The organism is Nocardia sp. NPDC057663 (assembly GCF_042799895.1).
In the GTDB taxonomy this organism is placed as follows: Bacteria; Actinomycetota; Actinomycetes; order Mycobacteriales; family Mycobacteriaceae; genus Nocardia.
In genome coordinates, this window is the sequence record NZ_JBHVHX010000010.1 from 36,618 (window position 1) to 151,960 (window position 115,343).

At 67.2% G+C, this 115,343-nt stretch carries 100 protein-coding genes, 1 tRNA gene and 1 pseudogene (1 of these 102 only partly in view); 29 read left to right on the forward strand and 73 right to left on the reverse strand.

Annotated features, from left to right (window positions below; genetic code table 11):
• Positions 1–143: 143 nt before the first annotated feature.
• Positions 144–668 carry a YdcF family protein gene (locus ACFVAV_RS21365; protein ID WP_379036772.1) on the reverse strand — a complete coding sequence of 175 codons (525 nt, stop codon included), beginning with the start codon at positions 666–668 and terminating at the stop codon, positions 144–146.
• Positions 669–898: 230 nt separating this feature from the next.
• Here ACFVAV_RS21365 and ACFVAV_RS21370 point away from each other — a divergent pair, with 230 nt between their 5' ends.
• The gene (locus ACFVAV_RS21370; RefSeq protein ID WP_379036774.1) at positions 899–2,221 is read left to right on the forward strand and encodes a UDP-glucose dehydrogenase family protein; all 1,323 of its coding nucleotides are present in this window, start codon (positions 899–901) and stop codon (positions 2,219–2,221) included.
• Between the two features lie 87 nt (positions 2,222–2,308).
• On the forward strand, positions 2,309–3,664 hold the full coding sequence (locus ACFVAV_RS21375) for an Hsp70 family protein (protein WP_379036775.1): 1,356 nt from the start codon (positions 2,309–2,311) through the stop codon (positions 3,662–3,664).
• Between the two features lies 1 nt (position 3,665).
• Here the strand turns inward: ACFVAV_RS21375 and ACFVAV_RS21380 are convergent, their stop codons facing one another.
• From ACFVAV_RS21380 to ACFVAV_RS21390, 3 genes are all read right to left on the reverse strand, one after another.
• Positions 3,666–4,943 carry a YibE/F family protein gene (locus ACFVAV_RS21380; protein WP_379036776.1) on the reverse strand — a complete coding sequence of 426 codons (1,278 nt, stop codon included), beginning with the start codon at positions 4,941–4,943 and terminating at the stop codon, positions 3,666–3,668.
• Between the two features lie 385 nt (positions 4,944–5,328).
• Positions 5,329–6,582 (reverse strand): pyridoxal phosphate-dependent aminotransferase, encoded by a 1,254-nt coding sequence (locus tag ACFVAV_RS21385; protein ID WP_379036777.1) that lies wholly within the window; start codon positions 6,580–6,582, stop codon positions 5,329–5,331.
• A gap of 194 nt (positions 6,583–6,776) precedes the next feature.
• Positions 6,777–8,039: a helix-turn-helix domain-containing protein gene (locus tag ACFVAV_RS21390; protein WP_379036779.1), complete on the reverse strand. Its 1,263-nt coding sequence runs from the start codon at positions 8,037–8,039 to the stop codon at positions 6,777–6,779.
• Between the two features lie 202 nt (positions 8,040–8,241).
• Between ACFVAV_RS21390 and ACFVAV_RS21395 the strand changes: the two genes are divergently transcribed.
• Positions 8,242–8,754, forward strand: coding sequence for a hypothetical protein (locus ACFVAV_RS21395; RefSeq protein WP_379036780.1), 513 nt, complete (start codon positions 8,242–8,244; stop codon positions 8,752–8,754).
• Here ACFVAV_RS21395 and dcd read toward each other — a convergent pair.
• Complete coding sequence (gene dcd / locus ACFVAV_RS21400) at positions 8,667–9,266, reverse strand: dCTP deaminase (protein ID WP_379036782.1); 600 nt, start codon at positions 9,264–9,266, stop codon at positions 8,667–8,669. The genes ACFVAV_RS21395 and dcd overlap by 88 nt on opposite strands.
• A gap of 157 nt (positions 9,267–9,423) precedes the next feature.
• Entirely contained in the window at positions 9,424–9,798 is a 375-nt protein-coding gene (locus ACFVAV_RS21405) for a hypothetical protein (protein ID WP_379036783.1), read from the reverse strand.
• A gap of 408 nt (positions 9,799–10,206) precedes the next feature.
• Here ACFVAV_RS21405 and ACFVAV_RS21410 point away from each other — a divergent pair.
• Positions 10,207–10,277, forward strand: a tRNA-Gly gene (locus ACFVAV_RS21410).
• A 56-nt stretch (positions 10,278–10,333) separates the two neighbouring features.
• On the opposite strand, the gene ACFVAV_RS21415 is transcribed toward ACFVAV_RS21410, so the two are convergent.
• The 5 genes from ACFVAV_RS21415 to ACFVAV_RS21435 form a co-directional block, all read right to left on the reverse strand.
• The gene (locus ACFVAV_RS21415) at positions 10,334–10,831 is read right to left on the reverse strand and encodes a flavin reductase family protein (RefSeq protein WP_379036784.1); all 498 of its coding nucleotides are present in this window, start codon (positions 10,829–10,831) and stop codon (positions 10,334–10,336) included.
• Positions 10,824–11,342 carry an NADPH-dependent FMN reductase gene (locus ACFVAV_RS21420; protein ID WP_379036785.1) on the reverse strand — a complete coding sequence of 173 codons (519 nt, stop codon included), beginning with the start codon at positions 11,340–11,342 and terminating at the stop codon, positions 10,824–10,826. Before ACFVAV_RS21420 ends, ACFVAV_RS21415 begins: the two co-directional genes overlap by 8 nt.
• Positions 11,343–11,374: 32 nt before the next feature.
• A complete protein-coding gene (locus ACFVAV_RS21425) occupies positions 11,375–12,856 on the reverse strand; it encodes an acyl-CoA dehydrogenase family protein (RefSeq protein WP_379036786.1) in 1,482 nt (493 codons plus the stop codon).
• The gene (sfnG, locus tag ACFVAV_RS21430; protein ID WP_379036787.1) at positions 12,856–13,971 is read right to left on the reverse strand and encodes a dimethylsulfone monooxygenase SfnG; all 1,116 of its coding nucleotides are present in this window, start codon (positions 13,969–13,971) and stop codon (positions 12,856–12,858) included. Before sfnG ends, ACFVAV_RS21425 begins: the two co-directional genes overlap by 1 nt.
• A 91-nt stretch (positions 13,972–14,062) precedes the next feature.
• The gene (locus tag ACFVAV_RS21435; protein WP_379036789.1) at positions 14,063–14,380 is read right to left on the reverse strand and encodes a hypothetical protein; all 318 of its coding nucleotides are present in this window, start codon (positions 14,378–14,380) and stop codon (positions 14,063–14,065) included.
• 124 nt (positions 14,381–14,504) lie between these two features.
• Here ACFVAV_RS21435 and ACFVAV_RS21440 point away from each other — a divergent pair, with 124 nt between their 5' ends.
• From ACFVAV_RS21440 to ACFVAV_RS21450, 3 genes are all read left to right on the forward strand, one after another.
• Positions 14,505–15,251 carry a crotonase/enoyl-CoA hydratase family protein gene (locus ACFVAV_RS21440; RefSeq protein WP_379036791.1) on the forward strand — a complete coding sequence of 249 codons (747 nt, stop codon included), beginning with the start codon at positions 14,505–14,507 and terminating at the stop codon, positions 15,249–15,251.
• Positions 15,252–15,422: 171 nt separating this feature from the next.
• Entirely contained in the window at positions 15,423–16,529 is a 1,107-nt protein-coding gene (locus tag ACFVAV_RS21445) for a DUF4185 domain-containing protein (protein ID WP_379036793.1), read from the forward strand.
• Between the two features lie 181 nt (positions 16,530–16,710).
• A complete protein-coding gene (locus ACFVAV_RS21450) occupies positions 16,711–17,358 on the forward strand; it encodes a class I SAM-dependent methyltransferase (protein WP_379036795.1) in 648 nt (215 codons plus the stop codon).
• On the opposite strand, the gene ACFVAV_RS21455 is transcribed toward ACFVAV_RS21450, so the two are convergent.
• Positions 17,338–17,802, reverse strand: a complete 465-nt coding sequence (locus tag ACFVAV_RS21455) for a flavodoxin family protein (protein ID WP_379036796.1) — start codon at positions 17,800–17,802, stop codon at positions 17,338–17,340. The genes ACFVAV_RS21450 and ACFVAV_RS21455 overlap by 21 nt on opposite strands.
• Before the next feature lie 47 nt (positions 17,803–17,849).
• Positions 17,850–18,443 (reverse strand): alpha/beta family hydrolase, encoded by a 594-nt coding sequence (locus tag ACFVAV_RS21460; RefSeq protein ID WP_379036797.1) that lies wholly within the window; start codon positions 18,441–18,443, stop codon positions 17,850–17,852.
• A gap of 232 nt (positions 18,444–18,675) precedes the next feature.
• Between ACFVAV_RS21460 and ACFVAV_RS21465 the strand changes: the two genes are divergently transcribed.
• The gene (locus ACFVAV_RS21465) at positions 18,676–20,511 is read left to right on the forward strand and encodes an acyl-CoA dehydrogenase (protein WP_379036980.1); all 1,836 of its coding nucleotides are present in this window, start codon (positions 18,676–18,678) and stop codon (positions 20,509–20,511) included.
• 176 nt (positions 20,512–20,687) lie between these two features.
• On the opposite strand, the gene ACFVAV_RS21470 is transcribed toward ACFVAV_RS21465, so the two are convergent.
• Positions 20,688–21,821 carry a LuxR C-terminal-related transcriptional regulator gene (locus tag ACFVAV_RS21470; RefSeq protein WP_379036799.1) on the reverse strand — a complete coding sequence of 378 codons (1,134 nt, stop codon included), beginning with the start codon at positions 21,819–21,821 and terminating at the stop codon, positions 20,688–20,690.
• A 113-nt stretch (positions 21,822–21,934) separates the two neighbouring features.
• Between ACFVAV_RS21470 and ACFVAV_RS21475 the strand changes: the two genes are divergently transcribed.
• Both ACFVAV_RS21475 and ACFVAV_RS21480 read left to right on the forward strand, forming a co-directional pair.
• Positions 21,935–23,638 carry an FAD-binding protein gene (locus tag ACFVAV_RS21475; RefSeq protein WP_379036800.1) on the forward strand — a complete coding sequence of 568 codons (1,704 nt, stop codon included), beginning with the start codon at positions 21,935–21,937 and terminating at the stop codon, positions 23,636–23,638.
• A 95-nt stretch (positions 23,639–23,733) separates the two neighbouring features.
• Positions 23,734–24,447, forward strand: coding sequence for a helix-turn-helix domain-containing protein (locus ACFVAV_RS21480; protein WP_379036801.1), 714 nt, complete (start codon positions 23,734–23,736; stop codon positions 24,445–24,447).
• A 79-nt stretch (positions 24,448–24,526) separates the two neighbouring features.
• Here ACFVAV_RS21480 and ACFVAV_RS21485 read toward each other — a convergent pair whose 3' ends face one another.
• The 3 genes from ACFVAV_RS21485 to ACFVAV_RS21495 all read right to left on the reverse strand — a co-directional run bounded on the left by ACFVAV_RS21485 (position 24,527) and on the right by ACFVAV_RS21495 (position 26,899).
• Positions 24,527–24,796, reverse strand: coding sequence for a hypothetical protein (locus ACFVAV_RS21485; protein ID WP_379036802.1), 270 nt, complete (start codon positions 24,794–24,796; stop codon positions 24,527–24,529).
• A 564-nt stretch (positions 24,797–25,360) separates the two neighbouring features.
• Positions 25,361–25,612 carry a hypothetical protein gene (locus ACFVAV_RS21490; protein ID WP_379036804.1) on the reverse strand — a complete coding sequence of 84 codons (252 nt, stop codon included), beginning with the start codon at positions 25,610–25,612 and terminating at the stop codon, positions 25,361–25,363.
• A gap of 297 nt (positions 25,613–25,909) precedes the next feature.
• Positions 25,910–26,899: a GlxA family transcriptional regulator gene (locus ACFVAV_RS21495; RefSeq protein ID WP_379036805.1), complete on the reverse strand. Its 990-nt coding sequence runs from the start codon at positions 26,897–26,899 to the stop codon at positions 25,910–25,912.
• 78 nt (positions 26,900–26,977) lie between these two features.
• On the opposite strand from ACFVAV_RS21495, the gene ACFVAV_RS21500 reads away from it, so the two are divergent.
• The gene (locus tag ACFVAV_RS21500; RefSeq protein ID WP_379036807.1) at positions 26,978–27,556 is read left to right on the forward strand and encodes a cysteine hydrolase family protein; all 579 of its coding nucleotides are present in this window, start codon (positions 26,978–26,980) and stop codon (positions 27,554–27,556) included.
• A gap of 15 nt (positions 27,557–27,571) precedes the next feature.
• Here the strand turns inward: ACFVAV_RS21500 and ACFVAV_RS21505 are convergent, their stop codons facing one another.
• The 28 genes and pseudogenes from ACFVAV_RS21505 to ACFVAV_RS21640 all read right to left on the reverse strand — a co-directional run bounded on the left by ACFVAV_RS21505 (position 27,572) and on the right by ACFVAV_RS21640 (position 58,054).
• On the reverse strand, positions 27,572–28,870 hold the full coding sequence (locus ACFVAV_RS21505) for an acyltransferase family protein (RefSeq protein WP_379036808.1): 1,299 nt from the start codon (positions 28,868–28,870) through the stop codon (positions 27,572–27,574).
• Positions 28,871–28,949: 79 nt separating this feature from the next.
• On the reverse strand, positions 28,950–30,488 hold the full coding sequence (locus ACFVAV_RS21510) for a hypothetical protein (RefSeq protein WP_379036809.1): 1,539 nt from the start codon (positions 30,486–30,488) through the stop codon (positions 28,950–28,952).
• 566 nt (positions 30,489–31,054) lie between these two features.
• Positions 31,055–31,492, reverse strand: a complete 438-nt coding sequence (locus ACFVAV_RS21515; protein ID WP_379036810.1) for a hypothetical protein — start codon at positions 31,490–31,492, stop codon at positions 31,055–31,057.
• A 289-nt stretch (positions 31,493–31,781) separates the two neighbouring features.
• Entirely contained in the window at positions 31,782–33,065 is a 1,284-nt protein-coding gene (locus ACFVAV_RS21520; protein WP_379036811.1) for a hypothetical protein, read from the reverse strand.
• 38 nt (positions 33,066–33,103) lie between these two features.
• Positions 33,104–34,105 carry a hypothetical protein gene (locus tag ACFVAV_RS21525; RefSeq protein WP_379036813.1) on the reverse strand — a complete coding sequence of 334 codons (1,002 nt, stop codon included), beginning with the start codon at positions 34,103–34,105 and terminating at the stop codon, positions 33,104–33,106.
• Positions 34,106–34,152: 47 nt separating this feature from the next.
• Positions 34,153–35,334, reverse strand: a complete 1,182-nt coding sequence (locus ACFVAV_RS21530) for a hypothetical protein (protein WP_379036814.1) — start codon at positions 35,332–35,334, stop codon at positions 34,153–34,155.
• The gene (locus ACFVAV_RS21535) at positions 35,237–36,277 is read right to left on the reverse strand and encodes a hypothetical protein (protein WP_379036815.1); all 1,041 of its coding nucleotides are present in this window, start codon (positions 36,275–36,277) and stop codon (positions 35,237–35,239) included. The genes ACFVAV_RS21530 and ACFVAV_RS21535 overlap by 98 nt, the downstream gene beginning before the upstream one ends.
• 26 nt (positions 36,278–36,303) lie before the next feature.
• Complete coding sequence (locus ACFVAV_RS21540; RefSeq protein ID WP_379036816.1) at positions 36,304–37,857, reverse strand: phage tail protein; 1,554 nt, start codon at positions 37,855–37,857, stop codon at positions 36,304–36,306.
• 155 nt (positions 37,858–38,012) lie between these two features.
• Entirely contained in the window at positions 38,013–38,576 is a 564-nt protein-coding gene (locus ACFVAV_RS21545; protein WP_379036817.1) for an Imm1 family immunity protein, read from the reverse strand.
• Positions 38,577–38,624: 48 nt separating this feature from the next.
• Entirely contained in the window at positions 38,625–38,894 is a 270-nt protein-coding gene (locus tag ACFVAV_RS21550; RefSeq protein ID WP_379036818.1) for a hypothetical protein, read from the reverse strand.
• 810 nt (positions 38,895–39,704) lie between these two features.
• Positions 39,705–40,238, reverse strand: a complete 534-nt coding sequence (locus tag ACFVAV_RS21555) for an SUKH-4 family immunity protein (RefSeq protein ID WP_379036819.1) — start codon at positions 40,236–40,238, stop codon at positions 39,705–39,707.
• Positions 40,239–40,277: 39 nt separating this feature from the next.
• On the reverse strand, positions 40,278–40,868 hold the full coding sequence (locus ACFVAV_RS21560; RefSeq protein ID WP_379036821.1) for a hypothetical protein: 591 nt from the start codon (positions 40,866–40,868) through the stop codon (positions 40,278–40,280).
• Positions 40,862–43,225, reverse strand: a complete 2,364-nt coding sequence (locus tag ACFVAV_RS21565) for a hypothetical protein (protein WP_379036822.1) — start codon at positions 43,223–43,225, stop codon at positions 40,862–40,864. The genes ACFVAV_RS21560 and ACFVAV_RS21565 overlap by 7 nt, the downstream gene beginning before the upstream one ends.
• Before the next feature lie 627 nt (positions 43,226–43,852).
• Entirely contained in the window at positions 43,853–44,752 is a 900-nt protein-coding gene (locus tag ACFVAV_RS21570; RefSeq protein WP_379036824.1) for a phage tail protein, read from the reverse strand.
• Positions 44,749–47,148, reverse strand: a complete 2,400-nt coding sequence (locus ACFVAV_RS21575; protein ID WP_379036825.1) for a hypothetical protein — start codon at positions 47,146–47,148, stop codon at positions 44,749–44,751. The genes ACFVAV_RS21570 and ACFVAV_RS21575 overlap by 4 nt, the downstream gene beginning before the upstream one ends.
• A pseudogene (locus ACFVAV_RS21580) lies at positions 47,139–47,300 on the reverse strand (hypothetical protein); the annotation flags it as partial. The pseudogene ACFVAV_RS21580 and the gene ACFVAV_RS21575, both read right to left, overlap by 10 nt.
• 74 nt (positions 47,301–47,374) lie before the next feature.
• On the reverse strand, positions 47,375–47,665 hold the full coding sequence (locus ACFVAV_RS21585; protein WP_379036826.1) for a hypothetical protein: 291 nt from the start codon (positions 47,663–47,665) through the stop codon (positions 47,375–47,377).
• 113 nt (positions 47,666–47,778) lie between these two features.
• A complete protein-coding gene (locus tag ACFVAV_RS21590) occupies positions 47,779–48,366 on the reverse strand; it encodes a hypothetical protein (RefSeq protein ID WP_379036828.1) in 588 nt (195 codons plus the stop codon).
• 70 nt (positions 48,367–48,436) lie between these two features.
• Positions 48,437–48,919, reverse strand: coding sequence for a hypothetical protein (locus tag ACFVAV_RS21595; RefSeq protein ID WP_379036830.1), 483 nt, complete (start codon positions 48,917–48,919; stop codon positions 48,437–48,439).
• Positions 48,920–49,094: 175 nt separating this feature from the next.
• Complete coding sequence (locus ACFVAV_RS21600; protein ID WP_379036831.1) at positions 49,095–49,394, reverse strand: hypothetical protein; 300 nt, start codon at positions 49,392–49,394, stop codon at positions 49,095–49,097.
• Positions 49,395–49,543: 149 nt separating this feature from the next.
• Positions 49,544–52,531, reverse strand: a complete 2,988-nt coding sequence (locus ACFVAV_RS21605) for a hypothetical protein (RefSeq protein WP_379036832.1) — start codon at positions 52,529–52,531, stop codon at positions 49,544–49,546.
• Positions 52,528–53,142, reverse strand: a complete 615-nt coding sequence (locus tag ACFVAV_RS21610) for a hypothetical protein (protein WP_379036833.1) — start codon at positions 53,140–53,142, stop codon at positions 52,528–52,530. Before ACFVAV_RS21610 ends, ACFVAV_RS21605 begins: the two co-directional genes overlap by 4 nt.
• A gap of 202 nt (positions 53,143–53,344) precedes the next feature.
• Positions 53,345–54,112: an N-acetylmuramoyl-L-alanine amidase gene (locus ACFVAV_RS21615; protein ID WP_379036834.1), complete on the reverse strand. Its 768-nt coding sequence runs from the start codon at positions 54,110–54,112 to the stop codon at positions 53,345–53,347.
• Between the two features lie 233 nt (positions 54,113–54,345).
• Positions 54,346–54,642 carry a hypothetical protein gene (locus ACFVAV_RS21620; protein WP_379036836.1) on the reverse strand — a complete coding sequence of 99 codons (297 nt, stop codon included), beginning with the start codon at positions 54,640–54,642 and terminating at the stop codon, positions 54,346–54,348.
• On the reverse strand, positions 54,620–54,850 hold the full coding sequence (locus ACFVAV_RS21625) for a hypothetical protein (protein ID WP_379036839.1): 231 nt from the start codon (positions 54,848–54,850) through the stop codon (positions 54,620–54,622). The genes ACFVAV_RS21620 and ACFVAV_RS21625 overlap by 23 nt, the downstream gene beginning before the upstream one ends.
• Positions 54,851–54,880: 30 nt before the next feature.
• Positions 54,881–55,606 carry an alpha/beta fold hydrolase gene (locus ACFVAV_RS21630; RefSeq protein ID WP_379036840.1) on the reverse strand — a complete coding sequence of 242 codons (726 nt, stop codon included), beginning with the start codon at positions 55,604–55,606 and terminating at the stop codon, positions 54,881–54,883.
• Between the two features lie 306 nt (positions 55,607–55,912).
• Positions 55,913–56,512: a hypothetical protein gene (locus ACFVAV_RS21635; protein WP_379036842.1), complete on the reverse strand. Its 600-nt coding sequence runs from the start codon at positions 56,510–56,512 to the stop codon at positions 55,913–55,915.
• Positions 56,513–57,247: 735 nt separating this feature from the next.
• The gene (locus ACFVAV_RS21640; protein WP_379036843.1) at positions 57,248–58,054 is read right to left on the reverse strand and encodes a hypothetical protein; all 807 of its coding nucleotides are present in this window, start codon (positions 58,052–58,054) and stop codon (positions 57,248–57,250) included.
• Between the two features lie 268 nt (positions 58,055–58,322).
• Between ACFVAV_RS21640 and ACFVAV_RS21645 the strand changes: the two genes are divergently transcribed.
• A complete protein-coding gene (locus ACFVAV_RS21645; protein ID WP_379036844.1) occupies positions 58,323–58,712 on the forward strand; it encodes a helix-turn-helix domain-containing protein in 390 nt (129 codons plus the stop codon).
• 76 nt (positions 58,713–58,788) lie between these two features.
• Here the strand turns inward: ACFVAV_RS21645 and ACFVAV_RS21650 are convergent, their stop codons facing one another.
• The 5 genes from ACFVAV_RS21650 to ACFVAV_RS21670 all read right to left on the reverse strand — a co-directional run bounded on the left by ACFVAV_RS21650 (position 58,789) and on the right by ACFVAV_RS21670 (position 62,874).
• Complete coding sequence (locus tag ACFVAV_RS21650) at positions 58,789–59,286, reverse strand: hypothetical protein (RefSeq protein WP_379036845.1); 498 nt, start codon at positions 59,284–59,286, stop codon at positions 58,789–58,791.
• Positions 59,287–59,938: 652 nt separating this feature from the next.
• Positions 59,939–60,310 carry a hypothetical protein gene (locus ACFVAV_RS21655; RefSeq protein ID WP_379036847.1) on the reverse strand — a complete coding sequence of 124 codons (372 nt, stop codon included), beginning with the start codon at positions 60,308–60,310 and terminating at the stop codon, positions 59,939–59,941.
• The gene (locus tag ACFVAV_RS21660; protein ID WP_379036848.1) at positions 60,307–60,525 is read right to left on the reverse strand and encodes a hypothetical protein; all 219 of its coding nucleotides are present in this window, start codon (positions 60,523–60,525) and stop codon (positions 60,307–60,309) included. The genes ACFVAV_RS21655 and ACFVAV_RS21660 overlap by 4 nt, the downstream gene beginning before the upstream one ends.
• Before the next feature lie 124 nt (positions 60,526–60,649).
• On the reverse strand, positions 60,650–61,519 hold the full coding sequence (locus ACFVAV_RS21665) for a MaoC/PaaZ C-terminal domain-containing protein (protein ID WP_379036849.1): 870 nt from the start codon (positions 61,517–61,519) through the stop codon (positions 60,650–60,652).
• Positions 61,519–62,874 (reverse strand): 3-oxoacyl-ACP reductase, encoded by a 1,356-nt coding sequence (locus ACFVAV_RS21670; protein WP_379036851.1) that lies wholly within the window; start codon positions 62,872–62,874, stop codon positions 61,519–61,521. The genes ACFVAV_RS21665 and ACFVAV_RS21670 overlap by 1 nt, the downstream gene beginning before the upstream one ends.
• A 155-nt stretch (positions 62,875–63,029) precedes the next feature.
• Here ACFVAV_RS21670 and ACFVAV_RS21675 point away from each other — a divergent pair, with 155 nt between their 5' ends.
• Entirely contained in the window at positions 63,030–64,352 is a 1,323-nt protein-coding gene (locus ACFVAV_RS21675) for an acetyl-CoA C-acetyltransferase (protein ID WP_379036852.1), read from the forward strand.
• A 65-nt stretch (positions 64,353–64,417) separates the two neighbouring features.
• Here ACFVAV_RS21675 and ACFVAV_RS21680 read toward each other — a convergent pair whose 3' ends face one another.
• From ACFVAV_RS21680 to gnd, 4 genes are all read right to left on the reverse strand, one after another.
• Entirely contained in the window at positions 64,418–64,645 is a 228-nt protein-coding gene (locus tag ACFVAV_RS21680) for a hypothetical protein (protein ID WP_379036853.1), read from the reverse strand.
• Positions 64,646–64,759: 114 nt separating this feature from the next.
• A complete protein-coding gene (locus ACFVAV_RS21685) occupies positions 64,760–65,758 on the reverse strand; it encodes an alpha/beta hydrolase (protein WP_379036854.1) in 999 nt (332 codons plus the stop codon).
• 108 nt (positions 65,759–65,866) lie between these two features.
• A complete protein-coding gene (locus ACFVAV_RS21690) occupies positions 65,867–66,568 on the reverse strand; it encodes a hypothetical protein (protein ID WP_379036855.1) in 702 nt (233 codons plus the stop codon).
• Positions 66,569–66,849: 281 nt separating this feature from the next.
• The gene (gnd, locus tag ACFVAV_RS21695) at positions 66,850–67,881 is read right to left on the reverse strand and encodes a phosphogluconate dehydrogenase (NAD(+)-dependent, decarboxylating) (RefSeq protein ID WP_379036857.1); all 1,032 of its coding nucleotides are present in this window, start codon (positions 67,879–67,881) and stop codon (positions 66,850–66,852) included.
• A 337-nt stretch (positions 67,882–68,218) separates the two neighbouring features.
• Here gnd and ACFVAV_RS21700 point away from each other — a divergent pair, with 337 nt between their 5' ends.
• Complete coding sequence (locus tag ACFVAV_RS21700) at positions 68,219–70,081, forward strand: VanW family protein (protein ID WP_379036859.1); 1,863 nt, start codon at positions 68,219–68,221, stop codon at positions 70,079–70,081.
• Between the two features lie 7 nt (positions 70,082–70,088).
• Here ACFVAV_RS21700 and ACFVAV_RS21705 read toward each other — a convergent pair whose 3' ends face one another.
• Positions 70,089–71,369, reverse strand: a complete 1,281-nt coding sequence (locus ACFVAV_RS21705) for a DUF5685 family protein (RefSeq protein WP_379036860.1) — start codon at positions 71,367–71,369, stop codon at positions 70,089–70,091.
• A 123-nt stretch (positions 71,370–71,492) separates the two neighbouring features.
• On the opposite strand from ACFVAV_RS21705, the gene ACFVAV_RS21710 reads away from it, so the two are divergent.
• Entirely contained in the window at positions 71,493–72,686 is a 1,194-nt protein-coding gene (locus ACFVAV_RS21710; protein ID WP_379036861.1) for an RNA-guided endonuclease InsQ/TnpB family protein, read from the forward strand.
• A 40-nt stretch (positions 72,687–72,726) separates the two neighbouring features.
• Here the strand turns inward: ACFVAV_RS21710 and ACFVAV_RS21715 are convergent, their stop codons facing one another.
• Together ACFVAV_RS21715 and ACFVAV_RS21720 are read right to left on the reverse strand one after the other, a co-directional pair.
• On the reverse strand, positions 72,727–73,326 hold the full coding sequence (locus tag ACFVAV_RS21715) for a TetR/AcrR family transcriptional regulator (RefSeq protein ID WP_379036862.1): 600 nt from the start codon (positions 73,324–73,326) through the stop codon (positions 72,727–72,729).
• A gap of 84 nt (positions 73,327–73,410) precedes the next feature.
• Complete coding sequence (locus ACFVAV_RS21720) at positions 73,411–74,580, reverse strand: glycoside hydrolase family 3 N-terminal domain-containing protein (RefSeq protein WP_379036863.1); 1,170 nt, start codon at positions 74,578–74,580, stop codon at positions 73,411–73,413.
• A gap of 113 nt (positions 74,581–74,693) precedes the next feature.
• On the opposite strand from ACFVAV_RS21720, the gene ACFVAV_RS21725 reads away from it, so the two are divergent.
• The 4 genes from ACFVAV_RS21725 to ACFVAV_RS21740 all read left to right on the forward strand — a co-directional run bounded on the left by ACFVAV_RS21725 (position 74,694) and on the right by ACFVAV_RS21740 (position 80,908).
• Positions 74,694–75,161: a universal stress protein gene (locus tag ACFVAV_RS21725; protein ID WP_379036864.1), complete on the forward strand. Its 468-nt coding sequence runs from the start codon at positions 74,694–74,696 to the stop codon at positions 75,159–75,161.
• A 57-nt stretch (positions 75,162–75,218) separates the two neighbouring features.
• Positions 75,219–76,361 (forward strand): isochorismate synthase MenF, encoded by a 1,143-nt coding sequence (locus ACFVAV_RS21730; RefSeq protein WP_379036865.1) that lies wholly within the window; start codon positions 75,219–75,221, stop codon positions 76,359–76,361.
• A 67-nt stretch (positions 76,362–76,428) separates the two neighbouring features.
• Complete coding sequence (locus ACFVAV_RS21735) at positions 76,429–76,599, forward strand: DUF2613 domain-containing protein (protein ID WP_022566695.1); 171 nt, start codon at positions 76,429–76,431, stop codon at positions 76,597–76,599.
• Complete coding sequence (locus ACFVAV_RS21740) at positions 76,580–80,908, forward strand: alpha-(1->3)-arabinofuranosyltransferase (RefSeq protein WP_379036981.1); 4,329 nt, start codon at positions 76,580–76,582, stop codon at positions 80,906–80,908. The genes ACFVAV_RS21735 and ACFVAV_RS21740 overlap by 20 nt, the downstream gene beginning before the upstream one ends.
• Here ACFVAV_RS21740 and ACFVAV_RS21745 read toward each other — a convergent pair.
• Entirely contained in the window at positions 80,888–82,078 is a 1,191-nt protein-coding gene (locus ACFVAV_RS21745) for an acyltransferase family protein (protein ID WP_379036866.1), read from the reverse strand. The genes ACFVAV_RS21740 and ACFVAV_RS21745 overlap by 21 nt on opposite strands.
• 143 nt (positions 82,079–82,221) lie before the next feature.
• On the opposite strand from ACFVAV_RS21745, the gene ACFVAV_RS21750 reads away from it, so the two are divergent.
• On the forward strand, positions 82,222–83,418 hold the full coding sequence (locus tag ACFVAV_RS21750; protein WP_379036868.1) for a DUF3068 domain-containing protein: 1,197 nt from the start codon (positions 82,222–82,224) through the stop codon (positions 83,416–83,418).
• A gap of 63 nt (positions 83,419–83,481) precedes the next feature.
• Here ACFVAV_RS21750 and ACFVAV_RS21755 read toward each other — a convergent pair whose 3' ends face one another.
• Positions 83,482–84,792, reverse strand: a complete 1,311-nt coding sequence (locus ACFVAV_RS21755) for a polysaccharide biosynthesis protein (protein WP_379036869.1) — start codon at positions 84,790–84,792, stop codon at positions 83,482–83,484.
• A gap of 290 nt (positions 84,793–85,082) precedes the next feature.
• Between ACFVAV_RS21755 and ACFVAV_RS21760 the strand changes: the two genes are divergently transcribed.
• Entirely contained in the window at positions 85,083–87,029 is a 1,947-nt protein-coding gene (locus tag ACFVAV_RS21760; RefSeq protein WP_379036870.1) for a hypothetical protein, read from the forward strand.
• Here ACFVAV_RS21760 and ACFVAV_RS21765 read toward each other — a convergent pair.
• Complete coding sequence (locus ACFVAV_RS21765) at positions 86,995–88,164, reverse strand: glycosyltransferase family 4 protein (RefSeq protein WP_379036871.1); 1,170 nt, start codon at positions 88,162–88,164, stop codon at positions 86,995–86,997. The two genes, ACFVAV_RS21760 and ACFVAV_RS21765, sit on opposite strands and share 35 nt — an antisense overlap.
• Before the next feature lie 155 nt (positions 88,165–88,319).
• Here ACFVAV_RS21765 and ACFVAV_RS21770 point away from each other — a divergent pair, with 155 nt between their 5' ends.
• Together ACFVAV_RS21770 and ACFVAV_RS21775 are read left to right on the forward strand one after the other, a co-directional pair.
• Positions 88,320–89,192: a class I SAM-dependent methyltransferase gene (locus ACFVAV_RS21770; protein ID WP_379036873.1), complete on the forward strand. Its 873-nt coding sequence runs from the start codon at positions 88,320–88,322 to the stop codon at positions 89,190–89,192.
• Between the two features lie 435 nt (positions 89,193–89,627).
• Positions 89,628–91,076 carry an aldehyde dehydrogenase gene (locus tag ACFVAV_RS21775; protein WP_379036875.1) on the forward strand — a complete coding sequence of 483 codons (1,449 nt, stop codon included), beginning with the start codon at positions 89,628–89,630 and terminating at the stop codon, positions 91,074–91,076.
• Here the strand turns inward: ACFVAV_RS21775 and ACFVAV_RS21780 are convergent.
• Entirely contained in the window at positions 91,073–91,252 is a 180-nt protein-coding gene (locus ACFVAV_RS21780) for a hypothetical protein (RefSeq protein WP_189034394.1), read from the reverse strand. The two genes, ACFVAV_RS21775 and ACFVAV_RS21780, sit on opposite strands and share 4 nt — an antisense overlap.
• A 286-nt stretch (positions 91,253–91,538) precedes the next feature.
• Entirely contained in the window at positions 91,539–92,489 is a 951-nt protein-coding gene (locus ACFVAV_RS21785) for a GlxA family transcriptional regulator (RefSeq protein ID WP_379036876.1), read from the reverse strand.
• Between the two features lie 114 nt (positions 92,490–92,603).
• On the opposite strand from ACFVAV_RS21785, the gene ACFVAV_RS21790 reads away from it, so the two are divergent.
• A complete protein-coding gene (locus ACFVAV_RS21790) occupies positions 92,604–93,359 on the forward strand; it encodes a phosphohydrolase (protein WP_379036877.1) in 756 nt (251 codons plus the stop codon).
• A gap of 54 nt (positions 93,360–93,413) precedes the next feature.
• Here ACFVAV_RS21790 and ACFVAV_RS21795 read toward each other — a convergent pair whose 3' ends face one another.
• The 3 genes from ACFVAV_RS21795 to ACFVAV_RS21805 all read right to left on the reverse strand — a co-directional run bounded on the left by ACFVAV_RS21795 (position 93,414) and on the right by ACFVAV_RS21805 (position 98,223).
• Positions 93,414–95,243 (reverse strand): phosphoenolpyruvate carboxykinase (GTP), encoded by a 1,830-nt coding sequence (locus ACFVAV_RS21795; RefSeq protein WP_379036878.1) that lies wholly within the window; start codon positions 95,241–95,243, stop codon positions 93,414–93,416.
• Between the two features lie 252 nt (positions 95,244–95,495).
• On the reverse strand, positions 95,496–97,127 hold the full coding sequence (locus tag ACFVAV_RS21800) for a hypothetical protein (protein WP_379036879.1): 1,632 nt from the start codon (positions 97,125–97,127) through the stop codon (positions 95,496–95,498).
• Entirely contained in the window at positions 97,114–98,223 is a 1,110-nt protein-coding gene (locus tag ACFVAV_RS21805) for a hypothetical protein (RefSeq protein ID WP_379036881.1), read from the reverse strand. The genes ACFVAV_RS21800 and ACFVAV_RS21805 overlap by 14 nt, the downstream gene beginning before the upstream one ends.
• Before the next feature lie 166 nt (positions 98,224–98,389).
• Between ACFVAV_RS21805 and trmB the strand changes: the two genes are divergently transcribed.
• Genes trmB through ACFVAV_RS21820 form a run of 3 tightly spaced genes read left to right on the forward strand, consistent with a single transcriptional unit; the run spans position 98,390 to position 104,367 of the window.
• Positions 98,390–99,223 carry a tRNA (guanosine(46)-N7)-methyltransferase TrmB gene (trmB, locus tag ACFVAV_RS21810; protein ID WP_379036882.1) on the forward strand — a complete coding sequence of 278 codons (834 nt, stop codon included), beginning with the start codon at positions 98,390–98,392 and terminating at the stop codon, positions 99,221–99,223.
• Between the two features lie 23 nt (positions 99,224–99,246).
• A complete protein-coding gene (locus tag ACFVAV_RS21815; RefSeq protein WP_379036983.1) occupies positions 99,247–99,942 on the forward strand; it encodes an NYN domain-containing protein in 696 nt (231 codons plus the stop codon).
• Positions 99,943–104,367, forward strand: a complete 4,425-nt coding sequence (locus tag ACFVAV_RS21820) for an MMPL family transporter (protein ID WP_379036883.1) — start codon at positions 99,943–99,945, stop codon at positions 104,365–104,367. It begins immediately after the preceding gene.
• Between the two features lie 66 nt (positions 104,368–104,433).
• Here the strand turns inward: ACFVAV_RS21820 and ACFVAV_RS21825 are convergent, their stop codons facing one another.
• The 6 genes from ACFVAV_RS21825 to ACFVAV_RS21850 all read right to left on the reverse strand — a co-directional run bounded on the left by ACFVAV_RS21825 (position 104,434) and on the right by ACFVAV_RS21850 (position 111,399).
• Entirely contained in the window at positions 104,434–105,282 is an 849-nt protein-coding gene (locus ACFVAV_RS21825; protein ID WP_379036885.1) for an LLM class flavin-dependent oxidoreductase, read from the reverse strand.
• A gap of 159 nt (positions 105,283–105,441) precedes the next feature.
• On the reverse strand, positions 105,442–107,025 hold the full coding sequence (locus ACFVAV_RS21830) for a DUF2339 domain-containing protein (RefSeq protein ID WP_379036886.1): 1,584 nt from the start codon (positions 107,023–107,025) through the stop codon (positions 105,442–105,444).
• A gap of 587 nt (positions 107,026–107,612) precedes the next feature.
• A complete protein-coding gene (locus ACFVAV_RS21835; RefSeq protein ID WP_379036887.1) occupies positions 107,613–108,278 on the reverse strand; it encodes a DUF1707 domain-containing protein in 666 nt (221 codons plus the stop codon).
• Between the two features lie 52 nt (positions 108,279–108,330).
• On the reverse strand, positions 108,331–108,987 hold the full coding sequence (locus tag ACFVAV_RS21840) for a response regulator (RefSeq protein WP_379036889.1): 657 nt from the start codon (positions 108,985–108,987) through the stop codon (positions 108,331–108,333).
• 14 nt (positions 108,988–109,001) lie between these two features.
• Positions 109,002–110,180, reverse strand: a complete 1,179-nt coding sequence (gene macS, locus ACFVAV_RS21845; protein ID WP_379036890.1) for a MacS family sensor histidine kinase — start codon at positions 110,178–110,180, stop codon at positions 109,002–109,004.
• Complete coding sequence (locus ACFVAV_RS21850; protein WP_379036891.1) at positions 110,161–111,399, reverse strand: AI-2E family transporter; 1,239 nt, start codon at positions 111,397–111,399, stop codon at positions 110,161–110,163. Before ACFVAV_RS21850 ends, macS begins: the two co-directional genes overlap by 20 nt.
• A 72-nt stretch (positions 111,400–111,471) precedes the next feature.
• On the opposite strand from ACFVAV_RS21850, the gene ACFVAV_RS21855 reads away from it, so the two are divergent.
• On the forward strand, positions 111,472–113,055 hold the full coding sequence (locus tag ACFVAV_RS21855) for an adenylate/guanylate cyclase domain-containing protein (RefSeq protein WP_379036984.1): 1,584 nt from the start codon (positions 111,472–111,474) through the stop codon (positions 113,053–113,055).
• 9 nt (positions 113,056–113,064) lie between these two features.
• Positions 113,065–114,210, forward strand: coding sequence for a YbhN family protein (locus tag ACFVAV_RS21860; RefSeq protein WP_379036892.1), 1,146 nt, complete (start codon positions 113,065–113,067; stop codon positions 114,208–114,210).
• A 43-nt stretch (positions 114,211–114,253) separates the two neighbouring features.
• On the opposite strand, the gene ACFVAV_RS21865 is transcribed toward ACFVAV_RS21860, so the two are convergent.
• Positions 114,254–114,610 (reverse strand): DUF3054 domain-containing protein, encoded by a 357-nt coding sequence (locus tag ACFVAV_RS21865; protein ID WP_379036893.1) that lies wholly within the window; start codon positions 114,608–114,610, stop codon positions 114,254–114,256.
• An 84-nt stretch (positions 114,611–114,694) separates the two neighbouring features.
• Positions 114,695–115,343 carry the final stretch of an NTF2-like N-terminal transpeptidase domain-containing protein gene (locus ACFVAV_RS21870; RefSeq protein ID WP_379036894.1) on the reverse strand. It continues 1,031 nt past the right edge of the window, so 649 of the gene's 1,680 nt are visible here — the last part of the coding sequence; the start codon falls outside the window, past its right edge; it ends in the stop codon at positions 114,695–114,697.

The window sequence follows — 115,343 nt, forward strand, 5'->3', positions numbered from 1 at the left end:
GCCACCCCCGGCGGCCTCGCCTTCACCCCCGCCGCTAAGCCCCCCGGCCTTAAGAACTCCCGGCCCAAACCCCTAAAAACCGGTTCGTCGCGTTTACCCCCGGCACCCCGCGCCTCACTGCTGTCTACCGACCAGGTCTCGCCTCAGCAGTCCGCGAACCAGGCCTTGGCGTAGCCGGCGGATTGATACGCGTAGTCCCAGGCCCAGCGGGCGGGTGAGAGATCGGGTTTCGGGTCGGCGAAGAGGAGTTCGCCCGACCAGCATTTGCCGAGGATGTAGCGGGCGCGGGAGATGTGTGGGGTGAAGGTGACGACGATGACGCGGGTCCAGTCGGTGCCGAGGCGGGCCAGTTCGCGGCCTTCGCCGAGGGTGGTCCGGGGGCTGGGGTCGAAGCAGACGACGTCGAAGCTGTAGCCGCCGTGGCAGATCCGGTTGACCATCGGACTGCGCTCGTAGGGGTTGGAGATGAGGACGCGGGGTGCGTATCCCTCGGCCGCCAGACGCAACCCGAGCTGTTCACGGCCGTCATGGGCACCGCCGAGGACCAGGATCGCGTCGGCGCGAACCGGTGAGTCGGTGCGCGGCCGCACATACACCGGCCACAGCGCGACCGCCGCGACGATCATCGCGAGCAGCAGCGCACCAGGGACGACGAGCAACCGGCGCATCGGCCGATGCTAGCCACGCGCCACCCGCCCGACCCGCTGACACGTCCGCACCCGCGAACACGCTGCATACCCACGATCCGAACCTTGCACCCCACCACACCCCATCACCGCAGGTAGCAGCCCCGAACCACCGGCAGACCAGTCGATGTCGCCCCCTGTACACCAGATGTTGCGCCCGCTCTTGCCTCACTGACGCGGCGTAGCCACGCGCGCGGCTTACCAACAGGAGTATGCGATGCACAGTCTTCGGAACGGGGTACCTGGGGGCCACGCATGCCGCGTGTATGGCCGAGCTGGGGCACGATGTGGTCGGGGTGGATGTGGATCCCGGCAAGGTGGCCAAACTGGCCGACGGTGTGGTGCCGTTCTACGAACCGGGCCTGGACGAGGTGCTGCAACGCAACCTCGCCGCGGGCAGGCTGCGGTTCACCACCGACTACGAGGACGCGGCGGCCCACGCCGACGTGCACTTCCTCGGGGTAGGCACACCGCAGAAGAAGGGTGAGTACGGCGCCGACCTGAAATACGTGCACGCCGTGGTCGATACCCTCGCGCCGATGCTGGAGCGTCCGGCGATGATCGTCGGCAAGTCGACGGTCCCGGTGGGAACGGCTGCGGCGCTGGGTGATCGGGCCCGCGCGGCCGCGAACGTCGACGTCGAGGTGGCCTGGAACCCGGAGTTCCTGCGTGAGGGTTTCGCCGTGCAGGACACCCTGCGCCCCGACCGCCTGGTCCTCGGCCTCGACCACAGCCGCGAGCGTTCGGGCTGGGTCGAGCAGCAGATCCGCGAGATCTACGCCGACCTGATCGCCGCCGAGATCCCCTTCCTGCTGACCGACCTGGCCACCGCCGAATTGGTGAAGGTCTCGGCGAATGCCTTTCTGGCGACCAAGATCTCGTTCATCAACGCGGTGTCGGAAGTCTGTGAGGCGACCGGCGCCGACGTGACGATGCTGGCCGACGCCCTCGGCTACGACGCCCGCATCGGCCGCCGATTCCTCAATGCCGGGCTGGGTTTCGGCGGCGGCTGCCTGCCCAAGGACATCCGCGCGTTCATGGCCCGCTCCGGCGAGCTCGGCGCCGACCACGCGGTGGCGTTCCTGCGCGAGGTAGACAACATCAACATGCGCCGCCGCACCAAGGTGGTCGACATGGCCGCCCGCGCCTGCGGCGGCTCGCTGCTCGGTGCCAACGTGGCGGTCCTCGGCGCGGCGTTCAAGCCGGAATCCGACGACGTGCGTGATTCGCCCGCGCTGAACGTGGCCGGGATGATCCAGCTGCACGGCGCGGTCGTCACCGTGTACGACCCGAAGGCGGTGGAGAATTCGCGCCGGGTGTTCCCGACCTTGAACTACGCCACCTCGGTGTCGGAGGCGTGCGATCGCGCCGATGTCGTCCTGGTCCTGACCGAATGGAACGAATTCACGGCATTGACTCCGGCGGACCTGGATCCGGTGGTCCGTTCCCGTTCGATCATCGACGGTCGCAATTGCCTGGACCGCGCTACCTGGCGGGAAGCCGGGTGGGTGTACGCCGGACTCGGTACCCCGTAGAGTGGCGATCCAAGCGGGGGCTGCCGGGCCATAGATCCGAGTATGCAGGCTCCGCGTGTCGTGCAGTAGGAACGAGATGGACAACTGATGAGTGCGGTATTGGGAGTATCGGTGGGGGCCGGCACAGTGCGCCTCGCGCGCCCGCAGCACGGTGGCCCCCACGGGTTCGTCCCGCCGTATTCGTTCGAGCTGCACACCATTTCGATGCCGGAGCACCAGGCCGAGGAGTCCGCGGCCGACGCGATCGCCCAGGCGCTGGCCGCTTCGCCCGAGGTCACGGCCACCACGGTCACCTTCCGCAGCGATCAGCAGGCCAGGGCGATCAGGGCCGCGATGGCGCGCCGCCAGCTCACCAACTATCAACTGGTCCCCGAAGCCGTTGCCGCCGTGCACTTCGCGCACGCGACCAGCGATATGCGCGAGGTGTCCAGCCTGGCGGTCTACGACCTGGGCAGTTCGGGTCTCACCGTGAGCGTGATCAACGCGCGCACCAGCGACGTCTACCAGTGCGAGCGGATCAGCGACATCAGCGGCGACTACCTGGATTCGCTGATCAGGGAACAGCAGATCGCCTCGGGCCGGATCGCGCATCCGGCCGATCCGGTGGGGCTGGCCGAGCTGGACGCGCTGTGCCGGGCCGCCAAGGAACAGCTGTCGAGCAACAACGCGGTGGCGCTGCCCAGCGAGCAGGGCCTGGTGCTGCTCACCCAGGAGAACTTCGAAGCGCTGATGATGCTGGCGATCGAGTCGTCGGCGCGGATGACCCGCGATGTCATCATCCGCGCGCAGCAGCCGGTGCAGGCGATCATGGTGATCGGCGGCGGCGCCCGGATTCCGCTGATCGCGCGGGTATTGGAACGCACTATCGGCGTTCCGGTGATCGTGCCCGCCGAGCCGGAGACGGCGCTGGCCCGCGGCGCGGCGCTGCTCGCCCGCCCCGCGCAGGTGCAGCAGGCGCCGGTCGGCCCCCCGGCCGCACCGATCGGTGACGTCGACGACGCGACCCCGGCGTGGTTGACCGCGCCCGCCCGCCGTCGGCCGCTCAGCGCGCTGACCAACCGCGGCCACAACCGCCGCGAGCTGAATGCCGCCGTGCTGACGGTGAGTTCGCTGGTCGTGGTCGCCGCGATCGGTCTCGGCCTGGGCTACGGGCCGGAAGTACTCGAGCGCGGCAATTCCAGCGACGGGTCGCAGGCGGTGCCAGCCACGACCTCGCCGCGTCCCTCGCCGACCGGTCCGACCTCGGCCGCGGCGCCGACCACCGACGCGATCCACGCCACAGTGGCCGCGCCGCCCACGCGCCAGCAGGGGTCCCAGACGACCACCTCGGCGTCGCCGACGCAGGGCCCCAACACCTTCACGGTGGTGCCGGGCCTGCCGCCGATCGTCGTGCCGACGCTGCCGCCGGTGGTACTGCCGGGCTTCCCGCCGCCCGACGAGTAACTCAGGTCCTGGCGTGCCTGGCACGCTGCGGTGCCACGGCGACCGGCTTGGCGCCGAACGGCCGGGCGAGCAGCACCGCGATGACGGTGGTCAACGGCACCGACAGGGCCAGCGCGATACCGCCGACCGCGGAGCGGGTGATCTCGATGGCGACGGCGTCGCCGGTGAGCACGTCGGTGATGGATCGCCCGGCGACGCTGAACAGCAGCAGCAGCGGCAGTGCGCCACCGGCGTAGGCGAGCACCAGGGTGTAGACCGTGCTGGCGATGTGGTCGCGACCGACGCGCATGGTGGCGGTGAAGATCTCGCTCCGCGACGCGCCCTCGTCGAGCGCGGCGAGTTCGAAGGCGGCCGAGGCCTGGGTGATGGTGACGTCGTTGAGCACGCCGAGCGAGCCGATGATGAACCCGGCCAGCAGCAGTCCGGTGATGCTGACGTGCTGGATGTAGGTGGCCACGTTGGTGTTCTGCTCTTCGGACAGTCCGGTGAGGTTGGTGACCTCCAGCGTCAACCACGACAGGAAGGCCGCCACCAGCATCGAGGCGAGCGTCCCGAGCAGCGCGGAACTGGTCCGCAGGTTCACCCCGTGCGCGAGGTAGAGCACCACGTAGAGGATCAGCGCTCCCGAGACCAGCGCGACCGGAATCGCGGGCTTGCCGTCGAGCAGCGCGGGGAGCAGGAACATGACGACGACGGCGAACGCGAAGACGAGCCCGATCAGCGCCCTGAACCCGCGCCACCGCGCGACGACGCAGATGACGATGACGAACGCCAGCACGATCACCAGCAGCGGCAGCCCGCGCGAGTAGTCCTCGAACGCGTACATCGTCATCCCGCTCGGATCCTCGGCCCGCACGACCCGGATCTCGTCACCGGCCCGCAGGTCGGGTTGTCCTGGCCCCGGTGCAATTTCGAACAGCGTCTTGTCACCCTTGTCAGGCCCCGACCGCAGCTCGACGATGCTCCGCTGACACGTATAGGCGGCCGTACGCGGCGGCTCGGGCGTGTCGCTGAACACCTTGCCCTGCGAGGGACTCCCACAGGGCCCGATGTCCTGCAACACCACGGTGCCCGCCTCGGTATGCACCGCCTCACCGGTCGCGGTCTGCATCGGCAACGGAATCTCGACGTGCTGCGCGCTGGGCCACAGAATCACCGTCGCCACCAACACCACCACCCCGATGACCGCGAGCAGCCCGACAACGACCTTCGCGGCGGTAGCCCCGATAGCAATGGGCCCCGAATGATCGTGATGGTGGTGGTGATGATGATCGCTCACCGGCCCGAGCTTAAAGGATTTCGTTTTCAAGAACGACCCGACGCAAACGCAAACCTCCCCGCGCCTAGGTCTGGCCTAGATTCGCGGGGAGGCGGGTTTGTGGGGGCGGCGGAGAGCAGGGGGATGTCTCCGCCGCCCGCAGGCAGGCGCCCAGGGGGGTAGGCGCGCTTACCTGAGGCTCTCGGTTGTCCAGGGGGGGTAGACAACCGGGCCGGGCGCCGAAGCGCCGAGGACTACTGTACACAAAACTTGGACTTTTGCACTAGCAGATCCCTAAAAACTCCAAGATTCCGAACACCAAGTCTGTTTTGGTCCCCCTATCCAGATGACCAGGTTGCCCAGAGCCCCCACAAACTCACAGGTCAAGGCCCCGGCGGGTGAGGTCTCACTGCCGGTAACTGGACAGGAAATTGCCGAACCGCTCGATCGCCACCGCGAGATCGCGCGCCCACGGCAGCGTCACGATCCGCAGATGATCGGTGTCGGGCCAGTTGAACCCGGTGCCCTGCACCATCAAGATCTTCTCCTGCAGGAGCAGATCCAGCACGAGCTTCCCATCGTCGTGGATCTCGTGCACGTTGGGATCCAGCCGCGGGAACGCGTACAGCGCGCCACGCGGCTTCACACACGACACGCCGGGGATCATATTGAGCCGCTCCCACGCCACATCGCGCTGCTCGAGCAGCCGCCCCCCGGGCAGGATCAGATCCTCGATGCTCTGATGCCCGCCGAGCGCCACCTGAATGGCGTGCTGCGCGGGCACGTTCGGGCACAGCCGGGACGAGGCGAGCAGGTCGATGCCCTCGAGGAAACCGGCGGCATGATCCTTGGGCCCGGTGATCGCGAGCCAGCCCGACCGGTACCCGGCCACCCGATACGCCTTGGACAGGCCGTTGAACGTCAGGCACAGCAGGTCGGGCGCGAGCGAGGCCAGCGAGACGTGCTTGGCGTCGTCGTAGAGGATCTTGTCGTAGATCTCGTCGGCCAGCAGCAACAGCCGGTGCTTACGCGCCAGGTCGACGATCTGCTGCAGCACCTCCGCCGAGTACACCGCACCCGTCGGATTGTTCGGGTTGATCACCAGCAGGGCCTTGGTCTTGTCGGTGATCTTGGCTTCGATATCGGCGATATCGGGCTGCCAGCCGTTCGCCTCGTCGCACAGGTAGTGCACCGGGGTACCGCCGGCGAGGCTGGTCATGGCCGTCCACAGCGGGTAGTCCGGGGCCGGGATCAGCACCTCGTCGCCGTTGTCGAGCAGCGCCTGCATGGTGACGGTGATCAGCTCGGAGACGCCGTTGCCCAGGTAGACGTCGTCCACATCGAGCTCGGGGAAGCCGGGCACCAGCTCATACCTGGTGACGATCGCGCGCCGGGCCGACAGGATGCCCTTGGACTCGGAGTACCCCTGCGCATACGGCAGCGCCGCGATCACGTCGCGCATGATCACATCGGGCGCCTCGAACCCGAACGGGGCCGGATTGCCGATGTTCAGCTTGAGAATGCGGTGGCCCTCGGCCTCCAGGCGCGCTGCCTGTGCGTGTACCGGCCCACGGATCTCGTAGACCACGTCCTGCAGCTTCTTCGACTGCTCGAGGACGCGCGGCGGCACATGCGGCGTTTGAGGACTCACCCGTCCCATCGTAGGGCTGAGCCGCCTCTCCGAGTATTCAGGCCAGACCTAGGCGCGGGGGGATTTGCGTTGGCGGCCGGCAGTAAGCGAGGTGGGAGGTTAGCCCGTACCCGGTGAGTTACCCATGTTCGAGCGAGATCGGGTTGTCGGGTGCCGCGACGAGCAACTCGACCCGGTAGTGGCTGGTCGGAACGGTGGACAAGCTACCGGCGTTGCCCGCTTCCCAGGGCCGCGGTTGCTACGCAGAATTCCTCGATGCGTTCGTCCAGTCCACGCGCTTCGACAGCATTGCGATAAGTCGGGGCGGCGATCCGGCGGCGTAGACCGACGAGCCGCTCGCCGAGCTGGGCGATGCGGCGGTCCTCCGGCATGCCGAGGACAGGCCGCAGGGCGTCGGCGGCGCCGTCGATGCTGCCGTTGATGAGGTGGGCCGCGGCGTTGTCGACCCGGGCCAGCGATTCGGCGCCGTAGGAGCGCTGCAGCGCGGGCCCGCTCGAGTACAGCGTGATGGCCCGTTCGGTGGCGGCCAGTGCCTGCTCGGCCCGGCCGAGCTGGATGCAGGTGGCGCCCGCGTAGTAGGCGGCCTTCGGCGCGCCGAAGCCGAACACGCCGCCGATCTCGTCGTGCAGCTCGTCGCGCCGGTCGCTCACCACGACTTCGGCCGCGCGCAGGCAGCGGTCGGTCTCGGTATCGCTGCCCAGCCGCGCCCACACCCTGGCCTCGATATTGAGCAGCCGCACCCGGGCCAGCCCCTGGCCGGCGAATTCCTGCCCGCTGCGCGCCAATTGGACCGCGTTGCGCGGCCGGTCCGACCAGTTCTCGATGAGGGCGTGCATGCCCCGGGTCCACGCCCGTAAGCCGTTGTGTCCGCTGAGTTCGGCGTAAGCCCAAGCGGCCCTGATCTGTTCGCCCGCGGCATCGAGGTAGCCGAGGTCGGTGCTCGCGTTGGCCATCAGCCCCGACAGCGTGCCCGCGAGCAGGTAGAGGTGACTGGTGTCGACCGGCTTCTGCTGCCCGTCGAGTAGTCGGTACACCCGGCGCCGCACCCGCAGCATCTCCACCATCATCGGCGCCGGTGCGGCGTGCACGTATTCGTTGGCGATGCGCCGGACGTCGGCGTCGAGCTGGGCCAGCGTCGTCGCGCCGACATTGGTGCTCTCCGCCGCGGCCGCGTGCTCGCTCGCCTCGTGCGCAGCCGCCATGATCAACTCCCTCTCCGACATCACCTCGGGCACAGCGCCTTTGACCGCACCGGCGTCGACGAAGGCGAGCAGGTCGGCGTCGGCGCCGGTGGGCGCCAAAAGAGTAGAGAAACGTGCGCGGACCACGTCGTCGGACCGAGCCAGCGACGTGTCGAGCGCGGCTTGATTCACCGGCCGTGGGCGCACACGCTCGCCACCGGCCTCCCATTTCGACACCAGTCGTTCGTGCACGCCGAGATGGGCCGCGAACTCTCGGATGCTCATTCGTTTGGCATCACGAAGAGCTCTGGCCTCTCTGCCTGTCCACTCCCCGACCACGGCGTCACCTTTCGCGACGAACTACTGGCTCCAGAGTACGAGTGCGACAGTGAGACACGCCACAGCTTCGCGGAATCGGTTGCCTGAGGCAGTGAAAGGGCGGTGCGGGGCAGTGGTCACGAGCGCGCGCACCCGCGATCCTGGAAGGGTGGAAGCCAGAACTGTCGATGACTGGGTGTCTTGCTACCAGCGCGAATTCGGGCTACCCGTTCGCGAGCGCGGTGGCTTCGTCATGCTGCCGATCACCGATCGGCTCTGTGTGGTGCATCTACCGACCACGCGGGCCGAGCTGGTGCTGGCAACGCTACGGGAGCAACGCAGGGCCGGGCCGGTGCTGGCCAGGCAGATCCGCTGGAGCCTGCTCGCCGACCCCGACGCCAGGCCGCCCGCCGAAGTGGCCACCGAACTCCGCGGCCTCGATATCGACGTCCCCGGCATCGGCAGCGCGGTCATGCTGCCGACCAGCCTGGGCCGGTGGAGCCGCGAGGGCTGTCACTGGGTGCGCCCGCCCAGCGGCGACGACGTGTTACCGCCGCTGTCGCTGGTGCTGCACCTGGCCCTGTCGGTGACTGCTCAGCGGGTCTCGAGGGCGTCGAGCGAGGCGGACGGCAACGGGAAGTTGAGGTACGACCGCGACGGTGTCGGCCCGCGCTGCCCCTGATACTTCGATCCGGCCGCCGCGCTGCCGTACGGGTGCTCGGCCGGACTGGTCAGCCGGATCAGGCACAGCTGCCCGATCTTCATCCCCGGCCAGAGCGTGATGGGCAGGTTCGCCACGTTCGACAGTTCCAGGGTGATGTGCCCGCTGAACCCCGGGTCGATGAACCCCGCCGTGGAGTGGGTGAGCAGCCCGAGCCTGCCCAGACTCGACTTGCCCTCGAGCCGCCCGGCCAGGTCGTCGGGCAGCGAGCACACCTCGAGCGTCGACCCGAGCACGAACTCGCCCGGGTGCAGCACGAACGGCTCACCCGGCTTGGGCTCGACCAGGCTGGTCAGCTCGTCCTGCTGCATGGCCGGATCGATGTGGGTGTAGCGACTGTTGTCGAACACCCGGAACAGCCCGTCGAGCCGCACGTCGATGCTCGACGGCTGCACCATCGACTCCAGCATCGGTTCGACACCGAGACGCCCAGCGGCGATCTCGGCCCGGATGTCACGATCGGAGAGCAGCACGCGCCCAGTTTAAGCAGCGGACGCCGCAGGTAGACCGCCCGCACCCCGCGAAGGGCCCACCCGGCGGGGTTCGCCCGTCCCCGGCCGAGGGGCGATCGACATGCACCGGCTCGCCCCTCGGGTCCGCGGCGCGCCGAATCCGGCGCGCCGCTCGCGACTATTGCGTCGGCTGCACGATGCCGGTAGGTCCGACCGGCGGCTTCAGTGTCGACGGCTTCGCGGTGGGCTGCACGATGCCGGTGGGTCCGACCGGCGGCTGCTGCTGTGTGGTCGGGTTCACGATGCCGGTGGGCCCGGGCGGTACCGCGGTGGTGGGTTCGACCGGCGGTGGCACGGTCTGGCCCCCGTCCTGCGCCGGCGTAGTCGGATGCTGATGTCCCGGGTCTCCGTGGCCAGGGTCCTGCTCAACCGGACTGGTGGTTGTGGTGGTCGTGGTAGTTGTGGTGCCGGTATCGGACCCGGAATCATCGGAGCACCCCGCTCCGAGCATCGTCAGCGCCGCGATCACCGAAACGAACAGAACCCGCTTCATTCGTCAGCCTTTCGTAGTCCCAGCCCGACGGCCCAGCGGACACCGAGCCGAAATATCGAGCCGGAGAACCTGTTACGCCGTACAACACGGCGCGACCGGGTGCCCGCACGACAACGCTTGCCAACTGTGCAGAACCCGTCGACGAACTGTAAAACGCGCGAATGCCGATCCGGCTCGTAATCGGCCGATGCCCACCCCCCTTACGGCACTGCGGCTACTTCGGCGGCGCCGTCATCGCCCACCTCCACGTCGGTGACCGCACGATCGGCCCGGCCACCACCGTCCTGACCTGGCCGTCGCCACCCTTACCGTGACAGTCCTCTACCGCTACTCTGAGGGGGTCCGATCAAGAGTTGACCGGCACACGAACCGGTCTGATAGAGTCGCGAACGCGCTCGATGAACGCACGCCGATGTAGTTCAATGGTAGAACTTCTGCTTCCCAAGCAGACAGCGCGGGTTCGATTCCCGTCATCGGCTCTCACGGCTAAGGCCCCGGATCGGTTGATCCGGGGCCTTCGTCGTACTCGGGTTGGTCAGCCGGCGTGCAGGGTGCGGAACTTGCTGGCGTGGAACACCAGTGGGTCGAGGTCTTCGCGGGCGGCGATGCGGTTCACGCGCAGGAGGACGACGAGGTGGTCGCCGGCGGGGACGTGGGTTTCCGGGACGCCTTCGATCCAGGCGGTGGCGCCGTCGATGAAGACCGCTTCGCCGGTGCCGCGGTGCAGGGCGGTTTCGCGGAAGCGGTCGCCGTTGCGGGCGCCGAGGGCCTTGGCCGCCGCCTGCTGGTCGGTGCCGAGGAGGCTGAGGCCCAGGTGGCCCGCGCCTGCCAGTTTGGGCCAGGTCGACGACGAGTTCTGGACGCAGAACGAAACCAGCGGCGGGTCGAGCGAGACGGGGACGAAGGTGCTCACCGCCAAACCGTGGGGGGTGCCGTCGATCTCGGCGCACACCGCGACGACCCCGCTGGGAAAGTTGGCGAAGGCCCGGCGCAGACCGTTGCCGTCGGCGGGAAAGTCCAAGAGTTCATGCATGATTCGTTGCCTCCACGGGCCGGTCGGTCAGTGCCGCGACGACGGGTGCCCAGCGCTGCGCGTACGCCTCGATGACGCCGTCCTCGGCGAAGCTGCGGTCGGCGAGGTAGAGCCCGGGCAGCGCCGCGGTCCCGCCGATCTCCACCAGCACCGGTTTGAGCAGCAGATCCGGCGCGAGTGCGTGGGTGGGCCCGGCACCGAGCATCAACGGCACGGTGATCACACCCGCCAGCCCGGTGCCGCCGTCGAACTGCTCGAGAAACAGCTTCAGCAGTCCGGTGTAGGTGGCTTTGAAGGTCGGGCTGGCGAAAACCACCAGCTCCGAGGCGGCCACGGTGCGCGCGGCCTCGGACACCGCCGGGTCGCCCCAGCCGAGCAGCCCGGGGCCGAGCGTCACGAGGTCGATCACCTCTGGCTCGGCGGCCGGGCGCAGCGCCCGCGCGACGCGCACAGCCGCATCCAGGGTGCGCGAGGCCGGTTTCGGATTTCCGACGACGACGGTCACAGTCACGGGGATGTCCTCACTCTCATATCGACCGATGCTCAGATGACGCCGTGCAGCGGCGGCGGGCGATCCTGCAGCACCGCGCGCCCGATGTGCTGGTACTTCCAGCGGACCGGATCGTGCAGGGTGTGGGTGCGGGCATTGCGCCAGTAGTGGTCGAGCCGGTGCGCGGCGACGGCGCTGCGCGTTCCGCCCACCTCGAAGATCGCCGCCGACACCTCGTTCGCAGCACGATCGGCGAGGATCTTCGCCGTCGCGACCGCGATCGAAGCCTGCGCGGCGTCATGTCCCGGGCCCGGCGCCACATCGGTCAGCCTCGCCGGGCCTTTCGCGGCATCGGTCAGTCCCGCCGGGCCTCGCGCCACGTCGGTCGCCCCCACCGGACCTCGCGCCACGTCGGTCGCCCCCACCGGACCTCGCGCCACGTCGGTCGCCCCCACCGGACCTCGCGCCGCATCGGTCGGCCTCGCCGGGCCTTGCGCCCCATCAGTCAGTCCCGCCGAGCCTCGCGCCACGTCGGCCGCTCGCGCCGGGCCGCGCGCACCATCGGCCGCTCTCGCCGGGCGTACCGCCTCGTCGACCGCCCCACCGGCAACGACCAGCGCCGCCTCCGCCGCGGCCACCGACACAGCCAGCTCCCCGAACCGCTGCACGACCAGCGGATCGTCGACAGCATGCGCGACGTCCGCCTCGAACCACGGCCTGCTCCGCGTCCGCACGAACTCGGCGGCGGCGTCGAGCGCACCGCGCGCGATACCCGCGTCGATCGCGGCATGCAGCAGCTGCGCGAAGGCCCCGTATCCGGTCGGCGCCTGCACCGCGGCGGCCCGTGCCACCAGCTGTTCGCGGCCGACCTGCACCCGCTCGAACTCGACGGTTCCGCTACCGGTCGTTCGCTGCCCCAGCGCATCCCAGTCGTCGACGATGCGCACGCCCGGTTCCAATGCGGCGACGAAGGCCACGTACTCCCCCGGCTCCAATCCCGAAACCCCCTGCGGATCATCGAGTCTGGTCAGCACGGCGAGTACATCGGCGAACAGCGACCCGGTGCAGTAGTACTTCGTCCCCTCGACGCGGAACCGCCCGTCGGCACCAGGCCGCAACGTCGTCGCGATCTCGGCAACAGTCGCCCCACCCCGTTCGGACTGCGCGTTCGCGATCCGCGCACCCGCGAGCACCCGCCCGAAGTACTCCCGTTGCTGCGCGGGAGTTCCCGCCAGCCGCAACAGGTTCAGATACACGAAGTGGCTGTGCGGCACCTGCGCGATGTTGGGATCGGCCGCCGCCAGGATGCGGAAGACCTCGGCGACCACACTCGGCGGCAGATCGGCGCCACCGAAGGCCGCGGGCACCGTGATCGCCAGCAAGCCACTGGCCGAGAGCTGGTCCAGCTCCTCGTGCGGCAGCCGGCGCGCGTGATCACGTTCGGCCGCGCCCCGGGCGAATTCGTCGGCGAGTTCGGCGGCGATCGCCAATGCCTGTGCGGCCGTGGTGATCCGCTCGGCGGTCACCACCGTCATCAGCGTCCCGCCGCGACCGGGGTTGCGGCGGCCTCCAGTTCACGCACCAGCGGCAGCACCTTGGCGCCGAAGTACTCGATCTCCTCCTGGAAGTGCAGGAACCCGGCCAGGACCAGGTCGACACCAAGCGCCCGGTACGCCACGATCCGCTCGGCGATCTGCTCCGGCGTGCCGATCAGGCCGGTGCGGAAGCCGTCGTTGTACTGGACCAGATCCTCGAAGGTCGAGTCGGCCCACATGCCCTTGCGATCGGTGGTCGTCGCACCCGCCTGCTGCACCGCGTCGCGGAACCCGTGCACCGCAGGCTTGTTCGCCTTGTCGACGATCTCGCGCAGGGTGTCGCGGGCTTCCTTCTCGGTGTCGCGGGCGATGATGAACCCGTTGAGCCCGAACTTCACCTCGCGGTCGTTGGCCCTGGCGACCTCACGCAGATCGTCCAATTGCTCGGTGACTCCGTCGAAGTCCTTGCCGTTGGAGAAGTACCAGTCGGCGTAGCGGCCACCGTTGCGGCGCGCCGCAGTGGAGTTACCGCCTTGGAACAGTTCGGGATTCGGTCGTTCGGGCGTATTGAGCGGCTTGGGCTTGAGCGTGAAGTCGCGGATCCGGTAGAAGTCGCCGCCGTAGTTCACCGCGTCCTCGGTCCAGATCTTGCGGATCACCTCGAGGAATTCGGCGCTGCGCCGGTAGCGCTCGTCGTGCTCGAGCCACGGCTCGCCCAGCGCCTGGAACTCACCGGCGAACCACCCGGACACAACATTGATCGCGAACCGGCCACCGGACAGATGATCGGCCGTCGCCCCGAACTTCGCCAGGACCGCCGGATGCCACAACCCCGGATGCACGGCCGCGATCACCTTGAGCCGCTCGGTCGCCCCGAGCAGCGCGAGGCTGAACGAGGTCGACTCGTGCTGGAACTCGGCGCCGTAGGAGGCGGTGTAGCGGACCTGCGAGAGCGCGTAGTCGAAACCGTTGCGCTCCGCGGTCTGCGCGAGCTTGCGGTTGTACTCGAAATCCCAGCTGGTCCGCTGCTCGATATCGCTGGTCACGAGCCCACCGCTGACATTGGGGACCCAGTACGCGAACGAGACCTGATCGGCGATTCTCTCCGTGGTCATGATGGCTCCTGTCGTCGACGGCGCTTTCAGTGCAACACCGGCGACCGAGCCCGACGAGAGTTTGAATCGGCGCGATCGATAGGCGCGAGCCTCAGCTGCCCAGGCGCACGCAGTCCGCGGCGATCTTCGACTGGGCGGCGCTCACCTTGGCCGCGTCGTCCTCGCCGAGCAGCTTCGCCGGATCACCGGACTGCGAGTTGGACACCATCACCCGCAAACCGTCCTGCGACATACCGGAGTCGAGGAAGACCTTCGCGGCGCAGTCGGCCAGCGCGGGACTCTTCAGCCCCTTGTCCTGCAACGACTTCGACAGTTGCTCCTGGGTGACCGCGGGCGCCTCGTCGCCACTTCCGCAAGCAGAAAGCACCGGCGCGGCGATCAGCGCCGCGGCGATCAGACAGATTCGCACTTCTCGAGTCCTCTCGATCGACGCGCATCGGCCGATGCGCGGCCGTGTGGATCATGCCGTACCGCGGCCCCCAGGGCCACACCGAACCATCGACCCGTAACTGACTCACGAGTAAGATAGCCCCATGGGAGACCACATCACCACACGCTTCGAGAGCGACCGCGCATATATCACCTTGAACCGGCCCGGCAAACACAATGGGCTCACCCTGGAAATGCTGCGCGATCTGGTCGCCGCAGCACGAAAAGTGGCCGAGCACAAAGAAACCCGGGTCGTCATAGTGAGCGGCAACGGGCCGAGTTTCAGTAGTGGACTCGATATCGCGGCCGCAACCCGCGATCCTCTGGCTATCGTCCGCGAATTCCTGCCGCGACCGTGGCGCGGCACCAACACATTCCAGGAAGCCTGCTGGGCCTGGCGACGCCTGGACGTTCCGGTGATCGCCGCCGTGCACGGCCGCTGTTTCGGCGGCGGATTGCAGCTCGCGCTGGCCGCCGATTTCCGCATCGCCGCGCCGACAGCGGAATTCTCGGTCATGGAAGCCGCGCACGGCCTGATTCCGGATATGTCGGGCGCCGCCACATTGTCCCAGCTCATCGGCATCGACCAGGCGCTGCTGCTGACCATGACCGCCGACCCCGTCGACGCCGCGCAAGCCAGGAAAATCGGCCTGATCACCGACATCGCGGACGACCCACAGGCGGCGGCGGAAATCCTCGCCGACCGGATCACCGCCCGCGATCCGCGCGCGGTCGCCGCGGCCAAGCGCCTTTTCGACCGCTCATGGCAGCGGAATTCCCGCGCGACCTTCGCCGCCGAACGCGCGGCCCAGGTGCCATTGCTGCTGCGTAAGGCACTGACTCGTAGCTAGCGCCAGGCAATTGGACAATTGTTCATGCCGACTCACGAATCGAGGTAGCCCACTCCACTCCGATTGACTGTTAACATCGCTGCGATTCGTCCATCAGTCGGAATGTGGTACGCGGCACAGTTGAACCTGGAGCGTCCCCCATTTCGGCGTGACCTGGAGGCTCCGACGATCATGACCAAGACCGGTTCCATCCTGCTCGCTGCGCTGGCAGGTGCCTCGGCCTTGCTGGTGAGCGGAGCGACTCCCGCCGTGGCAAATCCGAACGCGATCAACCCGATTCCCGTCCTCAACGGCACCAACGGCCTGCCCACCCTGCACGGGCGCACGCAAGCCGTCTTCCAGGTCACCGGGATGGCGAGCCCGAACAACACCCAGAACTACAACGTCCTCGGCACCGACCTGGGCATCATGTGGGACAACGGCCGCGGCGAGATGCTGACCGCCTTCGGCGACACCGCGGGCATCGGGTTCCCGAACCTGCTGGTGGGCAGCACCTGGGCGTGGCGGTCCAACATCCTGGTCCGCAGCCACACCAAGGACCCGTCGGGCGGCGTCTTCTTCCACAGTGTCGTGCGCGATGTCGTCGGCCAGGCGCGCGATCTCATCCCCAGCCCGAAGATCCCGTTCCTGGAGATCAGCCGCATCCCGACCGCGGGCATCTCCGCCAACGGCGTCCAGTACCTGTCGATGATGTCGGTGAAGACCTGGGACGCGCCGGGCGAGTGGACCACGAGCTACTCGGGCCTGGCCGCCTCGGCCGACAACGGCGAGACCTGGGCCGATCTCACCCACACCCGCCGCCCCGACGAGGGCGGTAACAGCAACTTCCAGATGAACGCCTTCCTGAAGGACGGCGGCTACGTCTACGAGTACGGCACCCGCTCCGGCCGCAACAACGACGCGTTCATCGCCCGCGTCCCGGAAGCCCAGATCGAGAACCTCGGGGCCTACGAATACTGGGACGGCGGCGGGTGGAAGCTCAACGATGTGAACGCGGCGGCCCCGATCATGGGCGGCGTCGGCGAGCTGTCGGTGATGTACAACGAGTACCTCGGCCAGTTCGTCTCCCTGACCACCGACCCGTTCAACTCCGTGGTGATGCGCCGCGCGCCCTCGCCGCAGGGCCCGTGGAGCGGCCCAGAGGTCTTGATCGACACCCGCGAACTCCCCACCGCCTACGCCCCATCGATCTTCCCCTACCAAACCGGCCCCGACCTCTACTTCATGACGACCATCCACACCCAGTACAACGTCGTCCTGATGCGTACCCGCCTCTGACACCTGGAGACCTGGCACCATAGGTCTCGCAAGCACATGGGTAACTCACGGGGGACGGGCTGACATGACCACCGATCAACCGCCGGCCGCATCGACAACCGGTGACGCACCTAAGTCTGGCCAAAAGTCGCGGGGAGGCGGGGGAGCGGCGGAGTGGGATGCTCGGTATGCCCACAGTGAATTGATCTGGGGCGCACCGCCGAACAGCACGGTGGTCGAATACGTCTACGGCCTCGACCGCCGCGTCCCGCTCCTGCCCGACGAGACCGGCGGCACCCCACCCCCGCTGCCACGCGCGCTCGACCTGGCCTGCGGCGAGGGCCGGCACGCGCTCTGGCTGGCCACCCACGGCTGGCACATCGACGCCGTCGACTTCTCCCAGGTAGGCATCGACAAGGGCAGAACGGTGGCGGCGCGCCTGTCCCGCTCGGTCCGCTCCCGGGTGAACTGGCAGTGCGCCGACATCACCGACCTCGCCGCGGCCGGGATCACCGGCCCGTACGAGCTGATCCTGATGGTGTTCGTGCACCTGCCCGCCGAGCAGCGCGGCGCCCTGCTGCGCGAACTCGCCGCCATGATCTCTCCCGGCGGCATGCTCCTGGTCCTCGGCCACGACACCCGCAACCTGACCCAGGGTTACGGCGGCCCGCAGGACCCGGCGATCCTGTTCACGCCCGAGGACATCCGGGCCGAACTGGGCGCGGCGGGTGACCACCTCACGATTCGTATCGCCGACGCCGTCCTGCGCCCGACCGAGGGTCCCGACGCGATCGACGCCCTGGTGGTCGCCGAACGCGACCTCCCGGAATCAGGCGAACCGACCGCGTAGCTGTTCGCCGAATTCGCGCGCGGAGGTCAGGTCGTCGGCGCTGGGACGCCCTTTGTTCAGCCCGCCGAAGAGCCCGAGCGGCCCCATCGTGTCGAGCCCGCGGCAGGCGAAACCACCGACCACCTCGAACCCCTTGCCGACGAGCTGGTCGCCGAGATTGCGCAGGTAGGGGCGAAATCCCGGCTCGGGCAGCCCGCTGGTGGCGAAGACGAACGCCTCCTGCCCCGCTCCGGCGGGCAGTGCGTCGACGAACTCGCGCAGCCGCGCGTCGAGCGCCATCCAGTACACCCCCGACCCGAAGCCGACCAGGTCGTACCCGGCGAGCGCGTCCGCGCTGATCTCCCCCGGGTCGACCACCCGCGCGTCGAGCACCGACCCGATGACGTCGGCGACCTTCCTGGTATTGCCGTGCGACTTGGACGTGCACACGATGAGCGCTTTCATGGGTGCCCCCTGCCTCTCGCCTCTCGAGCGAAGCTGTCCGCCGAAGCCTAGTGCCAGCGGGCGAACCAGGGTTCGACTGTCGCGGCGATCACGTCGAATCCGGTGCGGAACGAATGCGCCTGCTTCGGAATCACTTTCACCTCGGCCGCGTCGGCGGCGTCGGGCACCCCGAACGGGTCGCTGCCGCCGTTGATCACCACGACCTCGATGTCACCGGGCGCGAGCAGCTCCTCGCGCCTGCTCTTCTCCGGCTTCCCGGGCGGATGCAGCGGGAACGACAGCGCGATCACCCCGCGCGCGCCCACCTCGACGGCCGTCCGGCACGCCACCCGCGCCCCGTTGCTGCGACCCCCCTGGACAACCGGCACCCCGGCAAACCGATCACGCAACGCGGCGACGATCTCGAGCCAGGCCTCGTCCTGCTTGTCCGCCGACCCCGGCGCCCGTCGCCCGGCAACCCGGTACGGCTGCACCACCCGGGCGACTATTCCACCGGCTTCGATCGCCGAATCCCTCACCGCCAGAATGTCTTTCGCGTCGACGCCACCACCGGCGCCGTGCGTGATCACCAGCAGGAAGGCCGGCTCGGCGACCTCGTCGAGCTCGATCTCGGCGGGCCCGGCACTCGTCTCGATGCGCACACCTCACGGTAGCCCCGCCGCCGCGGCGAGCAACATCTCCGCGCTCGCGCGTGTTTTTCACGTCACATTGCCCCCCGACCCCTTTGCCGAGAGCATTACTCACCGGTAATATGGTCAATAAGTTACCCGCGAGTAGCATGCGGAAAACCGGCAAGGCTACCCGGTGGACGTCAGACGGGCGGGAACGGCGCACAACCGACCGCACCAGACTCAATGGAGAGTGAGTACTCACATGGGCCACTACAAGGCAAACGTTCGCGACCTCGAGTTCAACCTCTTCGAGGTCCTCGGCATCGACAAGCTGCTCGACGCCGGCACCTTCGGTGACCTGGACACCGACACCGTCAAGGAGATGCTCTCCGAGGTCCGTCGCCTGGCCGAGGGCCCGCTGGCCGAGTCGTTCGCCGACGCGGACCGCAACCCGCCCACCTTCGACCCGAACACCCACGCGGTCACCCTGCCCGAGTCCTTCAAGAAGTCCTACAAGGCGCTCGAGGACGGCGAGTGGGCCAAGGTCGGCGTCGTCGAGGAGCTCGGCGGCCTGAACGCTCCCTCCGCCATCACCTGGGCGCTGTCCGAGATGGTCCTCGGCGCCAACCCGCCGATCCAGATGTACGCCGCGGGCGCCGGCTTCGCCCAGGTGTTCTTCAACAACGGCACCGAAGAGCAGAAGGGTTGGGCGGCCAAGATCGCCGACCGCAACTGGGGCGCCACCATGGTGCTGACCGAGCCCGACGCGGGCTCCGACGTCGGCGCCGGCCGCACCAAGGCGGTCAAGCAGGAAGACGGCTCGTGGCACATCGAGGGTGTCAAGCGCTTCATCACCTCGGGTGACTCCGACGACCTGTTCGAGAACATCATGCACCTGGTGCTGGCCCGCCCCGAGGGCGCCGGCCCGGGCACCAAGGGTCTGTCGCTGTTCTACGTCCCGAAGACCCACTTCGACTTCGAGACCGAGACCTACGGTGACCGCAACGGCGTGTTCGTCACCAACGTCGAGCACAAGATGGGCATCAAGGCCTCGGCCACCTGTGAGGTCACCTTCGGCGGCCACGGCGTGCCCGCCAAGGGCTGGCTGGTCGGCGAGGTGCACAACGGCATCGCGCAGATGTTCGACGTCATCGAGAACGCCCGCATGATGGTCGGCACCAAGGCCATCGCGACCCTGTCGACCGGTTACCTGAACGCGCTGGAGTACGCCAAGACCCGCGTCCAGGGTGCCGACCTGACCCAGATGACCGACAAGGCCGCGCCCCGCGTGACCATCACCCACCACCCGGACGTGCGTCGTTCGCTGGCCACCCAGAAGGCGTACGCCGAGGGCCTGCGCGCGATCTACCTCTACACCGCCGCCCACCAGAACCCGGAAATCGCCGAGGCGGTCTCCGGTGCCGACAAGGACGTCGCGTTCCGCGTGAACGACCTGCTGCTCCCGATCGTCAAGGGTGTCGGCTCCGAGCGCGCCTACCAGTACCTGACCGACTCGCTGCAGACCTTCGGTGGCTCCGGCTTCCTGCAGGACTACCCGATCGAGCAGTACATCCGCGACGCGAAGATCGACTCGCTGTACGAGGGCACCACCGCCATCCAGGCGCAGGACTTCTTCTTCCGCAAGATCGCGCGTGACCGCGGTGTGGCCCTGGCCCACGTGGCAGGCCAGATCCAGAAGTTCCTGGAGTCCGACTCCGCCAACGAGCGCCTCAAGGGCGAGCGCAAGCTGCTCGCCACCGCGCTCGAGGACGTCCAGACCATGGCCGCCACCCTGACCGGCCACCTGATGGGCGCCCAGGAGCAGCCGTCCGAGCTGTACAAGGTCGGCCTGGGTTCGGTCCGCTTCCTGATGTCGGTCGGCGACCTGTTCATCGGCTGGCAGCTGCTGCAGCAGGCCGAGATCGCCCTCGCGGCCCTGGACAACGGCGCCACCGGCTCCGACGTCGCCTTCTACACCGGCAAGGTCGCCTCGGCGCAGTTCTTCGCCCGCAACGTCCTGCCGGAGCTGACCGCCACCCGCGCGATCCTGGCCAACCTGGACAACGACATCATGGAACTCGACGAAGCCGCCTTCTGAGCTGTTCCGCCTCTCCGCGTATTCAGGCCAGACTCAGGTGAGTCTTCAGTCGGGTACGCGGCCGGTGGGAAGGGGCGTGGGGAGTTAGCCGGTTCCCGGTGAGTTACCCATGTTCTTGCGAGACCAGTTGAACGGTCCGGAGTCTTCTGACTCCGGACCGTTCGTCGTTTTCGGGTTTACCGGGCGAACCAACCGGACGGGCCGACTTCGGCGCCCATGCGGGGGACGTACTGGTCGAAGTAGACGCGGGCGATGAGTTCGCGGCGGCTGCGGACACCTGCTTTGTCGAAGATCGACTTGAGGTGGTCCTGGACCGTGTAGGCCGAGACGTGCAGGGCGGCGGCGATTTCCTTGGTTTCGACGCCTTGGAGCACGAAGCGGGTCACGTCGTGTTCGCGCGGGGTGAGGCCGAAGGCCGCGACCACCAGGGTGACGATCTCCGGCGGACGCGCCTCCTCGATCGTCACCACGACATCGCCGACGGCGCCGTTCGGCCCGGCCAGCGGCGAAGCGTGCAGCACCAGCCACACCCCCGACGGCGTGCGCACCCGCGCCCGCGGCATCGGCGCGCCGGGCGTGCCGAGCATCCGCCGCGCCGCGCTCACCAGCGAGATCACCAGACTGCGTGGGTCACCGCTGTGCACCGTGGACCGCAGCTGGGCGAACCGCTCCTCGGCACCGAGGCTGACCTGCACCACCTCGTCGTTCGCGTCGACGATCACGACCGCGGGCCCCGCCGTCTCGGCGCCGAGGTCGGCGACATCGGCGAGCCGGGTGAGCACCCCCGCCCGTACCCCACGCGCGAACGCTCCGGAGAGGGTGGCCAGGTACTCGATCTCGTCCGCGCCGAACATCGGATCGTCACCGCCGCGGAACAGTGCCAGACAACCCCAGGCCCCCGAACCGTCACGGAACACCAGCCGGGCCTCGTCGCCGAAGCCGTAGTGCGGGCGCATCAGCCGCGCCATCCGCTCGCAGCGTTCGATCTCGGCACCGAGCAGCGCGTGCAGGCCGACCGCGTTCTGCTCCGCGAGCGCCAGCGAACGGAACGAGGTCGGATCCTCGGTGCCGTACTCGATGACACCGAACAGCATGTCGTGCTCGTTGTTCGACATGAGCGAGCCGTACTTGCGGGCGCTGGTGAGCATCATCGTCGCCGGGTCGTGCGTGCCGACGCAGGCCGCGACCGCGGGCACCGCGCGGCGCACCGCGTCGGTCGCCTCGACAAGGAACTCGTCGAGGTCGAGCCCGGCGCGCGAGAGCACATCGATATCGCTCCGCACGCGCTCGGGGAGAAGCCGGCTGCGCATGCGATCAGTATGCGCCGGGCGCCATAGGGCCCGATATCCCAGAAGGCTGGGATACCCGATTTCCCGGTCGATTGGGATGGTCGCCGCCGGGGCGATCCGGCGAATCTGAAGCCGTGACCATCACCATCGAGACGACACCCGTCGACGAGTCCGGCCGCCTCGTGCACGCCGAGGACGCCACGGCACAGCTGTGCCTGGCCTTCGCGCGGCTCGAGTCGGCGCTCGCCGCGCGTGGGCTCGGTGCGTCATCGATCACGCGTTTGCGGGTGCGCACCTGCGCCCCCACCGACGCGTCCGACCTCGCCGATCTCGTCGAGGAATGGCTCGACGGCACGCCCGTGCCCGTCGAACTGGTCGATGTCGCGCACCTCGCGCTGCCGGGCATGCTCGTCGAACTCAGGGCGCAGGTGCCGTTCACCCACTCCGATTCCGATTCGAAGGACCCGATCATGAACCCGACCACGACGCACCTCACCGCCCTGCGCGCCCTCGGCACCGTCCTCTTCCCCGGCGACCCCGGCTACGACGAGACCTGCCTGCCGTGGAACCTCGCCGTCCGCCAGCAGCCCGCCGCCGTTGCCGTGCCGCGCTCGGCCGACGACGTCGTCGAACTCGTGCGAGCCGCCACCGCGACCGGCCTGCGCATCGCCCCGCAGAGCACCGGGCACGCGGCCGCCGCGCTCGCCGACGTCGGCTTCCACGATGTCTTGCTCGTGCGACTGCACGAATTCACCGGCGTCACCGTCGATCCGGCGGCCCGCGTCGCCCGCGTCACCGGCGGCACGCTGTGGCGGGACGTGATCGCGGCGACCGCGCCGCACGGACTGACCGCCTTGCACGGCAGCGCGGGCGATGTCGCGGTCGCGGGTTACCTGCTCGGCGGCGGGCTGTCCTTCTACGGGCGCGAGCACGGCCTGGCCGCCTCGGCCGTCCGCGCGATCGAGCTCGTCACCGCGGATGGTTCGCTCGTGCGGGCAACCGCGGACCAGCACCCCGATCTGTTCTGGGCACTGCGGGGTGGTGGCGGTAACTTCGGCATCGTGGTGGCGATCGAGATCGAACTGCTCGAGCTCGCCGAGGTCTTCGCCGGCATGCTGCTCTGGGATATGGAGCGCGCACCCGAGGTGCTGGCCGCGTGGGCGGACTGGACGACATCGCTCCCGGAATCGGTCACGACTTCCGTGCGGCTCCTGCGTTTTCCGCCGCTGCCCGAACTGCCGCCCTTCCTCGCCGGCCGCAGTCTCGTCGTCGTCGACGGCGCGGTACTCGAGCCCGACGATCGCGCCGCCGAACTTCTCGCCCCACTGCGCGCCCTCGCCCCCGAACTCGACACCTTCGGCCGCATCCCGGTCACCGCGATGCTCGATGTGCATATGGACCCGCCCGGCCCGACCCCGGCCGTGAGCGATCACGCCCTGCTCGCCGAGCTCCCGCCGGAGGCCGTCGATGCTCTGCTCGCAGTGGCGGGCCCCGGCGTCCAGATCCCGCTGATGTTCGCCGAACTGCGCCACCTCGGCGGCGCGCTCGCCCGCCCCCAGCACGCCGCGCTCTCCCACCTCGCCGGCGAGTACGCCCTGTTCGCGGTATCTCCCGCGCCGACACCGGAACTCGTCGACCTCGGCCACACCATCACCGCGGGAATCGTCGCGGCGCTGGGCCCCTGGACCAGCGGCGCGTCCTTCCTCAACTTCGCCGACCGCGCCGTCGACCCGGCCTCCGCTTTCGCCCCCGCCGATTGGCAACGCCTGCAGCATGTTCGCGACACCTACGACCCGGCCCGGGTGTGGGTGGCCGCGCACGCCGTCGGCGGTCGCTGACCCGGCGACGATGTCGCGCGAACGAGAGGTTCGCGCGACATCCCACGGCGTACCCTGGGGAATACCGTCGGTGCGGGGTGAGCTCGGGGGTTGTGATGGGTGAAAGTACTGCGCTCAGTGTCTATTTGCGCGAGCGGCGGATGGCGGCGGGTCTGGCGCGGACCGAGCTCGCCGTGCGCGCGAAAATGGCGCCGTTGCTGATCAGTCAGATCGAGTCGGGTGCTCTGGTACCGAATCCCGCTATGCTGCAGCGGCTTTTCGACTCGCTGGATGTGCCGCTCTGGTATCGCAAGCACATCCTGGTACTCGGCCTGCCCGCCCTCGATTCCGGCACGTCGCCGGTCTCGCCGTCCGCGGAGGACCTGGCCGATCTGGCCAGCCTCACCCATCCGGCCTGCTTCCAGCGCTTCCCCACCATGGACCTGCTCGCCGCGAACTCCGACTACCAGCGCATGTTCCCCGGCCTCGGCGCGGGCGTCAACATGCTCGAGTGGATGTTCCTCGACCCAGCGGCGAAGAAGGTCTTCATCGACTGGACCACCGAAGCCCAGCTCCTGGTCCACGCCTTCCGCATGCTCGCCCCGCTGGCCCCCACCCAGCGCGTCACCGCGATCACCGAATCCTGCGGTCAATCCCCCGACTGGGATCCCGTGTGGACCAGCGATGTCCGCCCCCAGGACATCGCCCGCCGCCACCTCCGCGTGCGCGAACGCAGCACCGGCATCGAACGCCGCATGCTCCTGCGAATCTACGACCCGGCCTTCCCCGGCCGCCCCTGGTGGCTCTACCGCCTGATCCCCGCGCGGTAGCTACCGCCGAAACGAAAAAGCCGCCGCGGCGAGGTGCCAGGAGGCACTCACCGCGGCGGCTTCGCACGCTGGTGACTGATTACGGGAGCGGCTTGGTCTCGCCCGAACCGGTGCTCAGCAGGTTGCTCAGGCCGGTGACCAGGTTGGCGGAGCCCGACACGGCCTCGTCGTCGGCAACGGCGGTCGGCAGCGGCTTGGTCTCGCCCGAGCCGGTGCTCAGCAGGTTGCTCAGGCCGGTAACCAGGTTGGCCGAGCCCGAAACGGTCTCGTCGGCCGAGGCGACACCCGTGCCACCGAAGATGATGCCCGCCGCGATGGCGACAATGCCGAGGGTACGCATCTTGCGCATTGATAATCTCCTGAAGTTCTGTCACCGAACCGGAAATCGGCTGGCGCGAATATGTTTAGCAGACCAGATGTTCGGGTACATACGTGTCTATGAACACAAGTGAAACGTGCGGCAACTAATTGGCGTCGCACACTTTCACCGACCTGCGAATACATAGCCAGGGGTAGATCTACGTCACACCTGGAAGCTTCGCGCATAGCAATCTTCGTGCGGAAAACTATGGCCGGAATCCATCGCGAGCAGTACCGAGCCCGACACGGGTGGATTTCTCCCTGCAGACAGCACACGGCGCCCGCCGAGTAATCGACGGGCGCCGTGTGGATACCGATTCAGGCCAGCAGAAGGCTACCGGAGGCCGAAGACATCAGACTCAGGAAGTTGACGATGTCCAGCAGTTCGGTGGCGGAACCGGTATCGGCGATGATGGCGTTGTTCACATTCTCTCCTTCAGACGTATCGCCGAATATATATCACGAGAGAATTACGAACGGTGGGCCTGAAGTGAACGGTATGAAAACTTCGGGACGGGCGCCCGCCGACCGGGCGGGCGCCCGCGCATCCGCACTACTCGGCCGGAGCCTCACCCGAGCCGCTGCTCAGCAACTCCAGCAGCGCGGCCAGATCCAGACCCTCGAGCGAGCCGGCGGGCTCCTCGGCGACCGGCTCGGTCTCCGCGGTGCCCGTGCCCAGCCCGGTCAGGATCGCATCGGCCGAGCCGGTGGTCGGCTCGTCCGCGGCGGCCGCCACTCCCGCGCCAAGCATCGCAATGCTCGCCGCCGCTGCCACAGCTGCCCCGAAGACACGAATCTTGCTCATTGTGAACCCCTCATCTTTCAGATTTTCGGCGGAGTACGTTCCGCCCCTACGAGATGTCTAACAGCGGCCCGAGGCCGCCCGGCAGACCGATGAAATGGGGGCAAGACAGCCGGAACCGAGCCGACGCGCTCAGCCGCACCCGCCCGACCAGCATCCATACGAAACATCAACCACTCGGCAGCGACTCACGAGCGCGGCAACCCCTGACCGTTCGCCGAATTCCGGACCTACCGGTCCGAGCCGTCGATACAGTTCACAGCACTTCTGTGCCTATCGCACGAGACACCGGCGCCGGCGTCATCCGGCGATTCGAAACCTGTTGCGATACTCCGCCGGCGTCGTATCCAGCCGTCGCCGGAACGCCCGCGTCAACGTATCGACGGTATTGAAACCACAAGCGGCAGCGACACGTTGGAGTGTTTCATCCGTCGTTTCCAGCCGATGCCGAGCCACTTCCACCCGCGCCGATTCGATGTACGCGGCCGGCGTCATGCCGAGCTCGGTGCGAAAGATCCGCGTGAGTTGACGTTCACCGACATGCGCGTGCTCGGCCAGATCCGTCACGGTCAGCTGACGCGCGATATTTCCGGCGATGTAGTGCCGAAGGTCGTCGATGCGCCGCGTCGTCGAGACCGGCTCGAGCGAAACACTGAATTGGCTTTGGCCGCTAGGCCTTTTCAGATACATCACCAACTGCCGGGCGACCCGCAGCGCGAGCTCGTCCCCGAAATCATCGGCGACGAGCGCCAGCGTCAGATCGAGACAAGCTGTGAGACCCGCTCCGGTCCAGATGTTTTCGTCCCGAATGTAGATCGGATCCGCATCCACCCGAACCGCCGGATGCTCGGCCGCGAGCTGCTGCGCGGTCGACCAGTGCGTGGTGGCCCGCCGCCCGTCGAGCAGGCCGGCGGCAGCCAGAATATGCGCACCGACGCACACCGACGCCACCCGCCGCGCCCCCTTCGCCAGCACCGCCACCGCATCGACGACCTCGGGATCAACCACCGCCCGCACCCGGCGACCACTGTCGGTCTCCACCGCCCCCGGGACAACCACCGTGTCGACCCGCCGACCCGAAACCTCCGCGAACGTCGCATCCGGCAACACCCGAACACCCGCCGACGTGGTGACCGGCTCCATGCTCTCGGCAGCCAGCACCACCTGATACCCCGTCGGCTCGTCCATCTCCCGCTGCAACAACGAGAAGACCTCCGGCGGCCCGGTGACATCAAGCAGATCGACCCGATCGAACAGCACGATCACGACAAGCCGATCAGTCGTCCCCATCATCCCTCCACTGCCATGTCCGAATCTGCAGGTTACATGACATTGCCGACATTCCGGCCGGTCCATACCGTGAAGATCATGACCTCGACAACCCTCCGCCAGCTCAACGGCTTCGACGAAACCCCCGCCATCCTGGCCGACTCCACCCTGATCCTGATCGACTACCAGAACACCTACACCCAGGGCGTCATGGAACTCACCGACTGGTCGCCCGCCCTCGACGCCGCCGCCGAATTGCTCGACAAGGCAAGGGAATCAGGAACAACAGTCATCCACGTCATCAACGACGGCGGCGAAGGAACCCCCTACAACATCAACGCCGAAATCGGCCGAATCCACCCCAGGGTCGCCCCCACCGCCGACGAAAAGGTAGTCGTCAAAACCGTCCCCAACGCCTTCGTAGGCACCGACCTGGGCGACCTCGTCGACGCCGCAGGCAACGACACCGTCATCGTCGCCGGCTTCATGACCCACATGTGCGTCACCTTCACCACCGAAGGCGCCTTCCTCCGCGGCAACAAACCCACCGTCGTCGCCAACGCCTGCGCCACCCGCCCCCTCGGCAAGGTCCCCGCCGACCAACTCCACGCCAGCGCCCTCGCCACCCTCGCCGACCTCTACGCCGTCGTGGTCCCAACCAGCGCGGCGCTGCACTGACCAGCCAGGGACGACTCAGGCAATCGGAGCCGGGACCGGCCGCGCTCGCGCATCCATCTTGGCCATAAGTCGATGACCGACACGGAGTAATGGTTGCTCGATCTTGTTGTAGCTCAACGTGGCGAGGCCGATCGCGACGACCATCCACGTGCACCAGGTGAGCCAGGCCGCATTGCCCCCGAAGACCGACTCCGGCCACTTGGGAACCGCGTTGTTGACCAGGCCGTGCACCAGATACAGCGAGAAACTGATCCGCCCCAGGAAGAGCAGCGGGCGAGGGAAGGAATACCTGCGCAGCAGCAGCGTCGCCGCAAACAGGAGATAGGCGGCCACGATCGTGAAGGCCGGCCCCTCCAAGCCGCCCCATTCCGTGGCGCCCATGGAGTTCGAGACAGGGTGCTGAATGAGTCGCGGCGCGAGCAACAGACACACGGCGAGCCCGAACACTCCCCAGCCGGCCCAGGCGGAGATCTCGCCCGCGGTCATCCGATAGAGAACCGTCCCGACGAACATCGTGGCGAAGATCGCCACGGAGTACCCGGACGGACCCGGTTGGTTGAGCACCAACGGGACAGCGAGTACGGCGATCAGGACCGCCGCGCCTGCCGAACGTCTAGTGGCCGCCCGGTACGCGAAAATGACCGCGACGACCACCGTCACCGCCGCGACTGTCAGGCGAGTGGCGAGGTTCGCGTCGGGGCCGCTGATCATCGCGGTCGGCAGGAACAGGGCGGCGCACAGGATCGAACCGATCGCGAGGCAGGCCACCGGCACCGATCGACGGTTGAGCCCGCCGAGGAACAGCAGCGACACGAACGCGTAGAAGACCAGCTCGTACGAGAGTGTCCACGCGACGATGAGCATCTCCGAATAGTGGCCGGCGAGAAAGAAATGCGCCATCGTGGCATTCGTCGCGAGGTTCCACACGGGATCGACCAGAAAGCCCGGCGGCCCGCCGTACATACCCGCGTAGTGCAGGACCACCGCCGCGATCAGGAAAACCCAGAAGAGCGGGAACAGCCGGAAGAAGCGACCTACCCAGAACGCGCCGAGCGACCGCCCCCGCTCCAGCGATGCGGGGATGATGTAGCCGCTGACGATGAAGAAGGCAAAGACACCGAACACGCCGAAATTGAAATACTGGCTGATGAATCGACCGTACGACGGCCACAGTGGGTCCGTGAAATGTTCGATCACCACCGCCAGTGCGGCGAGCCCGCGCAACGCGTCCAGGAACTCGAACCGGCCACCACGGGTACGTCCTCGCTCCTCGACCGCATCGGCCGAATGAGCGCCCCCCTCAACAGATTTCATCGCGCCAGACCACTAGCCGGTCGAACCGGTTCACACAAACGCATAGCCAGCGATCCTAGCGCCGACCGCCGAAACGCCGTCAGCCGACCACCGTCACCCAACTCTGCTCAGCGCCGAGCACCCGACCGATCTCGCCGACAACCTGCCCGACGGGAACACCGGCATTCTTTCTCGACACCACGAAGCGGGCACCGGACTCCAATTCGCCTGGGGTGCAGACGAATGCGGCGGTAACCAGCAGTTCCATCTGTTCGGCATCGTCGGCGCATACCCGAATCCCACTCCGCGCTCCGCCCAACACGAGGGGAACCATCTCGGCCCACGCTTCGTGTGGCCGGCGCTCCAAGACGATCGGCCGACTTCCGGCCTCCCGAGCCATCGCCTCCAAAGTAGCTGAAATGCCGACCATCTCGTGACGCCGATTGGCCAGCGAGTTCGTCAGCCCACTCACCACCAGCCCGACGACGAGCAGCCCGACGGCGACAAACCGCAGTCCGCCGGCCCGCTGAGTAACACCGACCAGGAGCAGTAGGAACATGAACAGCGGTACCGCGTAGAAGAAGTAGCCGATATACGCCTCGCTGATCTGATCGATGCCGATCATCGCGTAGACCGACATCAATGCCACAGTCGCCGCGCAGAACGCCACACCACTCGCCACCAACTTCTCTCCGCGCGCCACCAGCACCACGAGGGCGAAGAGCGCGACGAAGACGACGATGCCGGCCACGCGGTTCGGCCCCCAGAACTGCACCGTGTAGGACACCGCCGTCCACGGCAGGTGAATCCCGTGTCCACCGCCGTAGCTGACGTACTTCACCAGTTCCCCAGGGAAATTCACGATCGTGTTGAGCATGATCGGCGCGGCGAACACCACAGCTGTCCCGCCGAACATCCACCAGTCCTTCGCGGCGACCGCCAGTTTGCGTCGCCATACGAGGTACAGCGCCCCCCCGCCCAGCGACGGCACGAAGAACAGGAACTCCGCGTGTCCATGGACGAGCAACCCTCCGGCGAGCGCCGCGACCCAGAGGTGTTTGGTGCGCCCAGCCACCACCGAGGACACCGCGACCAGGAAGACGAGGAACGGAGCGAAATATACAGAGGGAAACCAGAGAGCGCTGATCAGTTCGCGGTACACGGCGAGAAACAACAAACTCGCCCCGGCGAGCCCGGCAACGAGCGTCCACGACGGATACCAGTCGTGGACAATGCTCAGTACCAGCGCCATCATCGCTGCGTTGAGCAGCAGAATGGCGATCGCCTGCCCATTCCACGGTGTCGGTACCCGGTGCAGAACGTCGTAGAAGAGCCATTCACCGAACGCCTGCACGTAGATGAACGCGGGCCCAGGATGATGAAACCCGACCCGAGAATAGTTGCCGACAAGCAGCTCGAAATCCTTCGCCGCGAGCACCTGGATCGAGACCGTCGCGGCGTCCCCCTCCTCGTACACCATCCGGGTGAAGAGGTCCCGACTGCTCACCAGCAGAGCCGTGGCATACGCAAGCCAAGCCACCACGAAAACTCGCGCGTGACCACGCCGCGCATCACCGAACTGCGCTTCCCCCACCACCGTGTCGATCGGATCGGCAACAGCCTGATCAGTTTTCGTCACACCACACCACGAAGAATTCGAACAAGGTCGACCGGACACATAGCTGGTGATCCTAGCGCCGACCGCCGAAACGCCGTCAGCCCACCGCTGTCACCCAGCTCTGCCGGCTGCCGACCGCCCCGCAACGAGAAGACGGCCCACACTCCAGCGAGGAGTGTGGACCGTTCCGCCTCAGCGCGAGCTATCGCTGGCGACTGATTCGCCGCACCCAGATCGTTGTCCAGTCCCTCAGATAGGGCACGGCCGGCGTCATACCGAGCTCGGAGCGAAAGATCCGTGTGAGTTGACTTTCACCGAATAGCAGGTCGGCCCGCAGCCGCGCGCCCGAACGATGGATTTGATCATCGCCGCAACCGAGCACGCACACTCAGCGCGGCTGTACACCTTAAACATCAACGACTTCCGCAGGCTGGAAGACATGGTCGACGTTCAGTCAGGGCGGCTGAGAACCCGTAAACGCAAGTATGGCCCAACCCCTCGCATCGGGATTGGGCCATACTCGTTTGCACTCAGTCGATGATCAACCGGCGAACCGCCGACCTGCCGGGTTGTCACACAGCCAAAAGTCAGCCGATCCGCACGAACGTCGCTGCACCACCAGTGATGGTTGCCTGCCAAGCGCTCGACTGGATGGTGTGCCAGGTCTCGACGGTGACCACGGAACCTGCCACCAACGGCACACTCGCGCTGACAACCAACGTGCCGCCGGTGCCGGACACCGCGGTGCCGGTGGCAACCACCGTTGTGCCAACCAACAACCTGGCCTGGAAGTTTCCGGTGGTCATGGCCCCGCTGACGACGACATTGGCGGTCAATGGCACGGCTGCGCCGCCACTCTGCACCACCAGCCCGTCGCCTGACACCTGGGAGCCGGGGTAGCCGGCCGTGTCGGCGGTCCACCCACTCACGACGGTCCACGTGTTGTAGGCGCCCATCGTCCCGGTGCCGTTCTTCGTCATCGCGGACGGAGCGAAGACATCGCCACCGACGAAGATGTGCGGCATCAGCTACTCACCTCCGCTGAGTTCGGCTCCGCAGGAGACTGGTCGACAAGGGTCGACGGTTCCGATTCCGCCGCAGTCTCAGGCTCCAGTGCCGACTCGGGCGCCGGGACCGGCTCGGACTCGGGCTGCGGTGTCGGTTCGGAACCAGGTTCGGGATCGACCCCCGAAATCGCTCCCGGATACCCAGACTCAGCCGTAGCCCACTCGGGCGTCTCGCCCACCGGGGTTTCCTCCTGAGCAGGCATCGGCGGCCATGTCACCACCGGCCCTCCGATCTGCAAGGTGGGCATCACACCGTCACCCCTCGCAAACTCGCCTGGAGTCCACGCCCTGCGGGACTGTCCACAGTCGTCACCTGCACCGTAATCCGGTCGCCCACAGCGAAACTCCATGTACCGGACACCGTCGTATCGAGCGCATGATTGGCCGCCGCGATTGTCACCGAGGTTCCCGCGATCGCGGTGCCGTTCTTCCTGAGCTCGACCACCAGGTTGCCGGTGCCCGCCGTCTCTCCACGATAGGTGACATTGGAAACAGTGATCGGCCGCTCGACCCGGACCCCCTCCGGCACGATATTGCCCGCCCCGGCAGCGCGAACACCGCTGTGCGACTTGAAGGCAATGTCGTACGCCTGACCTGCCACTGTCGGCGTGCGAGCGTCCGACAGCCGCGGATCCGAGGTCCACACCGCCGAGATAGCGGTGCGAGCCTGGGCTTCGTCGGTCGAGCTGAGGAGAGCGTCGGCGATTGCGGTGACGCCGGTGATCTCGGTGACAGAGTGGGTGTGCGCGGTCGGCGGCCTGGCGTTGCTCAGACGGGGGTCGTCACCAGCGACGGCGGTGGTGGCCGACGATCCGATCGTCGGCGAGAAGGTCGCCGGCTTCCCGCTGATCCCCGACCACTGCGTCGTACCCGCCGGACCGCGAACGGTCACGCCCTGGCCGTTCGGCGTCCAGCCGCTGACCTCGTCGTACAGATAGAGCAGCCCGTCGGACTTGACCACGAACTGACTGCCGTCGACCGCGCCGGCGGGCAGCTCGGCATAGGTGTTCACCTGGCCGTCGATCTGGATTCCCGCCCCGCGCGGACCCATCACCACAGCGTTGCCCGCCGAGGCGGGAACCGGTGACACCAGGGTCAGGTCGACCAGTCCCGTCGAGGCGACGTCCGGGTCTTCCGGATCCGGGCCGGCGACATACTTCGGAACATTGAAGCTGAACGACTCCAAGAGAATTCGCTCACCGTCGTAGGACAGGTCGAACGACACCCGCCACGTCCACTCCGCGGGATTGGTCGCGGGACCGGGAGCAACCAGCCGCACGCCGCGCTTGCCGCGCCAGGTGAGGTACCCGAACTCGTCGAGCTGGCATTCGTAGTGCTTCGGCAGCTGTACATAGGTGGCCGGACTCGGCTGCGCACCGGGAACCAGCACCTTGGGCGCGTCGGCGGTGAACGTGATCGTGCCGGTCAGCGGGGGAAACTCGGGCAGTTCACCCAGATCGGGGCCGTCGATAACATTGGCGAGAAACCGCCCGACGACCTTTCCGTAATCGAGTGGGGGCAGATCAGCCATGGATCAATGCCTTTCGAAAGAAGTGGCGGCGCAACGCCTCACGCGTCGAGCGGAAGCGCACGAACCTGCAGATGCGAATAGTTGCTGAAAACGTTGTAGGTACCGGTGCCGGTGACGCGGTCGACCACGACATACAGCGTCACCGTCTGATTCGCCGGCACGACACCAACCGTCGGGCTCGGCTGATTCGGGTAGGCGGACCCGCAACCGGGCGAAATGTGCACATAGGCCAAGCGAGTGACCGAGTGGCCCCAGCCATACCCGACGACTTCGCCGTCGATGCTCCCGACGCGGACCATGACATCGCAGCGTGTGGGAGACGCCGACTGCAGTACCGCAGCACCCTCGACGAGCGGTCGCCACGCCGTAGGCTGAGCAGGAATAGTGATCGAGGCGATGACCTTCTTCTGCTCCTTCAGATTCTGCCCGGAAAGGAACTGCTTCTCGCCGATCACCCAGGGCCCGCGCGGGCGCGGAGTCGGAATCGGCCGGAACTTCTGTGCCGTGGCGTCCCACGCCAGCACGTGGTCCTGACCGAGCGGACGGTCATCATCGATCAGGACATCGGCCGCATCCTGAATGCGGCCCGCTGCACCGGGGTCGCCCTGCGGGCCCGCTGCCCCACGCGGGAAGGTGATCTCGACCTGCTGGTCGGGAGCAGTCCCGACAACGCGCGCCGAGGCAGCGGCGCCGACGGCGCCCGCAACCGCACTGCCGGACAAGACATTTGCCTTGCCGCGGCGGCCCGGCTTCCTGAACGCGTCCTCGAACGCGATGAATTCCAGGCCGGTCCAGTAATAGACCGCGTTCTCGGCGACGACGCGCCAGGCCTTGCGCGCGTCGTCGGTTCCCAGCGCGAGCGAGGTGAGCGCGGCGACGTCGTCGACATCGCCCTGCCACTGCCAGGGCCAAGCAGCCTCGCCTTCGGGGCCAGACGGGCCCGAAGGCCCTTCCCGCAGCTCGATCAGCACCTCCCGGTCCACCAATTCGACCGGATTCACCGTGTACGGCAGACCGACCGAGTCGGCGACGCCACGCATGGTGATCATGACGTCCTCGTCGAATACTTCCGTCTGACTTTCGGTACTCACACTGCCCCCACGGGTCGGGCGAAGCAGACGACCTCCGAGTCGTCCATGATGTAGTCATAGTTGGCTGTGCCGGCGTTCCGGCTCAGCACCACATAGAGCGTGACGTTCTGACCTGCGGGAATGACGCCGATCGGATTGTCGGGCGTCAGATTCCGCACACCGAGGAACGGCTGCAGCCGCGCGCGGGTGTGCGCACCGGTGACCTGCCCCGAACCGAGGGCCACTCGCTGGCCGGTCGCCGATCCGATCCGGACCTCCGCGTCGATCCGCGTGGTGAACTGGTCATAGTTCTCCACCGACCGCACCACCACTCCGCCGAAGACCATCGGCCGCCAGGCCGTGTCCTGAGCTGGAACATTCAACTGCGCGACGACTTTGGTGGCAGCCGAGATGTTGTTCTGGGATGGCACGAAGCCGGCGTTGCCGTCCCAGGCGACATCATCGTTGATCGTCCACGGGCCACGGAGGCCCGGATAGGGCACCGGTTTCCATTTGCTGAGACCGACGTCCCAGACCGGAACCGCTCGGTCCGGATGAGCACCGTCGAGATAGTCGGTGGACTGGCGGAGCGGCCCGGGCCCGCCGGTCGTGCCCTTGGCGCCTTGCACTCCCCTTGGCACGACCAGATTAAGCACGAGGTTGGGCGCCGCGCCGGTGACCGTGACCGCCAGCTCGGATCCGACAGGTCCGGTTTCGACCGTGCCGATGGACACCGAGCACGGCTCGCCATCGGGTCCGGCGGCACCGAAAGCTTCCGCGAAGCTGTCGAAACCTGTTCCGTTCCAATACACAAGCGTGCCCGCGGACAGCACCCGCCAGGCCTTGCCCGCCTGCGCGACCCCCAGTTTGGATCCGAGCGCCGACAGCGCGGCCTGATCGGCGATGTCACCTTCCCAGCGGAACGGTCTCGCCGCCGCACCTGCGGGCCCGGCCGGACCGGCGAGACCGGTCATCAGTTCCAGGTCGCCGGAACGCGGCGTGCCCTGCATCGCCTGAACGACGCCGGCCCGCCCGATACCTTCATCGATGCCGCGCACCAGCGTGGACTCGAAATATTTTCCTACAGTAGCCATTTTCAACTCACTCTGTGGGTTCGGCGAAGACGACGAGAGAACAGCGATCCGAGCGGAACCCGATATTGGCGGTACCAGTGCCGATTCGATCGACCGCGACAACAAGCTCGACGGACTGTCCGGCGGGCACCTGCGCGTAGTCCGCGGACGGCGACAGCGCGCGGGTGGTGGTGCCGTCCCGGAAGCACGGCGCTGCGGGTAGATACATCCAGCCACCGCTGCCTGCCGGAGTGGTGGCAACCAGCGCCCCCTGAGAATTATTCAGCCGCACCGCCAGTTCCGCTGTCTGCGCGCCATTGTTCACCGAGTAGACGTAGGCATGGCCATAGACCAGGGGGCGCCAGGCGAAGGGCTGAGCGGGAATGCTGACGGTCGCGACATCGATGCGGCTTACCGCTGCCACGATCTCGGTCGGAAAATCTTCCTGGTACCAGGCCCACGGGCCGGTACCCAGGGGCGCGGACGCGGACCGAAATCGGCGGGTGACCCGGTCGTAGGCGAACACGCCGCCATGGCTGGGCCCGGTCGTCGTCTCGTAATCCTCGGCCATGGTGATGGTGCCGGACGCTCCGGCGGGCCCGACCGGACCTGGCAAACCTGCCGCTGCGGTCGAGTGCAGCTGCTGATCAGCTCCGGTGCCAGTGAATTCGATGGCAGGCACAGTCAGCGTCTCGCTGTGCTTCGTCGGAGTGACGGTGATCGAATTGGCCGCAGCGGCAGGGCCGACAGGGCCGACCGCGTCGGGCGAATGCTCCCAGCCGGAGCCGGTCCACACATCCATCCCGTTGTCGTCGAGCCGGTGCCACCATTTGCCACGATCCTCCGGGCCTAGTCCGGCGGGCCGTGCGGCCACGTCCGGGATGGTCTCCATCTTGCGGAACGTGCTGCGTGGTCTGCCGCGCACACCTTCCGGACCGGCAGGGCCCGAGGGAAGTGGTAGGTCGTGCACGTCATCGGCGACATCGACCTTAGCGGTGAGAACGGGCAGCCCATCGATGTCGGGTGCGCGCCGGGCGGTGATATGGGCGGGAAAACTGATATCCGCCATAGATTTTCTCCTCTACGTGAGGGATTTCAGATGATGAGCAGGTCCAGGTCGGCACCGACGTCGCTGGACAGGTCCTTGATCGCGGAGGCGACGCGGCCCAGTCGCTGCCAAGCCTTGACCACCGGATCCTCTTCGTCGGACCCGTCACCCACCGTGATCTGCCACATCGCGGCGGTCTCGCGGTCGTCGGTGAAGGTCAGTTCGGTGACGAAATCGGTGAATACCTTGTCGCCCAGGGCAAAACCGATCTGATCGCCGAGCCCGAAGTCGCGACCGATCAGATAGGGCGCGTTGTCCTGGATGGTCACCTTGTGACTGGTGTAACCGCGCGTGAGGTGCAGCCCCTGCCTGGCAGCCACGAAGCCGTCGAGCGTGAAAGCCTTGTCGCTGCCGGTGATGAACAGCTCGCGGAACGCATACGGTCCGGCCTTGCGCACGCGCTCCATGTCCCGATAGACCATCCAGGCGAGGAACACGTCGTCGAGTTGACCTCGGTAGAGCCAGTCCAAGCCGATCAGCGACAGCAAGCTCTTGATGGCCATCTCGATGCCGGCATTCACCCAGCCAGGGGAACGACCACCGACGATGATGTCGGTCGCCGTCGGTTTATGCAGAGCTACCTCGGAGGCTCCGATCCCGGAATACTCGCCGTCGAAGTACCAGACCCAAGGCAGGTTCCGCATGGTGCCGAACTTGCCCGGCGTCCCGTAGACAGCTTCGTACTCGCTGGTCGAGTCGAAGTTCGGATAACGCATCGGGGTGGTGCCGTCGTCGGCGAACTCCTCGAACCACGAGACGATCCCGTCCCACAGTGTCCCGGTGGGGCCGGTGACACCCGATTTGTCCACGGTTTCCAACACCACGGTCGGCTTGTCGAGGTAGAACCACTCGGGTGCGGGCTGATCGTCCTCACCCGGTAGGAAGAACCGGGCCGTCAGCATGACGCCGGAATCCTCCAGCATGGGCCGGAACAACTTGTCCGCCATGTCGAATCGCGCGGAGGCGGCGCTCCACCGGCTCGTGTCGGTCCGTGGGTCGACCGGAACGACTGCGATCGGAAACGTCGTGTTCCCCTGCAACCGCATCAGATTCATCGTCAGGTACGTGGTCACCAGCGTCCGGACAGGACCGAACAAGATGTGATGCCGGGGGAACTGCGCCAGCACCGGTGCGAACGGACTCGCCCAGCAGCAGATCGTCGACACATGGTTCCAGGCGTGAATCGCCTCGATGTCCACCGTCTCGACCCCGTTGTCGTCCCGGACGATCGACGCCTTCGTGATATACCCGTCCCACCGAAACCCTCTGGTGTTCACGGTGATCGGCAGGGTTGTGTCCGCATGATTGCCGAACAGATGGTCGAAGTGCACCATGTCCCGCGGGCAGATCATCTTCAACCCGCCGGCCGAGTTCCGCGGAAAACTCACCTGCAACGACAGGTAACTCCGCTCCTCCCCCACCTCCTGCATGTCCTTGTCCCAGTACCGGACCAGAACCTCTTGATCCCGAGCATCCTCCTGCTCGACCCGGAACATCTCATCCATCCGCCGCGATTCCGCATGCGGTTCCCAAACACCCATCCTCCACCACCTTTCCTTGATTCTGGGTATAAAAAAACCCAACCCAACCCGAATCGGGTCAGGTTGGGTTGGTCCGCTATATGTTCAGTCGAATTACCGGCCGGGATTTACAGTCACCACTGACTCGACCACATTCGAGACGACCTCTCTGATCTTCAAGAGCTCCACGGGTCTGCCAGGCTCGTAGGCAAATCACTCACATCGTCTACATCCTTCTCGAGCCCTACCCAGACCTGCCACTTCACACAGGAAGGTCTAACGAAATGACCGTCGTAGAATTCGATCAAAGCCCGCTTCAGTTTACCGAGCTCGATCTGCGAATTACCTGGAAATATCCGCTCATTCCCAAAATCGAAATAGCTGACCGCAGCACGGGATGTATCGGAACCCTGCGTATAATATTCCCCTCCTTCTCCCTGGAGGAGAAGGCTTCCAGATCCGTTAGCTGCGTGGATTCCTATACCGAGATATACCGCATGAACCCCCGCTGGATCAGTCACGAAGACAGACATGTAGTTACAATATTCATTACCAGCGTCGACAAGTTCATCGACAGCAGACGTCAAGTCTTCGGCCGAGCGTACGACAATTGGATCATCACGATGCCGGGGCAACGAATATGCAGTAATCGAGTTCAAGATACCCTCCGAGCCTATCGACATTTGACACCACGATACCTGCAAGGTGCTACCGGGAGAGACGAGATAAGGACATGACATCGACCCGAGAATTTTGCCCCTGAACGATATCTGTCACACGGAGGACGACTAAGGCTCGGGGAAGGCGGAAATAAAAGGGAACGTCGCACGAAACTCGTCGAGCACATCGCTCCTGTTCCGAAGCGCTTCCTCAGCAGTGGTTCGAGTCAACGGCGAATCATACACATCGACTCCCCTAACGTATGCGATTCCGTACACCGCCGGCTCGATAGCAAGGAGCTCCGGCGTGTCGGTAGAGAAGCCCACGATGAGCACGACATCGGCGAGTGGTCCTTTGAAATCGACAAGCTCGAAGATGTACTCCGGGATGCGATCCATCTCGTTCGAAGTTACAACTCCTAACGCCCATTCACGCAGATCTCGCAAGCTAATAGCCTGGCAGAATAGGCAAGTCAGAACAAAACCAATCGTCCTTGAATCGCCGCTCGTAATTCCCCCTACTTCCGCCATACAATTACCTCCCTTTGGACATCGACTCGCCACCGATATGACCAGTCTTCGAGTGAATTTGGCGTATAACCAGCACGTCTAATCAGCCCGAGATGCAACATGCTCCCAAAGAGGACTAGTCTGACTCGCCCGCCGAGGGCTCGACATACTTCTCCGGCCTGATAAGCACGCCACCCGTTATCAGCCGATCGCTCGGGATTCTCTCCGTGCCGGCCAGTGGGATTTCGGTCATCCGACCGCCTAGTAGCATCCATAGTCCGAAGCAACTGTCTTCCTCGTCTCGGATCAAGACCTGCACCGAGTACGGATCCGGCCAATCGAGACCCTCGAGATATCCCAGCAATCCCCACCAGTTGAACCGAGAAAACTGCGCAACCCACATATAGCAGTCGCCTGATCCTTGGCGGGTTCCCTCGAAAACGGAGTCATCCACCGGCGTAAAACACTGATGCCACTCCCGATCAGGATCAGGCACCGTCAAGGGCTCCATCGCAGACCATCCATCACTGGCAAGCACAATAACCTCCGCAAATCGACTCATGGCGGCATTCCCTTCATGGAACCTCAAGCTGACGGGGACATGTCTTCGGGCGGCGGGATGAGAAAAGACCAAGCTTGCCGTTCCCGTCACTCGATCCGGTTATCGACCGGCCATCCTCTCCACTTCACGGCATCAACCTACTCGCCGACCAGCATCACTTCATTGAAGATCATTGGCCACCAAGAACTCTTCTCCTCGAACGCCGCTGGATCGTTTCGCGACAGTTCCTCCGGGAGCTCGCCAAAGCGCTCAGTCCCCCCTGGCCCGTCGGCGAAGCAGCTTGAGAACCGATACAGGAATTCGACGAAATCCCGAAGAGTCGAGTTAACAAATTGTGGAGCTGGCTCTTGAGTGTCGAGACTCACTACAGCACCGGTATCTTGATCGAACAAGAACAGCATGTCTGGACAGTCCGGCACCGAACCGATGAGTACCATCTTTCTCGCGTTCCGCTCGTCGTCAACATGGTTTTCAAGCAGGACGGTGCTGTACAATGGCATCTCATTCGCCACTCGCGTTGTGTAAACAATTGGGACTTCGTACGGAAGAAAATCCACTGGTGGATACGCCGAAAGCGGGACCCTGAAAGTATCCTTCCACTCCATTGCCGGAAACATTCGTGCGCCTGTATGCTCGCCCCACTCACGAAGGCCGGCGATATAGTCACTCACTACAGCGGCGCCTTGGAGGACAGCCAGGTTTCCACAATGTCATGCCCACCCGTTCGCGACCAGGGTTGCATACCACCCCTCCGGATCCTCCAGCTCGGACGGATCCACCAATTCGACATATTTGGCGCCGAACATGTATTCATTAACAAATGTCAACATATCCGGCGCAACAACTCGAGAGCGATTCCCCTCGCCATACCGCCAGAAATACTGATCAGAGAACATGACTTCCTCGGTGGTCAAGTTCAACAGAAAGGTATCGTTGCTCGCGATCCCAACGTTGATCCAGTGTTCCTCTATCCTATATACCTCCCCGTCCTCATCCATGATGTCACCCTTAGCAAAACGACTACCTATACTCAATCCGCTCACGCTTGGACCACTCGTAATTCGATTCAATTCGATCAACGATGTAGGAATGCGCAGACTTTCCAGCGTCGTCAATACCAATGCCGGCACATCGCCGCAATCAACACATCGGTGCACCTCTTCGCAATACTCCTCGAGGATCCGCACAGTATCCAATTCGCTACCCGGGGGAAATCTAGAGAGTGCGACCGGATCATTCGCGCTTGCCTTCCGAACGGCAGTCACTTTACTTGCCACATCGATGAGCGTCGATTTTACCATTTTAAGACCTCGATCCTGATTGTGGTGCCCCCCGGAATAGCACGCAACTGATTCCTGATCTGCTGGCCTACCCCGTGATTAGTAATACCCTCGATCGGTCCGATATTACCACGAGCATCGAGTCCGTTCAATTGGAGTTCATGGAGGTGGTCCATCTCTTTCGACTTCAGCCGCTCCTGCCTTCGCGCATGCAGTGCTGCCGCCTCGTTGCGCATGCGGTCGCGATCGTCCTTATCGATAACTTTACGCGCATATCTTCGGTCAATTTCCCGGAGTTCATCGCTGTAGTCTTTGTTGATAGAATTCTCCAACGTAGTCCTGGTTGAACTCTGCGCGTTGCCATGTCGAGTCGGCTGGTTATCCGGCTTTCGACTCAGCGCGCCTTTGTCCGAAGCTCTTTTCAATACGGCTATTTTTCGTCGGAAATCTGCCTTACTCCAATTATTCTTCCTTTCCAGAAAGATAGTGTAACTCCCATCCGAATTCAGCCTGGGCGCCAATCCCCCACTGGGTGCGACATCCGCCTTTTTGTTGCGTTTCTTAGTTTTAAGCGTCTTCTGAATAGAGTTCTGCGATGGTGACGTGCCTCCACCGCGCGGGGCACCTGGCGTCACACCTCCAGTCCCGCTGCCAACTCGACCATTCCGCGGCCCGTATCCGCCATTTCGCGGGATTCCGGGATTCGAGTTGACACCTGTCGTTCGAATGTCGCGCGTTGCTGCTCGGGTATTTTGGGCTGCCGGCGTGCTGCTCCGACCTCCGACATTCAACGCACTATCTACGTGTCGCTCCGCAGAAGTGCTGCGCGCTCCTGCGGAGACCATCGTCTTCGCTCGCGTCTCAAGCATTAGCAGCTGCTCAACCTGCATATTGAGGTCTCGAACTGCCTGCCCAATCTGGGCCTCAGATTTCAATGCTTGCGACAGCGGAGCACCCATCCCCGGACGCAAGTAGACATCCCGCGGCACACTCGCCGCGACAGATATCGGGGATTGCGCCGGACTGTTCGGTCGTAGCTTCGGCGCATTGGCCGACAGTTGTGGCAACTCAATCCGCGCCGGTGTTGGGCTTGGCCGTGGTGCCTGAAATTGGGGAGTCGAAGATGGGAGAGCCGGATTCCTGGCCGCTCGCGCTCCGCCCGCAAGACCCGTGAGGGCATCGCCTGCGCCCAACCCGGCAACCGCGAGTTCGCGTCCGGTCAGAGAAGCTCCCTGGCCGGCGAGTTGGCTCCCGAAGTACCGGCCACCAATGCCGACACCGAGTCGCGTACCGAGGATCGCCAATTCAGGGATACCGAATACGACCATGACCGCGTCGTAAACAAGCTGCCGATTATCTATCGCGTTTCCGGCGTCGAGGTCGATCGTGTCGGTCGGCACGAATATGCCGTCGATGGAACCATAGGATGTGTACTTGATGCCTTTGGAATCAGCGTTTCCGATACCTCTGAGGTTTCCCTGTTCGTCGAAATAGGCGTCGAGTTCATATTTCGATCCGTCGGGCTTTCGTCCGTACCATTTCTGGATCGAGGTCCCATCGGAAACTCGAACCATTGGCCCCCGACTGGTGATCGGATCGGTGACCCAGGTAGCGCTCGATGGGTCGAATTTGTTGCCATACCCGGGACCACCGAGGGCCGTATTGTATTTATCAACCGCTGTTGTCGTACCATCGGGCTGGACTACCGCCCGGTTGCCCATCGCATCAGTCACGATGCTGATCGGCTGACCGTTGGTTCGTCCGGGAACTGTCAGGACTTCGAGCGAAGTGCCTTCGCTGCTGGTGTACTCAGTGACCGGCGTTCCATACAGGCTCGGCCTGAAGTCGGCGCTGCTGGCGCTACCGTCGCTATGCCACATCGTGACGTGGCCGCTTGTCCCATCCGGGCTCAACTGAATAATCTGAGTAGGCGTAGATGATCCCGGCGCAGGTTCGACTACGATAATGTTCGACTTGTGGTAGTGCACCGAATGCGAACCATCGGGATTCGCCGTCCAGGTAATGAGATTTCCCTGTCCGTCGTCAACAGTTCGTATTTCGGAAATTCCGGACTTGTCGATAATCGTGGTATCACGAGTCAAGCCACCGGTGCCTGGCACGATTTTGGAGTGGCTCTCAGATGCCGGCGCGCCGAACTTATCTCGGACCTTTGTATCGATGTCGCCGGTAACCGGGTTGTGGGTGCTGGTGATGGTCGTGTGGTCGTTACCGATGGTGACGGTCGCGACTCCCGCGAAGCTGGTGGAATCACCCGGATTCACCGGTGCGTGCTGGGCGAAGTTCACAACATCCGGCAGGCCAGCGTTCAGGGTTTGACCGACGACTGGCTGTTGCACACCCAGCATCAAGCTGGTCAACGATGAGGGCTGACTGACCGGTGTTGCGGCAGTAGGTGCCGGCGTCACGTCCGGTGCAGTTGTCGATGCCGGCTGCGGGCTGGTTGTCGCAGGTGCCGGGGCTGGACTGGTCGGTGCGGTCTGAGGTTGGGACGCCGACGGTGTTGGCGCCGCGGCGGGCACAGGGGAAATGGGGGCCGGAGCGGCTGGTTGCGAGGGGGGTTGGGCCGGCGGCAGATCCGTCGGCACCGCTGGCCTATCCGACAACCTAGGATCGTCAGTGGTCAGACCCGGGATCATCGGCAGGCCTTGGTCCTCGAGCGGGGCAGCTACGAACTGCGCCGTCTGAACACGGTCTTGGGAACGGCTGTCCATGTCACGAACCCCGAGCACCCGCTCGTACGCCCGCGCCGCCGAAGCGGCCGTCATCCCATTTCGGCTGTGCACCCGCTGTTCTCGGGAAGAACTCGAGTTGGACTCGGCTCCCAACGGAGTCAACGACGCTAGCCACTCGGAGAACTGAGAATGGTCATACGCCACGACCGGCGCTGGTACCGGCATGGCGATACCTCCTTAGGAATCGAGTGAGCCCAACCCCTGCACAGGGATTGGGCTCTCTCTCGTTCGATGTTCAGTTGGAAGGCAGAATCAGAACGGTCGTGACGACCGCGGTGTCACCGCCCCGATGACGCTCGACTCGGCGTTCCCGTCCTCGACCTTCACCACGATGTCGGTGCTGGTCCACGGGTCCAGCGAGGCGAGCCAGCGGCGGCCGGCGAGCTGGCCCCACACATTGACGCCTGTGGTGTTGCCCTCGGTGTAGAGACGAGCCGTGCGATGGCGCGGATGGGTGTCGATGCGCAGGGTTTGGCCGGCCGTCAGGCGCGGGGTCTGCACCATGCGCGGCTGGCCGGTGTCGCTGGGGACCGGGTCGAGGATCGACCAGCGTCCCGGGCCATTCATGGTGTAGCGCGGCCACGCCGGCTGGTCGGCTGCGTTGCGCAGGCGGAGGACGCCCTCGCCGGTGCCCGAGGCATTGGTCCAGACCTGTGTCTCATCGAAGTGGCGTTCGAGCGGGTCCATGGCGGTCGCCGAGATCTTGTACATGGCGAACCCGTTGCGGGCCGGATCGATATCGCCCGAGGGCTCTGGAGCACTGTCGAGCTGGAACTGCTGGAATCGCCAACCCTGGTGCCGGGTGAAGTAGCCGACCGTGACTGGTTTGTCGGTGGACCACCCACGGAACCACGCATCGTGCACGGCGTGGAACTCGCGAACCGGGTTGGATTCCCGTGCGCCGGCCGCGGTGGAGATGATGGCCAGGAAGTCCCATTCCTTCTTCCAGCGAACCGACCGAGTGAAAGTGGCGCCGTCCTGGCGGGCACCTTCGGTGGCGAGCAGCTGGACCGGCGCGAACATGAATCCTGTTTGGGCCGAGAGCCTTACGCCCTCACGCCCGGCATTCGGGCCCGCCAGGTGCCAGACCCGGCCGTTGACGTCCCACACCACGATCTTGGTGTCCTGCGTACTGAGCAATTGGTGGGTCATCGCCCGAGCCCTCCTCCGCGTTGCTGCGCAAACGATTGACGGCGCTGGACGCGGGCGATGGACATCGCGACGCTCTTGGGGTCCATACCGTTGAAATTGAAGATGTCGCCGCGGGCGGTGTGCCCGCCTGGCCCCTCGGCCAGGTCCGTCAGACCGAAGCCGGTGCCGATAAGTTCCTTGGCGGTGCTTGCCACCCATTCGACGGGTTTGGCGACGAGGTCGACCGCCTTGCCCGCGACGACCGATCCGGCGATCGAACCGAGCACGGAACCGATCGCGGCACCGGCAGGCCCGGCGATCGCCGTACCCAGACCAGCGCCGAGGAAGCTGCCGACCTGCCCTGCCGCGTCCTGGGCAAGGCCCTTGGCGGCACCGGTGACGCCCTTGACCAAGCCACCCGACGAGGCGCCGGACAGAAATCCGGAAATGCCCGCGGACAGATTGTCGCCTTCGCTGAAATCGAAGGCCTTCTGCTGCTCGAACGGCAGGAAGAATTCGTCGTCCGGATTGATGCCGAGTTGCTTGGCAAGCTCGCCGTCTGCCGCCAGCGCGTCAGAGATGGACGGGATGCCCAGGGCGCCAACCAGAGCTCCTACCCTAGAACCGGCCTCACGCAGGGCAGTGGTGTCGGTGAGACCGAGCGATTTGCCGAAGTTGCTCGCCAGCTCGCTGCCGACGATCGAAGCGCGATCGATATAGTCGGCGCCGCCATACGTGCTCAGATACTGGGGTTCAGCCAGGTTCGTTCCCGTGAGTCCCTCACTGAGACTTGGGGTTCGCGGAGTGGTGGACGCGCCACTCGCCGTTGTTCCGCCGGTGCTGCTGAGGATTGTCACACCGCCGCCGGATGACCCGCCGGTCACGACGACGCTGTTGCCACCGCCGGTCGACCCGCCATCGCCACCACCCCAGCTGGTCACCGTCGTCGGCGAAGCACCACCGGGCGCGACCGCGCCACCAGCTCCGCCTTCGACCGACATATCGGTCGGCATCGGTTCGATCTGGGTCTTCAGCGACATGGAGGCGGCGAACCCACCCCCGAACCTGGATCCGATCGACTCACCGAGAGATTTTCCGATCTCCGGTGCCAGCTGTCCGGCCGGTCCCAATGCGGGAGCGATCGCCTCGCCCAGCGCCAAGCCAACCCGTCCGCCGGCTTCTGTCGCCGAGGACATGATCCCCGCCGTCAGCGCCTCGGACAGCGACGCGAGCGGCGCTACCGATCCGGTGTTCGCGGTCGTCGACGGCTGTGCAAAGGCAGGCGCCACGTTCATGACGCCCTGCGGCTGGACGTTCAGCTCCGCCGACAGGGGCGGGGTGGCGCTGAGAGCCGATGAATCCTGCTGACTCAGGTCAACTTTCACCGGGTCGTTGGTGCGTCGGGTGAGTGGCCCGCCCATTCCGAAGACGGGCGCCAGCGCACCGCCGAGCGCTGCCCCGACGGCACCTGCCGCGTCGATGGCCGCACCGCCGACGCCGCCGAGCACATCCGCGATCAGCCCGGTTCCGAGCAGATCACGCCAGCGCTGCGGATCTCCCATCGGGGTCCCGCCGACCAGACCGCCGTCGGCGAAGCCCGGCAGCATTCCGGCCAAATACCCGGCTGAGGGAACCCAGCCGGCATTGATAGCTTCCAGCAGCGGCAGCGCGTTGGAAGTCGCGGCCGCGTTGACCACGAATTCACCGTTGGACAACCGGGCCAGAATCGAGTCGCTGCTGCCGGTCCCGGGTCCCCGCACCGAGCCGCCGCCGGCGTAACCGACAGGGTTTTCGACTACTACGTTCTCGACACCCTTATCGGCCTTCGCCGGATTGAGCAGTGTCGTCTTCGAGGAGAATTTGATCAGACGAGTCTTGGTGTCGGTCTCGTCGCCGTCGGGGCGGAGCAGGTCCATGGCCTGCCCAGCCACCCTTTCGGCGATAGCACCCGGCTGTGTGCCGAGTACATCGGAGAGGACACTGTCGAGCACCCCGAACAGACCGGCGCCGATCAGGTTGTTCGGCGGGATTCGACCATCGTCGCCGAGGGTGATCGGGTCTTCGTCGGCCAGGGTGATCGTCGCAGTGCCCGAGCCGAAGCCGCCTTCCCAGACGGCCCCACTCGGCAGAGCGATCCGCTTTCCCGGAGCCGGTTGGCCGCTCGTGGTCATCGCAAGAACGTCCGGCAATGTCATCGCCGTTGGGCGCTTCTTCTTCACAATTGGTATCCACTTTCTGCGTTCGACCGCTCCGGGGCTGCAGCCACCTAGCCGTTCCAGCCGAGGAAGTCGTTCATCTGATCGAGTTCCGTAGCCGTGCCGACACGTTCGCGATCCGATTTCCTGCCCGGACGAGCGATCGGCTCTGGTCGATTGCGCCCACGCCGGCCGTCGTCGGTACGGGCCCAGGCCAACCAACGCAGACTGTCTGCGACATCTGCCAGCAAGTGCTCAGCGGTTTGCCATCGACTGCCCTCCGGATACATCACCCGAAGCAGCGCCGACTCGAGCGGAAGGTGCTTGACGATCGCTCGCAGATCGGCCCAGCTGAGTACGTCGGTGCCGAGCATCCGCAGCCGGAGCCCAAAGGCGATCAGGTCGTATTCGATTGCCTCGCTGTGCTCTTCGAGAAGAGCATCGAGGCTTAGGATTCCCCCAGGCTCAGCCCCGAGTGCGCGCGCCACGCCTCGAGCAGCTGGTGGTAGGCGTCGGGATCCATATCGTCGAGCACGGCGAGCGCCTCGGGCGCCAGGCTCAGCTCGAGCAGGGTGTACATCGCGTCGACATCGCCGAGACGACGGATCCGGCGAACGAGACCGGGCTTGAGGTAGGACAGCGACGGCAGCACGATGTCGGCGCCGTCGACGGTGTAGGTGAAGTCGTCCTTCACGACCGCCGGCTGGGCGACCTTGATGGGAGCAGCAGGAGAAGTCATGGGTAGCAGACCCTTTCGTAGTTCGAGTTGAGTGGTTTCAGAGATAAAGGGGCCCAACAGGCGGCGGGCGGGCCTGCGCATAGGTGTTTTACCCGCCGCCGTTGGGGGCTTAATCAGGCAGTCTTGATGCCGTCGTCGAGGTAGCGGTACGCCTTGACGCCCGAGTCATCCTTGAATGCCTCGACATTGATGGTGAAGCCCGCCAGTTCGTTGGACACGAACTTCTTCTCGGTGATGGACGAGATCTTGGCGTTCGGCAGAACGATGCGCAGCTTCTTGTCCTCGGTCTTCATGTCGAAGACCCACGAGCGGCGCGGCAGCACCAGGCCGGTCTCCTTGACATTGATCAGCTTGCCCGAGGTGGAGGTGGCCGCGGTGGCGGTCACGTTGTTCTCACCGAAGATCTCGCTGAGCACATCCTGGTCCCACACCGCGTACAGGGTGAGGCCGAAGCGCACCGAGTGCTCGGTCTGCAGCTGGGCGATGATGTCGGCGTTCCAGTCCTTGACCGTCTCGACCTTGCGCTCACCGAGCGATTCGATGCCGTCCTCGGAAACGTAGCCGAGAGCCTTGAACGCGGGGTCGATGACGCCGGCCGCGGTGGTGGGCAGGCTGGTGGCGAGCGGCGCCACCAGGACACCGCCGGAAACGGCCAGGTTCGGGGTACCGGCGCCGATGAACTTGCTGGAAGGCAGAGCCATTGTTGTTATCTCCCTTGGGATTGTTGCGCAGGCCCTCGGGATGGGTACTTCAGTTCGACTCCGGTCGGAGTCAGGCGAGGACGGTGCCTCGCACAATCAGGTCGGCGACGAGGGTGTACCGCGGAGCGGCAGTCGCCGGATCGGTGTCGTTCTCCATGCCGGCATCCTCGACCTGGTCGCACCACACGGTGCCCAGGTAGCCGGGAGCGGCTGCACTCAAGATCGAACGCACGAGCGCGGCAAGGGTTGCTGCCGCGCCCGCGTCATCGGTGCATTCGAGAACGACGCGAGAACGATCGAGAATCAGCTGGGCGCTACGGCGGCCCTCCCGATCCTCGACATCGACTCGGGCTTTTCGGTCGTTTCTGACTACTCGCACCATGCGGGTCGGGCGCGGGTCGGGAACCCTGGTGACCACAGTCGCGGTATCGGAGACCGCGGCGAGTTGCGTCGTAAGATAACCGACCAAAGTTTGTTCGATATCAGGAAACAGGATTCTTTCATTCATGTCAAGTCCTTGAACAGAAATTGATCGAGACAAATATTTGGCCATGAAAAATCCCGACCGGCCGACCGATCGGGATATTCTTCATAAGCAAGGCCGGAACGAAAATGCGCCTTCACGCAGCAGGCTTACAAGCCGGACATTCGATGTTGGCAGGTTCATCGTACGATCAACATATGCATGAGTTGATTCGTAATCGAATCGGATTCAGTCTGCCTGGGAACTAATCCACGTCATTCTGTTGCTCTTTCCACCATGCAAGAAGATCTTCATTCTCCTTCTTCAGATCGGAAATCTCGTCGAGAGGGAACACGCCGGTGTAAATGAACTGTTCCTCCCTGAAGAGCCCGTTCTCTTCCGCCCAACTCTGTGAATTCCCCTCGAAGTAGCCATTAATCATTCCGTCGTCGGTTTCGCCGCCCGAGTTAAACGGTTGTCCCCGCCATGTAAAGGTCCACCGCCACCGGTACCATGCATCTAGATCAGAAGGGTCTACTAAGTAGCATTCCTCGTCGATGGTCATTCCGTCTCCCTGTCGAAGTCCTACAGGGCGCGACTGATCGTCACGTGGGTTCAGAACAATACAGGGCTCAGCCGCGCTGTCCTCGAACCAATCGAACGCTTCCCCCTTGTAGATCGCCACATCTCCACTTCGCCATCTCCGAATATTGCTCATACCCTCACCCATTTCCTAGCACGAGTATCGAAGTACCCCAGCAGTTTCTCAACACCATTATCCGCGACCTGCCATATTTCGGGACGCCCTTTAAATTCTGTGCGACTGGCGATCCACTCCGGTATGCCTCCCGCAGTGTAGCCTGTTCCAACAAAGGGTGGTTCCCATGACTTTCCTTCTTGCCCTGCAAGCCTACCAATCCAATCCGCAACCACCTTATCATTGACACCACCGAACGATATAGTGGCCTCAAGCTTGCTTGGTGCGGTAAGCCGGAGCTGGTATGCCTCTTTTGCCCCGGCAGGGATAGGGGTCCAGCCGCGACCTCCATCATCAAGCGCGAGTGCATCTCGAAGGGCTGCTGGAGTATCCAGGTGTGCCGTATCGATACCACGCGCGATGGATCCGCCGAACCCGCCCGAATTGAAGTCTTTCCCTTTTGCATCCTTTGACGCGTTGTTCAGGTAGAGTTCTTTTACCTCGTCGCTGATGACCTTGGTGATCTTCTGCCCCTTCTTTATTTCGAGGGCTTTCCTTATCTCAATCACTAGGAGCGCTTGGGCCTCGGTCATCGAGTTCGTTGTCATCACCTTCAAAGCATCATATTGGTCCTGCCGTATTCCTCGGGACCTGAGCGCCTCCGCTTCCTCCGAAGGCCTATCGCGCAAGGTGTTCTTGGTGTGGACCCCATCATTCTTCTTTGCCGGGGGTGAGCCCTTCCCCGATTTCCCGGTCGGGTTACTCATTGCAAACGTGTCGGCTGGCCCTCTGTTACTGTTGCGGAAGAAGTGGGAGGGCACACCCGCCGTGGCGGTCTGGCTGGCGCCAAGGACTTCAACAGCCTGATCGATAGCACCAATAGCTTTCTGCCCTGTGCCCTGCGCCCATTCCTTGAGCAAGTTCGAATGATTCGCCAGCTGTTGTTGGATCGTCGAGAAATTTGGGGTACGCGGGCCCTTTGTGTTGGGCGTATCGGCGGGAACAATCCGGTTCGTCCCGCCAGGGCCAGGGCGATCACCGGTCCGAGTCGCTGGCACGGGTAGACCTCTCCGACCGGGGCTGACCAGTGAGGTCGCGGCTTTGGTCGGCGCTACCAGCATTGCTGCGCCGAAGCCTGCCTGTCCGAAGGTTTGGAAGAAGTTGTCGTACGTGACTCCTTCCCAGTCGGCACCGAGCCAGAATTTCGAGTTGGCGTTCCAGTTGGCTCCGAAGTCTCGTCGGATATCCCGCCACGATTCGCTCCAGGACTGCGCGCCGGCGAGTGCGGCACCTGTGGAGTACCCGAGCGTTCTGAGGGAACGGAAGTTGGTCGAAACCATCTCTCCGATACCGGTGGCCATCCCAGTGAATGCTTCATCCTGTGTGGTCAGGCGCCAGTCGGACCCGCGTGCTCGGTTGGCATAATTGATGATGTCGTTGACACCGGATAGCGCACCGACTCCTTCGACCATTCCTTTCCCACCGAGAATTACACCGTTGAATACTTCGGCCTTGACGTATTCATTGAAGGTGCGGTCGCCTTGACGATTAAAGCTCCGGCGTAGGGTACCGTCAGCACCATATTCTTCGACTAGGTAGCCATTGTATTTCAATCGAATTCCGCCGTCGGGAAGGTACTGCAATTCGCCTCGGCGGCCATCGGACTCGTCGCGGAACGTGTACCCGAATATGCCTTCGGTTCCAAGATTTCCGGAAACCAGGACATCAGCGATCCGGAACAGGCGTTTCACCGGTTGACCGTCCGGCCCGGCCACCGTCATGTCGACTACCTGTCCACGATCGTTACGAAGCTCGTGGACGAAATTGACACCCTGTTGATACTTGAACTCATAACCCGCAGTCCCGGTATTGAACCGGCGCCATACCGGGTTGCCATTCTCGTCGGGGTAGATATCCCAACGCGCATCTTTATCATCGAACCGATACCCGTTTCCGGTATAATCGACCTTTCCGGCATCTGCAGACACATAGCCACCGTCACCGGTTTCTACAGTCCTACTGAAGGCGGTATTTCCGAAAACATCCGTGTACTTGTTATCCCATAGACCGTTCTCGTTTGCGACACCGATATTCATCCCGATAAAGTTGCCGTTGTCGTCATACACCGGCGAATAAGTTTCACTCAGGTCCGAGTTGCCACCCGAGATCCTGGTCGGCGCACCTGACGTAGAAGCATTGTCGAAACTTTCGACATAAACATCAGCTTCGGCACTCAGCCTGGACAAGTACGATGATCGTCCGTCGGCATCGTCGTGCCAGCGCTGGACACCGCCTTCCCCATCGGAAGCGACCCGCCACCGATCACCGTTGTCGAAGACGATGTCAACGGTGTTGGTACCGTTGCCCTCCGGAATCGAGAAAGTCACAGGACGGCCTGCGTACGTGCCTTCCCACTCGTCACCCACATCATGACCCGACGTATTCGGGAGGTCGATCCACGAGGGGGCTGGATCGTCACCGCCTTTTCCGCCGTCCCCGCCGGCAGCCCCCGGTTGCGGCTGAGTTTGCGGCGCGGGCGTGTCGGTAGCTGCGGCAGGGGGGACGGCAACTGGAGCCGCACCGCCATTGGCGGGAGGCGGAGGCGCGGACGCCGGCGGCGGGGCAGGAACTTGATTGTCTTGTTTCGGAGGATCCGACTTCTTTTCCGGCGGCATACCACCGGCGTAGTTATGTCCCCCGTAGTCGATTTTGGGCTCCTCGGCGATCGGATCCGCAACCTGGACTGACGGACCCGGGAAGTCGCTGGACGGTCCCTGATCGTTGACGAATTTTGCGACTGAACTCTCGGCATGTACCGCTTGTGCTGTCAGCTCACGCTGCGCGAGCACCCGGTTGTATGCTCGCGCGGCAGCTGCCGGGGTCATCCCGGAGTGGTTGAACACCCGTGACTGACGCTCCTGAGCACCCGCTGATTCGGCACCCAGCGGTGTCAGCGAAGCGCGCCACGCCGCACCGGCAGTCACCCAATCCGACGCGACGGTCATTTCGAACCACCTGACGCGTCGTCGATCCGGCGACGCAGCTCGGCGACCATCGCCGCATACGCCTCCGACTTCGTCTTCCCCTCATATGCGATCCCGCGGGGATGCGTCGCGTACCACGCACTCCCCTCGACCTGCTTCACCGAGATTTCGTCGAAGTCGTAGAACTCCTCGGCGTCGGGTGTCGGCCAGTTGCCCTCGGCATCGGGGGTGATGTGGGCGCCGGTGTCGAAGGCACCGGGGGCGCCCGCTGGGGTTGGGACCCACCTGATTTCTTCGAGTTCGGGGTGCACGCGCACGCCGCGCTTGATCAGGTATTCGGCGACTCGGGTTGCCTGCTTGATCGAGGTGACAGTCGGCTCGGCAAGCTTGCGACCGACGGGGCTGGTCCACTCGGGGAGGTGGATGACCGAAAGTTCTTCTGCCAGTGCGCGAACCTGCGGGTCGAGTTCGTCGTCGTGGTCCGGCTCGGCGAGCTTGCCGGACAGGGTCTGCTGGAGGAGGGCCAGAAACTCGGGAGTGACCAGCTGTCCGGATTCGGTCTGAACGTATTCCGGTGTCGATGCTTCGTTGGTGCTGAAGTCGACCGAGCCGATGATTTCCTTGCCGGACATGTGGTGGAGCCTCCCGAGCTTGGGCATGAAAAGAGCCCGGGCCTACTGGCCGGGCTTCGTGTGGTTGCGGGTGTGGAGTTAGGACAGGCCGAGCAGCGGCAGGATCACCGGGGCAAGGACCACGGCCAGCTCGAGCAGTTCGAGAAGGACAGGAAGCATGGAATTCACCTCCTTCCGTCGTGCCAGTGACAGGCAGGGCACGTCAGGTGCGGGGAGCTTCGAGGGCCTTCAGGCGGTCGAGGATGTCGGCCAGGGCATCGACCACGGTCATGCCGTCGAGCTGGTCCCAGCCGGCGAACATGCCCGCGTCGCGCTGCTGGCTACCGCACAGCTGCTCGCGGATGTCTTTGACATCGGTGCCGATCGGGCCGCAGAAGGCGGTGATGAAATCCTGGATCTGGGTAACTTCGGATGCGCTCATCGGGGCGTCCTCTCCGTCGATGAAGGCCTGTACGTCACGGCGGAATTCGTCCATGTCGATACCGGCGGGGTCGATTTTTCCTTCGTGCGAGTACTCGCGGTGGGCCACGCAGTCCTCGGCGGAGCGGCCGATGCGGGCCAGGATGGCCGCGCAGCCGCGCTTGTAGGCGTCGAGTTGGGCTGGGGTCCAGTCGGTTCCGTCGCCGCGGGAGACGGCTTCGATGCCGATCACGTGGTAGTTGGCGTTGTCGGTGGGCCAGCCGGGCCACGAGCCGCGGCCCGCGTGCCAGCAGACGCCTGCGGCGATCACGCGGTAGGTGCCGTCGCGTTCGAGGACCAGCTGGGCGAGTGGGCCGGGGAGGTCGGCGCGGCCGTCCTGGACGATGCGCCAGTCGTTCTTGCCGCCGCCCGCGGTGTGGTGGCACAGCACGCCACGTAGGTCACGGAAGTCGCCGTGGCCTCGGTCGCGCCAGCCTTCGTGTTCGATCACATCGAGCCCGGCGTCGCGCAGCACATCGGCCAGCCATACCGGGTCGCCTGTCCAGCTCATGGACTTACTCCTTGCTAGGTGGAGGTTTGTGGTCCCGCCCTCGCCGATGAGGGGAAGTAGCGAGGGCGGGACGTTCACCCCTGACGCAGCGACGGCGTCTTCGACCGCAGACCACCTACGGGAGACGGGCGCATCGGGGGCGCGGCATGCGGCGGGCTCGAATCCCGCACCGTATCGAGTGTTCTCCGGGGGCTTGCCGCATGCAGTTCAGGCACGGCACCGCGGTGGTGCCGTCAGATTTCTTCTTGAAGGGTGGCTGGGATCTTGTATTGCGCCACCGGGGGTTCCTGGCCGGGAACGTGCAGGCGCAGGAAGCTGAGCAGTTCGTCGATGTGCCGCTGCAGGGCGCGGATCAGGCGGATCGCGTCGCGGAATCGCAGTTTGTCGTCGGCGGCCTGCTCCTCGAGGGCGACCACGCGCTCGCGCAACTTGGCGACTTCCCTGGCCTGCCACGCCGTCACCGCGCCGATCACGGTGGCGACGGCGACGCCGGTCGCTTGGACGAACTCAGGGCTCAACCACGACGCCATCCGATTCACCCACCGATCCCGACACCGGGGTGACCGCGGGTCTGATCACCACCCCGGCGATCACCGGCGTGGCCAGTCCGTACAGCGTGAGCAGGGTCTCGACCCAGGCGGTGTCGACCTCTCGTCCGATGAGAAACGCGACCACACCGGTGACCGCGACGAGTACCGACCGGATCAGCGCCGGCTCCGGTACCTTGCCGATTCGCATTTGGAGGTTCCTTTCCACAGTTCGCGGATGTCAGATTCGCCCTTCGGCGACATCGCGGTTCAGGGCCTGGGCCAGCGCGCGAGCATGGCCGTAGCGGACGTAGTCATCGGTGTGTCTGCCGTCGAACAGGTATCCGCGGGCATAGGCGACAGCGCCCGCCCAGTGCCGCCAGTTGGCCGGTGACCACCAGCGCTGCAACTGATTCCGGGTGGCGGTGTCCAGCATTCGCTGCGCCCACCGGATAGCCGCGGTCGCGCTGGCGAAGCTGAAGAAGGCGCTCAGGTCCGCGATGGTCCGCAGGGGGTTGCCCGCGGGCAATGCGGTGATGGGGTCGCCGGGCGCGGCGGCCCAGTAGGCGGGGATGCCGTCGATCGGGCGCTCCCCGACCACGCCGTAACCGCCGGGGTCGGTGTCGCCGAGGTAGTGGCCCGCCGGTCTGCGTGGATCGGCGATCAGCGCGCACGCGATCACCTCGCGGCCCGGATGCTCACCACGGCCGATTTCCGCGGCGAGATCACCGGCGACAGCGGCGCCCTGCGAATATCCCGCCAGTACCAACGGGTTCGGTGTGCGATCGATCGCGGCAAGCAACGCGCGCCTGCCCTCCGCGACGCTGTCGGCATAGCTCACGTGCGAGCCGTAGTCGGCGGGGTACGGGACCATGCGCGGGCGGAACATCGACTTGTTCAGTGCGTCGGTGAAGGCGGCGGTGACCCCGTCCCCACCGGGGTTCCAGGTTCCGCCGACCACCAGCACATCGATGATGCGAGGGTCCCGGCTGGGACGAGGCGATCCTTTCGGAGACCACAACGACATGTGAAGTACCTCTTTCGGATATGACGTGGGTGGTCCCGCTCCGGACGGCTGTCCGGAGCGGGACCAATTCGCCCCTGCGCTGCGACGACGTCTGCCACCGCAGAAGTGCTGCGGGAGACGGGCGCGTCAGGGACGGGCATGCGGCAGGCACGAACTAGCCGCATGAGCTCAAGGGTCAGCGCAGGCGCGCCAACGACGAAGCCCCCGTTCCGCTTCGGAACGAGGGCTGGACAGGTGTTGAGATGACTATTTGTGGTGTCGGCCGGGAGCCAACTGGCGCAGCATCTCGCCCGAACTGGATGTCGGCCACAGGCACAGATACGGGTACTCGGAGGTCATGCCGGGCAGCCAGCCGAGACGATTCAGCAGGTGCACCGGAATCATCGCGAGCTCCTCGTCCGACAGGTGTTGCAGGCGCCACCCGAGGAGGAACTCGGTGACGCCGAGCACTGCTGCCACGTCGGGCAGGTTGTTACCTATCTCCAACGCATCACGCAGGTCGCCGAGCGGAATCAGACGCCGGGCGACGACGTGATGCACCTTCATCTCGATCCGGCCCCGCCACAGCTCACCATCGAGAGCTGCTGCCAGTTCCAGTGATTCGGCCATCTCGATGTGCGCGACAGAGTGCGCGATCACTTCGTTCCTGACGTGACCCGACAGATCGGCTTGGATCAAGACAGCGCGATCAACTACCGACCAATACGAGACGAAGTCGAACACGACTGCCGAATCGACCCTGATACCTTGGCTGAACGCAACTTCCTGGGCATTGAACCCGTTGCGCTGCACTGCAATATCTTGTCGGTCAGGCACTACGGGATCCGACTCACCTTCAACACCCATGGGGACACACAACTCTCACACTTACCGACGACCACGATCTGCCGCATCCGAGCCGCCCGACCAGACCGGATGCGAGATCTCAAATCACCGCGAGATGTGATGCGACACAATGAACGGCGGTCGTAACGACCGCCACCGATCAACCGCGCCGGCGACCACTTGAAGGTCTTCTACGCAGATGTCCGCCATGTCGACGTGACCGGACCGGTTCCGTCTAATCGGTTCCGAGTTCTCCGGGCTCCGGAAAGATCCGCCACCCTCGTGGCGGGGCTGCGCGTCCGCTGGGTTGCCCGAGTCGTCGGGAGTGAACGCATCGTATGCACCTGACACAAGAAAACCTCACCCAGCAGCCGAAATGTACAGACCCTCGGTCGAGAGCACCTACCCACTCTACCGTCGGACGAAACCTGAGCCTTGGTCAGGATCTGCCGAGTCGGCGACCGCTGGGAATGAAATCTGGTGTGTGCGCCCTATTTTGGGCATACGAATTCCCGCTGGGACTATCTTGCAACATGGCGTACGACCTGTCAACCCACCGATCAAAATCACAGGAAATCGCTGGTGAGAGTGGGTGTCGCGAATCTGCATGCGCACCACGGTCGGCGAAATATCGCTCGGCGTAAGGGATTCGGGCCCAGTTGTGGAGCGCTGAAGCGGCTCGCTGCGCCAAGGTCGGACAACGACAGCGGGGCGCCGGCCACCATCGGCCGACGCCCCGCAGGAGTACTGAATGCACTACACGTCTTTCGCGCGCTTCCGCGCCGGAAGCGCCCGGTGCGCGTCCAATACCTCGCCGACCACGAACAACTCGGGCCACTCGGGCGACCAGGGGCCGGGCACCGGGTGGATCGAGCCCGCCTCACGGAGCGTGCGCACTCGACGTGCGGTCAGATTGCGAAACCCATCACCCAATTGCTCTGCGAGCTTGCCGATCCCGGCGGCGTTGAGGCGCACCGCCCTGGCACGCAGCACCAATGCGGCGTCGGCGGTGGACGCGTCGGCGGGCGGGCACACAACGGCTACCGCGGCCTCGATCGCGGCACCGATCTCGGCGGGGGCGCCCTCGACCCCCTCCGTCATGACGAAGGCAACGATGTTGCGCTGCAACCACTCCGCCAAGCCGGCAATGGTCGATGCGCCGTCGTACGCGAAATCGCGCTGCTCACACACCAATCGGACCCATGACACCAAGACTGCCCGAAGTTCGTCTTCTACCCGTGCCGCCGCCGGATTGAAGGGGAGTCGCTGCTCCCTGGCGCCATTGCGCGTTCGGAAATCGACCGCGCCGAACCTGGTCTGCCTCGTGCGCGCATCCGCCAGGTCCTCGGCCAGGTCCGGAATGTCGCCGAGCATCCGCGCCAGATCGCGGGCGGCACTTCGATCCAGGAACAGGTGCGAATCGTCGATCCACCTGTCCAACGGGGTCACACCGCACGAATCCTCACGCATGCGGTTCGACGCCGGAACGGCATCGCTCGTGCCCATGTATTTACTCCTTCGATCGATAGCAGGTCGGAACCCTGGCCACACCCGGCGCCGCATGGCCGGTCAAGGTTGCGCGCCGGGGCGGCATCTAGTGGACCCCCCTTGCCGAGACCCACATTCAACACTCGTTGTATGCAACGTTGTTGCAACGCGTCTGTCAAGCTGAGCCGGTGCACAAGGGTACCCAGTTAGGTTGCCCCACAATCGCTATCGCGCCGAGCTGTTGATATCGACAACGAGGAGTGCCTCTCCCGAGCTGCGGAAGACCCCTTCAGCGCTACATACACTTCATGCATCACTGCAAACAATCTGCTAGCATCTCAACATGGTGAGACAACGGAGCGCGGTGGTCCCTCCCGAGGTCAGCGCCACCCTGCGGCTTGCTCGCAAGGAGCGCGAGATGTCGATGGACCGCGCCGCGAAGGCAGCACGAATCAGTACCAGTCTGTGGACGCAGGTCGAGAACGGCACCCAGTACAAGCGCGGGCAGAAGGTCCCGGCCAGCACCACGGCCGAAACCCTGCAAGCCATGGCCGAGGCTGTCGGACTCGATGCCGCGCCACTGCTCATGCAGGTGGGATTGGAACCTGCCGAGGTGGAGCAGGTGGCGCCGCAGCCGCCCGGCGGCATTGTCGACCTTTCCGGCCTGTCCGAGGGCGACCTGCGGATTGTTGCCGCCTACGTCAACGGGATTCGGGCAGCACGACGCAGCTGATCGGGATCTGGAAACGACGAATGCCCCGCCGGGTGGCGGGGCATTCGCTGTGTTGCCTGCGATCAGATTCAGCGAGCTAGGACGGGCAGTTGACCGTGTACTCCCACTGGGTGTCGTCCATGCCGCTGACCCGGACGGTCACCGTCGTCGCCGATCCCGCGGGAAGGGAGACGACCGCGGAGCCGGTGCCCTGGTTGATGTTGTCACCGATGTATCCGGTGTCGAGTACCTGACCGCCCTCGTAGAAGACCTGGATTCGGTCGGGAATGTTCAGGGTTTCGTAGGACAGGACGAATGAGGTCGGGCCGGTGACGCCGAGCTGGTGCGTGGTCGTGGTCACGCCTTCACCGCCGGACTTGGTCGACGTGTTGCACGGCTGCACGCTCTCCGACGAGCCGCCCGAGCTTCCGCCGAGGATGCCGCTGCCGGTGTCGAGTAGGTCGCCGAGAATCCCACTGCCGGTGTCGATCAGGCCGCTGCCCGTCGTGCCGCTGCCCGTGTCGGCGGCGGCCAGGCCGGGCACCATCATCAGCGACCACACCGCCGCGAGCGCGATAGCTACTGTTCTTTTCAACGCTTCCTCCACACCACTTCTCGCCAAAGGATCATCAGGTGAAACGCGTTGGGCGGCCGCCTGTTCGCCGCCCGAGCAGGGATTTCGAGGTCCCGTGTTTGCCAGTCCCGCGGACTGGGCACAGAAGTTCTAACACGCGTTTCGAAGGACGAGGAGTGGCCGAAATTCGGGCAGCAGACTGTTCAGATGCCGATGAGTTGCCGCATTTTCCCGACCGAAATATTGGCGCCGCGGCAACACTGGATCGACAGCCCAGAACAGCCCGGGCAACTTCTTAGCTCGTAGAACAAAACACCGGTCGGTAGACCAGATCTGCACGAAATCGATTGCGCCGCAATCGTTCAGCGAACGGCAGTGCCGAAAATGAGTAATCTCACAGCGAATTCGCGTAACGGCAGGTTAGCGCCCACCGATCAGGGCCCGATGAATCCGCTGCCCGGAAACGACGAATGCCCCGCCGAGTGGCAGGGCATTCGCCGTATCGCCGGTTATCAGTCGACCGGGTCGGTCTCCGGCTCTTCGGCACCCACGGAGCACGTGGTCAGAGCCTCGAGCAGGGCGGCCAGGTCGGAAGCGGAACCGGTGCCGCTGCGGTTTGAACGCGAGCCGCCGCCCGACAAAATGAGCCGCCAAAGAAGCTCTGCGGGCCGTCCTATCGATTCAGGAGTTGACCGGCGCGCTGGAACGAGACGCCGAGAACTTGGCCGATCTCGCGAAGGGTCAGACCCTCATCGGCCAGTCGGCGCGCGGCGCGTTGGGCTGCAGCAGCCGCCGATGCTTTGATCTCATCAACCTTCGACAGGAGCCGCTTGGACTCCTCCCACTCCTCGCGCACCGCTTCCGGTAGCTCGATCTCGACGTCGACCGCGAAGGAGGTTGGTGCCACCTCGAGCAGGGTGGCAATGAGATCGCGCGCCATCGGCTCCACCTCTCGCAAATTGCGAGCCTGCGTCCACTGGTCGATCTCGGGCACATGGACGAGCCAGAATCGACCGTCCCGCTCAGCGTGGGCGGTGTACTTCATTTCCGCCACCATCCTTCTCCGAGTACTTCCTCGCATTGCTTGTAGATCATTTCAGCGTAGCGATTACCGAGTTCAGCGTGCCGCCCGATCGGGATCTTCTTTCCTCCCAGCTTGTAGATGGTGTGGTTCCCGCCCTCCCGCTCGACCGTCCAGGTCAGTTCGGCCACCTTCGCGGCCTCACCGATCTTCCTGAGAAGGTCGTTCCGCTTCGTCATACATGCTAGTCTAGCCTGCAGTTGACAATCAAGTCAATCCTAGACTAGACATGCATGATGCGGACGCGGAACTGCGACGGGCCGCACATCCCTTGCGGATGTGCGGCCCGTTGGAATCCGAGGCTCAGCGCAAGGTTGCGGTGAGGTGGGGGTAGCCCTTTGTGGGGTGCAGCATGGAGATGTCCCAGCCGGATCCGACCTGGTCGGCGTAGACGTTGACCGAGGAGGGGAGGAAGATCGGCTTGCCGAATTTGACCGCGTACGTGGTCTTTTCGGGGACGCGGCCCTCGATGGTGGCGAGGATGTTCGCGGCCGACCACATGCCGTGGGCGATGGTCTTCGGGAAACCCATGGCCTTGGCGCCGAGGCCGGAGACGTGGATCGGGTTGTGGTCGCCCGAGGCGGCGGCGTAGCGGTTGATCACCTTCTGATCGACGCGCTGCACGCGCAGCGGCGGCGGGGGGACCTCGTCGGCGGGCGGCACCGACTTGGGGCCGTCCGAGAGCGAAGTGCGCTGCTGGTGCAGGAAGGTGGTCACCTGCCGCCAGACCAGCTCGCGGCCGACCCGGATCTCGGTGATCGCGTCCACCAGCAGGCCCTTGGGGTGTTCGCGGAGATTCTCGATGTGGGTGGTGAAATCGAGCGGCTCGGCGACCGAGATCTCCCGGGTGCGCTCGATGACGTTCTCGAAGTGCACCGCGCCGACCGCGCTGAACGGGAAGTCCCTGGCCACGACCAGCTGCATCGCCAGCGGGAAGCTGAGGATGAACGGGTAGGTCAGCGGCAGGGTGTCGCTGAAGCGCAGGCCGGTGGCGTGGCAGTACGCCGCCAGGTGGTCGGGGTCGACCTGGAAGCCGTCGAGGACGACCCGGCGGTCGGGCAGGGTCGGCTTGCGCACCGACAGCGGGGCGGGCAGCGGGACGGCGCCCAGCGCCGCCTTCGCGTACAGCCCGCCGTTCTTCGGAACCTCGGTAAGGGTGATCGTCTGGGTCATCAGGCGCCGATCAGGCTCTGCCCGCAGACGCGAACCACGTTGCCGCTCACCGCGTTCGACGCCGGGCTGGCGAAGTAGGCGATGGTCTCGGCGACGTCGACGGTCTGGCCACCCTGCAGCAGCGAGCTCATCAGGCGGCCCGCCTCGCGGGTGCCCACGGGGATGGCGGCGGTCATCGCGGTCTCGATGAAGCCGGGGGCCACCGCGTTGATGGTGATGCCCTTCTCCGACAGCAGCGGGGCCTCGGCGTCGACCATGCCGATGACGCCGGCCTTGGAGGCGCCGTAGTTGGTCTGGCCGCGGTTGCCCGCGATGCCCGCGATGGAGGACACGTCGATCACGCGGCCGCCCTCCTTGAGCACACCCTTGGCGACGAGGCCGGAGGTGATGCGGTGCGGGGCAGCGAGATTGACATTGATGACCGAGTTCCAGCGGCCCTCGTCCATGTTGGCGAGCAGCTTGTCGCGGGTGATGCCGGCGTTGTGCACGACGATGTCGATACCGCCGAAACGCTCGGTGGCGAACTCGGCGAGGCGCTCGGCGGCGTCGGGTGCGGTGACGTCGAGGGCCAGGGCGGTGCCGCCGACCTTGTTGGCGGTCTCCGACAGGGCCTCACCGGCGGCGGGGATGTCGGCGACGATGACGGTGGCACCGTCACGGGCGAACACCTCGGCGATGGTGGCGCCGATGCCGCGGGCGGCGCCGGTCACGACGGCGACCTTGCCCGCCAGCGGCTTGTCCCAGTCGGCGGGGGCCACGGAATCGGCCTTACCGACGCGGATGACCTGGCCGTCGACGAAGGCCGACTTGCCCGAGAGCAGGAAGCGCAGGGTCGACTCGAGGCCGGTCGCGGACGCGCCCGCCTCCGGGTGCACGTAGACGAGCTGGCCGGTGGCGCCGCGCAGCAGCTCCTTGGCGACCGAACGGCTGAAGCCCTCGAGCGCGCGCTGGGCGATCTGCTCGTCGACCGAGCCGACCAGTTCCGGGGTGGTACCGATGACCACGACACGCCCCGAAGGTGCGAGGTTACGCATCGCGGGCTGGAAGAATTCGAACAGCTGCGAGAGCTTGTCGATGGAGTCGATACCGGTGGCGTCGAAGACCAGCGCGCCGTACTTGGTGCCCGAGTCGAGCGAGTCCGCGACGGTGTAATCCGAGAGCAGCGCGCGGATCGGCTCGGCGAGACGGCCCTTGCCGCCCAGCAGTACCGGGCCGGGAAGGGCGGGCTCGCCTGCCTTGTAGCGGCGCAGCTCCGCCGGCTGGGGCAGGCCCAGCTTGCTCGCGAGGAACGCGCCGGGGGCGGAGTGGATGAAGGATCCGTAGAGGTTGGGTGCACCCTTGCTCTTGGCTGCCACTGTTCCTACCTTCTCTGTGCTCGACGTGTATGTGACCGTGCTCGCCCAGTGTCCCCCGTGTGAGCGCACATTTGCGGGTACGGTGTCGACAATGAACTTACTCCAGAGTAAGTTATATGTAAACCGATCACCCGACGAGACCATGGAGAACTCGAGTGACAAGCAAAGCCCGCTCGGCGAAGACCCCGGCAAAGACCGCGAAGACCCAGCGCCCGGTCGCGATCGTTGGCGGTAACCGAATCCCGTTCGCTCGCTCCGACAAGGCCTACGCGCACGCGTCCAACCAGGACATGTTCACCGCCACCCTGGACGGGCTGGTCAGCCGGTTCGGCCTGCAGGGCGAGCGCCTTGGCATGGTCGTCGGCGGCGCGGTGCTCAAGCGCGTCGGCGAGCACAGCCTGATCCGCGAGAGCGTGCTCGGCTCCAAGCTCTCGCCCTACACCCCGGCCCATGATCTGCAGCTCGCCTGTGGCACCGGCCTGCAGTCGGTCGTCACCGTCGGTGACGCGATCGCCATGGGACGCATCGAGTCCGGCATCGGCGGCGGCGCCGACACCACCTCCGACGCGCCGATCGGCGTCAGCGAGGACATGCGTGAGTGGATGCTCACGGCCAACCGCGCCAAGTCCAACAAGGACCGGCTCAAGCTGGTCGGCCAGCTGCGGCCCTCGATGCTGGGCATCGAGATCCCGCGCAACGCCGAGCCGCGCACCGGGCTGTCGATGGGTGAGCACGCCGCCATCACCGCCAAGGAATTCGGCATCGCCCGCGAGGCGCAGGACGAGCTGGCCTACCTCTCGCACAAGAACATGGCCGCCGCCTACGACCGTGGCTTCTTCGACGACCTGATCACCCCGTTCCTCGGCCTGACCCGCGACGACAACCTGCGTCCCGGCTCGACCGTGGAGAAGCTGGCGACCCTGAAGCCGGTGTTCGGCACCAAGCTGGGCGACGCCACCATGACCGCGGGCAACTCGACCCCGCTGACCGACGGCGCGTCGGCGGTGCTGCTGTCCAGCGACGAGTGGGCCGCCGAGCGCAAGCTCCCGGTGCTCGCGCACCTGGTCGACTCCGAGGTCGCCTCGGTCGACTACATCCACGGCCCCGACGGCCTGCTGATGGCGCCCACCTACGCGGTGCCGCGCATGCTGGCCCGCAACGGCCTGACCCTGCAGGACTTCGACTACTACGAGATCCACGAGGCCTTCGCCTCCGTGGTGCTCTGCACGCTGGCCGCGTGGGAGTCCGACGCCTACTGCAAGGAGCGCCTCGGCCTCGACGGCGCGCTGGGCTCGATCGATCGCAGCAAGCTCAACGTCAACGGCTCCTCGCTCGCCGCGGGCCACCCGTTCGCCGCGACCGGCGGCCGCATCGTCGCCTCCACCGCGAAGATGCTGGCGGAGAAGGGATCCGGCCGTGCGCTGATCTCGATCTGCGCCGCGGGCGGCCAGGGCGTCGTCGCGATCGTCGAGCGCTAGTCACTCGCTGACAACGACAACGGCGGGTGGTTTCCGGTTCCGGAAGCCACCCGCCGTTCTGTGTGTCAGCGGCAGATCGGGTTGGGGTGGGGCTGCGAGGAGGCCCAGGGGCCGCAGATGATGAACTTGAGGAAGCCCAGGGGGAAGTCGACGAGGGCTGAACCGGTTCCGGCGGAGCCTGATTCGGCGATGACGGCCGGGGTCGCGGGGGACGCGACGGCGGGGGACGCGCCTGCGGCGATACCGGCTACGGCTGCGGTGGCGACCAGGATGCGGACCATACGACGTTGCATGAGAAGCCTTTCGAGAACAACTGATCAAGATCTGACTGCAACATCGCTCGTCTCAATCTGATTGTTATACATAGCTTTTCGGGGCTTGACGATTCCGATTCACGACCGATCGTTCTAGTTCGCGCCGATGGCGGCGGCGAGCAGCGGCCAGGAGTTGTGTAGGTCTTGTTCCCAGTACTTCCAGGTGTGGGTGCCCGCGGCGCGGAAGACGGCCTGGGCGGGGATGTTCAGTTCCTGGAGGCGGGTGGCCAGTCGTTGGGTGCAGAGGTTGGTGGCGGCTTCGATGGCGCCGCCGAGGAGGATCTGGTCGGTCATGCCGATGACCTTGCCGGGGCTCGCGCCCGCCGGGAGGGTCTCGGCGACACCGGGGAGGCCGGTGGCGCTGGAGAGGTAGATCGCTTTGCCGCGCAGGCGTTCCGCGTTGAGGTAGGCGTCGTTGGCGCGCCAGGCCGGGTCGCCGGGTGGGCCCCACATGTTGGCGGGGTCGGCGCCCGCGCGGGCGAAGACCAGGTCGACATAGGCCCGGCCCATCGGGTCGGCGACCGAGGCGCAGCCGCTGTAGGCGCCGACGGCACGGTAGCGGTCGGGGGCGGCGATGGCCAGGTTGAGGACGGCGGTGGCCGACATCGACAGTCCAGCAATGGCATTCACGCCGGTGGTGTGCAGCGTGGCGTCGATGATCGGCGGGAGTTCTTCGGTGAGGAAGGTCTGCCATTTGTTGCGGCCGAGCTTGGGGTCGTCGCGCTGCCAGTCGGTGTAGTACGAGAACTTGCCCGCAGCCGGCGTGACGACATTGACGTTCTTGTCGGCGAAGAACTGCACGATGTCGGTCTGGTTGTACCAGTTCGCGACATCTTCGCCGCCGCCCGCGCCGTTGAGCAGATACAGGGTCGGGCGCGGCTCGCTGGTGTCGTGCGGCGTGATGACCTGCAGCGGGATCACCCGGTCCATCGACGCGGAGTACACGTGCAGCGTCTGCTGGCGCTGCCCCGGCCGCTCGATGCGGTCGAGCCGTGAGCCGTCGGCGCCCGCGGTGCCGATCGAGGCGACCGACAGCAGCACCAGCGCCATGGCCGACACCGCGACCGAGCGCGTACGGGTGAACACGAACATGAGTCCTCACTCCAGATGTCAGCCGGAACACGGCTGAGGTCGATTCCGGCGAACCCAGAACGCCGGGACGGCAGCGCGAGACCGTCCCGGCGACCAGGTGCTACGCGATCAGCTACCGATCAGATTGCGCAGCACGTCGGAGATGATGTCGCTCATCGAGCCGGTGGAGCTCAGCTGACCGTCGGAGGAGCCCAGACCGTTGTCGCCGAGGCTGCCGATCACGGTCTCGCCCGCATTGGCGCCGCGCGCGGTGAAACAGGCGGTGAGGCCGGGCATTTCGTTGCTGACACCCACGGTGCCCGCGACGCCGACGCCACCGCTGGTGATCATCTGGCCCGCCTTGACGCTGCCCGGCACCGGGTAGGTGATGGTCAGGGTGACCGGGTTGCCGGAGTTGACGAACCAGCCGGTGCTGGTGACCTTCCAGCCGCCCGCGTTCGGCTCGGGGGTGACGTCCTCGGTCACCTGGCCGCCGATCGCGTGGTAGGCGGTGATGGTGGTCTTGGTCGGGGCGCCGAAGCCGACCGGCGGGAAGTCGGTGATGGTGTTGACGTAGGGATTGCCGATCCCGGTGGTGCCGACGACCACCTTGTAGGTCACCGAGGTGCCGACACCGATCTGCTCGGCGCTGGCGGTCTTGTCGTAGACGTGCGTGATGCCGACGGTGCTGGCATCCCGCTTCTCGGCGTGGCTGCTCACCGCGCAGGAGCCCGCCGCGGCGGCGACGCCGGAACCGAGAGCGACGCCGACACCGGCGACGACCAGAGCGGTGGTGGCGACGCCCGCGGTGATACGCGAAGTCCGGATCATGATTTTCCTCCAAGCCCCGGCGATGTCGGCCGGGACGAATTCCTCATCGAGTGGTCTATCCCCCTTCTGACCAGAAGGTATCCGCTGGACTGGACGGTTGTCCTGGAAAAGAGGAACGTGTTCCCATTTTTGTGGAACATTAGCGTTTTACTCTTTGGGCGGGTGTTTGGCGGGTACTATCCGGACTTTTTCGGCCGATCCGGAACAGCTCCGAACAGCGACCACCGGCCTCCCGTCGGGCGACGGAAGACCGGCGGTGGGTGTCAAGAGGCCTCGACGGACTACGCCTCAGGCAGCTCGTTGTGGCCGCCGAACGCCTTGCGCATGGCCGAGAGCATCTTGTCGGCGTAGAGGGCCTCACCGCGCGAGGAGAAGCGCTGGAACAGGGCCGCCGACAGCACCGGGACCGGCACGGCGGTGTCGATGGCGGCGTCGATCGTCCAGCGACCCTCGCCGGAGTCCGAGACGCGACCGCTGAACCCGTCCAGGTTCGGATCGGCGTACAGGGCGCCCGCGGTGAGATCGAGCAGCCAGGACGCGACGACCGACCCGCGGCGCCATACCTCGGTGATGTCCGGAATGTCCAGGTCGTACTGGTAGTACTCGGGGTTGTCGAGCGGGGTCTCCTCCGCCGAGTGCTCGCCGCCACCGTGGTCGGCGCCCATGTTCGCGTGCTGGAGGATGTTCAGGCCCTCGGCGTAGGCGGCCATCGCGCCGTACTCGATGCCGTTGTGCACCATCTTCACGAAATGGCCGGCACCGGCCGGACCGCAGTGCAGCCAGCCCTGCTCGGCAGGCGTCGGTTCCCCGGTACGGCCGGGGGTGCGCGGCGCGGCCTCGACGCCGGGAGCGATCGACTTGAACAGCGGCTCGAGGTAGCGCACCTGCTCCTCCTCGCCGCCGATCATCAGGCAGAAGCCGCGCTTCAGACCGAACACGCCGCCGGAGGTGCCGACGTCGAGGTAGTGGATGCCCTTGGGCGCCAACGCCTTCGCGCGCTTGATGTCCTCGTGGTAGCGGCTGTTACCACCGTCGATGATGATGTCGCCCGGCTCGAGCAGCTCGGCCAGATCGTCGACCACGCCGCCGGTCGCACCGGCCGGGACCATCACCCAGACGACGCGCGGCGCGTCGAGCATGGCGACGAATTCCTTCAGGTCGGTGCTGCCCTTGAAGCTGTCGCCGAGCTCTTTCTCCAGCTCGTCGATGTGGCCCTGATGGCGTTCGTGACCGACTGCGGTGTTCCCGTCCCGAACGATGCGGCGCACGATATTGGCACCCATCCGGCCGAGGCCGATCATTCCCAGCTGCATCAGTTCTCCCTCGTTGTCCGGTACCTGGTGTCGAGTCTCACGTCAGATTGTCTCGCGCGGTCCCGGCCGCCCGCAGGGCGGCGTCACCGCAGGCCCGGAAACTCCCCGGAAAACGGCTGTAACGCCCCGGAACGGGCCGCGATAAACAGATCGGCTCCGTGTAGTTGCCAGACCCCCGACCCGGCAACTACGCGGAGCCTTCCTGCTGTCCATCCACTGTTGCCAGGCTGCCAAGGGCGACGAACACCATTACCCTTGGCCGGGGCTCCGCAAACAACCCGGGGTCCGGGCGCACCTGATCCAGGACGACGCCATAACACCCAACGGAAGGACCTCCGTGCCCAGCGAGTCGAACGCCGGACAACCGGCCGACCGAAGGGGCGAGGTCGGACTACGCAAGCTGCTCCAAGCAAATCGCACTTTCGATGCCGACACCACCGCCCTGCCCACCATGCCCCTCACCACCGTGACCCGTGATCGCTGGTCGCCCGCGCCCCCACCCACCGGCGCGCAGCCGCCGACCGGCTCGGACACTCAGCAGCTGACCAAGCGGATCGGCATCGCCGTAGGCGCCGTTCTCGCCCTCGGCACCGCGGCCTATCTGGCCGACCTGGCCCTGAGCGCCGGTGACGTGCCGCGCGGCGTCGTCATCGCCGGCGTCGACGTCGGCGGCATGGACAAGGCCGAGGCCGACGCCTTACTGCACACCCAGCTCAGCCCCAAGGCCGATCGCCCGCTCCCGGTCCGTATCGGTGACGTGCGGGCGACCATGGTGCCCTCCGCCGCCGGTCTGGCGGTGGACTGGGACCGCACCTGGGACGCGGTCGGCGACCAGCCGATCAACCCGGTGAGCCGGCTGATCTCCCTGTTCGGCACCCGCGACGTCCAGGTGGCGAGCACGGTCGACGCGGCCGCGCTCGATCAGCAGCTGGCCGGCTTCCGGGAACACGACAACCCGACCGTGGAAGGCACGGTGCGGTTCGAGAACGGCAGGCCGGTCGCGGTCGCGCCGGTGCCCGGCCGGGTGCTCGACACCGACGCCGCCCGCACCACGATCACCGAGCGCTGGGCCTCCAGCAACGAACTGGACCTGCCCGTGGCGGCGGCGCCCGTCGCGGTGCGCGACGAAGCGGTGCAGGCGGCGCTGCGCGACATCGCCACCCCCGCCGTCGCGGCACCGATCACGGTGAGCGGCAAGGATTCTCGCGCCGTACTCACCCCCGAGCAGATCGCCGGTGTGCTCAGCTTCGTTCCCGACGGGAACGGCGGCCTGGCGCCGAAGATCGACAACGACGCCGCGATCGCCGTTCTCGCACCGCAATTGGCGGCCTCCGAGGTGGAACCCAAGGACGCCACCTTCACCGTCGGCGCGGGCAAGCCGACCGTGGTGCCCGCCGTGGTCGGCAACAAGGTCGACTGGCCCAAGACGCTGGAGAAGCTGCCCGCACTGCTGGTCCAGTCCGGCAACCGAACGGCCGAGGCCGTCTATCAGCGCATCGAACCGAAGCTCACCACCGAGGCCGCCAACGGGCTCGGCATCAACGAGATGGTCGGCCAGTTCACCACCGGTGGCTTCAGCGGGCCCTCGGGCGTGAACATCCGCACCGTCGCCGCGAAGGTGAACGGCGCGATGGTGAAACCGGGAGATACGTTCTCGCTCAACGAGTTCACCGGTCCGCGCACCGCCGCGGAAGGCTATGTCGAGTCCGGCATCATCGACAAGGGCAGGCCGAGCACCGCGGTCGGCGGCGGTATCAGCCAGTTCGCCACCACGCTCTACAACGCGGCCTACTTCGCCGGCATGGAGGACGCGGGCCACACCGAGCACAGCTACTACATCTCGCGGTACCCGGCGGCGCGCGAAGCCACCGTGTTCGACGGCGCGATCGATCTCGCGTTCCGCAACAACAGCACGTCCGGTATCTACATCGAGACCGTCGCGACGGGCTCCGACATCACCGTGCGCCTGTGGGGCACCAAGACCGTCGACGTGGAGTCGATCACCGGCGAGAAGTCGAAGCCGACCGAGCCGACCGAGATCACCCTGCCCAAGGGCAAGGACTGCATCGCCTCCGAGGGCGCGCCCGGGTTCACCATCTCCGACACCCGGGTGATCACCGATCGCAAGACCGGCGCCCAGGTGTCGCGGCACACCAGGACGGTGAAGTACGACCCGATCCCGATCGTGAAGTGCGAGTGAGGGTTTCCTAGCAGCTGCAATCGCAACCGCAGTCGCCGCAGCAGCCGTCCTCACCACAGCAGCTGCAGCAGTTGCCGCAACATTCGCCACAGTCGCAGCAGCTGCCGCAGTCGCACCGCTTGGCCCAGGCTTCCTTTTCCTCGCCGGTGCACGGGCTGGTGTGGTCGACGCAGCAGGCCATGCCGGTGCAGTAGACGCCCAGGATCAGCCCGCCCGCTTTCAGCGGACCGGGCCGGTTCGGGCGCCGTCCCGGCGGGGACGGGAACTGGTAGGGCGAATGCTGCTGCGCGACAGGCGTAGTGCGGCAGACGTGGCCCACCGCGAGACCGAGTCCCTGGCCGAGGCGGCGCAGCAGGGCCGACAGCGGGTCGAGTAGTGCCCAGCGCACGGTCGGCAGCTGGTCGAGTTCCGCCTCGGCGGCGGCGTGGCGGATGGCCGTTTCGCTCTCGCGCACCAATTGGTAGGCGCGGGGCATGTCGGTGCCGGTGGCGTCGAGTGGGTTGAAGCGGCCGCGGGCTCGATCGCGTTCGAGGTCTTCGATCGCGTCGGCGAGGTGGGCGATGCGGCCGATATGGCGGCCGATCTCCTGTAGTGCCACAACGTTTTCCGGTCGGCCCGCCAATTCGGCGGTGTGGCCGAACAGGGTGGCGGCGCAGAATTGGGTGGGGCCGGTCAGGTCATCGAGGGTGACCAGCGAGATGCCCCCGCTCTCGCGTTGGGTGCCGAGCCGACCAGCATCGGGCGCAGTCAGGGAAATCCCGCCGGAATGCGCCGGTCCCCCCTCAGCCAACAGGCCTGGCCCCGCGGCCCGCGTCTCGAGCGCCGACTGCGTGGCGATCGCCGCCAACATGGGCCGCACGTCCAGGCCGATCTGCGCGGCCTGTTCCTGCGCACGTGCCGCCCAGGTGGACGACACCCGGCGCAGGGGCCCGCGGGCGAGCGCGGCGGCGTCCCCGTCGTCGACGTGATCGCGAATCTTGGCCGCTCCCAACAGCAGTGACGCCGTCGCGGCCAGCTGCACACCCGGCGCGTTCGCCGCGACCACCGACGCCCGGCGCATACCGCGCAGCGGGCACGGTCCCGCGGTGGTGCGTGCGCCGAAATCGCCGGTTTGCGCTTCGGTGAGCACACTCAGCACGATCGCGTCGGTATTGGTCGCGGCGCGGGCCAATTGACCGTGCCCGTCGCGCAGACCCAGGCACAGCCCGCACATGTGCGCCTGCCACTGCCCCGGATCGATGCCATATTTCGCCGCGCCGTGCGCACACGGCTTCAACACACCGAACACTTCCCACCCCGTCTGTCATGGATCTTCTAGCCGTGCACCTTCGCAGGCCGTCGGGGCAACCGCAACCGAAGCCGGGTCGTTCACCCATTGGTAGCACTCATTCGAATTGGCTATGATTCGGGCGTGCAACTGCGATACCAGTTCCGCGTCTATCCCACGCTCGGCCAGCAGGATTCGCTGGCGCGCGCGTTCGGGTGTGCAAGGGTGGTGTACAACGACGCGCTGGCAGCTCGCGAACAAGCGCGGCGTGACGGCGCACGCCGTATCTCGGATGCGGAGTTGTCGAAACAGCTCACCGCGGCGAAGAAGACTCCCGGAAGGGCGTGGCTCGGCGAGGTTTCATCGGTCGTGTTACAGCAGGCGTTGGCAGACTTGAACACCGCTTACCGCAACTTCTTTCACTCCCACACCGGGAAACGGAAGGGTGCAAAGCTGGGTGCGCCGAGGTTCCGATCCCGTCACGACAGCCGCCAAACGATCCGGTTCACCCGCAATGCCCGTTTCACAGTCACCGTCGGCGGAAAGTTGCGGTTGCCGAAAATCGGGGACCTGCGAGTGAAATGGTCGCGGCAATTGCCATGCGAGCCGTCGAGCGTGACAGTGATCAAAGACAGCATGGGTCGCTATTATGCATCGTTTGTCGTTGATGTTTCGAGTGATCCACTGCCCATGCAAGATTCGGAGGTCGGGATCGACCTCGGCTTGACGACCTTCGCGACGCTCTCCGATGGCAGTACAATCACGTCGCCGAGATTCTTCCGCCGGGCCGAAAGGAAGCTGCGGAAGTCGCAGCAATCGTTCTCCCGCAAGGCGAAGGGCTCCAGCAACCAGGCAAAGGCTCGACGCAAGGTCGCAAAGGCGCACGCCGCAGCGGCTGACGCGCGCCGAGACTTCGCACACAAGCACTCGACGAAGATCATCCGCGATAACCAAGCGGTGTATATCGAGGATCTGTGCGTGAAAGGGCTGGCGCGGACCCGGCTGGCCAAATCTGTACACGATGCTGGGTGGACGATGTTCACTCGCATGCTGGAGGAAAAGGCCGCCCGATACGGGAGGTATTTCACCAAGGTCGACCGGTTCTTCCCGTCATCGCAGTTGTGTTCGGACTGCGGAGTGGTCGACGGAAAGAAGCCGTTGTCGGTGCGAACGTGGACGTGCCGGTGTGGCGCGATACATGATCGGGATATGAACGCGGCACGAAACATTCTCGCCGCCGGGCAGGCGGAGAGACGAAACGCTTGTGGAGCGCAGGTAAGACCGGAACCCGTTCCGGCGCTGTGCGGTGAAGCAGGAACCCGCCGAGAGCGCCGTTAGGTGCTGGTAGGAATCCCCGGCGACCGGTCCGGGGAGGATGTCAATCGATCTTCTTGCGACCGGCCAGACCGCGCCAGGCCAGATCGTCGAGCAGATCGACCGCCTCGGCCACTTCGATCCGGCCGCCGGCGACCCGGTCGGCGATCGCCTCGCCCGCCCCGATCACCGCGGCAGCGACGACCTCGAAATTGGTCCCGGGGTCGGCGTGCTTGGCACTGGACTCGAGCAGTTTCGCGGTGAGCTCGATGACGCGTTCGCGCGCGTTGTCGATTTCCGACGCGAAAGCTTGCTGGCCGATTGCCTGCCGGTAGAGCACCTGCCAGGACTGCCGGTTGCGGTCGACGAAATCGAGGAAGCCCTCGAGCGCGGTGCGAACCTGCTCGTGCGGGGTGAGATGCGGGTTGCCCGCGGGCGCGACGGCCTCGATGAACCGGAGACCCTCGCGCTGGATGCAGGCGCGGAACAACTCGTCCTTGGAGCCGTAGTACAGGTAGAGCATGGGCTTGGAGATCTTGGCCTCGGCCGCGATCGCGTCCATCGACGTGTCGTGGAAGCCTTTGCGCGCGAACACCTCGACGGCGGCGTCGAGCATCTGTTGCTCACGAACCGCCCGGGGAAGTCGCTTCGTACCGCCTGCCATCCACTCTCCTACCGCAGGGTGAACTTCTATCTTACTCCAAGGTAAGATCAGGGCCACCCATTTGCCGCACAGTCGCCGAGTGCCTCAGCAGCCCAGCGGTGCGCCTTTGTAGCGCGCCATCCGCAGCACGGAAGCATCGACCCGGTCGGCGGGCAGTTTGCCACTCGCCACCGACTGTTCCAAACGGTCGAGCACCTGGGGCACCGCGTCGGTGCTGATCCACAGGGCATTGTCGGCGCCGGCGACCAGCGAGGCCTCGACCGCGTCGGCGATCGACATGCGGGCGGTGATGGCCGCCATGCCACCGAGATCGTCGGTGAAGATCGGGCCGTCGAACGGCGGCGCGCCGTACCCGGTGCCCTCACGGAGCAGCGACATCGCGGCCGGGCTGATGCTCGCGGGCACATCGGGTTCGGTCAGCCCCGGCACGTCCAGGTGGCCGACCATCACCGCGGCGCCGGAGTCCACCAGTTCGCGGAACGGGACCAGATCCTTGTCCTGCAGCTCCGACAGCGGCGGCGTGCGGACCGCGCCGGTGTGCGAGTCACCGGAACCGGAGCCGTGACCGGGGAAGTGCTTGATGACCGAGCCGAGGCCGACCTCGTTGGCCGCGCGGATGTAGGCGCCGGCGTATTCGGTCACCACCTGCGGGTCGTCGCTGAAGGAGCGGTCACCGATGACGCTGTCGTCGGGCTGGCTGCTCACGTCGACACTGGGGGCGAAGTTCACCGTGACACCCAGGTCTTTCAACGCCTTCGACCTGGTCAGCGTGTTCTGGTAGTACTGCTCCGGCGTCTGGGTCTGCGCGATCACGCGGGCCGACGGGATCGCGCCGATCACGCTCTTGGCGCGCGACACGCGGCCGCCCTCCTCGTCGATGGTCACCATCAACGGCGCCTTGGCCAGCGCCTTCACCGCGTCCAGCTGGGTCTTGTCCATCAGCCCCGGATCGGTCCAGCTGCCGATGAAGATGCCGCCGACCTGCTCGGTGCTCACCACATTGGTCGCATCGGCCGAGCCGGTGATGCCGACGGTCAGCAGCTGGGCGAGTTTCTCCCGCTGGGTGAATTTCGCTAGATAGTCGGCGCCGCACGGGCTTTGGGCCGGGGCGCCCGTCGCGGGCGCACCCGCGGGGGACGACGTGGGAAGGCCGGTGCCGGTCGCCGCGGTGGTCGTCTCAGGCGACGAACCTCCCGAACAGGCGGTGGCGACGGCGGCCAGGACTGCGAACACGACCACAGGCGATTTCCGCATGTGCTCCACGGTAGCCGTGTCCGCCGCCGAACCGCGTCACCGGTACACGATCTAATCGCCGAATGCGGGGGTAACCTGTGGGAACAGACGCTGGACCTGCGCAGGAGGTCGTCATGGCTTGCGATCGGATGCTCATCGCCTACGACGGTTCCGAACACGCCAAGCGCGCCGTCGAGTACGCGGGCCGCTTCCTCACCGCCGAGCGCGCGATCCTGCTCACGGCCTGGGAGCCGATGGTGCGCCAGGCCGCCCGCATCTCCGGACTGGCCGGCGTGATGCAGCCGGACTGGGTTCCCGACGAGGAGATCGAGGACATCGCCTACACCGATGCCCGCAAGATCAACGCCGAAGGTGTGCACCTGGCCAAACTGGCCGGAATCGATGCCGAGCCACGGACCGTCGAGTGCACGACCACGATCTGGAACGCGATCGTCGACTGCGCCGACGAACTCGATGTCGACCTCATCGTCGCCGGTACCCGCGGCGCGACCGGGCTGCGCGCGCTGCTGCACAGCAGCGTCGCCGAGGCGGTGCTCAAGCACGGGCACCGGCCGGTCTTCCTGGTGCCGCCCGAGCACTGAGAGTTCGATCGCTCCGCCGACCGGCGGCGGTGGTGCCGGCGTTATGGTCGAACCACCATGGAACCGTTCCTGCTCGCCCGACCCGACGCCGTGCTGGCGGCCACGGGCGTGCGCGCGACCTACGCCGATCCTCGGCAGGCGGTCGCGGCGCTGCGTGCCTGGCGCGACGCCGCGGTGGCCGAGTCCACCCCGCGATCCGGCGACGCACCGGCGCCGCGGCTGATCGTCGGAGCACTGCCGTTCGATCCGAGGGAACCCGCCGCGCTCTGGCAGCCCGAAACAGCGGTGCACACCGCGGGCCCGTGGCGGCCCGCGGCATTGCCGGAGCTGCCGGAGGTGCGGGTCGTCCGCGAACTGCCCAGTCCCGCAGACCACATCGCGCGCGTGACCAAGCTCGTCGACCAGCTCGGCGACCCCGCGAACGAGTTACGCAAGGTCGTGGCCGCACGCAGCATGGTGCTGGCGGCCGAGGCGCCGCTCGATCCGGAGGTGCTGGCCGGGCACCTGCTGACCAGGCATCCGGCGGCGAGTGTGTACGTGGTCGATCTGTCGGTGGCGGGCAGGCCCGGCGAGATCCTGCTCGGCGCCACCCCCGAGGTACTGGTCGCCCGCCACGGCGCTCGCGTCAGCCTGCATCCGCTGGCGGGCACCCTCCCCCGGCACGCCGATCCGGATGCCGATGCCGCGCAGGCGCGCGAATTGCTGTCGAGCACCAAGAACCACGACGAGCACGCGTTCGTGATCGAGTGGATCCGGCGGCAGCTGGATCCGGTCTGCACCGAACTCCACATTCCGGCCGCGCCGGAACTGCTCGGTACCGAGCAGGTCTGGCACCTGGCCACGCCCATCCACGGCGTGCTGCGCGACCCGTCGACGACGGCGCTGGACCTGGCGTTGCTGCTGCACCCGACACCGGCCGTCAACGGGACCCCCTTCGGGGCCGCGCTGGACGCGATCGTCGCCGACGAACCACAGCGCGGCTTCTACGGCGGCGCGGTCGGCTGGTGCGCCGACGACGGCGACGGCGAATGGGTGGTCGCCATCCGGGGCGCCGAACTCGCGGCCGACCGGCGCACGCTGCGGGCGAGCGCGGGCGGCGGAATCGTCGCCGCCTCCGATCCGCGGGCCGAGCTCGCCGAGACCACCGCCAAATTCCGGACGCTGCTCGGCGCGCTGGATTGCCACGTGCCCGAAGACTGACCTGGCGGGCCGCACCTGCTAGGTTGACCGGAGTACCACCCCGACGTCGAGCGTATTGGAGTGCGCGATGAAGTTTGCTGTTCCGGCTGTTGCCAGCGCGGTCGGCGGCGCCCTGCTGAGCGCAATCGCCGTCTTCGCGATCACGGCAGCGGTGCAGCAGAACACGGCGCCCTCGATCGACCGCAGCGGTGACAAGGACTCCTCGCTGCTCAACGCCCCTGAATACGGCAGCCGCTGAGTCCGACGCCGGCGCGTCACGCCCCCTAGCGGGGCAACCGGACACGGCACCACTGGGTTGGCGCTGGTTCGTCGGCACGGTCGTAGCCGCCTTCGTCCTGACATTCGCGCAGGCGCCAGGGCTCACCGTCGCGGACACCAAATACGACCTCGCGCAGAACCCGCTGGGTTTCCTCGCGCGGGCATCGCACCTGTGGAGCAGTCAGGCTCCGATGGGCCAGGTGCAGAACCAGGCCTACGGCTACTTCTTCCCGCACGGCACGTTCTTCTCCGCCGGGCACCTGCTGAACCTGCCCGCCTGGGTGACCCAGCGCATCTGGTGGGCGCTGCTGCTGCTGGCCGGATTCTGGGGCATCGTCAAGCTGTGCGAAACGCTGGGCGTCGGCGCGCGCGGGTCGCGGGTGATCGCCGGTATCGCGTTCGCGTTGTCGCCGCGCGTGCTCACCACGCTCGGCTCGATCTCGTCGGAAACGCTGCCGATGATGCTGGCGCCGTGGGTGCTGCTCGCGCCCGCCGCGCTGGGGGTCACCCTGCGAAATCGGCGAGGTGCGGCTGCTACCGGGCCCGGTAGTCACGGCACGACAGCGGCCGAGCCCGGTGATCAAGGCTCGACGGCGACCACGCCCGGCGACGCGGATCCGGGCGGCGGATCCCGGGCGATCCGGCGCGGTGGTGCGCTCTCGCCGGCCGGGAGCGCACTCGCACTTGCCCTGATGGGCTCGGTGAACGCGGTGGCGACCGTGGCCGCGTTCCTGCCCGCCGCGCTGTGGTGGGCCTCGTATCGGCCGAATCGGCGGTGGTGGCGGTTCACGGCGGCCTGGATTCCGCTGCTGGTGCTGGCGACCTTCTGGTGGGTGGTGCCGCTGCTGCTGCTCGGCAAGGTAAGCCCGCCGTTCCTCGACTACATCGAGTCCTCGGGGGTGACGACGCAGTGGGCCTCGCTGAGCGAGGTGCTGCGCGGCACGGACAGCTGGACGCCGTTCGTGTCCCCAGAGCGCATCGCGGGCGCGGTGCTGGTCACCCAGCCCGCGGCGGTGCTGGCGACCGGGTTGCTCGCCGCGGCGGGCATGGCCGGGCTGGCCCGCTCGTCCATGCCGTACCGGGGCAGGTTCGCGCTGATCCTGCTCGTCGGCCTGGCCGGGATCAGCGCCGGATACGTGGGTGAGCTCGGTGGCCCGTTCGCCGAATCGGTGCGGGTGTTCCTCGACTCCAGCGGCGCGCCGCTGCGCAATGTGCACAAGCTGGAGCCGCTGATCCGGCTGCCCCTGGTGATCGGCCTGGCGCACCTGCTCGGCCGGGTGCCCCTGCCCGCCTCGGTGCCGCTGCGGGAGTGGCGCAACACGTTCGCCCACCCGGAGCGGGACCGGCGCGTCGCCGTCGCCGCCTTGATCCTGGCCGCGCTCACCCTCGCCACCTCGCTGGCGTGGACCGGCAAGCTCGCGCCGCGCGGCGCCTACGACCAGGTGCCCGCGTACTGGACCGAGACCGCGGACTGGCTGGCCGACAATGCCGCCGACACCCGTGCGCTGGTCGTGCCCGGCGCGCCGTTCGGCAGCCAGATCTGGGGACTCACCCGCGACGAACCGCTGCAAGCCTTGGCGAGCACGCCCTGGGCCGTGCGTGATTCGGTCCCGCTGAATCCGCCGGGCACCATCCGCGCGATGGATTCGGTGCAGCGGCTCATCGCCGACGGCAGGCCGTCGACCGGACTCGCCGCCACCCTCGCCGACCAGGGCATCGGAGTTCTGGTGCTGCGCAACGACCTCGACCCCGAGACCTCGCGATCGACCCGGCCGATGCTGGCGCACCGCGCGATCGAGGGTTCGCCGGGGCTGACGAAAGTCGCCGAATTCGGCGATCTGATCGGGCCGCGCGCGGCGGACGCCGGGCTGGTCGTGGACAACGATCTGCAGCCCGCCTATCCGGCGATCGAGATCTACCGGGTCGAGGTGCCGCCTCCCGGCACCCCCGTCGACGTCCACAGCGGCACCGGCGCGCCGCCCGGGTTCCCCGGCGCGTACACCGTCGCGCTGGACTCGGTGCCGGTCGTGCAGGGCGGCCCCGAAGTGCTGGAGCGGATCCGGCGCGATACCGGAAACCCCACGGCCCCGGTACTTCTCGCCGCCGACGCCGCGCGGGCCGGGCTGCCGCCGAAACCGACGCTGCTGACCGATACGCCGATGGATCGTGAGACCGACTTCGGGCGGGTCGACAATCACAACTCCGCGGTGCGCGCCGCCGACGACGCGCGCCGCACCCACAATCTGGTGCCCGACTATCCGGTCGACGGCACTCCGCTGGTGCGCGGCGAGTGGTCGGGCGCGAAGGTCACCGCATCCAGCTCCGCGGCCGATGCCACCCAGATCGGCGGCTCGGCCCCCGGCAGCTCCACCGCCGCCGCGGTCGACGGCGATCCGAGTACCGCCTGGATCAGCAACGGCGCCGAATCCGCACTCGGACAATGGCTCCGGCTCGATCTCGACAAACCGATCACGACGGGCTCGCTGCGGTTCACCACCACGGCGGCCGCGCTGGGCGATCCGGTGAAGTGGGTGGAGGTCCGCACCTCACGTGGCACGGTGTCGGCGCGGATCACCGAACCCGGTGCGCCCGTGAATGTTCCGCTGCCCGCGGGCAAGACCGACTGGGTGATGATCACCGCCGCGCAGACCGAGACCGGCACCAGCGGTGGCCAATTCGGGATCAGCGAACTCACCCTCGACGACTACACGGTGCGGGACGCGCCGGTCCCCGTCGATATCCGGCATCGCATCGTGCTCCCCGATGTCGCGCCGGGCACCACGGTCACCGGATGGGACCTCGGACAGGAATTCCCCGGTCGCAGTGCGTGTTTCGACGGTCCCGACCGGGTGCACTGCAGCAAGGGACTCGGGCTGCCCGCCGAGGAACCCGGCGTCTTCGGCCGTACGCTCTCGGTCCCCGAGCCGCTCACCGCCACCACCGAGCTGACCGTCCGCACCCGGCCAGGCCCCGCGCTGGAGGCGCTGCTCACCGACCACACCCGGCCCGTGGCGCGCGGCAAGGCCGATGTCGGCGACCTGCGTGGCGCCGCGTTCGCCGCCACCGACGGCGATCCGAAGACCACCTGGACGGCGCCGGAGTCGACTGTGCGCAGTCTCGCGGGCGCCAAACCCACACTGGTGCTGGAACTTCCGGAGCCCACCGAGGTCACCGGGCTCGATCTCACCACCGCGCTCGGCGGACTGCCCGCCACCGCCACCGCCGTCGTGGTGAACCTCGGCAACGGTCCGCAGGTCCGCGAACTCCCCGAGCGCGAACACGGCGAGCCCGCGCGGATCTCGCTGTACCCCACGGTCACCGACCGCGTCGAGATCAGCATCCAGAGCTGGAACGAGGTGCTCGACCGCACCGCGCTCGGCTTCGTGCTCTCCCAGCCCGCCGGGCTCGCCGAGGTGGAGGTGCTCGGCCCCGAGTACCCCGCACCCGCGGCGGGCGATCGGCTCGTCACCATCGACTGCGCGGACGGGCCGGTAATCGCGATCGGCGGCCGCACCGTACACACCACAATCACCGCCACCGCCGACGAACTCCGTTCCGGCGCACCGGTTTCCGCGCGGGCGTGCGCGGAGGACGCGGCCGATGTCGAGCTGCTGCCAGGGCATCCCGACCTCACCGTCGCACCGACCGAGCTGTTCACGGTCGACCGGCTGCGGTTGATCCGCACCGATCCGATCGCGCCCGCGCCCACCGCTCCCGGCACCCAGTTGCTCGTCCTGCCGCTCAGCACGAATGTCGGCTGGGCGGCGCACACGGCCGACGGGCGGGAACTGTCGCCGGTGGTGGTCGACGGCTGGCAGCAGGCGTGGGTCGTCCCGGCGGGCACGACCGGGCAGATCACCGTGTCGTTCCCGGCCGACCGCTGGTACCGGCTCGCCATCTTCGGCGGTCTGCTGCTGTTGATTCCGCTGGTGCTGCTGGCGATCCCGCGGCGGCGCGCGGTGCCTGATGCCGGTCCGGCGCCGGTGACCTGGGGTGTTCGCTGGGCCGCCGCGGTCGGGCTGACCGGTGTGGTCACGGTCGTGTCGGGGCCGGTCGGCGCGGTGTTCACGCTGATCGCGCTGGGTTGTAGCCGCTTCCGGCCCACGATGACCGCCCAGGCGCTGCCATGGGTGGCCGGGTTGGGGACGCTGATCTCGGCGGCCGCGCTGTCGACGGGGACGTGGCGTTCGGGGACGCCCTATATGGGTGGCTCGCTGTGGGCGCAGGCGCCCGCCGTCATCGCTGTCGTCGCGGTCGGTGTCGCGGCGCTACCGCGTCGACGGCGCTGACTCGGCGACCGGCTCGGCCCGTTTGCGAGCGGCCACGGCCCGGTCCCAGCGGCGGGCCAGGCGACGTGCCGGGTCCTCGATCAGCGCGAAGCTCGCGGCGGCGAGCGGCATGGTCAGGGCGGTGGTCAGCACGAGGACATAGCCGAACTGGCCGCTGAACGGGAGGATGCCGAACACCGGGAAGACCATGGTCAGTACGACGAGGTGCCACAGGAAGATGCCGTAGGACCAGCGGCCGAGGGTGAGGGCGGTCGGCGATTCGAGCCAGCGGTGCGGCGCGGCGTCGGCCGGGCGCAGGACCAGCGGGGCGAGCAGGCCGAATCCGATGATCATGCCGAGCAGCATCTTCATCGCGTACTGCCACGGCTCGGCACGTTCCAGGCCCGCCGGACCGCCGAACTCGGTCGCCGAGACGAGGAACGCGGCCAGCGCCAGCGCCCACATCAGCGGCTGCGAGGAGAACAGCTTGCCCCACCAGGCACCGGGCCTGACCTGGTGGATCAGTTCGGCGAGCACCATGCCCGCCGCGAACCACGGCAGGTAGCCGGGCAGCCAGTTGTCGGCGTGGATGGCGTCCGGTGTCGGCACCGGCCACAGGTTCCAGGTCAGGCTCACCGCGATCAGCCCGCAGAGCACGGGCACCCGCCAGCGGGCCGCCGGGCCGCGCAACCACACGATCGACCAGGCCAGCAGCGGCAGCACCAGATAGAAGGCCACCTCCACCGACAGGCTCCACATCTGCGTGAGGCCCTCGGTGAGCGTCAGGGGGACGAACACCTGGAGCAGGAACAGATTCGACACCCACACCCGCAGGTTCGCCGACTGCGCGGCGCCGGGCAGCAACAGCAGCACGAACACCACGACGGCCCAGTACGCGGGCACGATGCGCATGAGGCGATGCAGCAGATAGCGGCCGGTCGTCGGCGCGCGGCCCATGCCGTGCGCCACCGCCGCGTGCGGGCGCCACAGCAGGAAGCCCGACAGCGCGAAGAACACCGCGACCGCCATGTCGAAGCGCTCCAGGATCGGGCCGAGCACCGCGACCTTGCCTGCTCCGGTCTGGAAGGAGACATGGGTGAGCAAGACGCCGAGCGCAGCCATCCCACGCATGCCTTCCAATGCGGGAATGAAGGCGCGCGGCGCGGGGACGGGGGCGGTGGCGGTTGTCATCGCTCCCCATTTTGCCCGGTCGGCGATTTACCGGGCGCAGCGCCGCACTCTGTAAGGCCGGGCTGTTAGTGTCGGGGCTCACGAGGGCCGGTGCAATACCAGACCACCGGAGGATCCGTGTTCGAACGACGAGGAGAGTTTGCATGGCACTGAGTGCCGGTACCAGAAGGACGGTCGCCTGCGTGCTCGTGGGTCTGGGCGCGGCATTACTCGTCGCCGCGCTGATGATCCCCACCTACACCGTGAGCAAGGTGGCCAAGACTCCGCTCGACCTCGAGATCACCACGATCGCGGAGAACCAGAAGGGTGAGGACAGCCTCGTCCTCGATTCCAAGTCGCTGACCACCGGCGACGGTCCGGCCGTCGTGAACAAGGACGTGCCGCTGATCTCCCAGCGCTTCGTCACCGTCGAGGAGCCCTCCGACGCGAACGATATGACGCTGCAGGCAGGCCAGACGCTGCGCCGCACCGATGTGCAGGGCGACACCGGCCTGCTCACCGCGACCATCGACCGGGTCACCATCTCGCGCACCACCGGCATGCCGGTCGACACCGAGCCCAACGGCTCGATCGCGGTCACCGTCAACAAGGACGGCAGTGTCATGGAGCCGGTGCAGCACACCGGTCTCGGCTACCGCTTCCCGATCGGCACCGAGCAGAAGACGTACCCGTACTTCGACATCAACGTGCGCAAGTCCTTCGACGCGAACTTCATCGAAGAGACCGAGATCAACAGCATGAAGGTCTACCACTTCCAGATGACCGCGCCGGTCACCAGCACCTGGGACGTCGTGCAGGCGCCGGCCAACCGGCTGACCCTGCCCGCGTCGAAGTGGGGCGTGACCGACGTGCCCGCCGACACCCCGGTCACCATGACCCGCTACTACACCAACGTGCGTGACCTGTGGGTCGAGCCGCAGACCGGCACCGTCATCAAGGGCGGCGAGTCGATCCACCTGTTCTACGCCCGCTCGGCCGACAAGCCCGAGGTGACCGCGCTCAAGTCGCACATCGTGTTCGACGAGTCGACCGTCGAGTCGCAGATCTCGATCGCCAAGGAGAACATCGACAAGCTGTCGCTGTTCGGCCGCATCGTGCCGATCGTGTTCGGCATCCTCGGCGTGATCGCCGTGCTCGCCGGCCTGTTCCTCGGCCTGCGCGGCGGTAGCGCCCCGGCCCACGCCAGCCCGCGCGGCCGCCGCCCGACCCCCGCTCCGACGGCGGCCCCGGACGACACCCCCACCACGCGGTGGGGCGCCGACGACGCGCCGACCACCCAGTTCCCCCGCGGCGATTACGACGCGCCGACCGAACAGATCGACATCGACAAGCGTCCCTGAGGACACTGCTCCGCGAACGGCCCTGGTCTTCCGACCGGGGCCGTTCTTCGTTCGTGTGATCGGCTACGAGGCGGTACCGCTGCTGACGGTCGGCGCCGCAGCAGGAGGGCCGCCGCGGGCGGCGGTGCGCAGGACGACGACCGCGACGATCACGGTGGTCACGGCGGCTACCGAGACCGCGATGGTGATCAGGGAACCGATCGTGCGGGCGAAGGTGAGCATCAGGGTCACCTCGAGGGCCAAGCCGATCCAGGTGACGGCGGCCAAGGCGGTGCGCTCGACGGCGATCGCGGACAGCAGGGCACCTTGCAGGACCGCCAGGATCGCGCCGTGCAGGGCGAACACCCACAGCATGCTCTGGATGGGTGCGTAATCCTGCCCGGCGAACAGCGGCGCGAGCGGCGCGGCCACCGCGGCCCCGATCACCGCGACGACACCGATCACCGAGAGCACCGAGAGGGCGTCGCGAATCGCGCGCGCCGAATGCGCAGGTTGGGCCATGCGCGGGTACAGCACGACGCCTACCGCCTGGGGCAGCCAGAACGCGATCTTCGTGGCGATGGTGCCCAGTGAGTAGCGGCTCGCGTCGACGTCGTCGAGGACGATGCGGACCACGATCAGGTCCACCGAGGACAGCGCCATCAGTGCCGCCTGCACTTGAACCGCACGCAGCACCGGAAGGACACCGATCGCCCGGCTCGCACGGGCCGCTGCCGGTCCGCGCTTCGATCCGCCCTCGCCTGTCTGCGTGGGTGCTCCAGCCATCCCGCCCGATTGCGCGCCGGACTCGGCAGGGGTCGACTTGTCCGACGTGTCGGGGGCCGAGCCGGATGACCCGCCGACATCGTGCGCGCGCGCCGTCGACCGGGCGATGCGTCCGGCGATGATCGCCGCGCAGACGATGCCCGCCGCGCCTGCCCACAGTGCACCGGCCGCGCCGCCGCCGAGGGCGAGTGCGACCAGTGCGGGTGCCACGCGCGCCGTCCCGGCCATCGCGAGCACCGTGGCCAGCGCACGGAAATGATTGCCGCCCTGCAGAATTCCCTGTTCGCCCGACAGTACGACCAGCGCGGGCGCCGCACCGAGCGCGGCGGCGGCAGCCCACACGCCGACGTGCAGTACCCCGGCGACCACCGGCACCAGCACCACGGCGACCGCGGCGACCAGTGCGGCGCAGCGCCACTGCATCGCCCGCACCGCGCGCAGATCGGCACCGAGGACGACCTCGCGCGCCACCACGTTCTGCATAGCCAGGGCGGGGACCGCGCACAGCAGCTGCACCGCGAGCAGGCTCGCGAACTCGCTGTACCCGGCGACGCCGAGCCAGCGGCCTGCGAGCAATTGCAGCAGGTACCCGGCGACGTTGGCGGTCATCGCGCCGGCCGTCACCCAGGTCAGGTCAGCAACGACAGGGGGGCGACGGACCGAGGACACGCCCCATCGTCGCACCTCCGCGCGCTTCGTATCACCACTACCCCGAAAATGTGAGTCCGAGCGGACTCACCTTGCCCGCCGCGGGGCCGGCGGCCCCGAGAACGGGCCCGCACTCGCCTCGCGGGCCGCCCGCATCGTGGCAGGCACACGACGGCACCCCACGACGGCGGATCGGACCGGCCCGGCCCGCCGGGTTGCTGGGCGATCGACGGGACGTAAGGTGCAGTGGCGTGACGGGAGATCGGCGTGCGAGGGCCTGGGTGGCCGGATATTGCGCACTGCTCGCGCTGATCATCGTCGGACCACTGGCCGGGTCGGGATACCTGCTGCTCCGCGACGCCGTCAGCACCCCACGCTCTTTCCTCACCGATTCCGCCCTCGGCCTCGGCGCCGCCGCACCACGTGCGGTCCCCCAGGACGCCCTCCTCGCCGTCCTGTCCGCGATGATCGACGGCGGCCTCCTCGTGAAGGCGATCCTGATCGTCGCCCTGTGGTCGGCCGGCTACGGCGCCGCCGTCCTCACCCGCGAATTCCTGGCCGCATCGACCCCCGCCCAACTGGTAGCCGCCACCCTCGCCCTCTGGAACCCCTTCGTCGCCGAACGCCTCCTGCAAGGCCACTGGAGCCTGCTCGCGGGCTACGCCGCCCTCCCCTGGACCGCGCTGGCAGCCGTCCGAGTCAGGCAAGCGACACAGCGACACCGCCCCCTTGCCGCCGCCAAAACGGCCACAAGGGCAGGCACGGACACCCGCACGCCAATAGGTGCTCCCGCGAGCGCAGCACCCAGCGACTCGGTCGATCGACCTGCCAGGGGCGACGTGGGGCGTGCTGCCTCGAGTTGGTCATCCGGCGCTTGGGCCGCGCTCACCGCCGGTTTCGCGGCTGCCGGGCTGACGCCGACGGGATCGCTGCTGGCCGCGATCATCGGGCTCGCGCTGGTCGGGCGACGCGCTTTCCTGCCTGCCGCGGTCCTATGGATCGCCACCTGTGCGCCGTGGCTGACGGCGACGGTGCTGGGGTCGGGTGCGGAGCCGTCTGATCCGGCGGGGGTGTCGGCGTTCGCGGCCAGGGCCGAACCGTGGCTCGGCACGCTGGGCAGTCTCGCCGGGCTGGGTGGGATCTGGAACAGCGAGGCGGTGCCTGTCACCAGGACGACCCCGTTGGCACTGGTCGGGACGGTGTTGTTGCTCGGCATCGTCGCGCTCGGTGTGCGAGCAGTGTGGCGGCTCGGGCGAGACGGCCGGACCCTGCTGATCATCGCGGCTGTGGCCATCGTGCTACCAGCCCTCGGAGCGACCAGTGTGGGGCTCGCGGTCGGTGAGTGGCTGGTGGTTCATATTCCCGGGGCAGGTCTGCTGCGCGATACGCAGAAGTACGTGGCGCTGGCGATGCCCGCCTATGCACTGTGCGCGGCGGCTGCATGCCGGACAGTCAGCCTCTGGTGGCGCCGATACGCGGTCGATGGTTCCGAGGCAGCTACCGATCTCCGCGAACCCACTGACCAGCCGAAGGGCGCGGCAGACGCACCGAGTCGCAGCGCTGCCGGAGCCTCCGCTGTCGCAGTCCTCTTCATCGCGCTGCTGATCCTGCCGCTGGCCGACCTGGCGTGGGGGGTGGGCGGCACGATGCGCCCGGCGCATTACCCAGCCGGCTGGGCGCAGGTCGTCGACCGCATGGACGCACCCGGTGACGTCGCCGTCCTCCCGGCCGGCATGTTCCGCCGATTCCAGTACAGCGGAACAGCTCCCGTCCTCGACCCGGCCCCGCGCATCCTCCCGAACGACGTCCTGCAAACCGGTGAACTCCGGGTCCGCGGCTATGCCGTCACCGGCGAGGGCAATCGGGCTCGCACCGTCGAGGACGCACTATTGCGTGGCGCGACACCCGCCGAGATCGCCGCACTCGGCGTCGGCTGGATCGTCGTGGAGCGCACCACCCCCGGCCCACTCGGCGACTCCGAGAAGACGCTCACCGCAGCGGAATTGGCCTATCAGGACGCCGACCTGGCCCTGTATCGCATACCGGGCCACACCCCCACCGATATCGCCACACCGGCACAGCGGTGGATATCCGCGGCAGCCCACCTGCTGTGGGCGGCCTTGCTGGTCGGCGGCCTGCTCACCGCCGCACTGCTACCGCGAATCAGCCCTGCGCGGGCGGCGCGACCAACCCGGTGACGAAAGCACCACGGGCAGCAGCGGACAGCACTTCGTAAACCCCGGAACCTGTTTGTTCCCAGGAGAATTCATGGGCACGCGCCCGCGCCTTCTCACCCATCATCAGGCGGGTGTCCGGATCCGCCAGCAGGTCACCGGCCGCTTCGGCGAGCGCGGGCGCATCGTCGACCAGCAGTCCGGTGACGCCGTCGACGATGGAGTCGGTGAGCCCGCGCGAGCTGCGGTAGCCGATGGTCGGCACACCGTGCTGGGCCGCTTCGATGACGGCCAGACCCCAGCCCTCCTTGCGGGAGGGCATGACGTGGACCCACGCGGTCGACAGGATCTCGTGCTTGCGGCGTTCGTCGACGTGCCCGTGGAAGGTGACGGCGTCGGCGATGCCGAGCTCGTCGGCGCAGGCACGCAGGTTCGGCGCCCACCAACCGTCGCCGATGACGTCGAGGTGCACGTCGGGGAACCGCTGACGCAGGGCGGCGACGGCGGTCAGCGCGTCCTCGATCTGCTTGTGCGGAACCAGGCGGGACAGGACGGCGATGCGCGGATGATCGGCGCGCGTGGTTTCGGCGCCGGGAACGACCTCGGCAGGCACCGGTTCGGCGCCGTTGCGGACGACGGCGATGCGCTCGCGGTCGACGCCGAGCACGGCCAGCTCCTCGGCGGAGGGAAGCGACACGGTGAGGTACTGGTTGGCGCGGTGCACGCGCGGCGACAGGCGCGACTCGATCCACCAGCCGATCCGCCCGACCAGCTTGCCCGCGACCGGCCACTGCTCGCGGTGACCGTGGTGCACCAGCACCACCGAGGGCACGCCGGTGGCGCCCGCGAAGAAGGGGATGCCGTTCTGGGTGTCGATCACGACGTCGGGGCGCACGCCGCGCAGCGGCCCGATCCCGAGCCGACCGGCCATGATGGCGACCAGCGCCCGTGGATACACGGTGAACCGGCCACCGGCGCGGCTGATGTCGATGCCGTCGATCCGCTCACGCCGGGGCGCACCCGGATAACCGGCCGTACGCAGGGTGACCTTGACGCCGCGGGCGGCCAGCTGGGCGCCGACCTGCTCCAGGTACCGCTCGCTGCCGCCGCCCTGCGGGTGCCCCGTGTCTCGCCAGCACAGCAGGAGGACTTCACGCACGTTCGGGGCTCGCAATCGGGTAGGTCGAGGACAAAGGTCGGCACCCACCCTAGCGGGTGTGTTCCGCGCTACACATCGATATCGGCACGCCCGTCCCGCTGTGTCCGGCTGGACCACACGAGCGGCCCCGGCGGCGCTGCCCATAAACTCTGCCCGTGCCGACCGCATCCCTGCCGAGAACCGAGCAGCACGTCCAGCGCCGCGACCAGTCCAGGTTCGCGCGCCGCGCGACGCTGCGCCGCTCGCTGCGGCTGCTCACCAGCTTCCGGTTCGAGCAGTCCGACCCGGCCAGGTTCTACGGCGGCATCGCCACCGACAGCGCCGACCTGATCAGCGACTTCTACGCCGACATCGCAGGCCGCGACCTCGACGGCACCGTCGTCCTCGACGTCGGCGGCGGCCCGGGGTACTTCGCCGACGAGTTCACCGCGGCGGGCGCGCGCTACGTCTCGGTCGAGCCCGATCCGTCGGAGATGCACGCCGCCGGCCTGCGGGTTTCCGGTTCGGTCCGCGGATCGGGGATGGCGCTGCCGTTCCGCGACAACGCCTTCGACGTCTGCTTCTCCTCGAACGTGGCCGAGCACGTGCCGCAGCCGTGGGTGATGGCGGAGGAGATGGTGCGCGTGACCAAGCCCGGCGGCCTCATCGTGTTCTCCTACACGGTGTGGCACGGACCGTTCGGCGGTCACGAGACCGGCCTCTGGCACTACCTCGGCGGCGAGTACGCCGCCCGCCGGTACCGTCGCAAGCACGGGCGCGAACCCAAGAACCGGTTCGGCAGGTCGCTGTTCGCGGTGACCGCTGCCGACGGTTTGCGCTGGGCGGCAACGACTTCGGCCGACGTACGAACAGTGTTCCCCCGCTATCACCCGCGCTGGGCGTGGTGGCTTGTTCGAGTTCCGGTGATCCGCGAGCTACTGGTGAGCAACCTGGTGGTCGTCGCCACCAAGGTCGATCAGCCCAGCCAGCTCAACCGACGCGACCTGCGGGCAGGTGCTGGTAACGCGCTGGCCCACGGCGACTCCTGAATCGCCAGGCCCACGGTCTCCAGTGTGGTCAGTCCGACCTGATCGGCGAGTACCCCCACCATCGCGACCACCTCGGCGGCCTGAATGGCGGCAGTTGCCTGCTCGATCGTGAGCGTGCGGCCCGGCAGGAAGGACACAACCCATCCCCCGCTGCCCACACTCTTCGCTTGATGGTCGGTCTGGTCGCTGGTCATCAACGATCGGCCGATCACTTGCACAGCCATGAGTCGGTCTCCCCAATTCGCTGTTACGGTCTGATGAATCGAGCGAGCTGATCAGTAGCTAAAGCATCCCCTTTTCACCAACAGAACGCAATAGTGCGTTTTCCCGAAAAGCGAACCGACAGGTTGGAATTCGCCCTGTTCACAGTTGTTGCGGGACAGCGAATTAGAACGTGTTGCAGACAACCTGGCCACAAAACTGTAACGTGTTCTTATGCACTACGACAGTCTGTTCATCGGCGGGAAGTGGACCACCCCTGCCGGTAGTGACCGCATTTCCGTGGTCTCACCCGCAACGGAGGAGACCGTCGGCAGCGTGCCCGCGGTAACGAAGGCCGATGTGGACGCGGCGGTCGCCGCGGCCCGCGACGCCTTCGACAGCGGACCGTGGCCATCCACACCGCCACTGGAACGAGCAGAGGTGCTCACCAGGGCGGCCCGACTGATCGAGCAGCGTTCGCCCGAATTGCTCGCCGCGCTCACCGCGGAGATGGGCGCACCTTCGTTAGCCGCCTTGACACTCAACCAGATTCCGGCCGTCGCCGCGCTCGACGCCTGGGCGGCACTGGCTAAGACGTTCCAGTGGAACGAGACTCGCACCGGCCTGTTCGGAACCTCCCGTGTCTCACGGGAACCGCGCGGTGTCGTCGCGGCGATCACCGCCTGGAATGTCCCGATGTTCCTCGCCGCGAACAAGCTCGGCCCCGCCCTGCTGGCCGGCTGCACCGTGGTGCTCAAGCCCTCGCCGCTGACCCCGCTGACGGCCAACCTCCTCGCCGACATCTTCACCGAGGCCGGGCTCCCGGACGGCGTGCTCTCGGTACTGCCCGCCGACGCGGCGGAGAGCGAATACCTCGCCGGCCACCCCGGCGTCGACAAGGTGACCTTCACCGGCAGCACCGCGGTCGGCCGCAAGCTCGCCGCGCTGGCGGGCGAGCAGCTCAAGACCGTCTCGCTGGAACTGGGCGGCAAGTCGGCCGCCATCGTGCTCGAGGACGTCGACCTCGCCGCCAGCATCCCCGTGCTGGCGTTCTCCGGGTTGATGAACAGCGGGCAGGGCTGTGTCGCGCAGACCCGCATCCTCGCGCCGCGCAGCCGCTACGACGAGATCGTCGACGCGCTGGTCGCCCACGTCAAGACCATGCAGACCGGCGACCCGACCGATCCCGCCACCCAGCTCGGCCCGCTGATCAGCGAGAAGCAGCGCGACCGGGTGGAGAGCTACATCGCCAAGGGCAAGGAAGAAGGCGCGCGCCTGGTACTCGGCGGCGGCAGGCCCGCGGGCGTCGAGCGCGGCTGGTTCGTCGAGCCGACGATCTTCGCCGACGTCGACAACGCGAGCACCATCGCCCAGGAGGAGATCTTCGGGCCCGTGCTCTCGGTGATCCCGTACGAGACCGAGGAGGAGGCGATCGCCATCGCGAACGACTCCGACTACGGCCTGGCCGGTTCGGTGTGGACCACCGACATCGAGCACGGCGTCGAGATCGCGGCCAAGGTGCGCACCGGCACCTACGCGATCAACTGGTACGCGTTCGATCCCACCGCACCGTTCGGCGGGTACAAGAACTCGGGTATCGGCCGCGAGAACGGCCCCGAGGGGCTCGACGCGTTCTGCGAGCAGAAGTCGGTGCTGATGCCGATGGGCTGGACCGCGGGCTAGTTCTCCGGCATCACGACCCGGAGTACCGGCTGTCCGGCCACCTGGCCCCGGGGTGGTAGGTCGACCACGTCGACCCGCCACCCCGGCGGCAGGGCCCGTTGTAAGCGGCCCGCCACTCGTTGCAGTGGCGTGCTCGAGTAGGCGTCGGACTTGTATCCGGTCACCAGATCGGTCATGCGTCAACCACCTCTCAGCATCGATCTCGTCGGGACCGCGTCTGCGGCACTCGAGTCTCGAAAGGGAGTTAGCTCGGATGGTGCGACGTGCGGAGGATCCTGACCAGAAATATAGGTGACAGCGCCCATCCGCAGGCAGCAACCCTCTGACATCGACAGATATACCCACAATCGAGTCGGGGAAATCGTCCGCGACGGAAGTGATCGGGAAACTCTGAGTTCGCTTGCCCGGCTCCACACCGTTTACAGCCCTGAAAATCAGCAGTGAAACCGGCGCTGGGCCGGATCAGTGCCGGAGCGAGCGCCGATACGCCGACGGCGTGAGCCCGGTCGCGGCGCGCAGGTGATCGCGCAACGCCGTCACACTGCCGAACCCCGACCGCTGCGCGACCGTCTCCACCGGTAGCCCGGTGACCTCCAGCATTTCGCGCGCCCGGCCGAGCCGTTGCGCGTCCAGCCAGGCGCGCGGCGTGGTGCCGACCTCGGCCTTGAACCGGCGGATGAACGTCCGCTCGCTCATCAGCGCGTGCGCGGCGAGCGCGGGAACATCGAAGGCGTCTTCGGGATTCGCGACCGCCCAGGTCAGCGTCGCGGCCAGGCCACCGTGTGGATCGGCGCCGCCCATCGGCTGCGGGATGTACTGCGCCTGGCCCCCCTCACGGTGCGGTGGCACGACGTTCCAGCGCGCGAGGTCGGCGGCCGCCGCCGCGCCCAGCTCGCGGCGCGCGATGTGCAGGCACAGGTCGAGGCCCGCGGACAGGCCCGCCGAGGTCAGGATGTCGCCGTCGTCGATGTAGAGGGCCGACGGGTCGAGTTTCACCGCGGGATAGAGCTGGGCGAACTGGTCGCAGTAGCCCCAGTGGGTGGTCGCGGGGCGATCATCCAGCAAGCCGGCCTGGGCCAGGACGAACGCGCCGATGCAGATGCTCGCGATCGTCGCCCCGCGGTCCGCCGCCGCGCGCAGGGCGTCCAGGGCGGGTTCCGGGGTGGGTAGTGTCGGCAGGCCGATACCGGGGACGACGATCAGGTCGGCCTCGGCCAGCAGTTCCACACCGTGTTCGACATGCAGGTCGAAGCCGTTCGGCGTCCACACCGGACCCGCCCGGACGCCACAGGTGCGCATCCGGAAACCCACCGGCTCGCCGGTGACACCGGGTCCGTGCCGGAACGCCTGCACCGCACAGGCCAGGTCGAAGGTCATCACCCCGTCCAGCGCGAGCGCGGCGACCTCTATCATGTCTTCAGTTTGGCACGTATCCACGCATTGCTGGCATTTCCGCCACTTCACCGAGCCTGCCCGCTCCGCGACACTCGACGGGCAGCCGAAACACCGCGTCGGAGGAGATCGACCATGCTCACTGTGACACCCGCTCTCGACTGGGACTGGGCCACCCGCACCGGCGGAAATCTCACCGCCGCCCAGCGCCGTGCCCTGACCGTCGGGTTGCTGCGCACCGCGCCCACACTGATGTTCGGCCGGATCCGCCATGCGCTCGGCCGCCGCGGCGCCGGGCGGCTCGACCTCGCCGAGCTGCGCCTGCCGGACACCGCACTCGCCCGCGCCGCGGAAGTCGAAGCGCGCGAACAGCTTTCGGATTCCATGCTGGCGCACTCCTACCGCACCTACTTCTTCGCCCGCGCGCTGGCCGAGCTCGACAAAGTCGACTACGACGACGAGATCGGCTACGTGGCCAGCCTGCTGCACGATCTGACACTCGAAACACCCACGCCGGGAAGGTGTTTCGCCGTGGTCAGCGGCGAATCGGCGAACGCGTTCGCACTGCGCCACGGCGCACCGGCCGAGCGCGCCGAGTCGATCGGCGCCGCGATCGCCACGCATCTCAATCCCGACGCGGCCGGAAACCTCAGCGACCCAGGCGGTTTCGTCTCGGCGGGCGCATCGGTCGACGTCCTCGGCAGGCGCCTGTCCGACCTCGACGCCGCATTCGTCGGCGACCTGCTCGCCCGCCACCCACGCCACGACCTCAAGCAGCGCCTCATCGCCTGCTTCGACGCCGAGGCCGAGGCGGTACCCGACGGCCGCATCCACTGGCTCAAGGGCACCGGCTTCCTGCAGCTGATCAAACTGGCGCCGTTCGCCGAATAGCCGAAACCGCCCGTACCGAATGCGGTACGGGCGGTTTCGTCGATCAGGGGGCGATCAGCCCAGGCGCTCCTTGAGTGCCTCGAACTCGTCGCGCACGCCCGAGGGGAGCTTGTCGCCGACGAACTCGAACCATTCCTCGATCGACGGGATCTCCTTGCGCCACTCGTCGGCGTTCACCGCGAGCGCCTCGTCGACGTCGGCGACGACCACGTCGAGGCCTTCCAGGTCCAGGTCGGCGGCCGCGGGGACGTTGCCGACCGGGGTGACCGCGGCGCCCGAGCGGCCCTCGATGCGGCCGACGATCCACTCCAGCACGCGGGAGTTCTCACCGAATCCGGGCCACAGGAAGCGGCCGTCCTCGCCACGACGGAACCAGTTGACGTAGAAGATCTTCGGCAGCTTGTCCGCGTCGGCGTTCTTGCCGAGGTTGATCCAGTGGTTGAGGTAATCGCCCACGTGGTAGCCGAGGAACGGCAGCATCGCCATCGGGTCGCGGCGGACGGTGCCGACCTTGCCCTCGGCGGCGGCGGTCTGCTCGGAGCCCATGGTGGCGCCCATGAACACGCCGTGCTCCCAGCCGAAGGACTCGGTCACCAGCGGGACGGTGGTCTTGCGGCGACCACCGAACAGGATCGCCGAGATCGGCACACCCTGCGGGTCGTCCCACTCGGGAGCCAGGGTCGGGCACTGCGACATCGGGGTGCAGTAACGCGAGTTCGGGTGGGCGGCGTGGCCCTCCGAGTCCGGCGTCCAGTCGTTGCCCTTCCAATCGATCAGGTGCTGCGGGTCGCCTTCCAGACCCTCCCACCACACATCGTTGTCGTCGGTCTGCGCGACGTTGGTGTAAACGGTGTTGCCCGCTTCGATGGTGGCCATCGCGTTGGGGTTGGAGCTGCGGTTGGTGCCCGGCGCGACGCCGAAGAAGCCGAACTCCGGGTTCACCGCGTAGAGGCGGCCGTCCTCGCCGAAGCGCATCCAGGCGATGTCGTCGCCCAGGGTCTCCGCGCGCCAGCCCGGGATGGTCGGCTGGATCATCGCGAGGTTGGTCTTGCCACAGGCGCTCGGGAACGCGGCGGCGACGTAGTAGTTCTTGTTCTCGGGCGAGATCAGCTTGAGGATCAGCATGTGCTCGGCCAGCCAGCCCTCGTCGTGCGCCATCGCCGAGGCGATGCGCAGCGAGTAGCACTTCTTGCCGAGCAGGGCGTTGCCGCCGTAGCCGGAACCGAAGGACCAGATCTCGCGGTCCTCGGGGAAGTGGGTGATGTACTTGGTGTCGCTGCACGGCCACGGCACGTCGGCCTGGCCCGCGGCCAGCGGCGCGCCCACGGAGTGCAGCGCCTTCACGAACGGGCGGTCGGCGCCGAGCTTGTCGAGCGCGGCCTGGCCCATGCGGGTCATCACGCGCATCGAGACGACGACGTACTCGGAGTCGGTGATCTCCACGCCCAGCTTGGGGTCCTCGGCACCGAGCGGGCCCATGCAGAACGGCACCACGTACATGGTGCGGCCCTTCATCGAGCCGCGGTACAGCTCGGTCATGGTGGCGCGCATCTCGGCGGGGTCGACCCAGTTGTTGGTCGGACCGGCGTCGGCCGCGGTCTTGGAGCAGATGTAGGTGCGCGACTCGACGCGGGCGACGTCGGACGGGTCCGACAACGCCAGGTACGAGTTCGGTTTCTTCTTCTCGTCGAGCTTCTTGAAGGTGCCCGCCTCGACCAGCTGCGTGGTCAGGCGATCCCATTCCGCATCGGAGCCGTCGGCCCAGACCACGCGATCCGGCTGAGTGAGCTCTGCGACTTCCTGTACCCAGGCGAGCAGTTCACTGTGCTCGGTCGGCGCCGTGCCGTCGGATCCACGAAGACCAGGAATGGTCGCTGAGGTCATGAAAACTCTCCTGAGATGGGCGGTTCTTCGATGCGAAGTCCATCGATCGCCACCGGGCGGGAAGGCGTCCGCAGCGAACCAACCACCGCACAACCCCAAATGGACGGCGTACAGCGCCGTCCACGGACGGAGGCCGCGCATCGACTGGCACGGAGCGGACGCCCAGGTTCCTGGTTAAAGGTTAACGCGGTATGACGATCGATACGGAATCGGGTTAGGAATCTGGCTCCCTGATAACTACCCATAGGTCGATCAGCCAATCGTGGCCGCGCAGCGGTCGAGCACGGCGACGTCGCGCTCGCACGCCGCCAATTGCGCCGGGCGCTCCGCGACGAGCCGCCGCGCGAGCGCGTCCAGCTCCGCGACACGACGGTCGACAGCCACCGCCCGTGCCGTCGATTCGCGGATCACATGCTCGGCCAATTCTGCCTCCACATCGACAAGCACCGCGGCGACACGCTGCTCGAGCAGGGCTTTTATATTCACCAGTGCCTCGGCGACCCATTGCGCCAGGTGATTGCGCTCGGCCAGCTGGGCCCGCGCACGCACCACCCAGTAGGCCGCACCCGCGCCAAGCAGCAGCGTCACCGGGACGCTCGCGACGTCCAGGGTCGGCACCAGCGACAGCGGCGCGACGATCAGTCGACCGAGGCCGACGCCAGCCGACGCGCCGAGGGCGATCATGAGGTGATCTTCGACACCGCGGTGTCTGGGGGCGGGATCGGGACCGAGACGCGGGGCCGGATCGCGCCTGCGCGCGGCGGGCGCGGCTGTGCCGACCCGGCGGGCGGTCTCGGTCACCCGGTCGTCGATCACGGTGTCGACCGCGACCGACAAGTCGCCCGCCGCGTGCTGCAGGCGCTGCGGGTAGGCGCGCAGTTCGTCGCGGTCGCAGCGGTCCAGTTCGGCGCGGGAACGGGTGTGCAGCGCGCGCACCAGCGCGCCGACCTCGGTGGTCAGGTCGACGCGCGCCAGCTGGACCTGGCTGCGCACGGCGGACAGGCCGGTCTGGCGGCCGCCGTCGCGCTCGGCCAGCAGTGCGACCCGTTCCTCCCTGATCCGGGTGGAGTCGGTGCCGGAGCGCAGCGCGGTGATCTGTTCGGTGATCCGCGCCTTGGTGTCGGTGAGCACCCTGGTCAGCACGGCGGAGCGGCGCTGGGCGCCGTCGGCGGGCCCCTGCGCGGTCGCCGCGGCCAGCGCGGCGTGCAGGGCGGCCAGGCCGGAGCGGTCGAGCAGGGCGGAGTCGTCGGCGGCGCGGGCGGCGGCGGCCAGGCGCGCCGACACCGGGAGCACGTCGAGGTCTGCGATGCCGCGCGCGGCGAGCAGGGCGCGGCTGCGTTCGCGGATCGCCTGCCAGTCCTGATAGGCGTGGAACCCGTTCATGGCGAGCACGATCCGCTGGTCGGCGGCGCGCAGGCGCTCGATCAGGGCGAGCACGTCGGCTCCGAACACGCTGCCCGCGTCGAAGAGGATCAGGGCGGCGGGCCGGTCCTCGGCCGACGTGGGCGTGGCCGGGTCGGCCAGGTCGATGCGCGGTTCGAAGCGGGCCAGCTCGGTGCGCAGCAGGGTGGTGTTGGCGTCGTCGACCGCGTAGAGGACGACGCGTGCGCCGGCGCCCGGCTGTTCCATCGCCCGCAGCAAGGCCACACCCTGCGGATTCCACCGCTCCACCACAGCCACAGCCTCCGCGGGAAGGGCACGTTCACCCTCCGCCGTCGGCCCGCCCCCGGCCGCGCTTGCCGACGCGCCTCCGTTCTCGGAACGCACCGAGCCGGTCGCCGCCGAACCGGCCTGCCCGCGGCTGGCCGGCGACCAGTCGCGTGCCGGATCGCCGGTCGACGACGAGGCCGCGGGCGGGCCGCCGGGTCTGTCAGAGTCCGGCACTGCTCATCCGTTCCCAGGCGCGGATATAGCCGTTGTGCACGCGCAGGGCGGCGCGGCGGGCGGCGGGCGGCATGTCGCTGGAGACCACGGCGCGCCAGCGGGTCGCCCGGGCGAGGGCTTCGTCGGCGTCGGCGGGTGCGGGCGACGGGTAGCCGGCGGCGAGGTGGGCGACCTGCGGACAGGCCAGGCCCGCGCACAGTCCGGTCCACAGCGCGTCGTCGCCGATGAGGTACTGCTCGATGAGTTCGCGGGCGCGGCCACCGTCACCGGGGACGGCGCGCGCGGCGAGCCTGGTCAGCTCGTCGAGCAGTTCGCCGCCGCGGACCGCCTCCACCTGCTCGTAGCGGCGATGCACCAGCCGATGCAGCGGGTCGATGCCGCCTGCGGAGTGCAGGATCTGGATCAACGCGGCGGTGCTGAGGTCGGGATCGGCGCGCAGGGCGGTGAGGGCGCAGTCGACGCCGTACAGGTCCCAGTGGGCGATCAGCCGCCTGCGCGCGTCCTGGTCGGAGCCGGCGCCGACGAACAGATCGGCCGACAGCACGGACGGCACATCGGGGCCGACCGCGAGCCTGCGCAGGTCGGTGAGGTCGGCCGCGTCCACCGCGCCCGCCCTGGTGTGGGCGGCCAGCGAGGCGACGACCGGCACGATCGGCAGGCCGAGCTCGCGCGCGTACCGGTCGGCGGCGGCCACCGCCTCGCCCCAGCGCGCGCCCACCGCGTCGGCCTTGTTGAGCACGACGACACCGCGGCCGGGGGGCAGGGTGGCGAGCAACCGCTGGTCGGCGGCCTGCGGCGCACCGGCGAGGACATAGATGACGAGGTCGCCGTCGAGGACCGGATCGGGCAGCCCCGGCTGGTCGACCGGCGGGGTCTCCTCCGCCGACAGCAACGCCAGCGCGCGCAGCACCGTACTGCGCCCGCTCAGCGCCCGCCCCGCCACCTGGATGTGCAGCGGACGGCGACGACGCGCGACCGCGGCGGCGAGCCGGTCGGCGATCGCCGGATCCCCACCCCGACCCGCAGCGAGCGCGGAGATCAGCTGGTCGAGCTGGTCGGATGCCCGTGTCTGTATGGACTCGGTGGCTGTCGACATTCTGCCCACCCCCTTTTCCGAGGGCATTCTGTCAGATCCGCGGGAGGCCGGCCGTCGCGAACCATCTGCCGACCTGGGGCAACACTGCCGCTACATGCCACGATCCGACCGCGCGTCGCCCGGCCCGCCGCAGTCGGCTGCGACGTAGCTCGGCGCATGCTGGACAATGGACGTCGTGAACGACGCCGCCAACCACCCTGTCGAGTCGGTTCCGGGGCAGCCGTCCACCGCCCCGGCCCACCCCAAACTCTCCGAGATCCCGCACGAGGCGGGCCGTCGCTCGACCACCGGCTCCCGCCTGTACCCGCGCGTCACGAGCTTCCGCTCGCGGCGCGGCGCGCTGACGCCGAATCAGCAGGTCTCCTGGGAGCGCACCTGGCCGGTGATCGGACGCGACGTCGCCAACGAGCCGATCGACGCCGACGCCTGGTTCGGGCGCAGCGCGCCGCTGGTCATCGAGATCGGCTGCGGCACCGGTACCGCGACGGCCGCCATGGCCAAGGCCGAGCCGCACCTGAACCTGATCGGCATCGAGGTGTACCAGCCGGGGCTGGCCCAGCTGGTCTGTCAGATCGAGCGCGAGGAGATCGGTAACATCCGGTTGCTGCGCGGCGACGCCGTCGATGTGCTCGAGAACATGGTTGCCCCGGAGTCGCTGACCGGTGTCCGGGTGTTCTTCCCCGACCCGTGGCCCAAGGCGCGGCACCACAAGCGCAGGCTGCTGCAGGCGCCGACCTTCGCGTTGATCGCCAGCAGGCTGAAGCCGGGCGGCGTGCTGCACGTCGCCACCGACCACGCCGATTACGCCGAGCACATCCTCGCAGTAGGCTCGGCGGAACCGCTGCTCACCGGCTTGAACGACACCACCGGCGGCGACAGCGCCGCCAACCGCGTCACCGCGCCGATCGGTTTCGAACGGCCCGTCACCAAGTTCGAGGGCAAAGGCCTGCGTGCCGGTAGCGCCATCAACGAGTTCATATGGGGGAAGATCGACAGATGAGCGTGAGTGAGATCGCCACCGAGATGCCGGATATCGCCCAGGGAGCAGCCGGCAGCGAGGCGCTGGGCAGTTCCGGCCCCGATGTCCGACGCGTCCTGCTCGTCTGGGACGCGCCGAACCTCGACATGGGACTGGGCGCCATCCTCGGTGGACGTCCCACCGCCGCTTATCGTCCCCGTTTCGACGCGCTCGGCCGCTGGCTGCTCGCGCGCACGGCCGAGCTGTCGGTCGGCGCGAAGGGCCGTGTCGAACCCGAGGCCACCGTCTTCACCAATATCGCCCCCGGCACCGCCGACGTGGTCCGGCCGTGGGTCGAGGCGTTACGCAACGTAGGTTTCGCGGTCTTCGCCAAGCCGAAGATCGACGAGGACTCCGACGTCGACGCCGACATGCTCGCGCACATCGCGATGCGCGAGCGCGACGGCGGCCTGGCGGGCATCATGGTCGCCTCGGCCGACGGTCAGGCGTTCCGTGAACCGCTCGAAGCGATTGCCGCCAAGGGAATCCCAGCTCAGGTCCTCGGATTCCGCGAGCACGCGAGTTGGGCGGTGACTTCCGATACTCTCGAGTTCGTCGATCTCGAGGACATCCCGGGAGTATTCCGGGAGCCGCTACCGCGGGTGAGCCTCGATTCGCTGCCCGACGAGGGTGCCTGGCTGCAGCCGTTCCGGCCGCTGTCGGCACTACTCACGTCTCGCCCTGGTCAAGGAGTCGCTTAAGTGTTCACCCGCTGGGGCGATCTGGTCTATCGGTTCCGTTTCGCCGTCATCGGTGTTGTCGGTGCTGCGATGCTGGCGCTGGGCGCGTACGGCACGGGGCTCGGCGATCGCCTGACCCAGAGCGGCTGGTTCGATCCCGGCTCGGAGTCGGTGCAAGGCGCGCAGATCGCCGATGGTGCCTACGGGCGCGATCACATGGCCGACGTGATCGTCATGTACAACGCTCCCGCGGACAAGACGATCGATGACCCGGAGTTCCAGCGAAAGGTCGTCGCCAGCCTGAGCACGGTCGTCGCCGAACACCCCGATCAGATCAGCAAGATCAACGGCACCTATTGGAAGGTGGGCGACGCGCCCTCCGTTCCGTCTGCCTTCGGGTCCAAGGACAAAAAGCACGCGTTCGCCTCGATCGCCATCGCCGGTGACAACGACACCGTCATCATGACCAACTACCGCGCCGTGCAGGATGCCTTCTACATCCCGGACGTCGACGTGGAGGTCTCGGGCCTGCAGCCCCTCGCGGTCACGCTGACCGACACCCTCGACCACGACTCCAAACGGATGGAAGTGCTCGCCTTCCCCGCGGTGGCGGTGCTGCTCTTCTTCATCTTCGGTGGCATCGTCGCTGCCGCATTGCCGCTGATCATCGGCGGTCTGACGATCATCGGCGCCAATGGCCTCGTCATGGGGCTGACCAACTTCACCGAAGTCAACATCTTCGTCGGTGGTGTCGTATCGATGATCGGTCTCGGTCTCGCGATCGACTACGGCCTGTTCATAGTCAGCCGTTTCCGCGAGGAGCTGGCCGAGGGTTACGACACGCGAGCCGCCGTCCGGCGAACGGTGATGACGGCCGGGCGAACGGTCGTCTTCTCCGCGACGATGATCATCGCCAGCCTCGGCGGCATCCTGATCTTCCCGCAGGGCTTCCTGCGGTCGGTCGCGTACGGCACCATCGCGGCCGTCTCCCTGGCGGCGCTGACCGCGATTACGATCCTGCCCGCGATGCTGGCCATCCTCGGCCACCGCGTCGATATGCTCGGTCTCAAGCGATTCCGCAAGACCAAGACCGCCGAACAGGTCGAGAACGGCTTCTGGGGCAATATGACCCGCTGGGTCATGCAGCACCCGCTCAAGATCGCCATCCCCATCACCATCGGCCTGCTGCTGCTGATCATCCCGGTCAAGGATCTGGCGTTCGGCGGCATCAACGAGAAGTACCTCCCGCCGGACAATTCGACCCGTGCCGCGCTCGAGCACTTCTACGAGGTCTTCCCGCAGAAGAAGACCGACCCGATCCAGCTGGTCTTCGTCTCGGACAACACCACGGCGATCGGCAAGGTCTGGAAGGAAGCCAACCAGGCTCCCGGGCTGGTCGGCCCGTTCGAAGTGCCGGTCAAGTCGCCGACCAACCCCGAGGTGTTCCGTACCTCGGCGACCCTGGTCGATCCCACCGGCAGCGCCGAGCCGACAATCGACTACCTCCGCTCGATCGAAATACCCGACGGCGTCACGATGTACGTCACCGGTCAGCCCGCGCTCATGGCCGACAGCATCGACACCCTGCTGGAACTGATGCCGTGGATGATCTTGCTCGTGCTGGTCACCACCACCGTGCTGATGTTCCTGACGTTCGGTTCGCTGGTGCTGCCGATCAAGGCCGCGTTGATGAGTGCGCTCGGTCTCGGCGCGACCCTCGGCATCCTCACGTGGATCTTCGTCGACGGCAACGGCGCCGGGCTGCTGAACTTCACGCCGCAGCCGATCAGTGCGCCGGTCTTGATGCTGATCATCGCGATCATCTACGGCTTGTCGACCGACTACGAGGTCTTCCTGCTCTCCCGCATGGTGGAAGCACGCGCCCAAGGCGCGTCGACCACCGAAGCCGTGCGGATCGGCACCGCCCAGACCGGGCGGATCATCACCGCCGCCGCCCTGATCCTGCTCGTGGTGACCGGTGCGTTCGCGTTCTCCGACATGGTGATGATGCAGTACATCGCCTACGGCATGATCGCGGCGCTGTTCATCGACGCCACCATCCTGCGCATGCTGCTGGTGCCCGCGATCATGAAGCTGCTCGGCGACGACTGCTGGTGGGCGCCGAAGTGGATGAAGCGCATCCAGGAGAGGATCGGCCTCGGCGAGCCCATTCTCGACGACGAGCGCCCGCAGAAGGGCGCCGTGGTCGACCTGGTGAAGACGACCCCGATCACCGACCCGCCGACCATGCAGATGACGGTGGTCCCCGACAGCAAGCTGGCCAAGACCCCGCGCCGCCCGCGCACCGTCGCCGAGATCGAGGCCGAGGCCCCGACCGCGCACCTGGATAAGATCACCGAGCACACCGACCCCGCCGAGCCGGCCCGGCCGCGGCCGCCGATGTCGCCGGATCCGACCCGCCCGCGCGCATCGATGTTGTCCTCGGGCGAGCCGACCCAGGTGCTGCCGATCGTCAAGCCGGGTGCCGAGGCACCCAAGTCCGGTCAGGGACAGGCTGATTCGTCCGGCGACCAGCCGGAAACCCCGTCGGTCGAGCTGTCCGAGCACACCGGCGGCGAGCCGACCCAGGTGCTGCCGATCGTCAAGCTCGGTGCGGAGGCACCGAAGTCCGATCAGGGACAACGCGATTCGATGTCAGGGCCCGACAAGGGACAGTCGGAAGCGCCTCGCACCGATCTCCGCTCCGGCGCGCCTGACGCCTCGGGCTCCAACGCTCCGGGCGCCGCCGGCTTCGCCGCACAGCGCGACCCCGGCGCCGGCACCTCGGGCACTCCCGGCATCAGCACGCCCAGGAACTCCAGCTTCGGCACGCCGGGCGACCCTGGCCTCGATACCCCTGGCAGCTCCGGCCTCCACACGCCGAGCAGCACCGGTTTCAACGCACCGGGCGACTCCGGCACCGGCTCGCAGGGCCGTTCCCCTCTCGGCGCGCCCGAAAGCCTCAGTGGTGCTGTGGGTTCCAGGATCAGTGAGTCCGGCGTCATCGGTGGCGACGACTCCTCCACCGCTGACACGCCCGGCGTTATCGGCGGCGGCTACCTCCCCGGGGTCGACTCGCCTGGTGACAGGACGCGCGAATCCGCACCGCGCGGATCGCAGCGGGTGCAGCCGCCCGCGGGTTACACGCCGCCTGCGCGCGGGGTAGACCCGTCGGCGCCGCGAGGTTCGACGCCGTCCGACGCGACCGAGTTCGGTACGCCCGCAGAGGATTCCAGCTCGCGGCCGAGCATCGTGAATCCGACGCGGCCCAGCATTGTGAACACGCCGCCGCCCGGTGTCGTGCCACCATCCGGTGTCGTGGCGCCGCCGGCGCCGAGCATTGTCAACACGCCGCCGCGGGTCGCTCCATCGTCCGCGCAGAATATCGTCAACCCACCGCCGCCGAGCATGGTCACGCCGACGCCGCGGCCGGTCGAGCCGCCTGCCGGTGGCACATTCAGTGGGTTCACCCCGCTGACCGGGTTCGACCCCGCACCGGCCACGGACGCGACCGAGCAGTCCGCGCCGGAGCCGGAATCGCGCGGCACCGCACCGGGGGCACGTGGCTTCGTCCCGCCGACCGAGCTTTCGGCGACGCCGGGCACACATCGCGCCGAGTCGCTTCCGCACAATGGCTTCGCGCGCCCCGTGCCCGACGCACAGCTGCCCACGCCCGGTGCACCTCGCCCCGTGCCCGACGCACAGCTGCCCACGCCCGGCACACCTCGCCCCGCGGCCGACGCACCGCAGCCGGCGGACGAGCCCTCCACGCGTGGCGTTTTCGGCACCCCGGTGCCCGTCGAGCCGCAGCCGGCAAGGTCGCTGTGGAGCCCGGCCGAGCCCGCCGCGCCGAGTGGTCACCGCGTTCCCGAGGCCGATGGCGGACCGCGGTTCGCCCCGGTGACGCCCGCGCCGGACCAGGATTCGGCGCGGCCCGAAGCGGTGCGCCCGCAGGTCGCCCCGCCCGGGTTCACCGCCGTCACGCCCGGCGAGACCACGCCCGCATCGCGACAGCCCGAACCCGCTGACTCGCAGGACATCCCTGCGGACACACGCGCAACGTGGCAGCCCGAACCCGCCAACCCACAAGACATCCCTACGGGCACTCCCGCAACGTGGCAGCCCGAACCCGTTGACCCGCAGGACACAAACCATGCGGGCACTCCCGCCCAGTGGCAGGCTCCTGCCGGTTTCACCGCGGTTCCCCCGCCGGGCCAAGAGGCACCCACTGCCGCCACCTCGCCGCTGGACGACAGTGCCGCTCCCGCACCGGAATCCGACGGGCCGCAGGCGGACAGCCGCAACGAGATCGAGAACTGGATGGCGCAGCTGCGTTCTTCGCGTCGCGGGTCAGCAGCCGACGAGGGGCGTCACCAGCACGGCGGCGAGGGGCGCACGGTAAGCGTGAACGAGCTGCTGCGTCGCCGCGAGGACGACAGCGACTGACAGCAGCGGACCCGAACACGACGAAACCCACGGCGAGATTCCGCCGTGGGTTTCGTCGTTCTGCGTTCAGAGCACGGCGTCGGCGATGCGATCGACCTGGTCGGGGTCGGTGCCGTAGCAGTACAGGATTGTCTCGTCGGCGCCGAGGTCTTCGAATTGCTTGATGGCGGAACGGATCTGGTCGGGGGTTGTGAGCAGACCGGCGGCCATGTAGTCGGCGCGGCCGCTGAACTCGTAGTAGTCGAGGATGGCGGTGCGGGCGTGGTCGATCAGGGGTTGGGTGCCGAGGACTGCGTTGAGCTGGGCGACGATGCGCGGTGCGCCGGAGCGGCCGTGGTCGGTCCAGGATCGTCGGGCGAGGTCGAAGAGGCCGCCTGCCCAGGTGGGTGCGGCGGCGGCGAGGAAGCCGCCGCCCCAGCGGCCGACACGGTCGATGGCGGCGGGTTGGAAGCCGCCGAAGAGCAGGTCGGGGCCGCCGGGTGCGGTGGGTGCCGGGCCGATGGGGCCGCAGGTCTGGCTGAACGGCTCGCCGGACCAGAGGCGGCGCATGATGGCGAGCTGTTCGTCGAGCCGACGGCCGCGGGTGCGGATATCGGTACCGGTGGCCTCGTGGTCGTCGTCGCGACCGCCGACACCGAGGCCGAGCGCGAAGCGTCCGCCGGACATGCGGTCCAGGGTGGCGGCCTGCTTTGCGAGCAACGCCGGGTCACGCAGGGGTGCGATCAGTACCTCGGTCTGCAAGCGGATGTGGTCGGTCGCCCCGGCGAGCATGGCCAGGGTGACCAGCGGTTCGGGGTTGTCGTAGACCATGCGGTCGAGCAGGCCGAGTGTCGAGAACCCGGCGGAGTCGGCGCGACGGGCCCACTCGGGCAGCGCGACGGGGTCGGCGATGGGAAGTCCGAGACCGATGTGCATGGAAATCCTCCAGTGGATATGGGCGTGTGTCATCAAGCCGCCCACTCCACGCCTCGACGAATGAGGCGGGGCTCCCACACTGCGACATATTTCTGGAGAGCGCCGATCGGATTGCGCTCACCGTAAGCGATCCACCCGGAAGTCCGCAACTGCGAGGTCCTAAGTGGCAGGATCGGAAGGCCGCGAATCCGCGAACGCTCGCGCATAGCGAGTCCCGGTGAGCAGCAACAGGATTCCGACGATCAGGAATGCGGCGACCCGGACCAGACCGGACAGCGTCGACAGGTCGAACAGGAAGAGCTTGGCCAGTGCGGCGGCGGCGACGAGCAGACCCGACACCAGGCACACCTTCGCGACGGCCGGCGACCGGGACAACCTGCGCAGCCCGTAGAACAGCGAGGCCGTGGCCGCGATCATCCACACGATCGTCGCGAGACTGTGCCCGAGGATGAATCCGTCCGCCCCACCGAGGGATACGCCCAGCGACACCGCCGCGACGAGCACGTAGTACAGGCCTGCGACACTCACTGCGATCCACACTCCGGTGACGAGCGCCTGATCGGCCCAGCCGGGAAGCCGGGGCACCGTCCACGCCACCGTCGCCGCGACGCCGAGCCCCAGCACCGCCGCCGCAGCGGTCGCGATGTCGAGATGCTGATCCGCGCGACTATGCAGCGCAAGGGTTTCCGGTGAGGCGATGGTCAGCAGGACGAGCCCGCCGAGCAGCGCGAAGGCGATGCCGAGGCAGGCACCTACGCGCGTGCGGCTCGTCGCCGCGACGGCGAGGAATGCCAAGGCCACCGCGAACAGCGCTGTCGGCAGGAGGTGCGGGTCGCTTCCGGTAGCGCTGACGCAGGTCAGCAGAAGGGACACGGCACCGGTCAGCGCGGAGACCAGCGCGGTGTGCCGGGGAATCCCGAGCCGATCGGCGAGACCGGGAACGAGCGTCGTCGCGGCCAGACCCAGCAGCACCGCGGCCAGCACGCCGGTGATCGACGCGGTCACCATACGGTCGAACAGCATCGCCGCGGCGAAAACCGGCAGGGCGGTGAGGGCGATGGTGACGCTCGCGGTGATGTCGCCGGACCTGCGACGCACCACGAGCACCGCGCCGACCAGCCCGACCACAGCACACGCGACCGCCGCGACCAGCAGACCACCGCGCTGCTCCACCTCGTCACCGGAGATGGCGGCCGAAAGCCCGCTGAGCGCGATCATGCTCAGCGCGGCCAGCACCACGGGCAACGTGCGCGCCACGTGCAGAACGGGCCACTCCCTGCGCATCTGCACGGGAATACCCGCGGCCTGCAAGACCACCAGGAACCCCAGCAGCATCAGCTCGGTCGTCAACGCCGGCGACAACAGCGCCGCCCCCAGGACGACGCCCACGGCCAACGGCTGCGACTGCCACCGCATCGCCACCCCGACACCGACCAACGCGACCACCAACGCCACCGCCAGCCCGACACCCGGTGCCACCCAGCGGTAGTACCCGGTCACCGCGACAACATCCAGATAGGCACCGGCAATACCGGTAGCCACCAGGGCAATTCCACCGACCCGCCCACCGGGACGACCGAACACCCGCCACCCCGCACCGACGAGTCCGACCGAAAGCACCCCACCGGCAACAACTCTCGCCACCGGCCCGAAGAACCCAGCCTGCGCAGCCAGCACCAACAGCATCAACACACCGATCAGCGTCACCCCGACCCCGGCCACCGCCAGCACCCGCGAGATCACCCCTTCCCGCTGCCACCACGGCGTCCGAGGCCCCCGTACCGGCAGCGCAACCCACCCGGTCCCCCGCTGCCCCACCGCAGCCGACCGTCCACCCGGGCCATACCCAGGAGCCCCGGCCCAACCCCCATACCCCGGCACATACTGCGGAACTGACTGCGCCACAGCCATGTGCGCACCAGGCCCCCACCCCCCAGGAACCGGCGCACCACTGAAAGGCGCTCCCCCCGGAACCGACGGACCACCAACCGGCATTTCCCCTCGGCCGATCTCCGGCGCATGCGAAACCGTGGCGCTCCCGGTCGACCCATGCGAAGCGACTGCACTTCCAGCACCGGAAACCGATGAACCGGTGGCAGCCTGCGTATCAACCGCCGACCGCTCCACCTCCCGCTGCAACTGCGCGCGCAGCACATCCAGCTCACCGCCCAGCCGGCCCATCTGGGCGCCGAGCGTGGTGAACTCGCCCGAGAGTCGCGCGACGAGCGCGGGATCGATTGACGTACTCATGCCTTCATCGTCGACGTGCGGGTCGCGCGGGACATGAGTAGAAACCCCCGGTGGGGTGCGGGACTCCTACGTGAAATCGGTCAGGAACCGAGGAAGCGGCGCCATTGGACCATCAGGGGGTACTTCGCGGTGACGGAGCCGAAGCGGACGCGGCCGTGGACGACCAGGTGCAGTGGGCCGATGGGCGGGCCGGTGCGGACCTTGTTGTTGACGCTGGAGCCGATCAGGTCGAGGCCGTTGAGGTCGACGGTGGCGGCGGCGGGGACGAGCAGGGTGAGGCCGGTGCAGTAGTCGTCGACCTTGATCTCGACGATCTGGGTCTGCATGACGGCCTCGGTGAAGTCCAGGGTGACGCCCGACATCAGGTTGTTGAGATGCAGCACCGGCGGGACCTGCCACGGTCCGCGACGGTGGACGCCCGAGAGGCGGCTGCGGATCAGGCCGGGGGTCGAACCGCCGGGCGGGACCGGCCGCGGCCGTGGCATGGCGGCAGGCTGGGGCGCGCCGGCCACCCGCATGCCGGGCAGGTCGACGAGCACGGCGTTGAGTTCGCCGCGGGTCTTCGCGGCGAGCGCGGTGTCCATGCGTTCGGTGAACTCGCCGAGCGAGAGCATGCCGAGACCGACGGCGCGCTGCAGCAGCTGACCGACGTGTTCGCGTTCGGCGTCGGAGACGCGCAGGTCCCGGTCGCCGACGGGACCGAAGGTCGTGGCACCGGGTACGAAGAGGGATTCGGGACCGCCCATGTCATCGAGGGTGCCAGGAAATCGGGCACCGCACATCAGGGCAAACCCCCAATTACTCGAGGCCCTGCTCGATGGCGTAACGGGTGAGCTCGACCCGGTTGGCGAGCTGCAGTTTTCGCAGCGTGGCCTGCACGTGGTTCTCCACCGTGCGATGCGACAGGCTCAGCCGCGACGCGATCTGCTTGGCCGAGAGCCCCTTGGCGACCATCCGCAGCACCTCGGTCTCCCGCTCGGTCAGCGACGGGCGGTGCGGCTGATCGGCCGCGACGGGCGCGGTCGCCATCCGCCGGTATTCGCCGAGCACCAGACCGGCCAGACCGGGCGTGAACACCGGCTGACCCGCGGCGGTGGCCCGCACGGCGTCGATCAGCTCGGCCGCCGACGCGCTCTTCACCAGGTACCCGCTGGCGCCCGCTTTGATCGCGTCGAGCACGTCGTCGCGTTCGGCCGACGCCGAGAGGACAAGCACCCGGCTGTGCGGGGAGACTCGCAGCACCTCGGCGGTGGCGGCGGCCCCGTTGCCGTCGGTGAGCTGCATGTCCATCAGCACCACATCGGGCTGGACCGCGGCGGCGCGGCGGGTGGCCGTGCCTACTCCGTCGGCGGTGGCGGGCACGGCGAACCCGGCCTCGGTGAGGTCGCGGGAGACGCCCTCGCGCCACATCGGGTGGTCGTCGACCACCATCACCGTGATGGCCTTGTCCGCCATCGCTGCTCCTTCGCTCAGCGCGCCGGGTGGCGCGGAATCCGGAATTCCCATTCGGTGCCGAGGTCGTCGCCCTCGGTCAGCAGTTCGGCGGTGCCGCCGAGCGCACCGATCCGCCCGACGATGGATCGGGAAACCCCCATCCGCCCTTCGGCTTCCGCCGCGGCGAGCCTGCCGGCCGGAATCCCCACTCCGTCGTCACGCACGCTCACCACCAGCATGTCACCGGTGTCTTCCAGCAGCACATACGCTTTCGCCGCCGGACCCGCGTGCAGTTCGACATTCGACAGCGCGGTCGCCACGGCGGCGGCGATCTCGTGCGCCGCGGACCGGCCGACGAGTACCGGATCACCCGGTGTCGCCACCGACACCGTCGGGGTGGCCCGCGCGGTGAGCAGCGGACGCAGATCCACCTCGGCGGCACCCGAATCCGGCCGCTGCGCCTGCTCGGACAGCAGAACCCGCAGCGCCACTTCCTGTTCCCCCGCTCGCTGCGCGAGTTCTGCTGCCGGACCGCCGATTTCGGTGCCGCGTCGTTTGATGAAGGCCAGCACCTGGAGCACGCCGTCGTGCACCTCGCGAGCCAGACGTTCCCGTTCCTGCGCGGCGGCGGTGAGCCGCAGCGCGCGTTCGAGCTGCACCTGGGCGCGTCGCGCCGTATTGGCGGCCAGCCCCAGCGCCAGGCCGACGGACACCAGCACCGGCGCGGTGGCATCGCCCCACACGTCCTGCCCCCATTGTTCGCGCACCGTCACGACCACCACCGACATGCCGAGCCCGGCGACGACCCCGGCGACCGGCCCGCGCAGGATCGCCATGGAGATCACCGAGTTGGCGATCCACAGCGTCGTCGGCAGGGTCTGATGGCCGTGGTACCAGTCGTAGTCGGCGACGAGACGGGTCGAGGCGATCAGCAGGACCGTCACGACCTGGTCGCCGAAGACCACCCAGCCGCGGATCCGGCCGGTCGCGGTGGGGAAATACCACTGCGAGAGCAGCAGCGCGGAACTGCCCGACCAGATCGCCATCAGCGCGATCAGCACCCAGCTCAGCCGCGGATGCTCGTAGTAGGACACCGAGGCGATCTGCTGGCCGATCGCGTACAGCAGTGTGACCAGCCGGAAAGCCTGAGCGGCCCGCCACAGGGGCGCGGTCGCCGCGTCGGCCGAGCTCAGCTCAGCTGTGTGCGTCCGCATCGCCGTGCTCCGCCTCGGCCTTGCGCAGCGTGCGCGCGATGTCGAACCGGCCGGGCTCGGGTTTGTCCGGCTCGGCGGAGAACAGTCTTCGGTCCTCACCACCGGCGAGCTCGCCGTAGACCTCCTCCGGACTGTCGGCGAGCAGATACCGGATCGCGGTATTGCCGACCGCGATCAACGGCACCGCCAGCAGCGCGCCCGCGATCCCGCCGACCACCAAGCCCGCGGTGATCGCCAGGACGACCGCCAGCGGATGAATGCTCACGGCCCGGCCGAGCAGCAGCGGCTGCAGCACATGACCTTCCAGCTGCATGACCGCGATGATGATGCCGAGCACGATCAGTGCGGTCACCGGGCCCTTGGTGACCAGTGCGATGAACACCGCGACGAACCCGGCGAAGAACGCGCCGATGATCGGGATGAACGCGCTGATGAACACCAGCGAGGCCAGCGGCAGCGCCAGCGGGACGTGCAGGATCGCCAACCCGGCGCCGATGCCGATCGCGTCCACCGCGGCCACCACGACGGTGGCGCGCACGAAGCCGACCAGCGTGCCGAAGCCCAGTTCACCGGCGGTGCGGACCTTGTCCCGGTGTGCGGTGGGGATGATCCGGGTGACGAAGCGCCAGATCTGGTCGCCGCCGTAGAGGAAGAAGATGAGGACGAACAGGATCAGGAAGGCGCCGGTGAGAATGTGCCCGATCGCGGTGGCGGTGGTGAGCGCGCCGCTGGTCAGGCTCTCGCGGTTGTCCTGGATGGTGCGCACGATGGTGTCACCCGCGCTGCGGATCTGCTGATCGCTCAGGTGCGGCGGGCCGTTGATCAGCCAGTCCTGCACCTTGTGGACACTGTTGGTGACCTCGTTGGACAGGCCGGGCACACCGTCGACGAACTGTTCCACGACGAAGGTCATGATTCCCGCGAGCAGACCGATCGAACCGACCAGCGCGACGAACACACCGAGCGAACGCGGAATTCCGACCCGCTGCATCCAGTCGACCAGCGGCGCGAGCAGCGCGGCCGCGAGCAGCGCGATCGCCAGCGGAATCACCACGGTGGCGAACTTCTGCACCAGCATCCCCACCGCGAGCAGGGCGGCGAAGATGATCAACAGCCGCCAGGACCAGGCTGCGGCTTTGCGGACCAGCGGATGTACCGCCTCGGCGTCCGCGCGCCACGGTGCGGACGTGGGCCCGGAATCTACCTTCTGGTCGGTCACCCGAGAGAGCCTATCGGTCCGAACGCTAGATTGGTGGTCGTGTCGGCGCCTCTGGAAGCGGTCAAACAGACCATGCGAACGCGCTGGCCGCTGTATCTGACCTCGGTACTGCTGGCCAACGCCTTCGGCGCGGTCCTGGTGTGGGCCTTCATCCAATACGGCCTGCCCGTACCCGAAGGCGATCCCGGTGGCGTGCGTAAGACCGGCTTTCTCGCGCCGGTGCTGGTCTTCGGCGCCGCCGCGGTGCTGAGCATCCTGGGCGCGGCACTGATGTTACGGCCGGTGATGCGCTGGCAGATGCGCGGCGGCCCACCGAGCAGGCAGGAACAGATGGCCGCGCTGCACGTGCCGCTGCGCCAGTCGATCCTGCATCTGGTGCTGTGGATCATCGGCGGCGGCATCCTGGCGGCGCTGATCATCGTCGAATCGCCCGAGCTGGCGGGGGCGGTGATCGTCACCGAGTGTATGGCCGCCACCATCGTGTTCGGCTTCACCTACATGCTCGGTGAACGCATCCTGCGCCCGGTCGCCGCCGAGGCGCTGACCGAGGGCACCTTCGACCACACCCTGACGCCCGGTGTCGGCACCAGGATGGCGATGACCTGGGGCATGGGCACCTTCGCGCCGACCATCGCGATCGTGCTGCTGTGCGTCACCCAGATCTCCTCCGATGTGAAGTTCTCGGCGAAATCGCTGGCCATCTCGATCCTGCTGCTGTGCGGCGTGGTGATCCTGCAGGCGCTGGCGCTGTCGATGCTGACCGGTTCCTCCATCTCCGACCCGGTCCGTCAGCTGTCCCAAGCCATCAACAGGGTGCAGGGCGGCGCGCGCGACGTGCAGGTGGAGGTCTACGACGGCAGTGAGATCGGCCTGCTGCAGGTCGGCTTCAACCGGATGATGGACGAGTCGGCCAAGCGGCGAAAGCTGCAGGAACTGTTCGGCCAGCACGTCGGTGAGGACGTGGCCCAGCGCGCGCTGGACTACGGCACCGAGCTCGGCGGCGAGACCAGGTTCGTCGCGGTGCTGTTCGTCGACATGGTCGGCTCCACCGCCGCTGCGGCCGAACGGCCGCCGACCGAGGTCGTCAGCCTGCTCAACGAGTTTTTCCGGGTGGTGGTCGACGTGATCGACCGCCACCACGGTTTCGTCAACAAGTTCGTCGGTGACGCGGCGCTGGCCATCTTCGGCGCGCCGCTGGACCGTCCCGACGCACCGAGCGCCGCGCTGGCCGCCGCCCGCGATCTGCGCGAGGCCCTGCGTGAGGTGACCAGCCTCGACGTCGGCATCGGCGTCTCGGCGGGGCTGGCTGTCGCCGGAAACATCGGCGCCGCGAATCGTTTCGAATACACCGTGATCGGCGACCCCGTCAACGAGGCGTCGCGGCTCACCGAATTGGCCAAAGATCAACCCGGCCGCGTTCTCGCTTCGGGCAGCGCGCTCTACTTCGCCGACGAAAGCGAGCAAGACCATTGGGAAACCGGCGACGAGGTCCAGCTGCGTGGCAGACGCAGAAAAACCCGCCTGGCCTGGCCCAAGTCGGCAACCGCCACGGACGACGCGGACCAGGAAGAACAGCTGCGTTCGCTAGGCGTACCTCCGCCTTCGCTCCGGCCATGCGCGGTCTGCGGACGGCCGGGGGCCGACTGTGCTCACTAGGCTGAGACCGTGACGGCCGAAGGCGACCTAACCGGTGAACCCGCCGCGCCCCCGGTCGAGCGCCGCCGCCGGTTCCGATGGGTGAAATGGGTGCTCGGCGCGGTGCTACTCGCCCTGCTCGTCGGCGAAGGCATCTACCTGTGGCCGCGCCTGCACGAATCCTGGCGCACGCTCACCGAGATCCACTGGGGCTGGCTGGTCCTGTGCATCGTGTTGCAGGCGATGTCGATGAGTGGGTTCGGCCGGGTGCAGAAGCAGCTGCTGCACGCGGGTGGGGTCGACGTCAGCCAGCGCAAATCGGTGTCGGTGGTGTACGGCGCGACCGCGATGTCGGTGACGCTGCCCGCCGGCCAGGTGTTCTCCACCGCGTTCACCTACCGCCAGACCCGGCGCTGGGGGGCGAGCCCGATCGTCGCGTCCTGGCAACTGGTCTTCTCCGGCGTGGTGGCCGCGGCCGGGCTGGCGCTGCTCGGCATCGCCGGTGCGGCGCTGGTCGGGAATCAGATCGGGCCCAAACTCATCGGATCGCTGGTGATCCTGGCGGCGCTGCTGATCGCGGGCAACTATCTCGCCCGGCATCCCGGCACGCTGGAGGCGATGCTGCGCCGCGTGCTCGCGCTGGTGAACCGGATCCGCAAGAAGCCCGCCGATCACGGCATCGCGAAGCTGGCCGAGATCAGGGCCCAGCTCGAATCGGTGGACCTGGGCAAGAAGGACGCGGCCATGGTCGGCGTCTGGGCGCTGATGCACCGGTTCGCCGACGTGGCCTGTCTCGGCGCGGCCTGTTACGCGGTCGGCGCCGATCCCAAGCTCTCCGGCCTGCTCATCGCGTTCACCGCGGGCAAGGCCGTCGGTTCCATCCCGTTCGCGCCTGGCGGCATCGTCTACGTCGACGCGACCCTGATCTACGGCCTCACCGCGGGCGCGGGCCTGCCCGCCTCCCAGGCCGTCGCCGCCGCGTTCGTCTACCGGCTGGTCAGCTTCATCCTGGTCGCGATCGTGGGCTGGATCGTCTTCGCGTTCCTGTTCCGCACGCCACAGGCCGACGACGAAGAGTACGAGCAGGAATTCTATTCCGCCTCTCCGCGTATTCAGGCCAGACTCAGGCGCGGAGAATCTGAGGACGCGTCCGGCGGGTCGTCGGAACCAAGTTAGCCCGTACCCGGTGAGTTACCCATGTACGCACCGGACATCCACGTCACCGCAGCGCGCGGATAGCGGCGCGCCAGCCAAGCAGGAACAGCGCGAGGGCGCACGCGGCGACGATGACGAAGCTGAAGGCGACGCCCTGACCGCTCACGGCGCGCAGCACCATGCCGCCGACGAGGGTGCCGAGCCAGATCAGGATTCCGCTCGGCCACAGCGCCGTCGCGTCGAAACGGGCGTTGCGCGCGACGAGCACCGCCAGCGCCCAGCCGATGAGTAATCCGATGCCGAAGGGCCACACGGTTTTCACGAGACCGGCGATGACCGCCGAGTCGTGGCTGCGCCTCCCGATCGCGCAGAAGACGATCACCAACAAGGCATCAGCGGCGAACGGCGCGAACTTCTTCACCTGAGCAGCCTAACCGTTCATGATCAACACCAAGAACCGACCAACCCCCACTGATCAGGGCACACTCTGCACGCACACCCCGTTTTACGGCTCCGGCGAGGCGAGGGACTTCAGCAGCACGGCGGCGAGTCGCGAAGTGGCGTCACCACTGTCGGCGTCGGCGATGTGCACCGCGAAGACCAGATCGTTCATGGTGGCCAGCAGCCAGCCGTCGGGCCCGCCGGTCGCGGCGAATGCCGTGACATCGCGGAACCCGCGCAGCGCGGTGGTTTCCGGCTTGCCGATGCCCTCGTGCATCATGCCGCGCAATCGGTCGACCGCGGGCGGGGTAAGGGCCGGAATCGGGGTGTCGGTGGAGCTCGGCTTGCCGTTCTCGATCATCGGCGGTACCACCGAGCCGCGCGAGATCGCGGCCGCGGCGATCGCCATGCCGAAGGGGCTGGCCAGCACCGCGTCGGCGCCCGCGCCCTGGCGCACCTGCTCGGTGCTGCGGCCCGGCGCGCTGATCCGTCCGGTCACCTCGTCGAGCCCGTGCACCTTGAAGTCGACCCCGACACCGAGCGCGGTAGCCGCCTCGGCCGCCTCCTGCTCCGAAACATCCTGCGGCGCTTTGTTCTTGGCGGCGGCGGCGACCGTGCGGAACAGTTCCATGGTGCCGCCGGCCGGGAACAGCCCGGTGAACGCGATCGGGCCCTTCTCGGTGGCGTAGCTGTTCTGCGCGACCGCGACGACC

Coding starts and splice junctions, on each gene's coding strand:
- ACFVAV_RS21365 (WP_379036772.1), bottom strand. CDS start 668: ATGCGCCGGTTGCTCGTCGTCCCTGGTGCGCTGCTGCTCGCGATGATC.
- ACFVAV_RS21370 (WP_379036774.1), top strand. CDS start 899: ATGCGATGCACAGTCTTCGGAACGGGGTACCTGGGGGCCACGCATGCC.
- ACFVAV_RS21375 (WP_379036775.1), top strand. CDS start 2,309: ATGAGTGCGGTATTGGGAGTATCGGTGGGGGCCGGCACAGTGCGCCTC.
- ACFVAV_RS21385 (WP_379036777.1), bottom strand. CDS start 6,582: ATGGGACGGGTGAGTCCTCAAACGCCGCATGTGCCGCCGCGCGTCCTC.
- ACFVAV_RS21390 (WP_379036779.1), bottom strand. CDS start 8,039: ATGAGCATCCGAGAGTTCGCGGCCCATCTCGGCGTGCACGAACGACTG.
- ACFVAV_RS21405 (WP_379036783.1), bottom strand. CDS start 9,798: ATGAAGCGGGTTCTGTTCGTTTCGGTGATCGCGGCGCTGACGATGCTC.
- ACFVAV_RS21415 (WP_379036784.1), bottom strand. CDS start 10,831: ATGCATGAACTCTTGGACTTTCCCGCCGACGGCAACGGTCTGCGCCGG.
- ACFVAV_RS21425 (WP_379036786.1), bottom strand. CDS start 12,856: ATGACGGTGGTGACCGCCGAGCGGATCACCACGGCCGCACAGGCATTG.
- sfnG (WP_379036787.1), bottom strand. CDS start 13,971: ATGACCACGGAGAGAATCGCCGATCAGGTCTCGTTCGCGTACTGGGTC.
- ACFVAV_RS21440 (WP_379036791.1), top strand. CDS start 14,505: ATGGGAGACCACATCACCACACGCTTCGAGAGCGACCGCGCATATATC.
- ACFVAV_RS21445 (WP_379036793.1), top strand. CDS start 15,423: ATGACCAAGACCGGTTCCATCCTGCTCGCTGCGCTGGCAGGTGCCTCG.
- ACFVAV_RS21455 (WP_379036796.1), bottom strand. CDS start 17,802: ATGAAAGCGCTCATCGTGTGCACGTCCAAGTCGCACGGCAATACCAGG.
- ACFVAV_RS21465 (WP_379036980.1), top strand. CDS start 18,676: ATGGGCCACTACAAGGCAAACGTTCGCGACCTCGAGTTCAACCTCTTC.
- ACFVAV_RS21470 (WP_379036799.1), bottom strand. CDS start 21,821: ATGCGCAGCCGGCTTCTCCCCGAGCGCGTGCGGAGCGATATCGATGTG.
- ACFVAV_RS21480 (WP_379036801.1), top strand. CDS start 23,734: ATGGGTGAAAGTACTGCGCTCAGTGTCTATTTGCGCGAGCGGCGGATG.
- ACFVAV_RS21485 (WP_379036802.1), bottom strand. CDS start 24,796: ATGCGCAAGATGCGTACCCTCGGCATTGTCGCCATCGCGGCGGGCATC.
- ACFVAV_RS21490 (WP_379036804.1), bottom strand. CDS start 25,612: ATGAGCAAGATTCGTGTCTTCGGGGCAGCTGTGGCAGCGGCGGCGAGC.
- ACFVAV_RS21495 (WP_379036805.1), bottom strand. CDS start 26,899: ATGGGGACGACTGATCGGCTTGTCGTGATCGTGCTGTTCGATCGGGTC.
- ACFVAV_RS21500 (WP_379036807.1), top strand. CDS start 26,978: ATGACCTCGACAACCCTCCGCCAGCTCAACGGCTTCGACGAAACCCCC.
- ACFVAV_RS21505 (WP_379036808.1), bottom strand. CDS start 28,870: ATGAAATCTGTTGAGGGGGGCGCTCATTCGGCCGATGCGGTCGAGGAG.
- ACFVAV_RS21515 (WP_379036810.1), bottom strand. CDS start 31,492: ATGCCGCACATCTTCGTCGGTGGCGATGTCTTCGCTCCGTCCGCGATG.
- ACFVAV_RS21520 (WP_379036811.1), bottom strand. CDS start 33,065: ATGGCTGATCTGCCCCCACTCGATTACGGAAAGGTCGTCGGGCGGTTT.
- ACFVAV_RS21525 (WP_379036813.1), bottom strand. CDS start 34,105: ATGCGTGGCGTCGCCGACTCGGTCGGTCTGCCGTACACGGTGAATCCG.
- ACFVAV_RS21535 (WP_379036815.1), bottom strand. CDS start 36,277: ATGGCGGATATCAGTTTTCCCGCCCATATCACCGCCCGGCGCGCACCC.
- ACFVAV_RS21540 (WP_379036816.1), bottom strand. CDS start 37,857: ATGGGTGTTTGGGAACCGCATGCGGAATCGCGGCGGATGGATGAGATG.
- ACFVAV_RS21545 (WP_379036817.1), bottom strand. CDS start 38,576: ATGTCATGTCCTTATCTCGTCTCTCCCGGTAGCACCTTGCAGGTATCG.
- ACFVAV_RS21550 (WP_379036818.1), bottom strand. CDS start 38,894: ATGGATCGCATCCCGGAGTACATCTTCGAGCTTGTCGATTTCAAAGGA.
- ACFVAV_RS21560 (WP_379036821.1), bottom strand. CDS start 40,868: ATGGTAAAATCGACGCTCATCGATGTGGCAAGTAAAGTGACTGCCGTT.
- ACFVAV_RS21570 (WP_379036824.1), bottom strand. CDS start 44,752: ATGACCCACCAATTGCTCAGTACGCAGGACACCAAGATCGTGGTGTGG.
- ACFVAV_RS21585 (WP_379036826.1), bottom strand. CDS start 47,665: ATGACTTCTCCTGCTGCTCCCATCAAGGTCGCCCAGCCGGCGGTCGTG.
- ACFVAV_RS21590 (WP_379036828.1), bottom strand. CDS start 48,366: ATGGCTCTGCCTTCCAGCAAGTTCATCGGCGCCGGTACCCCGAACCTG.
- ACFVAV_RS21595 (WP_379036830.1), bottom strand. CDS start 48,919: ATGGCCAAATATTTGTCTCGATCAATTTCTGTTCAAGGACTTGACATG.
- ACFVAV_RS21600 (WP_379036831.1), bottom strand. CDS start 49,394: ATGACCATCGACGAGGAATGCTACTTAGTAGACCCTTCTGATCTAGAT.
- ACFVAV_RS21605 (WP_379036832.1), bottom strand. CDS start 52,531: ATGACCGTCGCGTCGGATTGGGTGACTGCCGGTGCGGCGTGGCGCGCT.
- ACFVAV_RS21610 (WP_379036833.1), bottom strand. CDS start 53,142: ATGTCCGGCAAGGAAATCATCGGCTCGGTCGACTTCAGCACCAACGAA.
- ACFVAV_RS21615 (WP_379036834.1), bottom strand. CDS start 54,112: ATGAGCTGGACAGGCGACCCGGTATGGCTGGCCGATGTGCTGCGCGAC.
- ACFVAV_RS21620 (WP_379036836.1), bottom strand. CDS start 54,642: ATGGCGTCGTGGTTGAGCCCTGAGTTCGTCCAAGCGACCGGCGTCGCC.
- ACFVAV_RS21625 (WP_379036839.1), bottom strand. CDS start 54,850: ATGCGAATCGGCAAGGTACCGGAGCCGGCGCTGATCCGGTCGGTACTC.
- ACFVAV_RS21635 (WP_379036842.1), bottom strand. CDS start 56,512: ATGGGTGTTGAAGGTGAGTCGGATCCCGTAGTGCCTGACCGACAAGAT.
- ACFVAV_RS21640 (WP_379036843.1), bottom strand. CDS start 58,054: ATGCGGCGCCGGGTGTGGCCAGGGTTCCGACCTGCTATCGATCGAAGG.
- ACFVAV_RS21645 (WP_379036844.1), top strand. CDS start 58,323: ATGGTGAGACAACGGAGCGCGGTGGTCCCTCCCGAGGTCAGCGCCACC.
- ACFVAV_RS21655 (WP_379036847.1), bottom strand. CDS start 60,310: ATGAAGTACACCGCCCACGCTGAGCGGGACGGTCGATTCTGGCTCGTC.
- ACFVAV_RS21660 (WP_379036848.1), bottom strand. CDS start 60,525: ATGACGAAGCGGAACGACCTTCTCAGGAAGATCGGTGAGGCCGCGAAG.
- ACFVAV_RS21665 (WP_379036849.1), bottom strand. CDS start 61,519: ATGACCCAGACGATCACCCTTACCGAGGTTCCGAAGAACGGCGGGCTG.
- ACFVAV_RS21680 (WP_379036853.1), bottom strand. CDS start 64,645: ATGCAACGTCGTATGGTCCGCATCCTGGTCGCCACCGCAGCCGTAGCC.
- ACFVAV_RS21685 (WP_379036854.1), bottom strand. CDS start 65,758: ATGTTCGTGTTCACCCGTACGCGCTCGGTCGCGGTGTCGGCCATGGCG.
- ACFVAV_RS21690 (WP_379036855.1), bottom strand. CDS start 66,568: ATGATCCGGACTTCGCGTATCACCGCGGGCGTCGCCACCACCGCTCTG.
- gnd (WP_379036857.1), bottom strand. CDS start 67,881: ATGCAGCTGGGAATGATCGGCCTCGGCCGGATGGGTGCCAATATCGTG.
- ACFVAV_RS21715 (WP_379036862.1), bottom strand. CDS start 73,326: ATGGCAGGCGGTACGAAGCGACTTCCCCGGGCGGTTCGTGAGCAACAG.
- ACFVAV_RS21720 (WP_379036863.1), bottom strand. CDS start 74,580: ATGCGGAAATCGCCTGTGGTCGTGTTCGCAGTCCTGGCCGCCGTCGCC.
- ACFVAV_RS21725 (WP_379036864.1), top strand. CDS start 74,694: ATGGCTTGCGATCGGATGCTCATCGCCTACGACGGTTCCGAACACGCC.
- ACFVAV_RS21730 (WP_379036865.1), top strand. CDS start 75,219: ATGGAACCGTTCCTGCTCGCCCGACCCGACGCCGTGCTGGCGGCCACG.
- ACFVAV_RS21735 (WP_022566695.1), top strand. CDS start 76,429: ATGAAGTTTGCTGTTCCGGCTGTTGCCAGCGCGGTCGGCGGCGCCCTG.
- ACFVAV_RS21745 (WP_379036866.1), bottom strand. CDS start 82,078: ATGACAACCGCCACCGCCCCCGTCCCCGCGCCGCGCGCCTTCATTCCC.
- ACFVAV_RS21750 (WP_379036868.1), top strand. CDS start 82,222: ATGGCACTGAGTGCCGGTACCAGAAGGACGGTCGCCTGCGTGCTCGTG.
- ACFVAV_RS21755 (WP_379036869.1), bottom strand. CDS start 84,792: ATGACCGCCAACGTCGCCGGGTACCTGCTGCAATTGCTCGCAGGCCGC.
- ACFVAV_RS21775 (WP_379036875.1), top strand. CDS start 89,628: ATGCACTACGACAGTCTGTTCATCGGCGGGAAGTGGACCACCCCTGCC.
- ACFVAV_RS21780 (WP_189034394.1), bottom strand. CDS start 91,252: ATGACCGATCTGGTGACCGGATACAAGTCCGACGCCTACTCGAGCACG.
- ACFVAV_RS21785 (WP_379036876.1), bottom strand. CDS start 92,489: ATGATAGAGGTCGCCGCGCTCGCGCTGGACGGGGTGATGACCTTCGAC.
- ACFVAV_RS21790 (WP_379036877.1), top strand. CDS start 92,604: ATGCTCACTGTGACACCCGCTCTCGACTGGGACTGGGCCACCCGCACC.
- ACFVAV_RS21795 (WP_379036878.1), bottom strand. CDS start 95,243: ATGACCTCAGCGACCATTCCTGGTCTTCGTGGATCCGACGGCACGGCG.
- ACFVAV_RS21805 (WP_379036881.1), bottom strand. CDS start 98,223: ATGTCGACAGCCACCGAGTCCATACAGACACGGGCATCCGACCAGCTC.
- trmB (WP_379036882.1), top strand. CDS start 98,390: ATGGACGTCGTGAACGACGCCGCCAACCACCCTGTCGAGTCGGTTCCG.
- ACFVAV_RS21815 (WP_379036983.1), top strand. CDS start 99,247: ATGCCGGATATCGCCCAGGGAGCAGCCGGCAGCGAGGCGCTGGGCAGT.
- ACFVAV_RS21825 (WP_379036885.1), bottom strand. CDS start 105,282: ATGCACATCGGTCTCGGACTTCCCATCGCCGACCCCGTCGCGCTGCCC.
- ACFVAV_RS21835 (WP_379036887.1), bottom strand. CDS start 108,278: ATGGGCGGTCCCGAATCCCTCTTCGTACCCGGTGCCACGACCTTCGGT.
- ACFVAV_RS21840 (WP_379036889.1), bottom strand. CDS start 108,987: ATGGCGGACAAGGCCATCACGGTGATGGTGGTCGACGACCACCCGATG.
- macS (WP_379036890.1), bottom strand. CDS start 110,180: ATGCGGACGCACACAGCTGAGCTGAGCTCGGCCGACGCGGCGACCGCG.
- ACFVAV_RS21855 (WP_379036984.1), top strand. CDS start 111,472: ATGCGAACGCGCTGGCCGCTGTATCTGACCTCGGTACTGCTGGCCAAC.